The following is a 114111-nucleotide window of genomic DNA, read 5'->3' on the forward strand; positions in this document are numbered from 1 at the left end:
TTTAGCGCTGATGGTACTGCACGGGAAGCTGTGTGGGAGAGTAGGACGCCGCCGTTATCACTCAAAAAAAAGCCCGTTTCTCACCGAAACGGGCTTTTTTTATGATGACATATCGACGCCGGACCAGACGCTAAAAAAAGGTCACCACCGGATCTCTCAAAATGGATTCGATGGCTTTAGAAGCGTTTGCCGCAGCTTTCGGAAACACCTTACCAAGACCCACGACATGCCGGAGATTGTCCGCCGTTCTCAGAATCAGCACCGCCATGTCGCCTTCGGCCAGCTCGGAAATCCGAACCACATGCTCCCAAGTGTGAAGGCCGCCCGACCACAGATACACTGCGAGGCAGGGGCGCAGGTAGAGCTGGCGGGTGTCGAACCCCGCCTGTGCCATGCGCTTCAGGAATGGCCCCAACCCTTTGATCACATTCTGATAGGCGCGCTTGAGCGGATTGGGAACGGTGTCTTTCAGCAGGTGATCGTCGCTTTCCCGCTCATTTACAAACGCCGCCATCAGCCCAGCCAGCATCGGCGGGGAATTTTCAGGGAAGACGCCGCGTCGGAAGCCTTCAGCGATGGACAACGGGTGATCCACGCGAAGCTGGGATGCCCACATCCCGTCTTCGGTCAGGGCGCCTTCGTCAGATACGTACTCGCTTTCCTTCAGGAAATCGAGGTGGCTCAGGAATTCGTTTTTGAGCCGCTCCTTGTTGGCAAGATCAAGATCCGCTCCTTTTCCGGTTTTCAAGGATAAGCGATATGCCTTATCGTTTTCAAGGAGAAAAGCGGCAAAAGACTTTTCCAGCAGGAGTTCGATCTGGCCCGGCGTATGGGAGAGGAGTAAATTGAGGGTCATGGAAAAATTGATCTTGATCTGGCTGTAAACGTCGCCCGGCGGTGCCGTCATGAGTTTGGCAATCAGGCGCGCATCCATGTATCTTCCGGGGAGAATCATGGCGAAACCGATGTGGTCCATGCCGCGGCGGCCGGCCCTTCCCGTCATCTGATGAAATTCGGTCGATGTGAGCGGCAGGAACTCAACGCCGTTAAACTTGTCCGAGTTCAGAAATACGATGGTCCGGGCCGGAAAGTTGACGCCGGCCGCAACCGTCGAGGTTGCGAAGACGGCATCGAGAAGGCCCTGGGTCATGAGTTGTTCGATGAGAAATTTCCAGGCCGGAAGCTGGCCGCTGTGGTGTGCGCCGACGGCATGATTTTCGAGATGCCTGATCTGGGTGTGTTTAAGGATGTGGGGCACCTGTTCGGATAATTCGAAGATCAAGCGGGAGATCGCCGCTTTCCGATCGCCATCCGGAATCATGTTTTGCTGGCATAAATCCAAGGCATTGTCGCAGTCGGCCCTCGATTTTAGGAAGAAGATCGCAGGCAGCAGCCGGTATTTTCTAAGGACCTGAAGGATGTCCCCGAAGGGGGGAAGCTGCCCGGGTCTGGCGAGAGAGGGCTGCCGTTTTTCGGTGATGAAATCGCGAACCTTCTCGAAAAGACGTTTTTTTCCGTCGTAGGTGGCGATCAGGGGGAGAAGCTTTCCCGAAGGATGGAAAAAGAGCGGCACGAGGGGCACCGGCCGCTTTTTTTCTTCGATGACCGTGCATGTTTTGGACCGGATCGAGGCAAGCCATCCCGCAATCTGCGCTGCATTTCCGATGGTTGCCGACAGGAGCAACAGGGGGATCCGGACCGGGAGATAGATCATGACCTCCTCCCAGACGACGCCACGCTCTTCATCACCCAGAAAGTGAGCCTCGTCGAGGATCACGAAATCCGTGCGGATGTCTTCACCGCGATGCATGGCATCATAGAGCTGGTTTCTGAGGATTTCGGTGGTCCCGACGACGATGTCGGCATCGGGGTTCTCCTTCCGGTCGCCCGTCAGGACCCCCACATTCTCGGGGCCGAAAATCTCGCAGAATACCACGAAGATGGAATTGGAAAGCGCCTTCAGCGGCGAGGCATACCAGGTGCGTCCGCCGGCCTTGCGTATTTTCCGGATGGCCTGCTCGGCAATCCAGGTTTTTCCGGAACCCGTCGGCGCGGTGACGAGACAGTCGCCCTTTTCAATGGCGGCGACGGCTTCCGTCTGAAAGGGATCCGGCACAAAGGGTTTCTTTTCCGGGACGCCGATCTTTGAGAATTCCCGTTTGAGCCTGGGGTCAGCACCTGGAGAAATCCGGATCAGACTGGGTTTTCGGTGGTAGCGTCGTTTTTGCGGGCGGTCCCCTGTGTCGTTACTCATTTTTCAATGCCGCCCATCATGGCTTCGACGGCCGCCACGGCCGGCCCGTGGGTATCGAAGGGTGAAATGCCCGCCAGATCCGCTTCGATCAGCTTCTCATCATAGGGGATAAAGCCCAGAAAATCAAAGTCACTCAGATGGCGTTTGAGGAATTCCTCGTCATGGTGGCCGCGGATCTTGTTGCCGACGATCATGATCCGGGTCAGACCGATTTCGGAAGCCAGATGGCGGATGTGCTCGGCGGTATCGATGCTTCTGCGGCCCGGCTCCACCACCACCAGCAGCTTGTCCACCGCCCGGGCCGTGCCTCGGCCGAGATGTTCGATGCCGGCTTCCATGTCCATGATGACAACCTCGTTTCGGGCCAGGACCACGTGGGTCACGAGAGCCCTCAGGAGCGTGCTTTCCGGGCAGATGCAGCCGGCACCGCCTTTTTTAACCCCGCCCAGGCGCATGAGCTTGATGTTTTCAAATCGGGCGGACAGCTTCTCCGGCAGATCGTCGACCTTGGGGTTCAGCTTGAAGTAGCCGCCGATGCTTCCGGGCTGGGCTTCCGTTCGTTCAAAGATCAACTCCTTCATTTCCGAGATCGGGACGATGCTTTCCGCCCCCTGGATGCCGACCGCCATGGCCAGGTTGGCATCCGGGTCCGCATCGATGGCCAGAACATGCCGTCCGGAAGCATTGAGCGATCGAATCAACAGAGATGAGAATGAGGTTTTGCCAACGCCGCCTTTACCGCTTACTGCCAGTTTCATAGGTGCTCCCTTTACCGTATGTCATTGCAAGTAACGCCCATCTGATATGGTTTGAAATCGGTTATCGAACTATATGAATATAACACACGGAAATGCATTCACAAGCGGAATAAGCGCACGGCACCGGCAAACTGCGTCCTGCCCTCCGGCGTGCAACCCATTATATCTGAAAATCCATGTCCGCTTCGGGAAACGCATCCACCTTGATCACCACCAGCGTGATGTCGTCGTCCCGTTTCCGTCCCGCCATGTAGCTGTTCACATCGGCAAAGACCGCCTTGATGATGCCTTCGGCCCTCAGGTGTGAATACCTCCGGATCACCTGACAGAATCGTTCCTTTCCGTACATCTCCCCCGCGGTATTGCGGGTCTCCCAGATGCCGTCGGTCCCTACGGCAATGATCTGGCCGGCCCTGAGGTCTGTCAGGAGAGATTCCTGGTAGATGTAATTTTCATCCAGACCGAGGGCCATTCCCGGACCTTTCAGTTCTTCGAACCGGTTTTCGAAAGGATGGAAGACGACAGCCGGCTCGTGGCCGGCCCTGACCCATCGAAGGCAGCGAAGCGTCGGATCGATAGCGAGATGAAACAGGGTCATGAACCGGCTGGTCTGTCGCGCATCCCGTGTGAAGGACCGATTCATTTCGGTGATCAGGCGGGATATGTCCTGGCACTTTGTCGCGTGAATCCGCAAAAACGCCCTTGCCGTCATCATCATGAGGGCCGCGTCGACGCCGTGCCCCATGACATCCCCGACGGTGATGCTGAAGCTTTTGGATCCGCAGTCCCCACCGTCGAAGGTGTCGATATAATCTCCGCCGACCTCGTCACAGCTCACGGTTTTCCAATCGATGTCAAATCCCTTGATGCTGAAAGACCTGCCGGGCAGCAGGCTCCGCTGCACTTCCGCCGCCAGCGCGAGCGATTTCTTGTGGGAGGTCATATCCGTCACAAAGGCCATCTTTCCGATGATGCTTCCGTGATCATCCCGCAGGATATTGCCGTGGACGAGGACGGGAATTTCATCTCCCTTTACGGGCCTCACGCTGCACTCGAAGGTGTAATGGTCGCTGAAGTCTTGATCCTTCGGACTGAGGCGGGCGGGCCCCCTGAGAAAGAACGCGTCGGGCGCGATTGTTGAAAAATCGGGCGGTGTCCCGCCGATGATCTTTTCCCGCGCCGCGCCGACCATCCCGCAGAACGTCTGGTTGACATCCGTAATGATTCCGTTTCTATCCAGGAGCAGGAAGCCTTCCCCGGCGGTTTCGACAATGCGGCGATATTTTTCCTCGCGTTTCTGGACATCCTTCTCGGCGTTGAGGCGCTGCAGTTCCGCCGATGCACGGGCGGCAAAGATGTGAAGTATGGTGAGATATCGCGGTTTTCGCGGCATGGGCCGGGTATCCAGGACCGCCAGGTTGCCCAGGACACGTTGATCGGTCCCCAGAAGGGGCATTCCCATGTAGCTGACGGCCCGAAACTGAGCGAGGGGCGTGTCATGAGGAAACTCGAGGATGTTATCGGGGTAGTGGACGAGATCGATATGTCGGATCACGGCCTCGCAGGGGGTCCCTTCGATATCCATGAGAAAATTGGGCAAGAGTCGGTCATCCGCCCAGACGGCCAGGGATCGAAGCTGCCGGGTGGGTTCCAGGTATTCGGTCACCCAGGCGATGGCAGTATCCAGTGCCCGGGTCAGATTTTCCACAAGCGCTGCAAAAAACAGCTCCCCCGTTACCCTGGCCGTTCCCTCCAGGATGCGGTGGAGCGCCTTATCCTCGTCGGCTTCAGGAATGGCCGCTTTGTTGTGGAATGCCATCGGTCAGTTCTCCTTCAGTTTGGGCATCCTCCGTCAGGGGAATCAACAGCATCGTCCGGCGTGAGGGCCGACGTCCAGAGGGGTTATCGCGGCGGTCGAGCAGCAGGGGCGAACACGGTATGTTCGACATTCAAAAAAATGCTTCTGGAAACAGGAAAGTCAATCCAGGGCGCTCTTCTCTCAACCTGTCGCCTGGAAATCGCATTGATTCATGCCGATCAATGACTATCCTTTTTGCACAGGTTCTTCTCATCATTGGAAATATACTGGCTCGAATTTAATGGAAAAAGATCGTTTCACCATACCGGAAAATCATCTTCTGGAGGCCGTCTTTGAAGGCACGGCGAAGGAGACGGGCCGGGAATTCTTCAAGGCCCTGGTGAGGCATCTCTGCCGCGCACTCCACACCCACGGCGCATGGGTGACGGAATACCTCGAGGCGGAAGGCCGGCTCAAGGCGATGGCCTTCTGGCTGGGAAATGGTTTTGTTCCGGATTACGAATACGATATTGCCGGGACCCCCTGTGAACCGGTCATGGCATCGAAAGCCTATTTCCACGTTCCGGACAGGGTCGTCGAGTTGTTTCCCAACGACCCTGATCTGCCGGGCATCGGCGCCGTCAGCTACATGGGCGTCCCTCTTCTTGACCTGGAGAACCGGATCCTCGGCCATCTGGCGGTTCTGGATAACCGACCGATGCCCGAAGACCCTAAAAAACTGTCCGTGTTTCGCATCTTTGCCGCCCGAGCCGCGGCGGAGTTGCTCAGGCTTCGGGCGGAAGAGCGGATCCGGGAGCGGGAGCGGAAGCTGACCCATCTGCTGGACAGCGCCATGGACGCCATCATCGAACTGGACCGTCATCTTCGCGTGCTCATCATGAACCGGGCTGCGGAGAAAATGTTTCAATGCAGCAGCGAGGCCATGGCGGGAAAATCCCTCCAGCCGTATCTCACGCCGGGAAGTTATCGGAAACTGGAGCGCCTGGTGGGTGAACTCCTGTCGCGGCCGCCGGGCCGGCAATATCTCTGGATCACCGATGGGTTTCAGGGCCGATCCGCCGAGGGGAGGGAATTCCCTGCGGAAGCCACCCTCTCGCGGGCGGAGATGAAACGGGAAACGCTCTTCACCCTGATCATGAGGGATGTCAACGATCGGCGCGAGGCGGAGCGGAAAATCCACTGGCTCAGCTCTGAAGCGGAATACCTGAAGGAGGAGATCCGGGACCTCACGAAATTTGATGAGATCATCGGCCGGAGTGCTCCCATGTGCAGCGTCCTCAGGAGCGTCAACCAGGTGGCGCCCACCGATGCCGCCGTGTTGATCTCAGGGGAATCGGGGACAGGAAAGGAACTCATCGCCAGGGCCGTCCATGCCGCCTCCGGCCGCAGGGGGAAGCCCCTTATCAAGGTCAATTGCGGGGCCATCCCCGAAGCCCTCATGGAAAGCGAATTTTTTGGCCATGAAGAGGGGGCCTACACCGGCGCAACGAAAAAACGGGAGGGGCGTTTTGCCCTGGCGCACGGCGGCACGATCTTCTTGGACGAGATCGGTGAAATGCCGCCGGGGCTTCAGGTCAAGCTGCTCCGCGTCCTCCAGGAGGGCGAGTTCGAACCGGTCGGGAGTTCGCGGACCCGCCGGGTCGACGTCCGCGTGATTGCAGCGACCAACCGCGACCTGGACAAACTCATGGGCGAGGGAAAATTCCGGGTCGACCTCTATTATCGCCTCAACGTCTTCTCCATTCGGATGCCGGCCCTCCGGGAGCGGAGAGGCGACATACCGCTGTTGGCGGTCCATTTTCTGGAGAAATTTGCCAGAAAGCTGGATCGGGTCCTCCGCCCCCTCGCGCCGGATACTTTAGATCGACTTCAGGCCTATGATTGGCCTGGAAACGTGAGGGAACTCCAGAACGTGATCGAGCGGGCGGTCATCATCGCTACCGGTGACCGGCTTGATCTGGATCCGGGGTTTCCGAAGGCGGCCTCCGATGCATGGACGAAGGCTGTTTCGACGCCCACATCCGACGACGGAAAGGTTCATACCGCGGCGGAAATGCAGGCGTTTGAGCGCCGCAACCTAATCCGGGCACTGGAATCGACCGGATGGCAGGTTTCCGGCAAAAACGGAGCCGCCGCTCTTCTGGGCATGAAGCCCACCACCTTGAGTTCCCGCATGAAGGCCATCGGCATCCGGCGTCCGGGATAACCGGCCGATCCACCTCCCCACGTGCGCATGTTCCGTGCCGCGTCACCGCTCGGCGCCGGCTTACGATATCTCGTCGCCCGACTCCCGAAAAAATCATAAAATACGAAATCTCGTCACATCTTCGATCCGCCATTTGATTTTATAACAATCTGATAATATATTGAATAGAGATCAAAAGGCGCCTTTTGGCACATCCTTTGCTTAGGCTCATGGTGCGTCCGGACCAGAACCCCGGGTTCCCCGGCCGTGAACAGGATACCGACCCACCGCCTCCCCCTCGGGAGGCCACTTAACAGGAGGCCCAATATGGATGCTCAAAAAACCATCAACGGCGTCAGAGTCAATGAACTTTTCGGAACGATCGATGCCGTCAAGAAAGCGCCGGTCATTGCAAAATTCAAATTTCGTGCCAATAACAAATGGCTGGATTGCGGCCATAACCGCACCACCATTAAGGATTTCTATGGAACCCAGCAGGATCATCCCCATGGAAAATATTTCGAGCTGGATGCGGATGAACCGCCCGTCCTCCTGGGAGAGGACAGGGGTCCCAATCCGGTGGAATATCTCCTGACCGCCCTGGCGGCCTGCGTGACCACTTCCATCGTCTATCACGCGGCAGCCAAGGGCATTACCCTGAACGCCGTCGAATCCCGGGTGGAGGGAGACATCGATCTTCATGGATTTCTGGGGCTCCGGGAAGATGTGCGAAGAGGCTTTCAGCAGATCCGGATGGTTTTCAAGATCGACGCCGATGTCCCGGAAGCGGAGATAGAAGCGCTGATGAACCTGGGACCGACCTTCTCCCCCGTCTTTGACAGCATCACCAAGGGCGTACCGGTGACGGTCCAGCTCGACAAGGAATCCTCCTCCCGGGCGGCTGCATGAGCGGATCGCCCGAAGCCCCCCTCGCGGCAGATTCGCCCCCCCGGCGAACCTGCCGCTCTGCCTGGAAAGCGCGACAAGCTGCTTGATTTCGATGGAATATGGCGCTACATTCCTGATCTTACATTATCTTACATTTTTTCCACGGGTTTCGATGGAGTGAGGCCGGGAACGCGGGATAGGACTCCCATAGAGGATTTGATGCACACATGGACAATGACATAGACAATGAAATGCCCCGCACCCCGCCCGCCATTCTGGCGCCGGCAGGCAACCGGGACGCGTTTCTGGCGGCCCTTGCCGCCGGCGCCGATGCCGTGTACTGCGGTCTCAAGGATTTTTCCGCCCGGATGGCCGCCAAGAATTTCTCGCTGGAGGAGATGGCCGCCCTGACCCGGCTCGCCCACGACCGGGGCACGCGGGTTTACGTCACCCTCAACACCCTGATCAAGCCGGATGAATTGGATCAGTGCGGCGCCCTGGTCGACTGCCTGAGCCGCCAGGTTGAACCGGACGGTCTCATCCTGCAGGACCTGGCGGTTGCCGCCATTGCGCGGGAAGCGGGCTTCAAAGGCGAACTGCACCTCTCCACGCTGGCCAACGTCACCTTCCCGAAGGCCCTCGACGTCATCCGGCGTTCCCAGCAGATGGGGATCCGCCGGGTCGTTCTGCCGAGGGAATTGAGCGTGGACGAAATCAAGCAGATGGCCGGGGCCTGCCCGGATGGGCTGGACCTGGAGGTGTTTGTCCATGGCGCCCTCTGCTACGCCGTATCCGGGAGGTGCTACTGGAGCAGCTACATGGGCGGGAAAAGCGGGCTGAGGGGCCGGTGCGTCCAGCCCTGCCGGCGACTTTACACCCAGGAGGGAAGGGCCGGAAGGTATTTTTCCTGCCAGGACCTCAGCATCGACGTTCTTGTCAAGGTGCTTCTGTCGATTCCAAAGGTGTCGGTCTGGAAGATCGAGGGGCGCAAAAAGGGCCCCCACTATGTTTACTATACCGTCAAGGCCTATCAGAAGCTGCGGGACCATGTGGGGGACGCCAGGGAGCGGAAAGACGCACTCGAACTCCTCGCCCGGTCTCTCGGGCGGACGGGGACTCATTACCGGTTTCTGTCCCAGCGCCCCCAGAACCCCGTCAACCCGGAGATCCAGACCGGCTCCGGGTATCTGATCGGAAGGGTCAAGGGCGCGCCCGAGGGGGCTTATGTGGATTCCCGGGAGCCGCTGTTATCGGGGGACGTGCTTCGCGTCGGCTATGAAGACGAAGCCTGGCATACCGTCATCCGGGTGGGAAGGTATGTGCCGAAAAAGGGGCGCCTCTTCATCCGGCAGCGCGGCGGCGGGAAATTTGCCGGGGGCACGCCGGTTTTTCTCACGGACCGCAGGGAAAAAGAGCTCCAGGGGATGATCGACGCGCTCGAAGCCTTGCTGACGGAGGTCGCCCCCGTCACGCCGTTGCCGCCCTATCGGGTGAATCTTCCCCGGTCGCCCCTGAAGACGGCGGCCCCCCTGGATCTCAGGGTCGATCGATCGCCGCGGCGGGGGCCGCATCGGGGCGGGTCCGGCCTCTGGCTTTCGGACGATGCGCTGAACAGGGCGGACAAGCGGCTGTTCTCCGCGCTCTGGTGGTGGCTTCCGCCCGTGATCTGGCCGGACGAGGAAGAACTCTGGCGGCAGAGGATCGATGCGGCAACAATGAACGGCGGGCGGATGTTCGTTTTAAACGCCCTGTGGCAGACGGCGTTTTTCGATAGCCGGCCATCCACCCTGTGGGCCGGGCCGTTCTGCAATATCGCCAACCCCATGGCCATCCGTCTGGCCGCATCCCTGGGGTTCGCCGGGTGCATCGCGAGCCCCGAACTGGGCTCCGGGGACTACGCGGACCTCGGCCGGCAGAGCCCGCTTCCCCTGGGGATCGTGATCGCCGGCAACTGGCCCCTCGCCGTCTCCCGGGTCGCCCCTGAATCCGTATCGCCCGGGCATCCCATCATGAGCCCCAGGGGAGAAGCCGCCTGGATCCAGTCCTACGGCGAAAACACATGGATCTATCCCAACTGGCGGATCAATCTGGAGGCGGAGAGAAAGGTTCTTTCCCGGGCCGGCTACACCCTCTTTGTCACCCTCGAGGAGCCCGTGCCGGATCATATCCGTCTGAAGGAACGGCCCGGTCTGTGGAACTGGAAGGTGGGGCTGCCATGATCCGGGCAGGATATGAACCCGACCCGGTCCGCATAGGGCGAGGGTTCAGGAGACAGGCTATTTCTTGAAGGTCATGACATAGAGATTCGTTTTCTTGAAGAAGACCTGGTCAACGCTGTACTTGAAACGCGGATCGAGTGCGGCTTCAACCAGAACCGGCGAGCCCGCGCCGCCGGACCCGCGGATCGAGATTCCCGTGACAAGTATCCCGTTTGCGGGAATGGCGCTGCCGATGCCGGGTGACAGGCGGGTGTCCGCGAACTCGCAGACGACCATGGGCACGGACTGGTCGTCGAGGGTATAGGTTTTGGGCGGATGGAACCCGTTCAATTCAAAGATGATGTTTTCGTTGCCTTCCGGCGTGGTTTCGAAACGGATGGCCCGGATCTCCTTTTCGGAAGGCGCCTCTGCGGGTGCGGATGCGGTTTCCGTCTTCGGCTGTTCAGCCGCCGCCGGCTTTTCGCCTGATTTCCTCTTGAGGGTTTTCGATTCCTCAGGCCGCGCCGCGACTGGAGCGTCCTTCGGGGTCGCCTCGTCTTTTCGGAACTCCTTGTCGTCCACGATATCGAACATTGTTTTGCTGGCCCACCCCGTCCGTCCGTCCGAGAGGAGAATGCGATACCAGGCCCCCTCGGTTTCAGTCACGACGGCCCGGGTCCCCCGGGGGATGCCGAAGACCGTGGGCGAGGACTTGGACGGCCCGGTTCTCACCCGCCCCGATCTCGCCTTGAGGATGACGGCAGGCCCGTTGCCTTCGCCGGAAGCGCCCTTGCTTGCAGCCGGATTGGCTGCGGCCGTTCCCGTGTCGGCTGCGTCGCTTTCGGGTTGGGATGGGGGGGTGTCCGGCGCAGGCGCGGGTGTGCCCGGTTCGCCGGCCCCGGATTCGGTTGCGGCGGTTTCGGCTTGGGAGGGGGTGCCCTCTGCCGCCCCGTCCGGTTCCTCGTCAACTGGGGGCGCTTCGGCTTCCGCCGGGGGGGGGGGCGAGGTGAACGCCGCGAGGGTGTGATAGAGCCAACCGGTCTGCCCGCTTTCGGCCTGGATATGGTACCAGTCGCCCTGCTTGGCCAGCACCGTGAACCGGCTGCCCCGGTTCAGGCCGAAGGCGAGCGGTGCATTCAGGGAGGGGGCCTTTCGAACCCGCCCCGAGGCTGCCTTGAGGGTCGCGGTTCTTCCCGGAACCCCGGGTGATGAGGCTTCAGGGGTAACGGCTGCGGCTTCGGCGGTTGATTTTTCCGCGGTGAAAATGCTCTGATGCACCCATCCCAGCCGCTGGTCGGGCAAGCTGACGGCAATCCACTCGCCCTTTCGGTACAGCACGAGGAGTTCGGCCCCCGGCTTCAACATTTCCAGCACCGGCGCGATCTTGACGGGTTGAGCATGCAGTTTCGCCTCCGACGTCCGGACGATCCGGACGCCGGGGTCATCGGCCGAGAGCGTCGGGCACCGGAGCAGGCCCGCCGAGGCCCAGAACGCCAGGCCCAACATAACGGAGAGGAAGTGGGATCGGTTACGTCTCATGCTCATGGATATCCGCCTGTAAGTCGAAAAATTGTGGTGCGCTTCGGAGCGCCAGGGGGCCGGGACGCGAGGGACCCCCCATCCATCCGCGGATGGTTCAGGACTGCCGCGGCCGTGACGGGTCGTCAACCTTGACGGCCTTTCGGGCATGGTAGCTTTCGGTGTTCATGGTGGCTTTGGGTTCGATCATCAGGATGCTTGCCTCCTGGGCCGCCACCAGCTTATGGGGGGTATTGCACGGGATGATGAAGAGATCGCCTTCTCCCAGCACAAGGGCGTCGTCCTGAAATTCTATGCTCATCTGGCCTTTCAGGACCAGGAGCATTTCGTCCTCCTCCTTGTGGTGATGCCAGTCGAAATCCCCCTTTAATTTGATGATCTTGACGGGCCGGCTGTTAAATTCGCCAATCAGCTTGGACTGCCAGTATTTATCGAATGTTCGAAGCTTTTCGGTGATGTTTATTTTTTCCATTGGATCTCCTTGATGGGAATGTCGCTGCCGGATCCGCTCTCCGGGTCGACGGTCTCTGGGATGGGCAAGTCTTCGAAAAAATATTTCTTAATAATATCAAATGAATTGATACACAAAGGCACGCCGGCGGTCAAGGCTCAATTTGCCGCATCGGGCCATGGCGGCTGAAAATTCAAAAGATATTCAATAAATGCGGCCGCATTCCTGGCGACGAAGTCGATGCCCGCGCGCCGGGCAAGGTCCGGATCCGCGCCAAAGAGCGGGCCGCCGGCGACGATCCGGGTCTTTTTCGGGATGCTGTTCCGGATCTCGACCAGGGCCTCCTCCGTGTCGAACTGGAGGACCGTGAGCCCGAGGATGTCCGGCTGATGGGCTGCGCAGGCCCGGATGACCTCTTTTGGCGGCTTAAGAAGACCCAGGGGAATCATCGAAAGGCCTGCGACCTCCCCATAGAGGTGAATCACCTCGAGGCCGTGGCCCCACGCGTCGTCCAGGGTCGCCGTCACCATCAGGGGCGGACGGGGCCAGAGGCTCTCCGCGCCGCTCTCCCGTTTCCATGCCAGCACTTTTTCCGCGGCGGAAAGGAGTTCGTTTCGGGAAGGCCTGCGGGTTGTTTTCAATGCATCCACTATTTCGATGATCTTCCGGCGCAGGGATGCGGCTGCGGGTTCTATCATTTTCCGTCCTCCGTCCTGGTTGATGGCAATGAATCGGGCCTTCCATGTTCCGCCCGGTGTCGCAGAACACCTTAAAAGACTTTGATGCTCCGATTCAAGCTTTTTGTTCGGCGTGAGGCCGCGCCGGGATTTTCCCTCTTTCCCATTCCGCGCTCATGGGTTACTTTAGGTGATTGAGAAAGCGGTCGAACCGCAACGGCGGCCGCTGAAAACGACAACCGCAATCCCATGGGACACGTTCATGAGAATCCTCCTGGTGGAAGACGATCAAAAGATCGCATTCTTTATCCTCAAAGGCCTGAAGGCGGCCGGATACGCGGCGGATCACGCCGCAGACGGCGAGAACGGCCTGCACCTCGGGCTCACCGAGCCCTATGACGCCGCGGTCATCGATGTGATGCTGCCCGGAAGGAACGGCCTCTCGATCATCGAGACCCTGCGCCGGAAAAAAGTGAGAACGCCGGTGATCATCCTGAGCGCCAAGGGAGAGATCGAGGACCGGATCAAGGGGCTCGAGATCGGGGCGGACGACTACCTGACGAAACCCTTCTCCTTCTCGGAGCTCCTGGCGCGGGTTCAGGCCCTGATCCGCCGGTCGAGCGAGGTTTCGGAGCCCATGCGCCTTGCCGTCGGCGGCCTCTCCCTGGATCTCGTGACCCGGCGGGTGGCTCGGGACGGCCGGAAAATCGAACTCCAGCCCCTGGAATTCTCCCTCTTGGAATACCTGATGCGAAACGCCGGCCGGGTCGTGTCCAAGACCATGATCATGGAGCACGTGTGGGACTATAACTTCGACCCCCGCACCAATGTGGTGGAGGCCCGGATCTGCCGGCTGCGGGACAAGGTGGACAAGGAATTCGACCGGAAGCTGATCCACACGGTGAGGGGCGTCGGGTATGTACTTCAGGAAACGGATTAGATGGCCGCGCACCCTGGCCCTTCGCCTGACCCTCTGGTACGGGTCCATCGTCGTGCTTGTGTCGGGCGTGGCCTTTTTGCTCTTTTACCTGATGGTGACCGGTCTCCTGGAGGAGCGCTCGGACCTGGAGCTCCTCAACGAGGCAAGCACCTTCGAATCCATCTTCAAGGCCAAGGGGCTGGACGCCGTCAGGCGCGTGATGGTCCTGGAGGCCCAGGCGGCCGGGGAGCGGAAGGTCTTTTTCAGGCTCCTCTCCCTGGGCGGTGCGGCGTTTTCATCGTCCAACATGTCTTACTGGGAGGACATCGGCGTCGCGAGAAGCGCCATCCGGGACCTGATGGAAGGGCGCGCCCATGTCTTCGACACCCTCCCGAGCCCCGACCGGAAGCACCGGGTGCGGATCCTCTACCGGATGATCGGACCGGGCGTCATCGTCCAGCTCGGGGAGTCCATGGAGCATGCCGGCCGCTTCATCGAGGCGTTCCGGAAGATCTTTGTCGGGACCATGACGGCCCTGGGGGCCTCCGCGATCCTGATCGGGTGGTTCATGGCCCAAAAAGCCCTGGGGGGCGTCGGAGAGGTCACCCGGACCGCCCTGGAGATCACCGGCGGGGAGCTGGGGCGCCGGGTCCCCGTGAAGAGATGGGGGGATGAGATCGAACGCCTGGCCGTCACCTTCAACGGGATGCTGGACCGTATCGAGAGCCTGGTTGCGGGCATCAAGGAGATGAGCGACAACATCGCCCATGACCTGAAAAGCCCCGTCACCCGGATACGGGGCCTGGCCGAAGTAACGCTCACCACGGCCGGCGCGGGCCCCGACGCCGTCGACCATTACCAGGGGATGGCGGCGGGGGTGATCGAGGAATGTGACAGCCTCCTCGACATGATCAACACCATGCTGATGATCTCGAAGACGGAGGCCGGCGCCGGCGTCATCGAGCGGACCGCCGTGGACATGGGCGCCCTGGTCAGGGGGGCGTGCGAGCTGTTCGAGCCGGTCGCCGAGGACAAGGGCATCACCCTGGCCTGCCGCGCCCCCCTAAACTGCACCGTGACGGGCGACATCCGTCTGCTCCAGAGGGCCGTCGGCAATCTCCTGGACAACGCCCTCAAGTACACCCCGGAGGGCGGTTTCGTGGATGTCTTTGTCTCGGGGCTGGACGGGCGCCGCCTGGAGGTCGTGGTCGAGGACACGGGGACCGGCATCCAGGCGTCGGATCTCCCCCACATCTTCGACCGGTTCTACCGGTGCGACCCCAGCCGGGCCCTGGCGGGGGCAGGCCTGGGGCTCAGCCTGGTCAGGACCATCGCCGCGGTCCACGGCGGCTCCGTTGTGGTGGAGAGCGTTCCGGGCGCAGGGAGCGTCTTCTTTTTTGAATTACCGTTTTCCTGAAACATGACCAGGTGATCATCTTTTCATCATGTTGAGATCAACTCATCGTCCTATAGTAAGTTCCAAACATCGTTTTCAGTGTCAACTCATCGCATCTATTCAGGAGGAAACAATTATGAAATGGATAACAGCCAGACCACATGCAGCAACGATCGCCCTTTGGACCGCCGTGCTTTTTCTGGGGGCCGGCCTCCGCGCGGACGCGGGCGCCGCCTCGAATGGTGATGCTCAGATGGTCCCCATGAACATCAGCAGCCTGGCCCAGAAGGTGCGGCCGGCCGTGGTGAATATCCGGACGGTCAAGACCGTCAGCGGCGGCGGGCGGGTTTTCCGGCATTTTTACGGCAACCCCTTCGGGGACCGGGACAACCCCTTCAAGGATTTCTTCCCGCAGTTTCCAGATGACAATGCCCCGGATTTCAAACAGCAGAGCCTGGGGTCCGGGTTCATTATCGACAAAGAGGGGTTCATCGTGACCAACAACCACGTCATCGACGGCGCGGACCAGATCAAGGTGCGTCTCGCAAATGAAAAGGAGTTCGACGCCGAGGTGATCGGCCGGGATGCCAACACCGATCTGGCCCTGATCCGCATCGCCCCCAGCAAGGATCTGGTGCCGCTTGAAATCGGGAACTCCGATCAGCTTCAGGTGGGGGACTGGGTCGTGGCCATCGGCAGCCCCTTCGGGCTCGAGCAGACCGTCACCGCCGGAATCGTCAGCGCAAAAGGCCGGGTCATTGGCGCCGGCCCCTATGATGATTTCATCCAGACCGACGCCTCCATCAACCCCGGAAACAGCGGCGGGCCGCTTCTCGACATGGAGGGCCGGGTGGTAGGCATCAACACGGCCATTATCGCCAGCGGCCAGGGGATCGGCTTTGCCATCCCGGTCAACATGGCCATCGGGATCATCGGCCAGCTGGAAAAAAGCGGGGAGGTCACCCGGGGATGGCTGGGGGTCGGGATTCAGGACCTGACCGATGAACTCAAGAGCTACTACAACATCAAGCGGGACACCGGTGTCCTGATCTCCCAGGTTTACGAGGGCGATCCGGCGGACAAGGGCGGCGTAAAGGTCGGCGACGTGGTGATCGCCGTTGACGGCAAGGAGGTCAAGTCGAGCCGGGATCTGTCCGGACAGATCGCCGGCCTGCCCGTGGGCAAGAAGACCTCCATCACCCTGATCCGGGACGGGAAGGAGAGGACGGTCGACGTTACGCTGGGCAAGCGGGCGGAGGACGTTCAGCGTGCGGGCACGGGAAAGAAAAATGAAGAAAACCTGGGCCTTCAGTTGAGAGACATCGACCCTGAGATGGCCAAGCGGTTTGGATACGAGTCCGGCGAGAGGGGGATCCTCGTCACCGACGTGTCCTCCGGCAGCAAGGCCGAGGAGGCCGGCATCCGCCAGGGGGATCTGGTCATCGAGATCAACCGGGAGCAGGTGGCGTCCATCTCCGAATTCCAGAAGGCGGTGGGCAAGGTCAAGACGGGCGAGGCCATCCAACTGCTCATCAAGAGACCCCGCAGCGGGTTTGTCGTCGCGAAACTGGTGAAATAACGGGCTTCGGGGCGGGAGCCCTCCCGCCCCGATCCTCAAGACCTGCGCTCAAACGTAGGCAAACCAGAAAGATTCCATCTCCTCAAAATTCTTCCGCACGGCGTCCGCGCCCGAGATGACCTCGCCATGTCCGGGCAGGAGCCATTCGACGTCGAGGGTCGCGAGTCGCCGGATGCCGGCTTTCAGCAGTCCGCCGTCTCCGCCCGGCAGGTCGGTCCGGCCCAGGCCTTCCTTGAACACCAGGTCTCCCGTGAAAAGCGCCTTTTCCCGGGGCCAGTAGAGCGAGACGGACCCGGGCGTGTGCCCCGGGGTATGGAAGACCTCAAAGGCGTGCCCGCCCCAGGAGAACGGCCCCTCCTCGATGAAAAGGTCGGGTTTTGCGGCATCCATGCGGAGTTCCGACATCTCCTGATATTCCGGCAGAAAGCGCCATTCCGCCTCGTGGAGTGCCATGGGAACCCCCAACTCCCGGAACACCATGGCCCCCTCGATATGGTCGGGGTGGCCGTGGGTGCAAACGACCAGCCCGACTGCGCCCACGCTGAGGCCCATGTCCAGAAGCCCCCGCTGAACATGCTCGAACAGCGCGAGGTGCCCGGGATCGATGAGGATCGGCGAGGCGCCGCCGATGAGATAGGTGTTGCAGTTGTTGACGGTCTCGGATTCCCAGGGGAAGATATGGATGTGGTCGGTCAGGCGCATGGGGGGCTCCTTTTGGGTCGGGGCATTGAATGCATGGTTAAATGACAGTGAAGATAAGCATTCCCTTCCGGTTCAGACAAGAACCGCCGCCATCCACGATGCCCCGGAAAATTTGTCATTTCCAATTACAGCCATATATTGGTTTATCTCAAATGGCGGCCCGGGGTGACGCCGTTCGCCAGGTCGTCCGGAACCTCCGGAGGTTCGGTAACACCCCACCGCGGAATGACCGAATCCTTTGCCGCCGGGGCCGTCCGGCATATGGCCTGCGGAAAGCCGTTCCCGGGCCGTGTTTGCCCTCGATTGGGGAATATCAAATCACAACCGACATTGATGATGGAGAATATTATGATCGACAACAGGAAAGCAGCCGTTTTGGCCTCATTTGCAGCGGATTCTCTCGCCCTGGGCGCCCACTGGATCTACGACACCGACGAGATCGCCGCTCGTTTCGGCCGGGTGACGGCCCTCGAAAAGCCCGGACCGGATTCCTACCATACGACCAAGGAGAAAGGGGAGTTCACCCATTACGGGGACCAGATGCTGGTGCTCCTGACCTCCCTTGCGGAGCAAAAGCGGTTCGACCTCGAGGATTTTTCCCGGCGGTGGCGAAAGCTCTTTGAACACTATGACGGCTACATGGACGGCGCCGCCAAGAAGACCCTCGCCTATTATGAAAAAGGAAAGACCGCGGAGACGGCCGGATCCCATACCGGCGATTTTGGCGGCGCCTCCCGGATGGCGCCCCTGGTAGGCCTGCTCGGTGGCGATCCCGACGGTCTGGCCGAAGCGGCCCGGGCCCAGGCCCGGATGACCCACGACGATCCCAACACCCTGGACACGGCGGATTTTTTTGCCCGGGTGACCGCGGCGGTGCTGAACGGCGCCTCTCCGACGGCGGCCATCGAGGAGATCGCTGCGTCGGAGGCCTTTGAGATGACCCCCGTCGCCATGTGGGTGGAGGAGGGGCTCAAGTCCCGCAACGAAGAGAGTGTTTCGGCCGTCGCCAAATTCGGCCAGGCGTGCGAGACGCCCCAGGTCTTTCCGGGGGTGGTCCATCTGATCGCCAGATATGAAGCGGACCTGAAGGAGGCGCTGATCCAGGCCGTCATGGCCGGGGGCGACAGCGCGGCCCGGGGTAGCATGACGGGCATGGTCCTGGCCGCCCACCTCGGGATGGACGCCATTCCCCGGGAGTGGACGGAGGGGATGAAAAAAGCGCAAGAGATCCTGTCATTGCTGGAGAAAATCGCCGGGTAACCTTTAGGAGCGGCCGGGTGAACCGCCTCCGGACAGGTTCCAGTAAGCCTGGTTCACCCGTCACGCCTGATCTATGATCCTCCGGACAGGCTTTACCCGTGCGTCTTCAGTCGGCCGATGGCCTCGATCACATGCGGGTATACGGTTTCCGCAACGATCCGGTAGCCCTCCGGATTGGGGTGGATGCCGTCGGGCAGGTTGAGGCGCGGGTCGCCCGCAACGCCCTTGAGGAAAAACGGAATGAGGAGGACGTTTTCGTCTGCGGCCACCGACGGATAGATCTCCCGAAAGGCGCCGGTGAATTCCGCCCCCAGGTTCCGGAACATCTCCATGCCGGCCAGGACCACCACCACTCCTTCCCCCTGGAGGATGCGGACGATTTCGCGGATGTTCTTCCGGGTCAAGGCCGGGTCGACGCCCCTGAGGCCGTCGTTGGCGCCGGTTTCCAGGATGACGATATCCGGTTTCAGGGTCAGGACCCACCGGACCCGCGACAGGGCGCCGCTGCTGGTTTCGCCGCTGATGCCGGCGTTGATCACGGTATAGTTGAGGCCCGACGCCCGCAGCTTTGCTTCGAGGAGGGCAGGGTAGGCCGTCTCTTCATCAACGCCGAGCCCCTCTGTAAGGCTGTCTCCGAAGGCTGCGATCACGCCGGCCGGGACCTCCGGCGCAGCGGCCGCCATGGGTAGGGATGGCGGCGCCTCGGCGGCCGGTTTGCCGTCGCAGCCGCACAGCGCCGTCGAAAGCAAGGCCAAAGCGGATAATATCCAAAGCTGTCGTTTCATCTGATCGATCCTTATCTGGTGGTAACCTGCCTGTCTTCCGAAACCGGTCTCAGGCGTGGGATGTCATTCCTCCGTCTGTTCCCTGAGGAAGACGACGGGTTTCTGCCGGAGAATAGGCAGAGTGGCTGCGCCCCCCACGCCCATGACCAGCAGGACGTTCCCGAAAAACAGCAGGGTGCTCTCCAACAAATAGGGCTGGTAGTCGATGTCCAGCACCCGCGTGGCGATGATCCATCCGGCCGTCTGGGAGATCAGGAGGGCCTGCAGGGCGCTCGCGGCGCCGATGAGGGCGTTCTCCAGGGAGAACACCGACAGGATGAAACGGCTCCTGGCGCCCAGGATCCTGAAGTAGGCGGCCTCCTGGGTCCGGGCCATGCGGGTGGCGGCAATGGCGCTCACGATGATGAGGAGCCCCGCCAGGATGCTCATCAGGGTGAACAACCGGACGATCATGGACAGGCGGTGCAGGATGTCCGCGAAGGTGCTGATGGTCTGGCTGACATCGATGGCGCTGATGTTGGGAAACCGCGAGATGACCCGGTTCTGGACGGCCGGCACCTCCGGCGACGGCACCCGGATCGCCGTGAAGATGGTCTGGGGCGCGGATTTCAGGAGGGAGTCCGCGGGAAAGACGAAATAAAAAAACGGCTCGATGGTTTCCCGGGTCCGGGTACGGATGCTGGAAACGGTGGCCGTCACGGGCACCCCCTGGATCCGGAAGGTCAGCCGGTCCCCGATGCGCATGGACTGCATCTCCACGACCGTGTCCATCACCGACACCTGAAGCCCTTCCAGGTCCTCCCGGAACATGCGGTCGCCCTCGATGAGCCGCTCGTCCGCCAGCAGGTGGTCCCGGTAGGTCAGGTTGAAGGCCCGGGAGAGGTTGTCGCCCCGCCTCAGGCGCTCCTCCTCCCGGTGGATCTTTTCGCCGTTGATGGACAGGAGCCGCGACCGGATCACCGGGTAGAACTCGGGCGTCCGGCCGATGGCCTCCGAGAAGGGGTCGACCTGGTCGGGCTGGATGTCGATGAAAAAGAGGTTGGGGGCATTCTTCGGGTAGGAGCGGATGAAGGCCGCATCCAGGTTCTGCTCCACCAGGAAGATGGTGAAAATCAGGGACAGGGAGGCGCTCAGGGTGATGATGGTCGACCGGGTGGCGTTGCCCGCCCGGAACAGGCCCCGGATGGCCTGGCGCAGGGCCAGCGGACCGCTTTTCATCCGTTTCAGGGGTGCAAGAAGTCCCTGGGTGAAGAGGGCGGAGAGGAGGATGAGGGCCAGGGTTCCCCCCAGGAACTTGAGGCCCGTATCGAGGTCTTTCAGTTGAAGCAGGATGATCCCGGTGAAGAAGAGAATGATGAAGAGGAGGGTGGCGAAGAAAACGGGCCCTTTTTTTGCGGCCGCGGCCGCCTTTCTGAATACCCGGTTGGGCCGCACGTCCCGGATGCGGTGGATGGGCAGAAAGGCGAAGAGCACCACCGTGAGCGACCCCAGCAGCGCGCCCTGGACAATCGTGGCCCCCGACAGGCCCGTTTCGCTGCCTTTGGGCAGAAGGTCGCCCCACAGGAGGAACAGGCCGTGCTGCAGCAGGCTCCCCAGGGCCAGGCCGATCAGGGTCCCGGCCGTCCCGAAGAGGGCGACAAGGGTCAGGTAATTGAGGGTGACGAAACGGCCGGTTCCGCCCAGGGCCTTGATGACGGCGATGGTCTCTTCCTTGTCCTTCAGGTAGGCCGAAAGCGAGCTTCGAATGCCCAGGCCCGAGAGCAGCAGGATGAAGACGGAGATGAGGGAGAGAAAAAAGAGGAAATTGTCGAAAAACCGCTTGATCCGGGACCCGGCCGTCCGGAAGGTCTCGACCTGCTCCTGTCCGTCCACGGCGGCGCGTGAAAGCGCGGCCGACAGGGCATCCAGGTCCTCCTTTTCGCCGGTTTTGAGAAGAAGAATATACCTGACGCGGCTCCCTTTTTTCAGGAGATCGAGCTGGGCAAGGTCGGCCTCGCTGATGAAGACCCGGGGGCCGAAGGAGAGGAAATTGACCGGCCGGTCCGGCTCCTTCAAAACCACGTCGCGGATGACGAGCTCAGCACTTCCCACGTGGAGGGCATCCCCAAGTGACAGGCCCAGCCGCTCCAGGAGGGCCTGCTCCACCACCACGCTACCGGGGGCCAGTACCGCAGGGAAGGGGCGGCCCGACGAGAGTACCACCTCGCCGTAGAACGGGTAGGCGGGGCCCACGATTTTCAGGTCCGCCAGGAGCGAATTCTCTTTGTTTCCGCTTCGGACGACGGAATAGAACTCATGGACGGCGGTGCTTTGGACGCGGCCCCGGGTTTCTATGTCCTGAACGGCCGCAAGGAGGGGCGGGGAGAGGGGGAAGTGGGACCGTACGATGATGTCCGCTGCATGGAGGGAGCGGGCGTCCCGGAGCAGCGACCGGTTGAGGCTCTCGCTGAAGCCGTTCACCGCCACCACGGCGACGATGGAAAGGATGACGCTGAGGACGAAGACGGCCGCCTGGTGGCCGCCTGCGGCGAGCTGCCGGAACAGGAACCTGGCGTGGATCATGGCGTCGTCCCGTCCGCGATCTCGCCGTCCCGGAGGACCAGCCTGCGGTCGGCCATGGCGGCGATCTCGGCGCTGTGGGTGACCAGGATGAGGGTCGCGCCCCGCTCCTTCCTGAGATCGAGAAGCAGCGACAGGATGGCGCCGCTGTTCTCTGTGTCGAGGTTCCCCGTGGGTTCGTCCGCGAAGAGGATGTCCGGTTCGTTGACGAGGGCCCGGCAGATGGCCGCCCGCTGCTTTTCGCCGCCGGAGAGCTGGTGGGGAAAATGGTGCCGGCGCGCCGTGAGCCCGACCCGGCCGAGGAGCGCCTCGGCCTTTTCCCGGGCATGCCGGTTTCCGGAGAGCTCCGCCGGAAACATGACGTTTTCGAGGGCGTTCAGGGCGGGCACCAGGTGAAAGGACTGAAAGACGAATCCGAAGGTCCGGTTCCGGAAAGGAGCCATCTCGTCCTCGCTCAGGTGGGTGATCTCCCGGTTCCGGATGAAGATCCGTCCCGATGTCGGCCGGTCGAGGCCCGAGAGCAGGGTCAGAAGGGTGGTCTTGCCGCTGCCGCTGTTGCCCTGGATCACGAGGAACTCCCCCGGAAAGACCGAGAGGGAGACATCGTTTAGAATGGTGATCTCCCGGTTTTCCAGGGCGTAGGTCCGGGTCAGGTTCTGGGCGTCAAGGATCATCATCGTGGTCGTGCCTGCCTTTTCTGATGGTGTCGGATTTGTTGCGGCGCTGCGGTCAGGCGGACATGCCCGACAGGAAAGCCGCCACGCTCTCTCCCAGGATCGGGTGGTTGTATCCCCCTTCCAGGATGGCGAAGCAGCCGCCGCCGTTGCGGACCGCCGTCTCCCGCACCAGAAAGCCCATCCGGTAATAGTCGTCGGTCTCGAGGAGCCCGCCCCAGTCCTCCCGGTGATGGTCGAAGCCGGCCGAGATCCCGATGATGTCCGCCGTAACCCCGGACAGGACCTGGGCGACGTTCCGGACGTATTCGTGCCTTTCCCGCGACTCGGGATTATGGAGGGCGACCCAGGGCTCCGGCCCCAGGATGTTGACGTTTCCGTCGCCGTAATGGAGATCGAAGTCGAGGACAAAGGCCGACTGGATCTTTTTCCGGCGCTTCATGGCCGTGAGGGCCACGGCCATGTTGTTGAAGTAGCAGAACCCCCACGACGAGTCGGCCGAGGCATGGTGGCCGGGGGGGCGGATCAGGGCGAAACAGGGCTCGCTGATGCCGATCTCCGCCGCCTGGATGGCGCCGCCGGCGGCCAGGGCGCTGATCTCATAGAGCCCCTTCCCCTTGACGCGCGCCACGTGCGCCGGGGTGTGGACGGCCGTGATATCGGCCTCCGACGCAGGCCTTGCTTCAATGAATTGGGCCTGGCCCCCTATGGCTGCGACCACGGCCTCCATCCGGCCCTCGTCCGCGGCGGGATCGGAGGTGTAGACGCTCTTAAAATTTTCGTGAAAAACGACTTTCATACCCACCTTCCTTCTTAGAAAAGGGAATGCCGGCCAACATCTCAAAAATATATTTTAAGATAACACGGGAAGTTCTCCCGGACAAGTTTCCTTCCGCATGTTGGAACAGCGCCTTTTTTCGGCAATCGGGGCGCTCCGGCGGAAAGCTTGACAGCCGGAGGACCTATCCTTAGGTTAACAACCTGTGCGCAAACATCACGGCAGCGGCCGCCCCGAGAGGCGCCCCTCCCCGTTTTGTTCAGAAAATCATGATTGACTCGCAACGATGCCCCGCCAGGGGCGGATTTCGGATGGAAAAGGAAAACGTGACGCAGCCCATCGCCTTCCTGGGCGTCCGGCCCGAGCCCTTCGCCCGCTACCGGCGGGTCCTCGGGGTCAGTCTCCCTCTGGTGGTGAGCATGGCGACCACCATGATCCTGGAGGCGACGGATCGGATTTTTCTGGCCCACTATTCCCTGGACGCCATCGCGGCCGCCACGCCCGGCGGGCTGACCGCGTTTCTGTTCATCGCGTTCTTCATGGGCGTGGGCGGCTACGTCAACGTGTTCGTGGCCCAGTATACGGGGGCCGGGTCGGCGCACCGGGTGGGAAGCGCCCTGTGGCAGGGGATCTATTTTTCCGTTTTTGCCGGCGCCGCTCTTTCGGCCCTCTCGTTCACCGCCGTTCCCCTGTTCGACCTGGTCGGCCACGGGGAGGAGATCCGCCGGCTGGAGGTGAGCTACTTCCGGATGCTCTGCATGGGCGGCGGGCTCTGTGTGCTCGATGCCACGCTCTCCTGTTTTTATTCCGGCCGCGGCCTGACGCGGCCGGTCATGCTGGTTCACGTGGCGGGAATGCTGCTCAACATCCCCCTCAACTACGCCCTGATCTACGGGCGCTGGATCTTCCCTGAGATGGGCATCGCCGGCGCCGGCCTGGGGACGGTCATCTCATGGGGGGCCATTGCGCTGCTGTTCACCGGCCTGATCTTTACCCGGGCCAATGACCGACGGTACGGCGTGATCGGAAAGCGACGGTTCGAGGCGGAGCTCTTCAGGCGCCTCCTGCGCTTCGGGGTCCCCGGGTCTCTCCAGATGACCATGGACCTGTTCGCCTTCACCTTCTTCGTCCTCATGGTCGGCCGGATCGGGAGCGTCGAGCTGGCGGTCACGAACATCGTCCTTACCATCAACAACCTGGCCTTCATGCCGATCATGGGGTTTTCCATGGGGACCAGCACCCTGGTGGGCCAGGCCCTGGGGCGGTCGGATCCCGAAGCGGCCCTGGCCGATGTCCGGGCCTCCCTCCACCTGATCTATCTGTATATCCTTTTCACCGCGCTATTTTATCTGATCTGGCCCGAGTGGACCCTCTCGCTGTTTTATGCCCGCAACCTGCCGGCCGGGGAGCTGGAGCGGATGTCGGAGATGGGCGTCGTGCTGCTCCGGTTCGTGGTCTTTTATATCTTCTTCGACGCCCAGTACATGATCTACACCGGCGCCCTGAGGGGGGCCGGCGATACCCGGTTCATCATGTGGACGGTGGGCGGGCTCTCGGTGTTGACCATGATCCTGCCCATTCATATCGGGGTCTTCTTTCTGGGCAGGGGGGTCTATTTCGCCTGGGGCTGCGTCACCTTCTTCATCGTCTCCCTTTTCACGGCGGCCTTCATCCGCTTCCATCAGGGAAGATGGCGGTCCATGCGGGTCATCGAGCCGGCCGAAAAGCGCCTGTGATCCTCACATGCCGTCACCGCCGATGAAGATCTTGCGTTGCCATGGTTTTCTCCTTACTTTTGCGGATCGAAAAGGGATTGTTCCACCGCCTTTGCCGCATGAATTTCGGTCGTGTCGAAAAGTTTGACGGGGGTATCCTCCTGGCTGACCAGCATGCCGATTTCGGTGCACCCGAGAATGACCGCTTCGGCGCCTTGTTCGGCCAGTCGGTTGATGATATGAAGGAATTGAGTTCTGGAGTCGGGCTCGATTTTGCCCAGGCAAAGCTCCTGGAAGATGACCTGATGGACCAGCCGCCGGTCGGCTTCATCGGGCACGAGTACGTCCAGCCCATATCGTTCGCGCAGCCGGCCCTTGTAAAAATTGTGCTCCATCGTGAACGCCGTGCCCAGCAGGCCGGCCGTTTGAATGCCGTTTCGCACAAGGGCCTCGCCGGTGGCATCGGCGATGTGGAGCAATGAGATGGTGATCGCCTTCTCGATTTCCGGCGCAACCTTGTGCATCGTGTTGGTGCAGAGGAGCAGGAATTCCGCTCCCGCGGCCTGGATCGAAAGCGCCGCCTCACAGAGAACGGCCGCGGTCCCTTCCCAATCCCCGTCGCGCTGCAATTTCTCAATCTGCGCGAAATCGACGCTGTAGAGAACAATCTTGGCGGAGTGGAAGCCGCCCAGGGTTTTTTTGACTCCCGCATTGATCGCCCGATAGTAGCCAACCGTGCTTTCCCAGCTCATTCCGCCCAAAAGGCCTATTGTTTTCATGTTGCCTCTCCATGTGGTGTTGCGGTATAAGGCCCGCGCCTTCCCCCAAGGTTATTCCTTCCTGCCTGCCAAATCACCGACAAGCTTTTCATAGAGCGGTGGGGATTGAAAAGGATTTTCTCGCAGAACCTGAATTAATTTTCCTGAATGATAGAACGTTATCGGATGGTTGCGGAGGGCGGAGAGGCGTCGAACCGGTTAAACCGGCGATTCCCAGGCTGCGGATGCTTTCCGGTGCTGGGGAGGCAATGCCGCGGCCGGAAGCGTCCGGGCCGACAGGTGGTCGAGGATGAGCTTCAGGTGATGGATTTCCGACGGTATGAGCATATAGTAGATGATGCCCGTTCCCCGGATGCGGGTCTGGAGTTCCGGGTCGGCGCTGTCGCTCATGGCCACGATGCTGATGCCCGGCTGCCGGGCCTTGACCGCTGCGATGGTCCGTTCGCCGGGCGCACCGGCAGGGCCCACCTCCAGCATGGCCAGGTCGAATATCATGGTTCTCATGAGCGCGGCGGCGGCGCGGGCATCATGACAGGGTCCGGCATCGTGCCCCCATAACCGGATGCGGTGCGCCAGGTCATCGGCAAAGGGCGCTGAATGGTGAACAATCAGGACGTTCATGAGATCCTCCCCTTGGATCGGTTGCGGTACGGGATGCCGGAATGGCGTGAAAACATCACCGGCATAACGTAGCAATTCGCATGCCAAAACAAAATTATGCGCCGACCCTGCTGAAATCAAATATTTTTTCCGCCTGAAGGTTTGAATCCCATCCGTTTACCGGGAGAAGATACGGGACAAATCGCCCGCCATTCTTTGGCGGGATCAGGAATATATATGGGTAGCCAATTGATATCCATAGATATCCTTTAAATGTACCGAAGCGGGCTGTTTTCGCCCATTGCGGGCCATATCGCCCATTCTATGCCGGAAGGTTTCTTCCCAGATAAATGATTTGACGGGCCGGCCGAAGCGCTATACAAGCCTTTTGTCCGCGCGGATGTGGGAACGGCGCGGGAATGCCCGGTGCAATACATGGAAAAGACCGATCATACTGGATGACGAGCCAAACCGGCATCGAAATTTGTCGCGACTGGATGGATTGAAAGGAAGGTTCAATGGAACTGAACATGGGTGAGATTATCGTCATAGACGACCTCGGGCGTGCGGTTTACGGCCCGCGGATGATCGATGAAGCGGTGTTCCGCCAGTCGGAAGCCTGGAATTGCGGGGAGATGGCCACTTCAAGCCCGGATTCCCGGCCGGCCGTCGGGCTGAATCGGCGGAATCCCGGCCTGGCGTTTGCCGGCACAGGCAAGACCTCCCGGCCGTGATGTCCCGGGAGGCGTTTCAGGGAAAAGGCCGCCGGTCTGAAGCCGAATGCCGCAGTCGTGGACGGCGGCATGCCTCCTGTTCACCCTTTTTGATTTGACATCATCTCCGTTTTTATCTCGGGTTGGCGGTTGTCAGGGTCCGGATCACATCCTCCTTGCCGACGACGCCGACCAGCCGGCCTTCCTCAACGACCGGAAGGGTGTGGAGTTTCTTGTCCACCATCAGGGCGGCGACGCTGTTGAGCCCGGTGTCAGGCTTGACGACGATGGGGTCGCGCGTCATGGCCTGGGCCACGGTCGTGGCCACCGCCTTCTGGATCTCCTTTTCCATCTGTTTCATGGAGGTCAGGGGGATATACCCGTCCAGAAAGGTGAAAAAGGAAGGCACGGGCAGCTTCTTCTGCTGGACGATCAGGTCGCTCTGGCAGAGGATCCCCACCACCTTTCCCGTATCGTCGATCACCGGAAGGCCGTTGATGTGGTTTTCCAGGAGCAGTCTGGTGGCCTCAAGGATCTCCGTCTCCGGTTTTACGGTGATCACCTCTGTCGTCATGATGTCTTTTACGGTCAGCACGCCTTACCTCCATTTTCGAGCAAGCCGCTGCGCGGCAGAATAAAACGCCAAGGATCCGAATTGAATCGCCGTCCCGTCACATTGGAAAACCCGATCCAGAGCCAATCCAAAAAAAATCATGATACCCCCCCTTGAAGCACCTTATCAACCAAAAAAACAAAGTTTGCGGTCAACTGAAGCGACTGGTGACATGCTGACCGGTAATTTTACTTTAACACTTCCCTGATCTTTTTCGCCAGTTCCGAAATGTTGAACGGTTTCTGAATGAAACCGTTGCATCCGCTCTGCAGGATCTTCGCGGCCTGACCGTTGATGGAATAGCCGCTTGACAGGATCACCGGCACCGAAGGCCGAACCTCCCGGATCTTGTAGAAGGTCTTTCCACCGTCGATCCCCGGCATGATCATGTCCAGGAGCACCAGATCGATCTTGGTCCCCATGCGTTTCATCGCTTCGACGGCCGATTCCCCGTCATTGACGGCGATCACCCGGTAGCCCAGTTTTTTCAGCAAGGCTCCGGCGACATCGGTGATCATGGTTTCGTCGTCGACCACCAGGATGGTTTCGGTTCCGCCGACCGACTCCCCCCCCGTCTGCATATCCGGTGCGGCACTTTTCCGGCACCGGGGCAGGTAGATGTTGAAGGTGCTCCCATGGCCCGCTTCACTGTAGACCGTGATGACCCCCCCATGGTTCCGGATGATGCCGTAGGCGGAAGCCAACCCCAGCCCGATCCCGCGCCCTTTTTCCTTGGTCGTGAAAAAAGGGTCGAAGACCTTTTGCCGGACATCCTCGGACATGCCGACGCCCGTGTCGGTCAGGGAGATCTTTATGTACTGCCCCGGCGGAATCTGGTGTGCAATGCAGGTGTCCGCATCCAGTTCCGCCGGGCTGGTTTCGAGATAAAGATCTCCGCCGTCGGGCATGGCCTGCCATGCATTGATATAGATGTTCAACAGCACCTGCTCGATCTGTCTCTTGTCGGCCGCGATCACCATGGATTCCTGTGCCGTCCGGGTCCGTATGCGAATCTGCTTTCGGGTCCTGCCGAACATGGCCGCGCTGGTTTCGACGAGGGCGTTGACATCGACCGGCGCGACCTCGTACTTCCCCCCGCGGGCAAGACCGAGCAACTGCTGGGTGAGGTTGGCGGCGCTTCGGATGTGTTCCTCGATGGCGGCGGCGTGCTTCGCATGGGGGTGATCGGGAGGCAGATCAATGGCGATGAGGGACGCATGCCCCTGAATGCCCATGAGCAGGTTGTTGAAATCGTGGGCGATGCCGCCGGCCATGGTTCCGATGGCCTCCATCCGCTGAGCCCGTTGAAGCGCGTCTTCCATCCTTTTGTAGTCGGTGATGTCGGTGGCGATCTGGAGCCTGACGATTCGGCCGTCGATCCATTCGATGGCACGGTCGTGGTTGATGTACCATCTGCCCGATATGGGGTTTGGCCCCTGCCAGGCGACGACACCGGTGGGTTGTCCGTTTTCATCAACCAGGCGGTCGTTGGTGCAGTGCGGGCAGGGAGCCGATTCTTTTCGGAATGTCTCCCAGCAGATCTTTCCGGTCAGGTCGCCGCCGAAGGTCTCGATCATCTTCTGGCTCATGAAAAGGATTTCATGGGTCTTCATGTCCGCCACGTAGATCGTGGCGTCGATGCTGTTCAACACCGTGATGAAACGCTTGTGGGATGTCCGGAGGACCTCCTCGTTTCGCACCCGGTCGGTAATGTCGGTGTAGACCGCGACAACCCCCTTCAGGACGCCTTCGACCATGATGGGAGATCCGGCCGCGATCACGTGGATGGGGGATCCGTCCTTCCGGTACCGAACGGTTTCGAACGCCTCGACGCGCCTGCCGGACAGGACCTGGGCGGTCTTTCTGCCGGCCTCGGCGTGATGCTGGTGCGGTGCCACCAGGTCGTCGAGCTGGATGCCGATCGCCTCCTCCGGCGTGTATCCGAACATCTTCACCGCGCCGGGGTTCCAGTCGATGACGCGATGACGTTCATCGAGGGTGACTATGGCGTCGGGTGCGTGGTAGAGCACCGATTCGAGGAACTGCCGTCGCTGGCGGATCTCTTCACGGACCTTCCGGATTTCCGTGACGTCCGACAGGGTCACCAGGGCGCGGCCGTCCTTCAGGAAGGCGCCCTGGAATTCAATGGCCTTGACGCCGCCGTCCCGGCAGGCCACCTTGAACTCCCGGGAGGCATGCATGGAATTCCTTGCCCCGGCCCAGTCCTCCATCACGGCGCGGCGGTAGTCCGGGTCCGGGTACGCTCTGAGAAACCAGTCGTTCAGGTCCGCGATGTCCGCCATGGAGTAACCGGTGATGCGGGAAAAGCCCCTGTTGATCATGAGCAGCCGGCCGTCGTCGCCCCAGATCGTGATGCCCATCGGCAGGTGGTCGAAGAGGCTGTTGAGAAGGTTGCGCTGGCAGCGCAGCGCCTCATAGGCATGGATTTCCTGGGTGACGTCGTGGGCCACGGCATAGGTCACCCCCTCCTCGGGCACCGGATGGGATACCCAGTTGAGGTATCGGTATTCGCCGTTCCTGCAGCGATAGCGGTTCTTGAAATTGATGACCTTCTCGCCTTCCTTCAGCCGCTCCTCCATGACCTTTCGGGTGGGCTCGATGTCTTCGGGGTGGATGAAATGGGTGAACGGCACCGAAAGGAGTTCTTTTTCGCTGTAGCCGAGCGTGGCCGTGAACGCCGGATTGACCTTGAGAAAGGTGGCCGTGTGGATGTCGGCGATGCAGATCATGTCCAGGGACATGGAAAATAAGGCCTGGTGCTCCAGTTGGGCTTTGCGGATATCGCTGATGTCGGTAAACCCGCCCACGATCCCGGCGATCCTCCCGCTTCCGTTCCGGAAGACGTTCTTGTGGTATACGACGGGCCGGATCCGCCCCTGCTTGTCTTTCACCTCGAATTCGTAGACCTGGCGAAGCGGGTTTTCCAGCAGTTCGAGGTCCTTCTGGTGGTACACGGCGGCTTGTCCACCGGGCCACAGGTCCTGGACGGTTTTCCCTTGGATCTGCTCGGACGTGACCCCCATGATTTCCGCAAAAGCCGCGTTGCAGCCCTGGTACCGGCCCTTGGAATCCTTCCAGAAAACCGGCGTCGGGATGGCCGCCAAAAGCGATTCCGTAAAATTCAGGCTTTGTTCCAGCTCGTCCCGCAGCTCGGCGGAACGTCTACTCTGAGCCTCCAGTGCCGCAACCCGCTTTTCCAGCGCTTCATACGAAGGCTTGTCGGCCATCACCATCGCCCCTTCTTTTCAGGACAAACAGACGCAGCAATTCTTTCATTGTTCCTTAAATGGGAGCATTTGTGGATATATAAAGTTCTATTAGCCTAAATGCTGCGATAGTCACCTCGGAGATGACGGCAACATCGGCCTTTGTCTCGTTTTTGATTACGATCTTTTGTGTCGTCCCATTCTCATCCCGAAGGATGTCGAGGGCGATTGGCTCGATTTCGGATTCGTATAATCGGTTGCTCATACCATCCAGGACCCCATACCTTATTAAGCAGCGGGTTCACGGATTTCCATAAGGGCGGAAAATCGTTCGCCCCCACGGGGATGTAATTTATCCGATTCCCATTGGTCGGGATTGTCTTGGATGTATGCGCGGGTACGATTTAATTCCGTTTCATTTCGGATGATATGTTCCCAGTAATTGCGCTGCCATAATTTGCCTTGAAATGGCGACCATCCTGATTTTTTAACCCCAACCGTATATCCACGTGTGCTGATTGATTTGAACGCCTGAACAATACGTCCCACCGTACCCGGTAATGTCCCGTAGGGGCGATCCTTGTGATCGCCCTCCTTGTGATCCGTTGAATGGTCCGTTGTGGGGGAAGGGCGAATACAAGATTCGCCCCTACGCCAAGGCAACACGATGATACCGTGAATATGACTCGGCATAACGATAAATATGTCTAACTCAAGGCCATCGAATCGGAATGGTATATCATTCCAAACGGTATGAACCATTTTTCCCGCATCATTTGTTTGCATTTCTCTATCCTTGATCTCCCCAAACAAACATTCCCGGATGTGGGTACAGATGGTGATGAAATAGGCCCCGGCCTGGGAATAATCGTATCCCTGCAACCGGATGGAACGGCGATGGTGGATGGCGGGATTGTATCGTGCGTCACCAGTCATTACGCCCTCGATGGTATACTTTGAGCGGTCACAATCTTCGCTTTTTTACCCTAACCCTCTTCCGGTGGGAGAGGGGGGTAAGGAAAATCGCAGCTGATGATCGTGCAAGGTACAGATGTCCAATATCGAGTACGTGACCTGCTTGTTGCTTGGCGTGGGAGGGGGTAGCCGTGAGGCTGCTCCCTGTCCCGTCCGCTTGAATGCCGGGTTGGCGCTCAGTTCACTGGTTCCCTCGGGAGCTCTGCACCATGCCAAACCGCAACAATCCAAACAGCGTCGGCTTTGATTTTATAAAAAACCCGATACGGTGAGATAATCACCTCCCGGTAGGGAAGTTCCGGAAACTCCGGTATGATTCTTCCGGATCCAGGAAAATCCTCAAGTCTTCGTAAGATTTTTTCGGTTCGATCTCGAAAACGAATCGCCGCCGAAGGTTTATCCTGACGAATATATGCGAGGGCAGAAAGAAATTGGGTTCGGGCAGAAGGGGTAAAACGGACCTTCACGAGGGCTCCCTGGCTAAGAGCGAATCAGCTTCAGCAAGAACGGTATCCAGATCATATCCTTCACCTAGTTCTATTTCCCTATCGCCCTTGGCTAAAAGGCGCAGGATCTCTTTTTCGTGTTCAGATTTCTCATATGCCTCGACACTGATGATTACCGCAGATGCCCGCCCTCTTTGTGTTATGATCAAAGGCTCTTTATTGTTTCGCAACTGTTTCAAGATCTTGGCAGCATCCTGCCTCAAGTCGCTCACCGGTATGATGTTTAATAGCTTACCCATAGCGTACCTCCTATTGTATTCTTGCATGTACCATTAAATGCAGCGTAAATCAAGTGCCAATTTGTATGCGGGGGGGTACGCCAACGGCCAAGCTGTGCGGCGCAAACGAAGCGCAGCGTAGTTTGCGTCAGAACGAGCGCCTTGTGTACGCCCGGCATGGGCGTGAACTTTTTCTCCTTCAGACTACACCCTCTCGTTCCAAGATCTCCAGTATGTCTTCACGAAGTGCGGGAATCTTATTCTCCACCACATCCCAGACGATATCATAGTCAACCCCGAAGTAATTATGGATGAGTCTATCCCTCATACCAGCTATGGCTTTCCAGTTGACTATTGGATATCGATTCTTCAGATCCGAGGGTACTTTCTTTGATGCTTCTCCGATGATTTCGATGCTTCGCACAAAGGCACGCTGGAGAGTTGCATCCTGCAGGAACTGCTCTTTGTTTAAGCTGTGCCTTTTATCCATCAGATATTTGGTCTCATCGAGTATGTGGCGAAGATACTCAAGCGGCGAGAGCGGCATACTCGACCTCCTTGAGGATGTGAGGACCAATATAGGGGCTGAGTGATTCCACGGTGACAAGTTCGACCCTATGCTTTAGAACCTCCTCAAGAAAGAAGGATAGTTCCATAAAAACATCAAATGTCTTTTGTCCTGGCTCGAACTCGACCAGCAGATCAATGTCACTGTCAGGGCGTTGCTCTCCCCGAACAAAGGAACCGAACAGCCCGATCCTTCTTACTCGCAGTCTTCTCAGGTGGGATTGGTTCTGAACGAGTGCATTCAGAACATCTATCTTTGTTTTGATCATGCTTCTTTTCCTATCTCACTCGCCTGTCGGACGACCACGCTAATGCCCGTCGAACGTTTGGTCCCCGAGGCGCGAAGCGCCGAAGAACCAGACGTGAGGCCGGGAACCCGGCAACTCGGGCATTCCCGCAGCGCGGAGCGCCGCGGGAACATAAAGTTCAGATGCACGTACAGGGTCAGAAAATCATGATGCCTTTCTGGCAGGTTGGGTCCTGTCAACAATTCCCAACAAAAGACCTTTCACAGAAATGTCCTCGTCCAGTTCCTCCTAATGCAGGCCAGTACCTCCACCGCTGATGATGTAATCAGCTTTTTGAGCCTAAGATGCATTAAGGAGTCGTGGGAAGTAAGCCAGCGGGACACCAAGCTGACGTCCATCCGTGAGCTCTACCCACATATTGTCCGAATCAAAAGATAACTTTTTAGCACGTGGTTCAAACGTTAATGTTTTCATTCCGGTCTTTCAGGGTCTCACTCCGCCGGATCATCCGACCCGCCGGAACCGTGAGTCGCTCGTCCCGTGGCGGGGGAGGGGGGAGCATGCTCCCCGCCTCAATACCGCCGCGATTCAGGAACAGGCTAGTTTAGCTCGTGAGCAACTTTGATTGACGGAACCTTTAACACGACGTCCACTACTTTTGAGAACACTTCTTTTCGAATCTCATCTATAGACGCCGAACTGGGGCCAGCGCATCGTTGTTGCATATCGTCGTTAGCGATGAAGCCCGCTGGTTTAACACCGCCAAACACATTTTGAATCCTATCGTTTTGGCAGCGACGATATTCACGGCTAACCTTTCCTCTGATTACTTCGTCAAAGATCGTCTTACCGTCTGCGACTGCGGAAACCACATAGCCATATTCAATCTCTACGCCCCCTGAGACGAGTTCATAGAGATAAGACGCATTGCGCGGCATCAGAAGCGCTGCGCTTAAAAGATTAACCTCGTGTTGAGCATAGGTTATGGTTTCTGTTCGTTCAGGCAAGGTCCTCTCATCGTTTCGCAACCGCTCGATAAGCAGAGTAGTCGTTGTGGGGTCGTCAGATGAAACCCACTCAATTCCCCGGACTTCATTGCGCAACGCCTGAAGAAGGTCATCGCTGAGTAGACGATCCCCATTCTTGACTTGCAAATAGACCCGTGCGGTTATTTCTTTCTTTCTGGCTGCGGCAAATTCCGGAAATAAATTAACCACCACGTCAAGCTCATCACGTCGGATATTCATTGTGTGCAGGAGAGATTCGATTCTTTTTCCCTCTATAGAATCAATTCCGATCCGCTGAACATAATCCATCAATGCTACAACTGGCCTTCTTCCAGAACCGGTAGTTTGAAGATTCTTGATTGTCCGATTGATTATGATTTGCTGGTGAAAAGGGGATTGCAGTTCCGGAAAAAGTTCGATTCTATCCCCAAGATCAAACGGAATTGAGCCGGTAGTGTTGCCATCGGTGACCACCTTCGTTAGGCTGGCGAAAAGTTCGCGTATTTGATCCTCGGAAAAAATGCCCGCAGATTTGACTTCGGAAAGTTTTTCGAAAACAGCCACCGCTGAGTATACGCTCGAAACATCAAATATCGATTTTTCCAGATATGCCCAGTAGTAGTCTCGCCCCTTTGGATGGCTGGCGAACAACTCTTTGATCTTTGCATCGCCTCTTGGACGATTAAGGGCATCGTCGATTTGGTGGGCGGCGTAAGTGCTGTCACCCTTAGAAATTGCGGACCTTGCTTCACTTGCATGGTATGCCGCTTGATTTTCTCGGCTTTTCGGATAGGTGGCACATGCGGATAGAAAGATGGCCAGGCTAAGGATTATTGCGGTGTTGCGAAATTTCATTACTCTGATGCCCCCTATTCTGAAGTAGTAGGCGCTAATGCGTTTCCCTGCGGCGAGGAAACCGAGTCCGCAGCAGCAGAAGTTGTGTGCCGGGCACGGCACGTATTCTAAAGGGTGCGCCGAGGTGCGCGAATCGGAGCCGACGGTAAGTCCCAAACCCAGCCTGATGGAGGTGAAGGGTATAGCGGCAGGCAATCGGGTCCCGGCGACGGTACTTGGGGAGGAAGCCGCCCTGCCGAGGCAGGGTGGCGCAAACGCACGGGGCGATGAACAAGAACCCTCATCCACACGAAATCCATCCGGCGTTTCAAGCAACGGGTACGCGAACTGACCGGCCGCAACCGCGGCTTGAGCATCGGGAATGTGATCGCTCGATTCAATCCGTTCATATAACCTCCACGCCCTTCTGACGGGATGCTCCCGAAAAGGGGCGTGGCGAATGAGCATAGTCATGTGGGTCGTGATCGCAATGCCGAACGCCTGCTTTGATCAGCTCGGCTTGTTTCTCCCAGGACCTCGTTTTGCCTGATCAGTCGAATCGCCGGATACGTGATCCGTGCGTGCGGTTGTGTGTGAGAGGATAGCTGAGGTCGCTCCCTATCCCGATGGCCATCATTTGCCGCGAACCACCTTCATGTCAGTCATAAACCACTCAAGCATCTCCCAGCGATCGAGCGAAGTGGCTTCGTTGCCCATGCTCTTTCGAATCTCCAAGAGCAATACGCCGATCCTTTCCAGCATGCCCTTGACCCGAGCCTCTTCGGGTGCTGGCTTGTCGTTGAGGAGGAAGAAATACTGCATCAGCGAGTTGTAGGCGCGCAGTACTCCATCCGATCCGAGAACTGCAAGGCGAAAGGCATTGCGTTTGTAGTCGAGCGAAAGCAGATGTTTTGCTCCCATCGCGTTCTTGTCGCGGGTCTTGTTCTTTGGGTCGGACTTCCATGCATCATCCGACATGAAGATGATTACGAAAGGCTCAAGGAGCTCGTTGTAAATTTCGATTCTATCCTCTCTCAGCTTTCGTTCGAGCTCGGTCCGTCGGTCGATTCGGCTACGAATTCTCCAGCCGATGCCGCCGAGAATGGCAACAAGAATGGGCGTTGCTACGGCGCCCGCTGCCGTTACGTAAGCTAACCAGTTGGGAGCGGCGTCAATCATGATGGCCAACCATTGATTATCAGGTTAATTTGCCCTGATGGGTCAAAATTGAGGGGGTATTCGAGCAATATCGTTTTTTTCTCAATATCTCTTTCCGATTACGGCAAAAATGATTTCGCAAAGAAACAGTATACGGCTTTTGGAATTTATCCTGTTTCTTTTCCAAACCATTTTGTCAGGTTCCATGTCAACTGAAAAAATACCCGGGCTGCTTGACGAAGTCCGGCAGGTGATGCGGCTTCGCCATGATTCGATCCATACGGAAAGGACCTAATGTGTTTGGGTCCAAAAATTCGTGTCTTTCCACAGCATGACCTCCCGCGAGGATCTGCCCGAAGGAGAAGAAAAGTTCGAAAGATTCCTGTCCCAATTGGGTTGAATAGGCATGAGCGCCAAGGGCATCGGCGCGAAAGGATAGGAATTGCCCCCGCCCGTCAAGCTCAGACCGCTTCGGGAACGCCCCGTTCTTCCAGATCCACCCGCCGTCCGCCGGCGAACATCCCTGCGAAATCGGCGTCGTTGGTCGTGACCAGAACCTGTCGCCTTCCGGCCACCTCGGCCAGGAGGTAGGCCAGGGTTTGTTTGCGCTTGAGGTCCAGGCCGTCGGCAGGGTCGTCGAGCATGAAGAGGCCCAGGTGCCCCAAAGCGTCGCCGATGGCCAGCTTGAGCATCAGGTAGAGGAAGATCCGTTCGCTCTTGCTCATCTGGTTGAGCTTGTACTGGTATCCCCTGGCCTGGATCATGGGGAGGAGCTCCCGGTCGGTGATCTGGATGTCGAACCGGTCCAGGAACGAGAAGTGGCGGGACCATTCGCCGACGCTCCCGCGGACCTTTTCCAGAAGGCGGCTTCCCAGCCCCTGGATGGCCTCTTCCACCGCCCGGAAAGCCACGGTGCAGACGAGGGCCTTGCGCTCGGCCAGGGCGATATGTTTCTGGTGTTCATCGGCCTGCGTTCCGTCATCTTCATGCCGCTTCAGGGCGACCCGGTGGCGGATGATCTGCTCCTGGAGATCGACGCGCTGCCTCAGTGCGGCCTGTTCCCGTCCGAACCGGGCTTCGGCCTCGTGGACCGCCCCCTGGGATTGCTCGAACGGCTTCAGATCCGAAGCCAGCACGGCAAGCTGTTCGGTGACGTCACGGATGCGCTGCTCGATATCCCGGTGTTCCTGTGCCTGCCGTTCGATTTCCAGAAGCCGTTTCTGATCGAGGGCCTGGGCCTCCCGGAGGTTCCGGACGGCTTCCAGGCCCGCCGTAATGCCTGTCTGGTCCGCTTCCGCCTGGGCCATCTGGGATTCGATTTTCCGGCCCAGGGCCGTGATCTGCTCTGGCGGCACCTCCTGTTCGCAAACCGGGCAGGCCGGGCGGTTCTCAAGGGCGCCCAGATGCTTCAGGCGCAGCCTCAGGGTGTCGCGTTTCTGGACGGCGGCGCCCAGTCGGCGCTGGAGTTCCTCCGCCCCGGCTGCGGCTGTTTCCGCCTCCCGGATGCGGAAGGCAAGGGTCTCCCGTTCCGCTGCCAGGGTTTCCTGGGGCGGCAGCTTTTCCGCGAGGGCGCGAAGGGCGGCCAGATTCTGGACCCCGGCCTGGTGCTGGCGGCTGAGGAGCTTGTAGACCGTGGGGTCCGGGAGGTGCGGGTCCCGGATCTTCTGAAGGGTCAGGTCGAGGTCGGCCAGGGCTTTTTCAGCGTCGTCGAGCTGGCGCCGGGTGAGTTCGACGGCGAGGGGGTCGAGGCGTTTTTTCGGGGCGGCGCTTTCAATGGCCTTTTTCACCTCCCTGGCCCGGCTCAAGGCCTTTTTGAAACGCGAGCGGAGGATGATGCCGTCATCCATGCCGATGAGGCTTTGCAGCATGGTCTGGTTGTACTTGGGCATGTCCTGGAGAAAATAGATCAACTCGCTCTCCCGGAAGAACGAGGTGAGGGATGCGGTTTCGGCGGGGATGGAAATGACGGCGTCCAGGACGTCGGGGTCGTGGAGGGGAACTGGGTCCCAGGGCGCTTCCGGTCCCGTGCGGCGGAACAGCCTCGGCAGGGCCTCCGTTGTGCGTCCAAGCTTGTAGGCCGTCCCGGCTTTCTCAAAATAGAGGGTGACCTTGCCCGCGGTTTCCCCCTTCCGGCAGAGGTCGGCGACCTTGAGGTTGCTGTTGAGATGCGCTCCGTAGAGGGCAAAATAGACCGCATAGACCAGGGTGGACTTCCCCGTCCGGTTTTCCCCGAAAATGACGCTCATCCCCGAAAACCGGAGGGTCTTCCGGACAAAGCAGCCGATGTTTTCCAGCTTGATCTTTTTGAGCCGGATCGGGGCCGAGTGCATGCTCAGAAATCCTCCCCCGACAGCTTCCGGAAGATATGCTGTTCGGTCATGAACGGGTTGGCGGCGGCCTGCCTGAAGACCCAGGCGATTCTTTCCGTTTCCGCGTCCGTGAGGCCGTGCTCCGAGGCCAGGGCCGCCAGGCGGGCCAAAAACAGCTCTTCTATGAGCGCCATGGTTGCCGTCATTCGGGTGCCCTCATCCGGCGGGCCGGCGTGTTTCCTGTCGGCTGATGGCCCATCCGTTTACTCCTTCACGCCGCGATGAATCACGGCGACGCCGTTGGTCAGCCTCCAGTGTTCGACCCGGGTGAAGCCGATGGTCGAAAGCAGGCGGGCCAGCTCCGCCGGGGGCGGAAACAGCCGGATCGATTCGGGAAGATAGGTGTAGGCCTGCCGGGAGCCTGTCAGGCGTTCGCCCAGCCACGGCATGACGTGAAAGGAGTACCGGTCGTAGAGCCATCGGAAGAAAGGCGCAACGGGCCGGGAGAATTCAAGGCAGACCATCCGGCCGCCAGGCCGGAGGACCCGGTGCATCTCCCGGAACCCCGCCGCCATGTCGGTGAGGTTGCGCATCCCGAACCCCACGACCGCCGCATCGAAGGTGTTCTCCGCGAGGGCCATCTGTTCGGCGTCGCCCTGCAGGAAACGGATCCGGCGGCGCAGCGCGGCGTGGGTTCTCTTCCGCCGGCCGGCCCTCATCATTTCCCGGTTGATGTCGTAGAGGACGACACTGCCGCCGGGCATGACCCGCTTGAGGGCCGAGACGGCGAGATCCCCGGTGCCGCCGCAGACGTCCAGGACGGCATTCCCCGGTCTCAGGTCAAGGAGCCTGACGGCGCGCTGCTTCCAGAGGTAGTGAATGCCTGCGCTGAGCAGGGTGTTCATGAGATCGTAGCGGGAGGCGACCGTATCGAACTGATGCCGGACCCAGCGGGATTTTTCGTTCCGCGCGATCCGTCGGTATCCGATATGGGTGGTCTCTTCGGGAGCCGGGGGCGCTGCCATGGCGTCTTTTTCCAGTTTTATGCGATGTCTTCTTTGTGGTGGATTCAGTTCCATCCGGGATGAATGCACTATAGCCCAGAAACAGTCCGGGCGCAAACCTTCTTCCGCACTCCCGGGGGATTTACCGGCGCCTGCCTGCCGAGGTAAGGGTCTGAATAGGGATAAGATCCTTCTTGACACATTCCGGTCATATTTGTTAACTCTTGAATCCTATCGTCAGTGCGGCTGGACGGCCGCATGCCAAGCACGTCAACCAGACGCATCAACAAAAAGCATAATGAAGCACGGAATGAATGCCCGAAAATTTCGCGGTTTGATTTCGGTATCGAAACCGGACGCGGGAAACGGTCATGTGAACCGAATCCCGGCATCGGACACATAGGGCATTCCAGACACTTATTTGCATTTGCTCATTGCGTGGGGAGCGCTATTCATGGATCGCCGAACATTCCTGAAGATGGCCGGTATCGGCAGCCTGTCCGTTGCTGTCGGCTGCACAGGCAACGAAGACAAACACCTCTACTCCCTCGTTCATGCGCCGGACAATATGGTCACCGGGAAGCCCAGTTGGTATGCCTCCACCTGCCGGGAGTGTCCCGCCGGATGCGGCGTCATCGCCAAAAACCGCGAGGGGAGGGTGATCAAGGTCGAAGGGAACCCGCTTCATCCGGTCAATCAGGGGAAGCTCTGCATGCGCGGGCAGGCGGCGCTCCAGGGAATCTACAGCCCCGATCGGATCCGGACGCCCCTCATCAACACCGACGGCGGGTGGCAGCCGATCTCCTGGAAGGAGGCCGAAAAGCTGGTTCGGGAGCGGCTTTCAGGGGCGGTTTCCGCCGGCGGGCAGAACGTTTTTCTTCTCTCCGAGGTCGTGGGCGACACGACGCTGGCCGCCATGAATCGTTTTCTCAGTGCCATGAACGCCGGCCCGCCGGTGCTGTTCGAGCCTTTTGCCTACGAGGCCCTGAAAGCAGCCAACGCCATGACCTTCGGCCTGAACGGCCTGTGCGGCTACCGCATCGACGAAGCGGATGTCCTGGTCGGGTTCGGCGCCGACTTCCTGGAAACCTGGCTGTCGCCCGTGGAATATGCCCGAAAGTTTAAGATGATGCACGGTTACCGGGACGGCCGGAAAGGCCTCTTCATCCATGTGGGGCCCTACCTCTCCGTAACGGCGGCCAATGCGGACCAATGGATTCCCGCGGCATGCGGCGCCGGGGCCGCCGTCGCGCTGGGGTGCGTCCGCGAGGCCCTGGCGGCCGGAAAGGGAGACCGGCTGCCCCCGGATATCCGGAAGGCCATCGACAGGGCATCGGCCCCCTTCACCGTCGAAGCGGTCTGCGTGACCGCCGGGGTGGATCCGGAGGCATACCGTATGATGGTGGAGCGTCTCCTGGGCGCCGAACGGCCGCTGGTGCTGGGTCAGGGCGTCGGCGCCGGGTCCCGGGAGGGCCTTGAAACCAACCTTGCCGTCAACCTGCTCAACCTCGTGCTCGACCCGGACCTGTCGCGGTTCGATTTTTCCCGCAGGCCCCGGGTGGAGATCGCCTCGGGGCGCGCCGAGGTCTACGGCCTCTTCAACGCGCTGGCAAAGCGGGAGAGCGCCGTAGTGCTGCTCAACAACGTCAACCCCGTCTTCTCGCTGCCGGCATCGGCCGGGGTCCGGGAGGTCCTGGCGCGGCCCTCGCTCTTTGTCGTGAGCGTCAGCAATTTCATGGACGACACCTCGGCCCTGGCGGATCTCATCCTGCCGGTCCGCCTGCCGCTGGAGCGCTGGGGCGAATATGCCGGGCTGCGCGGGGTGGCTTCGACCCTGCAGCCGGCCATGGGAAAACTGACGGATTCTCCGGACCTCTGCGACCTGCTCACCCGCATTGAAACCTCCGGGAGCCGGCCCGCCAGCCTTTCGCGTAAAGAAACCTTCGAGCGGCTGCGCGAGTCCGGAACGGTCGACGGCGACCTGGACTGGGTGGAGGTTGTCCGGCGGGGCGGCATTTTCGATTCGACGCCGGAGGAGCCGCCCTTCACCTGGAAATTTTCCTTCGAGGCCGTCAAACGCCTCGCGAAGCTCGATTTCGGCCCTGAAAAGCAAGACGGGGCGCTTCAGTTCATCGCCGCGCCCTCCCTTCGCTTTTTCGACGGACGGGGCGGCAACAAGTCCTGGCTGGCCGAACATCCCGATCCCGTCACCATGGTGGCGTGGCAGACGCCGGTCTGGATCCACCCCGACACCATGGCCGGGAAGGGCATTCCCGCCGGAGAACTCGTCGATATTGAGTCGGCGTGGGGGAAGGTGACGGCCCCGGCCTACCCCTATGACGGCATCCGGCCCGACGTGGTGGTCATGACCACCGGGCAGGGTCACGAGGCTTTCGGCCGCTACGCCAAGGGAAACGGCGCCAACCCCTTCAGGCTCCTTCCGGCCGAGACCGACCCGGTCTCCGGCGGGCCGGCCTTCCGGGCGGACGGGGTGGCCGTCGCCGCTCTCGGAAAGCGGACGGTCCTGGCCAACACCGACGGCAGCAAATTTCAGCACGGACGGAAGATCGCCCTCACCGTCGGCCTGAACGACCTCCACGGCAAGGCCGACCACGGCCGTCATGCCGCGGGGTTTGCGATGCACGATTTCCCCATGAACCTGCCGCTGCCCGAGGGGTACGACCCGCACCTGGACGTCTATCCGCCCCATGAGCACCGGGACGACTACCGGTGGGGCATGGTGGTGGATCTCGACCGCTGCATCGGGTGCGGGGCCTGCTCCGTGGCCTGCTACGCGGAGAACAACATCGGCGTGGTCGGCGAAAAGCGGATCGTCGAGGGACGCGAGATGTCGTGGATCCGCATCGAGCGGTACCACGATCCCCAGCACATGGAAAAGGTGATCTTCCTGCCCATGATGTGCCAGCACTGCGACAACGCGCCGTGCGAATCGGTCTGCCCGGTCTATGCCCCCCATCACGGGCATGAGGGCCTCAACAACCAGATCTATAACCGGTGTATCGGGACCCGGTACTGCTCCCAGAACTGCCCCTACAAGGTCCGGCGGTTCAACTGGTTCGAGTGGGACCGGCCCCGTCCGCTCCACCTCCAGCTCAACCCCGACGTGACGGTCCGCATGCGGGGCGTGATGGAAAAATGCTCCTTCTGCGTCCAGCGGATCAAGGAAGCCCACGGATGGGCCAAAAACGAGAACCGCCGGATCCGGGACGGGGAGATGGTGCCGGCCTGCGTTCAGACCTGCCCGACCGACGCCCTGGTTTTCGGAAACCTCGCCGACAAAGAAAGCCGGGTCCGGAAAATGACCGACGATCCCCGCGCCTATCAGGTCATGGGATACCTGAATACGAAACCCGCCGTCATATATCTCAAAAAAGTCGTCCAGGAGATCTGATCCTATGTCGAACCTTACCCCGGCCAAAATCGATAGCATCGTTCTGGATACCCTGAGCCCGCCGCCCCGGCTCTATTGGGGGATTGTATCAGCGCTGATTCTCGGCACGGTTTTCGGGCTCTGTTGCTGGATCTACCAGATCTACGTCGGCATCGGCGTCGGCGGTCAGAACAACCCGGTCGGATGGGGGACCTACCTCGTCAACTTCGTCTTCTGGGTGGGCATCGCCCATTCCGGCACCCTGATTTCGGCCATCCTCTATCTCTTCCGTGCCGGGTGGCGGAATCCCATCGCCCGGGCCGCGGAAACCATGACCGTTTTCGCGGTCTGCACGGCGGGGCTTTTTCCCCTGATTCACCTGGGCCGCGTCTGGCTGGTCTACTACATGCTGCCCTATCCCAACCAGCGGAACCTCTGGCCCAATTTCACCTCGCCCCTCATGTTCGACGTCGTCGCCATCAGCACCTACCTGACGGTCAGCGCCCTTTTCTGGTATACGGGCATGATCCCGGACCTCGCGACGATCCGGGACCGGGCCTCCGGGTTCCGGAAACAGATCTACACCCTTCTCTCCTTCGGCTGGACGGGGAAATTCGAGCAGTGGCGGCATTACGTCCGGGGGTACCTCTTCTTTGCGGCCCTGGCGACCCCGCTGGTCATCTCGGTCCACAGCGTGGTTTCGTGGGATTTCGGCCTGGGCATCGTCCCCGGCTGGCACAGCACCATCTTCGCCCCGTATTTCGTTGCGGGCGCCATTCATTCGGGGCTCGCCATGGTTCTGACCCTCATGATTCCCCTCCGGAGCATCTTCCGCTACGAGGAACTCATCACCATCGAGGTCCTCGAGAACGTGGCCAAGACCATCATCCTCACCGGGTTTATCGTGGGATACGCCTATGCCTTCGAGATCTTCATCGCCTGGTACAGCTTCAACCCGGTGGAGCAGGAGGCCTTCCGGTGGCGGATCTTCGGGGATTACAGCCTGGAATTCTGGATCATGACCGTCTGCAACTGCGTCGTCCCGCTGTTTTTTTTCTTCAAAAAGGTGCGCACCAGCCTGAAGTATCTCTTCGCCATCTCGATCCTGATCAACGTCGGCATGTGGTACGAGCGGTTCGTGATCATCATCGGCGGCCCGGCCCACGACTTCATCCCCCATTCCTGGGGACTTTACAGCCCGAAATTCATCGAACTGGGGATCATGTTCGGCACTTTCTGCATGTTTTTTCTGCTCTTCATCCTTTTTGTGAAGCATATGCCCTCCGTTTCCATGACGGAGATGAAAGAAGCCCTCAACACAGGAGACGGCGATGTCCACTGACCGATACGTCATGGGGCTGTTTGCGAAGGAGAGTGCCGTGATATCGGCCATCGGCGCCCTGGAATCCTCGCCCTGGAAGCTCGTGAGAGTCCACGGCCCCTATCCGAGCCATCCGATCCTGCACGCGCTCAAGTTTAAGAAAAGCAAGGTCGGCTATTTCACCCTGGCCGGTGGGATCACCGGTTTTTTCACCGGGTATGCGCTTTCCATTTACTCCTCGGTGCAGTGGAACCTGATCGTCAGCGGGAAGCCGGTCGTGGCTCTCATCCCGTTTTTCGTCGTGGGATACGAGATGACCATCCTCTTCGGCATCCTGGGGACGGTCCTGGGCATCTTGCTGAGCGCCCGGATCCCCGAGTTCAAGAGCCTGAAAGAGGTCTACGATCCGCGCTGCTCCGGGGATCGCTTCGGCGTGGTCGTTCGTTGCGAGGCCGGGAGGGAAGGGGACCTCGATGCGTTTCTGGCGGACCTGGGGGCCGAGACCCGCCGCTTCGAAACCCCGGAGGGGATCGGCGCCGCGATCGACAAGGCGTAAGCTTGACTCGCGCGGAAGGCAGAGAACATGGCGCGGATTGAACATGACGACACGGCAACCAGCCGGTTGCAGAGGAACGGTATGACGCTACTCAAAACGAATATGTCGAAACGGCCGTTCGGGGCCATCCTGACCATCCTTGTCTGTGCGGGCTTCGGCAGTTTTCTGATCCTCCTGGGGTTCAAGCAGGATGCCAGGGCATGGCAGGTCTATCTGGTCAACGTTCTCTTCTGGTCCGCGCTGGCCCAGGGGGCGCTGCTTTTTTCCATGATCATGCATGTCACCAAGGCCCGGTGGAGCGGGGCCCTGCAGAATCTTTCGGAGGCCTTCGCGGCCTTTTTTCCCGTCTCCTTCGTCCTCTTTGTGCTGCTCTATGCCGGGCGGAGCCATCTTTTCCCCTGGCTGGGACAGGACCTCCACGGCAAGGAGGTGTGGCTCAATGTGCCGTTTCTGATGACGCGGGACCTGGTCGGACTGCTTCTTCTCTACGGCCTGGGTACTGCCTACGTGTTCCATGCCTTCCGCTGCAAGACATGGTCCCGGGCGGGCGCCGGGCGGGTCCGCGCCGCCCTGGACCGCTTTCTGGCCCAGCCGGCGGACCCGTCGGCCTGCCGGGGCCGCATGACGACCCTGGCCGTCCTCTACATGCTCACCTACGCCGTCGTGCTGTCCCTGATTTCCGTCGACTGGATCATGAGCATGGACCCCCATTTCATCTCCACCCTCTTCGGCGGCTATTTCTTCATCAAGGCCTTCTACATCGGCATGGGGGGGGTGATCATTTTGGCCTCCATCCTTTATCTTGCCTACGGAGAGGAGACCCGGCTCAACGATTCCCATTTCCACGACATCGGGAAGCTTTTTTTCGCCTTCTGCGTCGTCTGGGCCTATTTCCTCTACGCCCAGGTCATGGTGATCTGGTACGGCAACATCCCGGAGGAAACCCATTACCTGATCGAGCGGTTCAAGTATCAATCCTGGAAGCTGGCCTTCATCTTCGTTTTCGTGGTCTCCTTCATGGTCCCTTTTTTCACGCTGCTCAACCAGAGAGCCAAGGTCAAGCCGGCGGTCATGCTGGTGCTCTGCTCCCTGGCGCTCACGGGCATCTGGGTGGAGAACCTGGTCATGGTCGGCCCGCCCCTGCGCTTTGACACCGGCGCTCTGCCGCTCCGGATTTTCGACGTGCTGATCAGCCTGGGTTTCCTGGGCCTGGCGGCCGGGGCCGTTGCGACTCTCCTGAAGCTGTTCCCGGAACTTTTTCTGAATTACGGAGAAAAGACAAACTGATGAAATGGATTGAAACGATACGGAACGTTTTCAGAGCGGTCCGGGACAATCGGGTGCCGATTTTCTGGATCGGGTCCCTGTCTCTCCTGACGGCGGGCTTCCTCTTCCTGTTTTATGCCTCGCCCGCCACCGACATCGGCCCGGAGCAGCCGATTCCCTTCAGCCATCGGCTCCATTCCGGCGTCAAGGCCATCGACTGCAAGTTCTGCCACCCCTATGTGGCCAGGTCCCGGCACCCCGGGCTGCCGCCGGTGGAGAAATGCCTCTACTGCCACGCCTATATCATTGCCGGCCACCCCCAGATCCTGAAAGAGCATGGGTACTACGAGACGGAAACTCCCACGCCCTGGGTCAAGGCCAATTTCCTTCCCGAACATGTTCTGTTCAACCACCAGCGGCACATCAAAAAGAATTTCGTGTGCGCCGAGTGCCACGACCAGGTGGAGACCATGGACCGCATCAAGGGGAAGCGCTTCAAGATGGGCTTCTGCGTCCAGTGCCATCAGAAGAATCAAGGGCCCCTGGACTGCTGGCTGACGTGTCACAGCTAATCGAGAGGACGATCGATATGGTTCCGTTTTCCGCTGTTCTGCCCGAAAAAAATCAGACCTCCCTCCTGTTCATCATGACATCTGCATTCTGGATGGCGGTGGCCACCTTCATCGGTCTACTGGCCGCGACGGAGCTGATCGCGCCGGATCTCACCCGGGGCATGGGATGGCTTGTCTTCGGGCGCCTCCGGCCCATCCACGTCAATCTGGTCCTGTTCGGGTTCGTCACGCCGGGGCTGCTGGGCGCCGCCTTCTACTACCTTCCCCGGCTGCTGAAAACCGAGATTTTCAGCGAGCGGCTGGGCATCCTGACGGTCGTCCTCTGGAACCTGACGGTGCTGGCCGGCGGTCTGACCCTGGCTGCGGGATTCAGCCAGGGCCGGGAATACGCGGAGTTCATCTGGCCGGTCGACATGATGGTGGTGGCCGTGTTCGGCATGCTCTTTTACAATTTCGTGATGACCGTCAAACAGCGCCGGGAGAAAACCCTCTATGTTTCGGTGTGGTACGCCAACGCGGCGATCATTCTGACGGGGCTCACCTTCGCCTTGGGGAACGTGGTCTGGCGCCCGACCTCCGGCGCGCTCACCGGCATTCCGGACGCCATCCTGCTATGGTTCTACGGACACAATATCTTCGGCCTCCTGCTGACGCCGCTCGCGGCCGGGGTGGCCTATTACGTCATTCCCAGGGCATGCCGCGCCCCCCTCTACAGCCATACCCTTTCCCTCCTGGGGTTCTGGTCGCTCATCATCGTCTACACCCATGTGGGGACCCACCACCTGCTCCAGGTGCCGGTGCCCACCTGGCTCAAGGTCATCGGGGTCGTGGACAGCGTCGGCATGGTCATCCCGGTCATGGCCTTTCTGATCAACATCTGGTACACGGCCAGGGGGCGCCTGGGGGAGGTTCACGCCGACGTCTCGGCGAAATTCGTTTTCACGGGCACCATCATGTACTTTTTCGTGAGCATCCAGGGATCCATGATGGCCCTTCCCGATGTCCAGCGGGTCACCCATTTCAACAACTGGGTGGTCGGGCACGCCCACATCGGGGTCCTGGGGTTCGCCGGCATGATCGCCCTGGGCGGCATCTACTATGTCCTGCCCAGGGTGCTGGACCGGCCCCTCTACAGCCGGTTCCTGGCCGACCTTCAATACTGGCTGGTGCTGATCGGCGTGACCGGGTTCACGGTGGTGCTGACCATTGTCGGACTGATCCAGGGGCAGGCCTGGCTGAACGGGGAGACAGTCTACCGGGTTCTGCCCGAAATTCATGTCTATTACGTCGTCCGGGCCGCTCTCGGGGCGATGATATTCACCGGTGCCCTGATCGGTTTGTATAACGTCCTGCGAACCCTGTTTTTCAATACCGGAGAAGCTGCATCATGAAGATGACCCCACGAGTCGTTCTCATCGGTTCCGTCGCCATACTCTTCACCATCGTCCTGATCATGGTGGTGACCCCCTATTTCACGGTGACCCGGGAGCCGTCGGAGATCTTCCGGACCCGCTCGGAGATTGAGGCCGCAGGCCGCAGGATCTACATCGCCAACGGCTGCGTCTATTGCCACAGCCAGTCCATCCGCGCCTTCGACTGGGACATGGGGGCCGAGCGGATCGCCCAGGCCGGGGATTATGTCGCCGATCATCCGATTCTGCTGGGTTCCCAGCGCACCGGTCCGGATCTCTCCCAGGAGGGCGGGGAGCACCCCGACGACTGGCACGTGGCCCACTTCATGAATCCCCGGTCGACCCGTCCCCTCTCCATCATGCCCCGGTTCGATTACCTGGGGCCAAAGGATATCGACATCCTGACCACCTATGCCCAGAGCCTCGGGCTCAAGGAGGCGGACGACCGGATGGCGCGGCAGCGGGAATGGAAAGAGAAACTCATCGCCGCCTACGAGGCCGGCCCGGAGAAGAACACCGAATTCCTCCACGCACAGGTTCCCGAGGGGTGGCGCAGCATCCCCAATCCTTACCCTACGAGCCCAGCGGGGCTCGCCCGGGGCCACAAGATCTACCAGGATTTCTGCATCGGGTGCCACGGCCCGGTGGGGGACGGCATGGGGCCGGCCCAGCCCTACATCTACCCCCCGCCGTTCAATTTCACCATCCTCAAGGACCGCGGGATCTCGGGCGGGATTCTCTACTACCAGATCATGAACGGCATCACCGGGTCGGCCATGCCGTATTTCAAGAAAGACCTGGAATCCGAAAAGATCTGGGAGGTGGGCAACTATGTCGCAGTCTACTTCATCAATCAGAGCGACGCCAATGCACCGCCCCGGGGCATCGACGCATCCTATGAGCCCAAGGCCCCGTAAGGAGGGACCCATGTATTTTCCATATTTCATCGCCTATATCGCGCTGGGATTTTTGATCACCATACCCGTCTTTCTGTGGGCGCTGAAAAGCGGCCAGTTCAAAGACCAGCAGCGGGCCCGGTTCCTGCCCCTGGAGGATGACGCCGACACGCCGGTCGTCCGGGCATCCCGGATCAGCCGGTATGAGATCGGCGCCCTGGTTTTTCTCGCCGTGAGCGGACTGATCACCAGCGCGAGCATCGTCGTCTTCGCCCTTTTCTCCGCGGGGCGGTAAAGGAGGTTCCATGCGATTATTCGAACTCTTGAGTTTTCAGCACATCATGCTTTACTTGTTTCCGGCGCTGATATTCATCGTTGTGTTTGCCCTGTTTCTGGGATTCAGTCATTTCCGGGGGAAGGACTCGGAAAAACAAGTCCATGAGATCATCGAACGCTTTCCGGACGGCATCGAAGGCCGCAACGCGCCGTTTCCCATGGCCATGACGCTGACCATCGCCGGAACCCTGGTCTGGGGATTTCTCTATATCTGGTTCACCGGGATATTGGGGGTAAAGATCTGATATGGAACATACCTATGAAACATCGGAAGTCCGGTCGTGGGTGATCATCGGCCTGATCCTCGCCTTCATCCTGGCCAAGGGCGTCTTTGCGTTTGTGATGGTGGGGGACCGGGGCCAGCCGGATTGGGATTACCGGGCCGTCAAGGACGTGCCCGGGGAGTCTCCCTATGCCGTCTACGAGGTGCTGCCATATCCCCAGCATGTCAGGGGAAGCGGGGGGGAATAGATGATCTGTCGCCTGTTCATGATCCTGGTCTGTGCACTCGCCACGGTCGCCTGCAACGACTGGCGCATGTGGGACACCCCTGCCGTCAAGCCTCACGAGGAGCCTCTGCTCATTATGGATGAGCAGACCGTCCCTCTGGAGGCGGATGCTGAAGCCCCCTACCGGCTGGCCGACGGCAAGACGCTCGTGTCGCCTGTGGCGGAAGGCAAACCCGACACCATCGAGGCCGGCCGGACGGGCTACCTGACCTACTGCGCCCAGTGCCACGGCAAAACCCACGACGGCAACGGCACCGTGGGCCAGAGCTTTGCGCCCCTGCCGACCGACCTGAGAAGCGACAAGGTCCAGGCCCAGACCCACGGGGAGATCTTCAAGACCATAAGCTACGGCACCGCCAACGGGAGGCAGCCCGCCCTCGCGACCACCATCGAGGTTCCCGAACGGTGGGCGATCGCGGTCTACATCAAATCCCTGGGGGTGCGCTGACGGAAAACGGCAGGGCGGCGGACACCTGCGGCGCATGCGACCTGTGCGGGCTTCCCCTCCGGATGGGGCCTGTCCGGGCCGACATCGACGGGACGCCCAGGGGTTTCTGCTGTCAGGGATGCCGGCAGGTCTTCCGGATGCTGTCGGAGGCCCGGAATGCAGCGGATACGCCGGACCCCGCCCCGTTTCACGAAACCGAGCTGTTCAAGGAATGCCGCAGGTTGGGGATCATCCCCCAGTCCGAGGCAGACCTCACGCCTTCTTCCCCTGCCGCGAAAGCCGGAGGCCCCGTTCCGGCCGACCCGCCGGACCTGCCGCAGGATCTTCCGGAGCTTTCCCTCCAGGTGGAAGGCATGTGGTGCCCGGCCTGCGCCTGGCTGATCGATGAAACCCTGAAAAAGGTCCCCGGGATCATCGCCCCTGCGACGCGCTTCTCCACGGACACCTTCCAATGCCGCTATCATCCCGTGCGGATTACCCCCGACGAGATCGCCCGCCACATTCGGAAGCTGGGATACCGCCCGGCGGACGGCGCGGAGGAAAATCCGCCCGGAAAACGGCGGGAGATCTACCGGTTCGCTCTGTCCGCAGTGTTCTCCGTGAACGTGATGATGCTCTCCTTTGCCCTGTATTCCGGTTTTTTCATCCGCCTCTCCCGGGAGGCGGTCCATTATCTTTCCTGGCCCATCTTCATCCTGGCGAGCGTTCCTTTTTTTTACGGAGGATGGCGGATTCACCGGCGGGCCTGGGCCGGGGTCCGGGCCCGGGTTTTCCCCATGGAGACCCTGATCAGCGCGGCCTCCGGAAGCGCCTATTTCTACAGCGTGTTCAACCTGATGCAGGGAAGCATCCATCTCTATTTTGATACGGCATCCATGCTGATCACCCTGACCCTGCTGGGAAAGCTGCTGGAGCGGGGCGCCAAGGACCGGGTCCTGAAAGACCTGACGGCCCTCTTCGCCCTCAACCCGACCAAGGTGAAGCTTGTCTCCGACCAATATCCCCGGGGCCGGTATGCCGCGGCCGAGTCGCTGAAGAAAGGGGATCTGTTCATCGTGGAGGAGGGGGACATCGTCCCGGCCGACGGCATGGTTGTCGAAGGAAGCGGCCGGGTGGATGAAGCCTCCCTCACCGGCGAAGCCGCGCCGATCCGGAAGCGGCCGGGCGACCCTCTCCACTGCGGGACGACCGTGGTCCAGGGGCTGCTCCGGGTGAATGCCCGGGCCGTGGGGGAGGATTCCACCCTGGGGCAGATGCGGCGCATCATCCAGCGGAGCCTCGATGAAAAAACCGCCTTTGAGGGAAGGACCGACCGGCTCCTCTTCGCCTTTGTGCCGCTGATTCTGGGGCTCGCCGCGGCCACCGGCGCCTTCTGCTGGGCGAAGGGGATGGAGGGTGAAACCGCCCTGGTCCGGGCCATCACGGTGATGGTCATCTCCTGCCCCTGCGCCCTGGGAATTGCAATTCCCCTGGCCCGGGTCGCCGGCATCTCGGTCGCCGGCAGACAGGGGATTCTGGTGCGCGAATTTTCCTGCTTCGAACGCGCGGGCATGGTGGACGCGTTCGTGTTCGACAAGACCGGGACCCTGACCGAGGGATGCCATGAACTTCAGGAGGTCGTTTCGTTTCCGCCGTTCCAGATGCGGGAGGCGCTGGCGCTGGCGGCCGGGCTGGAGCAGGCGTCCGAGCATTACCTGGCTGCGGAGATCCGCCGGGTCTCCCGGGGGGAAGGGATCCCGCCGGAGATGGTCGCCTCCCTGAAAAGCCATGAAAACGGGATATCCGGAGCATGGCGCGGCGGGCCGGTGCGGATCGGGGCCCTCGAGTTTGTCCCCGAGGCCCGGGAACGGGAAGATCTCCAGCATCTCGCAGCGGACGAGCTGTCGCGGGTCTACATGGCTTCGGGGGGGCGCCTTGCCGCCGTGTTTGTCTTCGGGGACCGGATTCGTCCGGGGGCGGCGGAGACCGTCCGGGAATTGCGGCGGCGCGGCCATCGGGTCGCCCTGGTCTCCGGGGATGAGCTCCGAACGACCCTTGCGATCGGTCGGAAGGTGGGGATTCAGGAATGCCGGGGCAGCGTGCTTCCCGGCGAAAAAGCGGCATTCATCCGGCAGCTCGGGAAAGCGGGGGAGCGGACGGCGATGGTCGGCGACGGCATCAACGATGCACCGGCCCTGATTGCGGCGGACCTGTCAATCGCCGTGTATTCCGGTCCTTATCTTGGCAGGGAGGCTGCGGACATGACCCTCATGCAGAGCGATCCGCGACAGATCCTGACATTTCTCGACCTGTCCGGAAAGGTCAACCGTAAGATTCTCCAGAACCTGATCTGCTCAGGCGCCTATAACCTGCTCAGCATCCCCGTCGCCATGGCGGGCCTCCTGACGCCGCTGGTGGCCGTGACCGCCATGCTCCTCAGCAGTCTTACCGTTATCGGCAACACCCTGCTCCTGATCCGGCGCGCCGGATGATCCTTCCGCCCTGCGGCTTTCCGGTTGAAGATCTTATTCCGGGTTCGTGATATACCCATTGTCCATGGCGTACTTGACCAGGTCGGGCATCTTTTTGATCATGAGTTTTTTTTGGATATTGGCCCGGTGGTGCTGGGTCGTGCGGAGGCTGATATGAAGCATCTCGGAGATGTCTTTTGAGGTGTACCCTTCGACAATCAGCTTGAGGATCTCCTTTTCACGGGTGGTGAGCGGGTCCACGCGGGAGCCGGCGCCTCTCCGGAAGGAGGTGATGAAGGCCTTGGTCAGGCCCGACGTAATGTTCGGGGAGAGGTAGATCTCCCCGTTCCGAACGGTCTCGATGGCCGTGAACAGCTCCTCGTCCGTATCCTCTTTCAGCAGGTATCCGTCCACCCCCGCCGATATGGCCTGGATGAGATATTCTTTGGATTTGTGCATGCTGAGGATCAATACCTTGAGCCTGGGGTAGAGATCCTTCATCTCGATGGCGGCCTCTATGCCCCGGATTTTCGGCATGGAGATATCCACGATGACCATATCGGGCTTTTTGCCCTTCAGCGCGTTGAGCAGTTCAAGGCCGTCTCCAACCTCGGCGATCACCTCGAGGCCGTTCCCCTCCTCGATGATTTTTCGTATGCCCTGCCGCAGGATGGCATGATCGTCCGCCAGAATGATCTGGTAAGGTTTCATAGGGCGTCCCGTCGGGGGGTATCTGTGGCCATGGCTGAAATCCACCCTGTGCCGGCCCGGCCCGGTGCTTCCGAGCCGGACCGGGCCCTGCCGTAGATGATTGGAAGGGCGTGCAGCGGGGGTGCACCCGCGACTTCGGATGCCGGGGCACAACGCGGCCCTGAGAAAACTACTCCGGAAACTTGATGGATATCTTGTGCCCCCCGTCCTTGGGCTTCATTTTTACCATCAGTTCGATGCTGCTGTCGCGGATCCCGAGCGCCAGAGGGGTCTTGCCTTTTCCCCCTTCGAGGTGAGTGATTTCGGTGAGCGCGTCGACGATCTTCCTCGCGGTGTCGGCTCCGGGCGAGGGCAGTTCCGCTTCACGATATTCGGCCGTCACCTTGACCGATCCGTCGCTTCCGACGAACAATTCGATTTCCTTGGCGTTGCTGTTCACGCCGTGAAGCGCCGCCAGCGACAGCCATTTCAGCGCCGCTTCATCCTTGTCGGCATCATGGGCAAGCGCAGACATCTCTTTCAGCGGATCGGTGGTGGCATAACAATCACAGAGTTCCTGAACCTTCACGTGCATGCTTCCTGAATCTTTCATGGCGTATCCCCTTTCATTGCGGGTTGTAATGAAAAAAATCCCTCATGCTTATCCGCTATGGTAAACATTATTTCATATGAATCAAGCGGGCTTCCGGAGGATACGACGGTTCGCCAATTTTGATTAACTATTTGTTATAAATTATGTTTTTTTCGCTTTTCGGCAATGGCCGCATTGAATTTCACGGGGTTGACGATGAACCGCTCGTGGGTCCCCTTGGAGATCCGATCCACGCCGTCGTTGGCTTCGATGGCGAAGGTCAGTTTTTTCCCTTCCATCGAGACAAGCTCCACGTTGACCGTCACGGTAAACCCCGGCGGCGTGGCCGCAGTGTGGCTCAGCTGGAATCCGATGCCGACGGTCTGCTCATCGGGCCAGTCGAGATGGGGCTTGATGGCCTTGATGCAGGCAAATTCAAAGAGGCCGATCATGAAACCCGAAGCGAAAACATTCGGCATGACCTGGCCTTCCGGAAATTCCGGAAACAGGCGGGGGACGGTTTTGTCTTCGGGGACCTTGTACTGGAATTCGAACGTCAAGCCGGGTGCCAGGGAATCTTTCATGATCTGCCTCCGTGTGTGTGGGTGATCGGGATCGGGCCGAGCCTCCGCTATCTGTTGCGGCGTCGGATCACCGCCGGATGATTTCGATGTCGAGATGCTTGTCCTCCGGTTTTTTGTCGCTGAACTGCCTGACGCCCCGCCTGTCGATCCAGGTGTAGATGACTTCGGGAACGGCATTGGGCGCTCGACGGGGCGTGTCAAGACTGCCGGATCCGCCGGTCCGTTCCCCGGGCGTTGCTTCCGGGGAGGCCTTGGCTGCGTCCATGCCGGGGATATACTTCCGCAGTTTTTCCAACGCGTCGAATTTGATCGTCATCTCCCGGACAAAGGACCTGAATTCGGAGGTCTCGCGCCAGAGGGCCTTCACCTGCCGGTCGGCGTCGGTGACGACCCGATCCAATTCAGGGGAATACTGCGCCAGCGCTCTCTGGTGATGGAGATAGACAGCGGCGCCGACGGCGATGAGCAGGAGGAGCATTAGGGTCCTCAGCGTGTTTTTGATCATGACCGTGGGGGGCTCCTGTTCTGAGTCTTCGTTAAGATTCGGCATGCGCCTCGGGCCCCTGTGGGGCAGCAGACCCACATGAAATGCCACAGGTACGTTAAAATGAACTATACCAGAGATATATAAGGTGTAAACAACTATTTTTCATGGGATTCCGCGTGATGCCTGGAACCGGGCCGCCGCCGGCCGGTGGCCGCCTTTCCAAACGGCGGCCGATGATTATGTTTACTGGTTATTGAGCAATTGTTTCGGGAAATCATTCAGGAGAAGGCCCCATGAAGAGAGAGCCGGTCACGGAAGAATCGTCGTGCCGCAGTGATGCGGAAATTTCCTCGAACTGCCGGGCGCATTTGCCGGAGATCGTCAAGCACATCGTCCGGGGGTGCGAGGAGAAGAAATGCTACCACCATATCGCCTATGAACCGATCCCCTCCCGGGAGTCGGTGATCCAGATTGTCGAGGGCATGCGGGATATCCTCTTTCCCGGATACTTCAGCCGGAGCAGACTGGATCCCGTCAACCTGGAATATACCCTGGGGCAGTCGGTTTCCGTCCTGTACGACATGCTGGCCGAGCAGATCTGCCGGAGCATCCGGCATGACTGCTTCCGGTACGACAACGTGTGCGTGCGGTGTGAAGAGCAGGGGCAGGAGACGGCGCTTTCGCTGTTCCGTTCGGTGCCGGAAATCCAGGAGATGCTGGCCGCCGATGTCTCGGCCGCCTACGACGGGGACCCGGCCGCCAGGAGCCATGACGAGATCATCTTCAGCTACCCCGGCATCTTCGCCATCATGGTCTACCGCGTTGCCCACCGGCTCTTTGAACTGAAGATCCCGCTCCTTCCCCGCATCATGACCGAATACGCCCACAGCATCACCGGGATCGACATCCATCCGGGGGCTGAAATCGGGCTGCGGTTCGTGATCGATCACGGCACCGGCGTCGTGATCGGCGAAACGACCGAAATCGGCAATGACGTCCGCGTGTACCAGGGGGTCACCCTGGGGGCGCTTTCCCTCCCCAAGGATGCGGGGGAGCGCCTTCGCGGAAAGAAGCGGCACCCCACCATCGAGGACGATGTGATCATTTACTCCGGGGCCACGATTCTGGGGGGCGATACCGTGATCGGGCGCCGGTCCGTCATCGGGGGAAACGTCTGGATCACCGAATCGATCCCCCCGGATACGAGGGTGCTGATGGAACCGCCCAAGCTCCTGTATCGATAATCCTTGTTGAGGAATGGAGACGACGTCATGATGATCTACAAAAACATGCAGGAGACGATCGGAAGAACGCCCCTGGTGAGGCTGAACCGAACGGCAGGGGGGGTGGAGGCTGAGCTGTACGCAAAACTGGAGTTTTTCAACCCCCTGGGGAGCGTCAAGGACCGCATCGCCGCTTCCATGATCGACGCGGCGGAAGCGCGGGGGCTGATCGGGCCGGAGACCCTGATTGTCGAGCCGACCAGCGGGAATACGGGGATCGCCCTGGCCTTCATCTGCGCCGCCAGGGGGTACCGCCTTTGCCTCACCATGCCTGAAACCATGAGCGTGGAGCGGCGGAAGCTCCTGAAGCATCTCGGCGCGGACCTGGTCTTGAGCCCCGGCCCCAAGGGCATGAAGGGCGCCATCGAAGCCGCGGGTGAGATCGTTTCGCGGGGGGGCGACGTGTTCATGCCCAATCAGTTCGCCAATCCGGCCAACCCGGACATCCACCGCAGAACCACGGCCGAGGAGATCTGGAGCGATACCGGGGGGCGGGTGGACATCTTTGTTGCCGGGGTGGGCACCGGCGGCACCATCACCGGCGTGGCCCAGGCCATCAAGGGTCGCAAACCGGAATTTCAGGCCGTGGCCGTTGAACCGGCGGAGTCCCCGGTGCTCTCCGGCGGCGCCGCAGGTCCCCATAAGATTCAGGGGATCGGGGCCGGCTTTGTGCCCGAGGTCCTGGATCGGGGGATCATCGACGAGGTCGTCGCCGTGACGGGCGAGGAGGCCTTTGAAACCGCGAGGCTCCTCGCGCGGACCGAGGGCATCCTCTGCGGGATCTCCTCGGGGGCCGCGGCGGCGGCGGCGCTCAAGGTCGCCCGCCGGCCGGAGTCAAGGGGAAAGGTGATCGTCGCGCTCCTGGCGAGCACGGGGGAGCGATACATCAGCACCGAGCTTTTCCTGGCGTAGCGGCCGTTTTGACCCCTTGATCGCAGGCGTGGGGCACTCGGCTCACAGACACAGGCCCTGATAGACGAAAACAGCGCCGAAAACGATGACGATCATGGCCGCGGCCCGGTAAACGAGCGCCCTTGAGCGGATCCACCGGACGCTTGACATCCGGGCAACGAGCATGAGCGCGGGGAAGGTCCCCAGGCCGAAAGCCGCCATGGCCAGGGCCCCCGTCAGAAACCCGGCGGCCGGATGGGTCTCGGCCATGGCGAGCCGGGCGGCCGCCAGAAGGGCGGTATAGACCGGGCCGCAGGGCAAAAGTCCCAACAGGAGGCCCAGCGGGAAACAGGTGCCGGGCCGCAGGGGCGCGCGGGCGAGCCGCTGATACCCCCGGGCGATGATCCCGCCCTCCGGGGAGGCGCTCCGGAACATCCTGCCCAAGGGGAGCCACCCGCCCATGGCCAGACCGGTGAGGATGATGAGAAATCCCGTTAGGATCATGACCGCTTTCTGAACCCCGGCGATCTGGGCCGCGAGACCGGTAAAGGCGCCGGTCGCCCCGACGATCCCCCCGAGCAGGGCATAGGTGACGATTCGGCCGGCAGTGTAGAGAAGGTGGGGAAGAAGGAGGGCTTTTGCAGGCGATTTGAGACCCATGGCCACGACGATGGGCCCGCACATGCCGATGCAGTGGCCGAATCCGACGGCAAGGCCCGTGGAGAGGAAGAACAGAAAAGCTGCCGGCAGCTCAGTAGAGGACATCAAAGACAAATACCGCCTCCCCCAAGCCCGGCACCGTCACCCGGGCCTTCCAGGTCGGAATCCCGCTGGGGCACCGCACGATGACCCCCGCTCCCGAATAGACCCCGGGCAGTTCCCGGGTCATGGTGATTCGATTGTATCCCATAAACATATCGGGCATGTCCAGATCGATAAACGGCGAATCCCCAAAGGCCTCGCCAGACGCGGGCGGAGGGTCTATGGTGAGCCGGAAGGCCAGGTCGGTCATGGCCCGAACCGGCCTGGGAGAGATGTCCAGGCTTGCCGTACCGCCTGCCAGGGACTGGATGCACGGGCCGCGCTGGATATCGCAATCCGGGGTGGTCGCTCCGTGCGGCGGGGCGGGCCGGCGGGACGCCGCCAGATAGATCAGCATGCCAACCGCCGCCAGGCATGCCAGCAGGAAAGGTCCTCGACGGATCATGTTATCGTACGGGGTATCGTGCGGGGTTTCATCCGGGCCTCCCGTCCGCTATCCGCTTCTGAGGGCCGTATCCGGCGGGAGGGTCGCCGTCCGCCAGACGGGAACGATGGTCATCAGGGTGTAGGGAACGACGCTCATGAAAAACAGAAGGGCGATGTCGCCCGCGCTGAACCGGGGCGGGAGGTCGTAGCGGGGGTAAAGCACGGACCATCCCTTGAGGACGGGGGCAAAAACGGGCGCCGACAGCAAAAAAACGTGAACATACGCCAAAGCCGTGCCCGCCATGAATGCGGAGAGGGAGATGACGGCCCCCTCCCAGAACTTGACGGCGAGAATATCCCCCGTATCCCATCCCAGGGCTTTCAGGATGCCGATTTCGATGCGCTCCTCGCCGCTTACTCCGGCGGCTCTTTCCCACGCGAGGATCCAGAACGCCAGCATGGCGCCTACAAACAGCACCATGACGATGCCGCTGCGCCAGTTGAAAATCGCCTGATAGGTCTTCTGGATATCCGCCTTCAATATGTGCAGGGTGTCCGGGAGTGCCCGGGATACCTTCAGGGCGATGGTCGCCGTCTCCTGTGGATTTTTCACCGTGATGACGATATCCGCCGCAAACCCGTCCGGCAGGCCGGACACCCGCCGGAAGGTCGCCTCGGACATGAGGATGAGATCCGACGACAAGAGTCCCGTATCGGATTTCAACGATTCGACGGCATCGAGGAGGATGCCTTCCCTGTCGTGGGTGGTGAAAAAAAGACGGCGGCCCTCGACACTGCCCCAGGTCCGCATAACCCCCTCGCCGACGATGACCTCATGGTCCGAATGAAAAAAGACGGGCGGCACCATGATGGTGTAGCTGCATCCGTTGATCGGGTTGGAATAATATCCCCACAACCGGGGCCGCATCGACCGGATGCCCCGGATGGCGCCAAGATGCTCCCCATAGGAGAGGGGAAGAAAGACCTGTCGTCCGGCAATGATCCGCTGAACCACGATGTCCGGCGCCTTTTCCAATAGCGCCGTGGCTTCCTGCTGCAGGGCCGACCCCAGAAAAATGGCCGATGCCGTGACAAAGACGATGAGGGTGAACACCAGCATCAGGGCGAGGTGCCGCCATTTTCGGCGGAACAGACATGAAAGGGTGTAGTCCAGCAGATGGCGGTGCCGCTCAATCCACGTCATGGCCGACATGAGAGAGGCGAAGGGGAGGAGGAAGGAGCGTGCCGGATGGAAAATGCTCCCTGGCCGCGGGGTGATCCTGGAACGGGGCATGACGGTCGGTCACGGCCGGGTTCCGGGTATGGGGGGCTTCGGTGAAGAGGCACAGGTCGGTGAGACCGAGCTCGGCGACCATGGCCTCCCGCAGGCCCCTCGCCCGGGCTGCTTCAGGCCCGCCGAAGCGGGGGTGGACCCCCAGGAGGAGGATGAAAAGGGTGATGCCTGTCATCGTCAGGCCGAGATACAGGGTGGAACCCCGCATCTTCATCAGTCCAGGCCCTGGAGGGTTTCCGAGGTGATCTCCGTGAATTGAAGGATTTTTTTCCCCTGGTGATCCTTCATGAAGGTTTCGGCGTCGGGGCGGCTGACCACGGGGATCAGTTCCCGGCCCATGGGGCCGTAAACATCGCTGCCGATCACGAAGAAGGCGGTTCTGGCGTCGATGAAGGTCATGTCGTAATAATCGGTGACGTGAATGCTCCGGACATCGCCGGCCTTTTTTCCAGGAGCGTATTTTTCGAGGCCGAACAGGTACTTGAAGAGGTCTTTCGCGCCGTCGAAATACTGCCGATCCCCCCCTGCGAAGGTGATCACGCCGGTCCAGTCGGGATATTTGGCGACGAACATGCCGCAGACCGGGCATTTCTCCTCCGACGAGGGCTTTGGCTGCTTTTCGGCGGTATCGGCGTGTGCTGCGTGCATTTTTTTTCGTTTTTCGCGAATCATCCGGGTATCGGCGTACATATCTTCATAGGCGGCCTTCATGGCGGCATCGAAATTGGAGATGGCGCCGCCGTGTGCGCTGACAAAGGCTTCCGCATTGCGCAGCTCCTTGAAGGCCCACTTGGCCCGGTGGGTCATGACGCCCGTCTTGCTTCCCCCGATGACCCAGACGGCGGTCTCGGCGTCGATCAGTTCACGGGTGTCGTAATCCCCCGCCTCGATTTTCACGGGTGTCTTGTCGAGATGGATGGCCATGGATATGGCGGCGCAATGCAGGGAGCAGTACCCCGATGACGAGGCATCCTCATAGGTCACCAGTATCCTTGAAAAGGCGAACTGTTTCCGGTCCATGTCACATAATGGGCATTTGGGATATTTTTCGATGTCTGACTGGCCGGCGCCGCCCGAGGCGAGAACGGCGGACGGCACGAGGAGGATGAGCACGAAAGAGATGAGGCAACGGCGTTTCATTCTGTGTTCCTTGACGGTGTGGGGGATGGTGGATTTGAGAAAAAATTTTGAAAAACATACCACGGGGGCGGGTCTCGGTCAATAAAACTCTTGTTCCCATCATAGGCCTTGAATAATCTTCCCATCTTTGAGATATTCTTCGACTCCAAATTTAAATGGGCCATCGGATCGGGATCATTCGGGGAAAACTATTCCACGTTCCCCAACAAGGCAACCCTGTTGAATCGAAAGACGGTCGATATGCAATTGAACACGCCCAAATGGTCGGCGGCGCAGCAACGAAAAGAACAGCTGGATGATCATATCTCCCTGAAACGCCAGGCCCAGTTCGGTTTCGAAGCGCTTTCCGAGCGGGAAAAGGCGGCGCGGGTGAGGCGTCATTTCAATTCCGTGGCCCACAAATACGATATGATGAATACCGTTCTGAGCCTGGGCATACACTACCTGTGGAAGAAAATCGCCGTCGCGGGCCTTGGGTTGAAGCCCGGCGAGGCCGTCCTCGACGTATGCGGCGGGACCGGAGACCTGTCCGTCATGGCCCGGAAGGCCGTCGGGCCTTCCGGCAAGGTCGTGCTCTACGACATCAACTGGGACATGATCCATGCCGGCCGGATCAAGCCCACCAATGCCGGCAGCCGGAGGGGCATCCTGTATGTACAGGGGGACGCCGAGCGGATTTCGTTTCCGGACGGCGCCTTCGACGTCGTCATGGTCGGCTTTGCCGTCAGAAACATCACCCACATGAAGCAGGCCTTCCGGGAGATGTGCCGGGTGTTGAAGCCGGGGGGCCGGTTTCTCTGCCTGGAATTCTCGAAGCCGGTCTGGCCCTGGTTCCGGTGGCTCTACGACTTCTATTCCTTCCAAATCATGCCGCTCCTGGGGGACCTGGTCCTGGGCGAACGGAAGGCCTATACCTGCCTTCCGGAAACCATCCGCCTGTTTCTCATGCCGGACGAATTGACCGAGGTGCTCACCTCCGCCGGGTTTTCGGGGGTCACCTATGAACGGATGACCAACGGGATCGCGGTGGCCCACACCGGCACCAAAAAACGATAGGCCGCAGCGGCTTTCATCTTCCCGAAGCAGCCCGGAAGCCGGGGATCAGGATGAGATGAGGAGGGTGATCGCCACGATGGAAAACAGGGCCGGAGGATAATAACTGGCTCTGTTGAAGAGATGCATGGCCGATGCGCTGGAAGGATGCCGCTGGAAATCTGCGGCGGGCAGAATGAGAAGCCAGACGCCCAGCGCGAGGATGGAAAGGTAGGCTGCGGCGCCGAAACGGATCGGGGAGATTCCGAACAGAACCAGGGTGAGGCCCACCGCTGCCCCCAGCGTCACCTGGACGGCAAACGCGGAAAGATCTAAGCCCAGGCGGACGGGGATGGTTTTGGCGCCCAGCCGGATGTCTTCATCGACATCGCTGCTGTCGTTGGGGATGTTCTGCCCTCCGAGTTCCCAGAAGAACAGCATGAAGAAGAGGGTGGCGATGAAAACCGGCGACGGGCTCGGGTCGACGGCGAACACGGCGGCGATGGATCCCAGGGTCTTGACGATGCCGTTGATGAGCGCGCGGAACGGGCTGACCTTCAGCAGGAGGCAGTAGACCGCTTCCAGGAGACAGCCCCCAATGAAGATCCATGCGCAGACCGGGTTGAGGAAATAGGCCCCGGCAAATGCGACCGCCGCCCATGCAAGTGCCCAGGCAAGGCCCTCCCGGAACCGCAGCAGCCCCTGGGCCATGGGGTGGCGCACCAGGGCCGCGTCGAGGTCCTGGGTGCCGGTCCGCGCCTGGTAGTCCTTCTGCCTGAGCTTTTCCTGGTCCACCCGGTAATCGACGACGTCGTTCAGGGCATAGACGGCGGTGTAGCCGGCAAAGACCGTGATCAGGCCCACCAGGAGAACCGGGAGGGGCGGCAGCCCGCCCAGCCACAGGCCGGCGGCGAAGCACGGGGTGGTCATGTCCATCAGCCCGTGGGGGGTGCGGGACAGGGCGAAAAAGAGCCTCAATCGAACATCGCGGATGACTCCGGGCAGGCCTGCGGCGGTTTTCACCATTCGACTCCTGGGTATATCGGTACGGGATACGGCATGATTTCCATGGATACAGGGCGGTTGGCGGGTCACGGAAGCATCCGCCCGAAACATTTTGGGTTGGCCCTAAATAAACGATAACCGGCGGCAAGTCAAGGCGCATCGGAGGGGATTCGACTCCTGGAACAACCGCCCCGGCCGCATGCAGCGCGAGAGGAAAGGGAGGGTGTTCGTGAAACATCCCATGAATATCGGCCCCGTGAATGTCGACAGGAATGAGCTGAAAAAATTCGAGGGGGCCGCCGATGCGTGGTGGGACCTGCGAGGGGAGTTCAAGCCCCTTCATGACATCAATCCGCTCCGGCTGGCGTATATCCGGCGCCGCACGTCGCTTTCGGGTGCCCGGGTCCTGGATGTGGGATGCGGCGGGGGCATCCTGAGCGAGGCCCTTGCGGGCGAAGGCGCCCATGTCACCGGAATCGACATGGGCGAGGCGCCGCTCAAGGCGGCCCGACGCCATTTGGAACAGACGGGCCGTCGGATCGATTACCTTCGAACAACGGTGGAGCGGCTGGCCGACATGGCGCCGTCGTCATTTGACGTGGTGGCCTGCATGGAGCTTCTGGAGCATGTTCCCCGGCCGGAATCCGCCGTCCGCGCCTGCGGCCGCCTGGTCAAGCCCGGCGGGGACGTGTTTTTCGCCACCATCAACCGCAATGTCAAGTCCTTCGTTTTTGCCATTATCGGCGCCGAATACGTTCTCCGTCTCCTGGCCCGGGGGACCCACCGCTTCCGCATGTTCGTCCGGCCGGCCGAACTGGCCCGGTGGGCCGGGGCCGGAGGCCTTGTGGTGAAAGACCTGACCGGCATGCAGTACAACCCGTTCACCCGCCGATATTTTCTGGGCAGGGATGCGACGGTGAACTACCTGATGCATCTCCGGCGGTCGACTCCCGCTGAAGGATCGCCAGGGTGATTCTCGAAAGGCAGACCAGCCGACCTCTCTCGTCGGCGATGCGGATTTCCCATACCTGGGTGCTTCTGCCCAAATGCGCGGGAGAGGCCGTTCCCGAGACGGTGCCCCGGCTGACCGACCGGATGTGGTTGGCGTTTATGTCGAGCCCCACGCAGTATTGCCGTGCGGGGTCGATGCAGTGCATCGCGGCGGCACTGCCCAGGGTCTCGGCCAGAACCACCGACGCCCCGCCGTGGAGGATGCCGTGGGGTTGAATCGTCCTTTCATCGACGGGCATGGTCGCCGTCAGAAAGTCATCCCCTGCGGCAATGTATTCTATGCCGATATGCTGCACAAGCGTGTCCCGTGACCGCCGGTTCATCTCTTCCAGATCCGGCGGTGTAAACCAGATGCTCATCACGATGTTCCTCAATATCCATATCCCCCCTGGCGGATGTGCACCAGGCGGCTGTTTTCAAAAATCAGGGTCTGGGTCAGTCTGCTGGAGCCGAAATTGTAAAACCACTCCTCGATGGTGACGATCTTCTTGCAGCCCGTATATCGTTTTCCGCGATAGATGTAATAGTGCTCATCATACCCTCGGTCGTCGTCCGGGTATGTGTCGAAGAAGGGATCGCGGCAGTTTCGGCTGAAGCGCTCCTCCTGGCGCTCGTCGACCCACGTGGGGGTGCCGCAGTTTTCAATCACCTCCGATGAGGTCATCCCCCGGTCGATGACCTTCCCGCTGCAACGGAGGGCCGACGCCGGTGACGCGATCAGTGCGGCGACGAGCACCGCGAGAAGGAATGTCAGTTTCGGGTTCATGATCGTTTTCCACAGATGACGGCTTCGGGCAGGGTCCTGGCCGCCGGATGCGGGCGCGTAAGGCGATTGGCGCCCTGGTTTCGGGTCAATGGCGTGACGCCGTTAACATAACCATCTGCGGGACGGCAATCAATTCACTTGATGCCGGGCGGCCTGGAAACGCATCCCCGTTGGAGGGACGGCGCAAAAAAAGGCCTGAGGAAGAACTCCTCAGGCCTTGGGCGCTTCAGTGAATTCGAGAGGGTCCGTTAGAACAGGCCGCTGACCTTACCGGTGGCGGGGTCAACGTCGATTCTCCGGAATGCCGGGTTGGAGCTGGTTCCGGGCATCAGACTGATGGTCCCGGCGCAGGGGCAGAGGAACTTGGCGCCGGAGTAGATGAGCACGTCGCGGATCGGCAGACGCCAGCCCTTGGGCACGCCCTTGATGACCGGGTCGTGGGACAGGCTCAGGTGGGTCTTGACCATCATGGTGGCGAAATCAGCGTACTTGGGATCCTTCTCCAGCATGTCGGCCTTGGCGTTGGCTTCGGGGCTCCAGTCGACGCCGTCGGCGCCGTAGACCTCTTTTGCGATGGTCGCGACGCGGTCGCGCAGCTTCATCTCCAGCGGGTAGAGAAATTTGAATTCGCTCTCTTCGTTGCAGGCATCGATGACCGCATCGGCAAACTCCAGCGCACCTTCGCCGCCCAGTTCCCAGTGCCGGGACTCGGCGCAGCGGGCGCCGGCGGCCTCGGCGGCCTTGCGGACGACGGCGATCTCGGCGTCGGTATCCGTGTAGAAGCGGTTGATGCAGACCACCGGGTTGATTCCGGACTTGCGGATGACGCCGATCATGTGAACCATGTTCGCGCAGCCTTTTTCGACCAGGCCCAGGTTCTCTTTGGTGTACTCCTCGGGCAGGGCCTTGCCGGCGACGACCTTGGGTCCGCCGCCGTGCATCTTGAGGGCGCGGATGGTGGAGGTCAGCACCGATACGTGGGGTTTCAGACCGCTGAAGCGGGATTTCACGTTCCAGAATTTCTCGAACCCGATGTCCGCGGCGAATCCGGACTCTGTGACATGGTAGTCCCACAGCTTGAGGCCGACGCGGTCGGCGATGATGGAGGACTGACCCACGGCGATATTGGCGAACGGACCTGCGTGAACCAGGCAGGGCTGGTATTCAGCGGTGCACATCATGGTCGGGTTGATGGTGTTTCTCATGAAGGCGGCCATGGCGTTGCCGACTTCCAGGTCGCCGGTGGTGACGGGCTTGCCGCTCTTGTCGAAGGCAACGGTGATGTTGTTGAGGCGTTCTTTCAGGTCGGCCAGGTCTTTGGCGACGGACAGGATGGCCATGCACTCGGACCCGACGGCGATGCCGAACTTGGACTGCATGGTGAAGCCGTCGGTGCGGCCGCCGATGCCGATGATGATGTTGCGGAGCGCCTGAGCGCAGAAGTCGATGATCCAGCCCATCTCGACGCGGGTGGGATCGATGTCTAAGCGGCGCATGCCGGTCAGGCGGGCGAGTTGCTCATCGTTATAGTTGCGCTCATGCTGCATGCGGGAGGTCATGGCCACCATGGCCAGGTTGTGGGCGTTCATGATGTCGTTGATGTCGCCGGTGAGACCCAGGGAGAATTCGGTCATGGGGATCAGCAGGGAGTTGCCGCCGCCCGCGGCCGTTCCCTTGACGTTCATGGTCGGGCCGCCGGAGGGCTGACGCAGGGCGCCGCCGACTTTCACGCCGCGTTTTCCCAAGCCTTCCATCAGACCCACGGATGTGGTGCTCTTGCCTTCGCCCAGAGGCGTCGGGGTGATGGCGGTAACCTCGATATACTTGCCGTCAGGCCTGCTTTTCAGGCGTTCAATGATCTTCAGGAAATCGAGTTTGGCCAGACGGCCCATGGCAAGAAGCTCTGATTTCTCAAGCCCGAGCTTGTCGATCCACGCTTCCGGCAAGGGCATGTTTTTTTCCGCTTCCTCGGAAATCTGCCAGTCGGCCATTTCTACTGCATTGTAAGCCATAGATCCAATTCTCCTTTAGTTTTTGATGTTAGCGCCTCGGAATCCTCAGCCTGACGGACTCCATCTCAACGGGTGATCGAACGTGTATAATCTGAATGGAAAATATCGACGAAATGATGTTGATTTATGAAAGAAGCCATTCAAAATCGGTCCCTCATACCATGTGCGGGCTTGTTTGGCAAGACCTATCTCCCGTGTCTCGGTCGAAAATCATCGGGATCCGGCAGGGCCGTCCCGGAAAAATCGGCAGGAAGGGTTTGCTTTTTCCCCTCTGATTTTTATAAGATAATATATTGTCATTTGCACCCACCAGGCGATTCGGCCATCAGAAAGGTCTTTTATGAAGCTTAGGACATTATTCGGCAAACCGACGCTTACCCGTCTTGCTAAAACCTGCGGTTGAGCGGCGAAACTCAGCCCGGTCGGGCTGGAGGAGCTGCTGGCATCCCTGCCGAAAAGCGATGACCCCAATATCATCGTGGGGTTTGACACGAGTGACGACGCGGGGGTCTATCGCCTCAACGACCAGCAGGCCCTGGTCGTCACGGCGGATTTCATTACCCCGCCGGTGGACGACCCGCACCTGTTCGGCCAGATCGCCGCGGCCAATGCCCTGAGCGATATCTATGCCATGGGCGCCCGGCCGGTCGCCTGCCTGAGCCTGGTGGGCTTTCCCGGGGCAAAGCTCGGCCCGGAGATCCTCCAGGGCATCATCGCCGGTGCCCTGAGCAAGATCACGGAAGCCGGCGCCGTGCTCCTGGGGGGGCATACCACCGATGACGAGGAGCCCAAGTTCGGTCTTTCCGTCACCGGGCTCGTCCATCCGGACAGGGTCTGGCGCAACGCCGGCGCGCGGCCGGGGGACCGGCTGATCCTCACCAAGCCCATCGGCAGCGGGGTGCTGTTCAACGCCAACCTGAAAGGATGGGTTTCTGCCGAGGCCATGACGCGCTGCATTCAGGTCCTGACGACGCTGAACCGAAAGGCTGCGGAAATCATGGCCGGTTTTGATATTCACGGGGCGACGGATATCACGGGATTCGGGCTGGCCGGTCACGGGCTGGAGATGGCCCGGGGCTCGAAGGTCAGGCTGGAGATCGATCTTGCTGCGGTCCCGCTTCTGGACGAGGCCCTGGATGCCTACAGGGCCGGGGTAACCACCGGCATGAACCTACCCAATCGCGAGATGGCGGGGAGATTTTTGCGGTTTTCAGATCGTCTCACCCCATGGGAAAAGGAGATGGTCTTCGATCCCCAGACCAGCGGGGGGCTCCTTGCCGCCGTCGAAGCGGCTCAGGCGGAGGATCTTCTTCAACAGCTCCGGCGGAGCGGGGTGGGCGATGCAAGCATCATCGGGCGGGTTTTCGCGGACGACCGGGTTTCCATCGGCTTCAATTAGGCGCGCCCAGACCGAAACCGGAAGGCTCGCCCGCTCTGTCCAGTTCGCTCCTGACGGCGACGCCCAGCCTCTCCATGGTGTAGGGCTTTTTGATGTAGCCGCCCGCCCCGAGCTGCTGGGCTTTTTCGACCTCGCCCGTTTTGCTGAATCCGCTTGCGATGATCGCCCGCTGAGTCGGGTGGATGTCGAGGATCCGCTCGTACGTCTCGCGTCCATTCATGACGGGATGCATGATCATGTCGAGAATCACGAGGTCGACGGAACGGATTTTGAGGTATTCCAGGGCGTCATTTCCGCTGGCTGCCGCAGCCGTGTGATATCCCAGCCTGCCCAGCATGGCGCAGGCGATCTCCCGCTGACTCGGTTCATCATCGACGACCAGGATGCGTTCGCCTCTTCCCATGTAGCTTTCCATCGGGATCTGGCTTGCCTTTCTGGCCGCCTGGGTTTTGGATACGGGGAAATAGAGTTCGAACTGCGTTCCTCCGGCGTCGCTCTGAACGTTGATATAACCGTTGTGGTCCTGGACCGTATTCCACACGACGGCCAGGCCCAGCCCGGTGCCGCTCCTCCCCATGACCTTCTTCGTGTAGAAGGGCTCGAATATCCGATCCAGGTCCCTCGGGGGGATGCCCGAGCCGTTGTCGATGACCCTGAGGACGACATACTCCCCGGCATGAATATGATCGTAGCCACGGATTGGGTGGTTCAGATATCTGTTTTCGGTGCTGATGACGACGCTTCCGGTGGTGTTGATCGCCTCCGTGGCGTTGTTAACGAGGTTCATCAGCGTCTTTTTGATGTGGACCGAAGAACAGTTGATGTTCGACAGGTCCCGGGCGCAGTCGGTTCCGTAAGTGACGAGGGGGTGCTGATCTCGAAGGGCGTTATGCTCCGGGCTTTCCAGGTATTCGTCGATCAGGACGTTCAGGCTCTTCGGCTCCTTGGGGCTCGCGATGCCTCGGGCCACCGTAAGAAGATCCTGAACGATGGCGGCGGCACGCTTGCCGGAATCGTATATGGTTTGAATCGATTTCTGAAAAGGGCTGCCGGGCGGCAGTTCAAGCAGGATCAGCTCGGGATAGCTGACGATGCCGGAGAGAATGTTGTTGAGATCATGGGCGACGCCGCCCGCCAGGAGCCCCAGCGCTTCCATTTTTTTGTATCGGGCGAGTTTTTCCTGGAGTTCGTTTCGCTCCTGTTCCGCCTGCCTGTAGCGGGTGATATCCACGATGCTCACGAGGATATTTCCGAAATCCGCTTCAGCCGGAGGGATGTTGATGCTGAGGATGATATTTATATTTTCCCCCGAGAGGGTCCTGTTGACGGATTCACCCTCGAAATAGCGCTTGCCTTCGGCAATGGCGATGAGGAGGTCCCGGAAATTATCGAGCGCCTCCGGCAGCATCAGGGATTCGATGGATCCGAAAAGCTCATCCTTTCCGGTTGCGCCGTAAAGTTTAAGGCCGGCATCGTTGATGTCTATGATTTTCACGAGCGCCATGCAGTGCTTCACGAAATCGTGATGCAGGGCGAAATAGCTTTTGAAGTCCGTGACGCCTTTTCTTTTGAGATGCAGGATCGCCTTGTAGGGCTCTGAAAAATTCTCCTCGAAGATGGAGACGGTTGCCGCCTGGAAGATCCTTCGAAAACGCTCCTCGCTTGTTTTGAGCGCCTCTTCGGAGCGCTTTCGCTCGATGATCTGATTCCGGAGTTCCCCGTTTTTGCGTTCGATTTCCTTTTCTCGGTTACCGGCCTCTTCCAGGTGGGCTTTGAGGATGAGATGGCGCATGCGGAACCGCCAGGAAATCAGGGCACCGCCCAGGACGATGACGGCAAGGATTCCCATGACGATAAGGAGCTGGAACGGCGATCGGGATCCATACACAAGATGGCTCGGCAGCACCTTCACCAGAAAAAACGGCGTCTGGTTCACGGGGACCCGCACGGCGAGAAGGTCGTGGTTGATGTTCAGGGGCGTTTCCGAAGCGAGCTTCTGGATGTTTCCAACGGGGATTTTTTTCAGCGCAGCCAGGTCGAGGTCGGCGGCCTCCCCCAGGCTCTCTCCGGTAATCCGGAAATTGTGATCGCTGTGGATAATGTCAACGGCGTGGCTCTGGTTGGCCCCGGGCTCCGAAAAATGATCATAGATCTGCTGCGCGCTGATGAAGGCGAGCACCTGGCCGCTGTATCGTCCCTTGAAAATATAGGGAACGGACACGAAAACGGTAAACTCCTTGCCCTTGAGATCGCCGGTGATGACGGCGGGGCCGTCCCGGCGGGCAAGAAAAGAGGCCCATCGGACAGCTTGAAACTGCGTGTCCGACCCGAAGGCGGTGTCGACCAGAGGTTTTCCATCCGGGGTGATGAACACCACTCGGGAATAGATCGGGTTTCCTTCGAAGGTTTTATGGTCGATAAATGCCTTGAAATGATTGGATATACCGAGCAGGCTCGCCATCAGCCCGTATTCCATGGACATGTTCAGTGCCTTGTTTTCGAAAAAGATGGCGATGGCGCGGCTTTCGCTTAAGGTTTTGATATCGTTCCGTCGCTCGGCAAAGAAATAGCTCACGGTTCTCGCCCGTTTTTCCATGTCCTGAAGCAGGCGCTCGGCGGCTATTTTCTGCAGATCGCGCTGCGAGACGTAGTTGCTGCTCAGGAGAAAGGCCATGAAGAGAAAAAGCGGCGCGGTCACCAGGAGGGACAGCATGTGCTGAATTTTGGTGGAGACAGGGGCTTTCATGGGCTGCATTCCCGCATCGATGTCACGGCCCTTGAACCGGAACCGGGTCAGAAAAATCCCGGGAACAGGGCCGGAACCACCGGATAGTATTTTTTTACCAGGCGGAGGTAGGTGCCGTCCGACCAGCATCGGTTCAGGAACTGCTCGAACGCCTCCTCCAGCAGCGGGGAGGTCTTGGAGAAGGCGATGGCCATGTGCTGCACCGGGGAGAGCGGTCCAATCACCTTCAAACGCCCCGGCCATTTCTCGATGGCGATGACCGCGTCCGGCAGATCCATCAGAGCAACATCCGCCGCCCTCTTGAACAGGGCCGGGGCGATCTCATTCAGATGCCCGTCGAACATGACCGGGCGCGCCCCCGTCTCCTTTATGCCATACAGGGCCGGCTCCAGGCAGGTATCCGGAAGCCCCAGGCAGGTATATCCCCGAAGCAGTCCCTTGACCGCCAGGATGTCTTTTTCGATGTCGCCCGAGGGCATGATCGGCGCCAACGGAGAATCCGCCAGGGCCACAAGCCAAATCTGGGTCTGAAAGGTCGGCCTCGAAAAATTGAGGATCTCCCGCCGCCAGGGAATCATGGTCATGCCATTGGCGATGATATCGCCCGTGACGGGGACATCCCCCATGATTTTGAGCTCCTTTCCGTCGAATACGACCTGCTTGCCCGTGAGGTCCCCGATGACCTTCCGCCAAACGGTCGGAACGTATTCATACCGGACGCCCAGGCTCCGGGCAAAGAGCTTCATCATCTCGACGTCGAGCCCGTCCCCGCTGCCGGTGACAAAGTTGGCGTAGGGAACGCCCAGGTGACGGATGACCCCTCTTGCTTGAATGTCGGGAAGATCATTTCCCCAGCTATCGCCGATGGGCACAAAAAAGGCAATAATGAAAACTATAACAGCGGAAAAAAATACAGACGCACACCCTCTCTTGGTTGTCATGTAACCCTCCTTGCCTCGGGATGTAGACCGCCCTTTCAAGCGGGGCGGCCAGTTGCCCAAATTAGCTTGGAAGCATACGTTTGGAAAGGATTTTTTTTGTAAGACCATAAAAAATATTATGGTTCTGGGGCCGCCATGGGATCATGTGCGTGCTGCAGCCGGTTCAGTTTGCAGTATACCTTTTCCAAGGCCATCAGTTCGTCGTGGGTTCCAGACTCGATGATCCGGCCGCTCTCCATCACGATGATGCGATCCGCGTGACGGGCGGTGGACAGCCGGTGCGCCACGATCAGCGCGGTGCGGTCCCGCATCAGGTTGGAGAGCGCCCCCTGAATCTTGAGTTCCGTTTCAGAGTCGATATGGGAGGTGGCCTCGTCCAGGAGGATCAGGTCCGGGTTTCGCGCCAGGGCCCGGGCGATGGCCACGAGCTGGCGCTCTCCGCTGGAAATGGACAGGCCTCCTTCGCTGAATTTTGTGTCGAGTCCGGCAGGCAGCCTTCGGATCAGGGGAGCCAGGTTCGATGCCTCGATCGCGCGATCCAAATCCTCCGGTGAGATATCCGGGTTGCCCAGCCTGATATTGTCCCGGATGGATTCGGAAAACAGGAACGGATCCTGGGGAACGACCGCCATTCTGGCGCGCAACGCCCCGGGCGACCAGTGCCGGATGTCCTCTCCATTGACCCGGATGCAGCCTGATGTGGGATCATAGAGCCCAAGAATGAGATGAATCAAGGTCGTTTTGCCGGAGCCGGTCGGGCCCACGATGGCTGTCGTTTCGTTCCGCTCCATACGGAAGCTGACATTCCGGAGGACGGGCTCATTTTCAACATAGCTCATGCTGACGTTGTCAAACGAAAGGGATTCGATGGCCGCAGGCGGATGGGAGCGGGCGGGGGCGTGGGGCTGATCCCGGGTTTCGCGGGTGTTCAGGAGCAGGAGAATCCGCTCTGCGGAGGAGAGGGCGTTTTGGAGGATGTTGTATTTTTCCGCAAGGTCCCGAATGGGCCTGAAAAACATCCGCATATAGCTGATGAAGGCGACGAGAATGCCCAGGCTGATGTCCTCGCGGAGGACGCCTTTCCCGCCGTAATAGATGACAAGGGCCAGCGAAACGGCGCTGAAGAACTCGATCAGGGGCATGAACACCGCGAAAATGTGGATCTGCTGCATGCCGGCCCGATAGAATTCCTGGTTCAGCACCCTGAAGGTGCGGGCGTTGTTCTCTTCTTCCCCGAACGTCTGAATCACGGAAATCCCTGCAATGGTTTCGGAAAAGCGCGTATTGATCTCCGCCGTCTTGATGCGGAGCGTCCGGAAAACGCCCCGGGCTGTCCTGGAAAAGAATGCAGAGGCCATGAACACGAAAGGGAGGATGGCGAAGCAGATCAGGGAAAGCTGCCAGTGGATGCCGATCATCACCCCCGTGATGCCGACGAGAAGGAAGACGTCCCGGAAGACGAAGACAATGATCGAGGTAAAAAACTCGTGCATGTTCTGAATATCGTTGGTGGCTCGGGTCACCAGGCGGGCCACGGGCGTCCGGTTGAAAAACGACAGGGGCAGCCCCTGAATGTGTCTGAAGAGCCGCATTCTCAGGTCGTGCATGATATTCTGGCCCGCCATCTCCATCACGATCATCTGAAAGAAATTCAGGACGAATTCGATGACGGTGAGGATCAGAAACGCAACGGCCGCAAGACCCACGCCGGTGATGTCCTGCTGCCGCAGGATATGGATCTCGCCATCGGACAGATGCGCTGTTTCGGAGAGAAGGATCTCCGCCGATGTCCCTTGCACCCCAAACCTCTCGGGGTATCTGCGCACGATTGCGGCGGTCTCGGGCGAGGAGATATCGACCGACAGGCGCCGTTCCAATCCGGCCGACGGAGCCCCGTCGCGTTCTGCATGGCTCTGGGGTCGGGGCGCGGGGACGATATGGCGGTCCACGGCGATTTTGGTTATATAGGGCATCCCCAGGCTGATAAGGGTCATGAGCAGCGCCAGGAAGGCGGCCAGAAAAATCGAGCGCCGGTGGGGGCGAACGTGGGGGTAGAGTTCCCGCAGGAGGGCCGAGTCGACGGGCGCCCCCAGGGCGGTTTCCTGGGCGTAGCCGCGGTCATGCAGCATCGGCGGCCTCGCGCATCTGCTGGAGCATGTGCATTCTGGCGTAATAGCCCTGTTGAAGCAGCAGCTCCTGATGGGTCCCGGATTCGGTTACCCGGCCGTTTTGGAGGGTGATGATCCTTTGGGCGAAACGAACCGCGGAGATCCGGTGGGAGACGATGACCAGGGTGCGCCTCCCGGCGAGATCGCGGACGGCCCGGAGGATGACGTCTCCGGTTTCCGCGTCCACCTGGCTGATGGGGTCGTCCAGGATCAGAATCGGGCGCTCTCTCAGAAAGGCGCGGGCCAGGGCCACCCGCTGCTTTTGGCCCCCCGAGAGGATCACCCCCTTTTCTCCCACGAGGGTTTCCGCGCCCAGGGGCAGGGACCTGAGGGTTTTTTCGAGAGCCGCCATCCGGAGCGCTTTCAGGAACTCTTCCTCGGGGATGTCGGCGCCGAAGGTGATGTTGTCCCGAAGGGTTCCGGCAAACAGGAACGGTTCCTGGGGAACGTAGGCGATCCGGGACCGGAAATCTTCGATCCTGAGGTCGCGGATGTCTGCGCCGTCGTAAAGGATGCGTCCGCCGGAGGGATCCTGGATGCGGGTCAGGAGGCGGAGGAGGGTGGTTTTTCCGGCGCCAGGCGGACCGGTCACGCCAAGGACCGTGCCCCCGGGGATATGGAGGGAGACCTCCTCCAGGGCCGGAGGGACATTTTCATCGTAACGGAATTGGAGCGCCTCCGTCTTGATGTCGATGGATAGCCCTGAAAAGGGCCGGGCGCCGGGGCGGTTCCCTATGTCGGGCCGGGTATCCAGGATCGCTCCGACGCGCGCGAGGGATGCCTTGCCGCGCTGGATGAGGTTGACCAGCCAGCCGATGGCCATCATGGGCCATGTCAGCATGCCCAGATAGCTGATGAAGGCGACGAAGTCGCCCGCGGTGATCTGGTTGAAGATCGTTTGCCGACCGCCCAGGTAGATCACCAAAGCCAGAGAGATGTTGGAAAAGAGCTGCATCATCGGGAAAAATGCCCCGGTGATCCAGACCAGCCGGACATTCCTGTCGATATATTCCCGAGAGACGGCCTCGACCGCCCGTGCGGACTCCGTTTCCCGGGTGTAGGCCTTGATGATGCGGATCCCGGTGAAATGCTCCCGTACCCGCTCGGTCAGGGTCGAATTGCTTTCCTGGACCGATTGATACGCGTTGTGCATCTTTTTGCTGAAAATACGGGTGCTGAGCACGATCAGGGGCATAGGGATGATGGTGAACAAGGTCAGGCGGATGTTGATGTAGGCCATGAAGCCGATGGTGGCGGCCCCCAGAAGCACTGCGTCCACCAGCGCCACGAGGCCCATACCGGCCGCCATCCGGATATGATGGATGTCGCTGGTGGCGTGGGCCATGAGATCCCCGGTCCGGGTTTTCTGAAAATAGGAGGCCGACAGCGTCTGGATGTGGCTGAAAAGGCGATTCCGCAGATCCCGTTCGATTTCCCGTGAAAGCCCCATGAGAAAATGCCGCCAGAGGAAGCGAAAGGCGGCGATGACGAGGGCGATCAGCACGATCCAGAGTGTGTCGATCACGAGGGTGGCCGGGGTTGCGGAAAGAGCGGTGAGGCCGTCGACGGCCTTTTTGATGATCCGGGGGATCGCCAGTTGGAGCAGATCCACCACCAGCAGGCAGAGCAGTCCGGCGGCGATGGCGGCTCGCCGGCCGGAGAGGCTGGGTCTGAGAAGATCGAGGGGGGAGGATTCCACGGTCACGGCGCTCCGGATTCGGGTTGATTTCCATTTGCTATACCATACCCCTTTAAAGGCATCAAGCAGACCTTGACACTTCCGGAAAAAGCCCCCTGTCCGCGCTGCGCGCATCTTCCGCCACCATGGCGTGCGGCATGCCGGGGCGCACGCCGCTTTGCAGACCGGGGAGAGAGCTTTGGATCACGCGATTTTTCCAAGCATTTCACCGCATCCATTCGTTGACTTTCAAGGGGCGGATTGGTATGATGATAAGTTATGGAATTAGGAAATATTGTTGAATTTATTGACCGTCAGAAGATCGTCTGCGCGGTTGTCCTCGAAGTCGGCAGGCAGAAGCTCCGCCTCCTGGCGGAAAACAGCCGTGAAATCGTCATGGCTGAAGGACGGCTGCTGCATAAATCGAACAAGCGCCTGGACCTTTCGGGTGGATGGGAGCGGCTCGCCGCCGGGCTGAAAGAAACCGCGCGGCTTCGCGAATCCCTGGCCGGGCAGGTGGATATCCAGGAACTCTGGGAGGTGCTGAACACCGAACAGGAATGGATTTCCCTCCACACCATGACCCAACTCTGCTTTCCGGATGCTGCCGACGGCGATCACGAATCCGCCGTGATCCGGGCCTTTTTCAGGAACCGCCATTATTTCAAATTTAACCAGGAAGGATTCCTGCCCCTTTCCGAGGCCCAGATGACGCAGCAGCGCACTCAGGCGGAAGCGGCGGCGCGAAGAAACCGGCTGATCGAAAGAGGCGGCGAATGGCTTAAGCGGCTCATGACCGGCTGCGGGATCGGGGGAGGGCCGTCGGGCCTGGCGGATGAAGAGGCAGAACTGATTGCCATACTCAAGTCTTATTATCTTTTCGAAAAGGAGAGCATCCACGCTGAACTTGGGAAGGCGATAACGGCCCGGGCGGGCGTCGGGGACCTTGAAAAGCTTTTCCAGGTTTTCGTCAGGCTGGGTATCTGGGATACCAACGAAAACATCGATCTTCACCGGTACGACGTTCCCACCGATTTTTCCGAAGAGGTGATGACCCTCACCCGGGCATTGCTGAAATCCTCCGTGGCCAGGTCCGATCACAAACGGAGGGATATCACCGATCTCCGGATGATCACCATTGACGGCCAGTCCACCCTCGATTTCGATGATGCTCTGAGCATCGAGGATTGCGGAGAGTATTACCTCCTGGGCGTCCACATCGCCGATGTCGGGCATTTTGTGGCGGATGGATGCACCATTGACCGCGAGGCCGTCATGCGGGGCAGTTCGATCTACATGCCGGACCGCAGGATCCCCATGCTCCCCCCCGAGCTTGCGGAGGGGCAGTGCAGCCTCAGGGTCGGAGAGGTGCGGCCCGGCATCAGCACCATGATCCGCCTCAGCCGGAATGCCGACATTGAAAGTTATGAGATTTTTCCCAGCATAGTCCGGGTGACGGATCAACTGACCTACTATGATGCCAATGTGCTGGCCGAAGGGAATAAAGAGATCGCCACACTGGCAAACATCGCCAGGAAATTCCGGCAGCGGCGGCTGGGGGAGGGGGCGGTTCATATCTCCCTGCCCGAGGTAAACGTATGGATTGACGAAACCGGCGAACTGATCGTGAACAAAACCAACCGGGAGAGCCCCGCACGGCTGCTTGTCTCGGAGATCATGATCATGGCCAACTGGCTCGTGGCCGAGTTCCTGATCAAACATGGACTCCCGGCCATTTATCGGTCCCAGCCCAATCCCCGTGAGCGGCTGTTCAAAGAAAACGGCGGGACTCTTTACCAGAACTGGATGCAGCGGAAGTTTCTCAGCCGGTTTGTGCTGAGCCCCCAACCGGAGCGTCATTCCGGCCTGGGACTGAACGCCTATGTGACGGCGACCTCCCCCATACGGAAATATTTCGACCTGGTGACCCAGCGGCAGATTCGATCGGTATACGGCTTGAACTCGGCCTACGGCTCGGCGGACATTGAAAAGGCAATCCAGCTTCTGGAGCAGCCCATGAGCGCCGTGATCCGCCTCCAGAACCGGCGAAAAAGATATTGGCTCTTGAAATACCTCGAAAAGAGAATCGGCCAGAAAGAAGAGGCCATCGTGTTGAACAAACGCAAAGGCGCATACCTCGCACTCATGACGGATTACATGATCGAGTGCGTTCTTCCCAATTCATCCGGGGTCAATCTCAAGCCCGAGGACCTGATCCAGGTGACCATCCAGCATGTTGACGCCAGAAAGGACATCCTTACCGTATATGTAGGGTGATCTCCCACACCCCATTGCCGTAAGGCGGATGCCATGGGTGCGAATTCCCCGGCTCAATGGATTGTTACGGAGGAGGAGGCGTATGTCCAGGTCGGTGCTCTTCAGAAAACTTTTCATGGACGTACTCCTGAAAATCGGCGACATTGGCGCCTGCATCGGCCGGATGGGGCGGAAAATTGCGGAACAGAAGAAGGCCCTTCAGGATCAGTGCGAGATCCGGGAAAGGGAGCGCAAGGAGCTGGAGTCCCTGCGGGAAAGGATCCGGGCGCTTTTCCGGGAAAACGAGAAGCTGAAGCGCCGTTTCGAGGTGATCCATCGGGACCAGGAATCCCTCAGGCGAAGCGAAGAGCGGTATCGCACCATGCTCGAAAACATCGAGGAGTATTTCTACGAGGCCGATCTTTCGGGGAACCTTCTGTTTTTCAACGACGCTCTCTACCGCATGCTCGGATACGCCAGGGAAAAGCTGATCGGGATGAATTTCCGGGAATTGATGGATCGGGGAACGGCGGAGAAGGCCTTCCGGATCTTCAGGAAGGCGTATGAAACCGGTCAGGCCCAGAAAGGCATCGGGTGGTGCCTTGTCCGGAAGGACGGGTCCCCCTGTCACATCGAGATCTCGGTTTCCCTGATCCGCAACGTGGCCGGCGAGATTATCGGATTTCGCGGGGTGGCGCGAAATGTGAGCGAACTGATCTATCTCGTTTACCACGATTCGCTCACGGGGCTTTACAATCGGAAGGCATTTTTCGAGCGGATGCGGGAGACCCTGGCCCTCGCCAAGCGGGATCAGAAGGAAAAGAACATTTTTTATCTCGACCTGGACGAATTCAAGCGGGTCAACGACGAGTACGGCCATCATGTCGGGGACGGCGTTTTAAGGGAGGTCGCCGCCCGCCTGAAGGCAAGCCTCCGGAAAACCGATCACATCTGCCGGATCGGGGGGGACGAGTTCGTCGTCATCCTCAACAACCTGAAGGATGAGTCCCGTCCGGAGGAGGCCGCCTGCCGGGTTTTGTATGCCCTGTCACAGCCTTACCGGATCCAGGGCCATGACATCGATTTCGTCCGGCCGAGCATCGGCATCAGTACCTATCCCAAGGATTCCGAAAACATGGAGGCCCTGATCCGGTGCGCCGATATCGCCATGTTCAAGGCGAAACGAAAAGACGGCGGCGGCTGTTTCGCCTTCTACGATAAAAGCATGGATGAGGCGCTGCGGTCTCCGGATGCGAAGCCCTGAAATGGCGGTCTGCCCCGCGGCAAGGCGGCGAGCGGCGGGGGGTCTTGCACTCCACCCGAGGCATGGGCATCACGGGCGCGCCCGTCTGCCGTTTGGCCCCTTTCTGGAGCCGGCCGAGGCCTCCGCGGTCTTGCAGACGAGTTCGACCGCAGTATAGCCCAGAAAGCCGTTGACCTCCCGGGAGAGCCCCTCTCCCGCCCTGAGCTGGATCGTATCGGGCATCGCAATGAGGGTATCCGATATCTCGGGCGCCACCAGGTGGAGATACGCCGGGCAGGTGCCCCTGTGCTTCTCCAGAATGCCGCGGAGCGTCAGCAGGCTTTCCCTGTCGGTCCGGGTGATGTCGAGATTGATGTGGATGCTGGCCGTCCAGGTTTCCTCGGCCTGCTCCACCGAGACGATCTTGTCGGCGATGATCTTGACCCCGTTTTCCTCCTTCTGAAGCCTCCCTTCGATGAGCACCGGGGCATCCGCCGTCAGAAGATGGGCCGCGGATTCATATACCGATGAAAAGACGGTGCTTTCCACGGAACCCGTCATGTCCTCGGTGGTGAGGAACGCCATCAACTCCCCCCGCTTGGTCCGGATGGTTTTGACGTCGGTGATGATGCCGCCGATGCGGACCGCCTCCCCGTCATTTTTCTCCTTGAGAGAGAGGACATCTGCGGTGGCGAATTTGCCGATGGTCTTTTCATGCTGGTCCAGGGGATGGCCCGTGATGTAGAAGCCCAGGGACTCCTTCTCGAGGGCGAGCTGCTGCCTGTTGTCCCAGACGGGGGCGTCGGGCAGGGCCGGGGCGTTGAAGGTCTGCCGTGCGACCTCTAAGGCATCGAACAGCCCCATCTGGGGGCTTGCCTTCTCTTTCTGGACGCGCTGACCGTAGTCCAGGGCCGTCTCGACGGCCGCCGTCATCTGGGCCCGATGGGCGCCGGTCGAGTCAAAGGCGCCGCATTGGATGAGGCTCTCCAAAACACGCTTGTTGACCCGCTTGAGGTCGACCCGTTCGCAGAAATCGAAGATGGAAGAGAACGGGCCGCCGCTTTTCCGGGCGTCCAGAATGGCATCGATGGCGCTCTCCCCCACGTTCTTGACGGCCACCAGGCCGAAGAGGATCTTATCCCCGTCCACCGTAAACCCCTTGCCGCTGGTGTTGATGTCGGGCGGAAGGACCGGGATGTCGTGGCTTCGGCATTCCGCATTGAACTTGACGACGCTGTCGATCGATCCCATTTCACTGGTGAGGATGGCGGCCATGAACTCCACGGGGAAATGGGCCTTGAGGTAGGCCGTCTGATAGGCGATGAGGGCATAGGCCGCGCTGTGGGACTTGTTGAACCCATACCCCCCGAATTTTTCCATGAGATCGAAAATCTTGGTGATCCGGTCCGCGGGATGGTCGTTTTCCGCGGCCCCCTTGCTGAAGCGCTCCCGGTGCTGGGCCATGATTTCGGGGATCTTTTTTCCCATGGCTTTCCGGAGGCCGTCCGCCTCGGCCATGGAATAATTGGCGAGGACGCCCGCGATCTTCATGACCTGCTCCTGGTAGAGGATGACCCCGTAGGTCTCTTCCAGGATGGGCGCCAGCTCCGGAAGGAGATATTCAACCTTCTGACGGCCGTGCTTGCGCTCGACGAAATCATCGACCATGCCGCTGTCGAGCGGTCCGGGGCGGTACAGGGCCACCAGGGCCGTGACGTCGTCGAAACGGGCGGGTTTGAGGCGGACCAGGAGGTCTTTCATGCCGGCGCTTTCCAGTTGGAAAACCCCCGTGGTATCCCCGCGGGAGAGAAGCTGGTAGGTGGGATCATCCCCAAAGTCGAGATGGAGAAGATCGGGCGGGGTTTTCCCGTTTTCGGCGATCAGCTTGAGCGTGTTATCGATGACGGTGAGGTTGCGGAGCCCCAGAAAGTCGAACTTGACCAGCCCGATCTGCTCGACCCGCTTCATGTCGAACTGGGTCACCACCTCGCCTTTCTTGCCGCGGTACAAGGGGAGGTAATTGACCAGGGGGCTGTCGCCGATGACCACGCCGGCGGCGTGGGTCGAGGCATGACGGGGCAGGCCTTCCAGCACCCGGCAGATCTTGATCAGCTCTCCGATAGCCTGCTGGGTTTCGGCCATTTCGGCCAGGCGCGGCTCCTGTTCGAGGGCATTGTCGAGACTGATGTTGAGAACGTCGGGCACCATCTTGGCGATGGCGTCGACCTCCTTCAGGGGGATGTCCAGGGCCCGGCCGACATCCCGGATCACTGCGCGGGTTTTGAGCTTTCCGAAGGTGATGATCTGCGCCACGTACTCCCCGCCGCCGTATCTCTCCACGACATACTTGAAGACCTGCTCCCGGCCGTTGATGCAGAAGTCCACGTCGATATCCGGCATGCTGATGCGGGCCGGGTTGAGGAACCTCTCGAAGATCAGGCCGTGTTCGATGGGGTCGAGGTCGGTGATCTCCATGGCATAGGCCACGATGCTGCCGGCCGCCGATCCCCTTCCCGGTCCGACGGGGATGCCGTTTTTCTTGGCGTACTGGATGAAATCGGCGACGATGAGAAAATACCCGGAAAATCCCATCTGCCGGATGATGCCGATCTCGTAATCGAGGCGCTCCTCGTAGACCTTTTCGTCGAGCTGGCCGCGCTTCTTCCGGATATGGGCCATCCTTCGGGCAAACCCCTTGCGGACCTCGTCCTCGAACATCTCGTCGGCGGACATGTCCGATGACGTGTCGAACTTGGGGAAGTGGTAGGTCTTGAAGTCAAATTCGATGTGGCAGCGACCGGCGATCTCCGCGGTGTTCTCGATGGCGCCTGGAAAATGGCCGAGCGCTGCCGCCATCTCTTTCTGGGATTTGAAATAGAGCTGATCCGTCGCGAACTTGAACCGCCCGGCGTCATGGATGGTCTTGCCGGTCTGGATGCACAGGAGCACGTCGTGGGCGCGGACGTCCTCCCGGTCTAAATAGTGGCAGTCGTTGGTGGCGATGATCGGGATGGAGAGCCTCCGGCTCATGTCCAGAATCCCCTGGTTGACGATGTCCTGTTCGGGAATGCCGTTGCTCTGGACCTCCAGGAAGAAATTGGCCTCGCCGAAGGTTTCCAGATAGAACCGGGCGGCCTGGTCCGCCTCATCCGGTCTGCCGTGCTTGAGAAACATGGGGATCTCCCCGTGGAGGCAGGCGGATGCGGCGATCAGTCCTTTGCTGCATTCCCCCAGGATCTTCCGGTCGATGCGGGGCTTGTAGTAAAACCCTTCCAGTTGCGCAGCGGTGGCGAGCCTGCAGAGATTCCGGTAGCCCTCCTGGTTCTCCGCCAGAAGGAGCAGATGGCGCATGCCCTTGCTGTCCAAGGGCGTTTTGTCGGCCAGGCTCCGGGGGGCCAAATAGAACTCGCATCCGATGATGGGCTTGATGCCGGCCTTGAGTGCCTTTTCATAGAACTCCAGCGCGCCGAACATGGTGCCGTGGTCGGTCACCGCCACCGCCCCCATCCCGTATTCCTTGGCCCGCTGCATCAGCGCATCGATCCGGATGGCGCCGTCCAGGAGGCTGTACTGGGTGTGGAGATGGAGGTGGACAAAATTTTTCTGGTCTTGCGTCATGACAGTGTCCGGGAATCTTCTTAGGGGGTTAATCGAGTCGGTAGTTGGGCGCTTCCTTGGTGATGATGACGTCGTGGACATGGCTCTCCCGCATCCCGGCGGCGCTGACCTTCATGAACCGGGCGTTTTCGCGCAATGACTCGATGCTGTCGCACCCGAGATAGCCCATGCCCGCCTTGAGGCCGCCGACAAGCTGAAAGAGGATATCCGACAAAATGCCGGTGTAGGGGACCCGGCCGACGATGCCTTCGGGCACCAGCTTGTCCTCCTCGGCATCCTCGCCCTGGTAGTAGCGGTCCTTGCTTCCCTGGCGCATGGCCTCTTCAGATCCCATGCCGCGGTAGGCCTTGTAGCTCCGGCCCTGAAGAAAGACCATCTCTCCGGGGCTCTCCTTGGCCCCTGCGAGAAGACCGCCGGCCATGATCGTGTGGGCACCGGCGCCGATGGCCTTGGTGATGTCGCCGGAGAACCGGATGCCGCCGTCCGCGATGAGGGGCACCCCGGTCTTTTCGGAGACCTCCCTGCAGTTCATGATGGCCGTGATCTGGGGGACACCCACCCCGGCCACGATGCGGGTGGTGCAGATGGACCCCGGGCCGATGCCGATCTTGATGCCGTCCACCCCGGCGGAGACGAGGTCCTGGGCGGCTTCTCCGGTGCCGACATTGCCCGCGATGAGCTGGATGTCCGGAAAGGTGCTCTTGAGGATCTTCACGGCGTCGATGACGTTCTTGCTGTGGCCGTGGGACGTGTCGATCAGGAGGATGTCCGCATCCGCGTCCAAGAGGGCCTGGGCCCGCGCCACCATGTCCGGGCCGACCCCTACGGCCGCCCCGACCCGGAGCCTCCCCCTGCCGTCCTTGCAGGCGTTGGGATATTTCTTGATCTTTTCGATGTCCTTGATGGTGATCATGCCTTTCAGCCTGCCGTTGGCGTCGACCACCAGCAGCTTTTCAATCCGGTGCTTGTGGAGGGTCTTCTTGCAGTCCTCGAGGGAGATGCCCTCGGATACGGTGACGAGGTTTTCGCTGGTCATCACCTCCGAGACCTTCTTGCTGAAATCCGTTTCGAATCTCAGGTCCCGGTTGGTGAGGATTCCCAGCAACTGGTCACCCCGCGTGACCGGGAGGCCGGAGATGCGATAGCGCTCCATGATCTTCAGGACATCGGCGATCACCTGGTCCGGATCGATCGTCACAGGATCGACGATCATGCCGCTCTCGGATTTCTTGACCTTGTCCACCTCCCTGGCCTGGCTTTCGATGTCGAGGTTGCGGTGGATGAACCCGAGGCCGCCGGCCCGGGCCATACTGATGGCCATGCGGGATTCGGTCACCGTGTCCATGGCGGCGCTGACAATGGGGATATTGAGGGACAGCTTGCGGGTCAGCCGGGTTGTCGTGTTGGTGCTCTTGGGAAGGACGGCCGAATACATCGGGATCAGCAGCACGTCGTCAAAGGAATAGGCCTCCTCCAGATATCGGTTGGTCATGATGCGCCTCCAGAATTTTGAAGATAAAAAGGTTTCAAAGGGTGTCTGACGGTTCCATAAAAAGACCGATATCAGCGTTGCGCGCATCCCTCGGCACAGGGGCGGGCGGGCATGCACCAGCCCTCGGGGATCGCAAGCCCTGATCTCGGGCTTTTTACGAAGCCGTCTGTCAAGCGGCTTTTGACGAGTTTATCCTGTCTCGGGAAAAAATTAACCGCGGATGCTAACAAAGGCTCCGGGCTTTCGCAATCTTTATTTCAGACAGCTTGACAGTCCGTCTCTCATGGCATTAATATCATATACTTTACGATCTACGCTTCGATACCCTTTTACCCGAAACCGGAATGGATGCTGCCATGCTCATTGAGGTGAACCCCGAAAATCCCCAGGCGCGGCTGGTCAAAAAGGTTGTGGAAACCCTCGAAAGGGGAGGGGTGATCGCCTACCCCACCGATACGTATTACGGTATCGGATGCGATATCATGAACAAAAAGGCGATCCAGAAGATCTACCAGCTCAAACGGATGGACCCGAAGCAGCCGTTCAGCTTCATCTGTTCGAATCTGAAAAACATCAGCGACTACGCCAAGGTCTCGAACTACGCCTACAAAACCATGAAGCGACTGCTTCCGGGGCCCTACACCTTCATTCTGGAAGGCTCCAAGCTGGTTCCCAAAATCATGTTGACCAACCGCAAGATGGCGGGCATCCGTGTGCCGGACCATCCCATCCCCTTGGCGATCGTGGAGGGGCTGGGAAACCCCATCATCTCAACCACGGCGGCGACCCCTGAAGGCGAGGTGTTTTACGACGCCTCATTGATCCACGACTTTTTCGGTCAGCGGATCGATATCGTGATCGACGGCGGCCCGGTGCCCGGCGTGCCATCCAGCGTCATTTCACTTCAAAATGACGAGCCGGAGGTGATCCGGGAGGGCCTGGGGGATATCCGAATTTTCGAATGACCAGTTTTGCGGGCACGACGGCACAAACACAACGGGCAGCCCGCGGGCTGCCCGTTGTCGATCTTGGTGCAAAATGGGGTTATGAGTTGGAATTGCGATCTTCGTTCAGCTTTTCCTGAAGGTTTTCCCGCAGGATTTCGCCGAAGGTCGAGGTCGCCGGCCCCATCTTGTTGATGTAATCGCTCAGAATGGCCTGATCGTCTTCCATGTCGAGGCGCTTGATGGAAAGCCCGATCCTGCGCTCCTCGCTGTTGATGTTCATGACCTTGGCGGTGATCATGTCGCCGACGTTGAACTTGTCGCCGGGATTCTTGATCTTTTCCTTGCTGATCTCCGATACGTGGACCAGGCCTTCGATCCCTTCCTCCAGTTCGACGAAAATACCGAAATCGGTGATGTTGGTGACCGTACCAGTGATCTCCTTGCCGACATCATACCGCTGGCCTACGGTCTCCCAGGGATCCGTCTGCATCTGCTTGATGCCCAGGGAGAATCGTTCATTGTCTTTTTCGATGTCGAGGACCACCGCCTGAACCACATCCCCTTTTTTGTAGATTTCAGATGGATGCTTGATGCGCTTCGTCCAGGAGATATCGGAGATATGGACCAGTCCGTCGATCCCCTCGTCGATGCCGATGAAGAGGCCGAAGTCTGTGATATTCTTGATCTTGCCCTCGATGGTGGTGCCGACGGGGTATTTCTCGCTGATTACATCCCACGGATTGGGGACGACCTGTTTCATCCCAAGGGAGATGCGCCGGCTTTCGGGCTTGATATCCAGAACGATGGCGTCGACCTCTTCCCCCACGGAGACGACCTTCGACGGATGGCGGACCTTCCGGGTCCAGGACATCTCGGAGACGTGGATCAGGCCCTCGATCCCTTCCTCCAGCTCGACGAAGGCGCCGTAATCGGTCAAGCTCACCACCTTGCCGGTGATTCTGGAGTTGACCGGGTATTTCTTTGAGGCGGTGGACCAGGGATCGGGCGTGAGCTGCTTCATGCCCAGGGATACCCGCTCCTTTTCGAGATCGAGGCTCAGCACCTTCACGGTGATCTCGTCGCTCACGGAAAACAGCTCGGAGGGATGCTTGACGCGCCCCCAGGAGATATCGGTAATGTGCAGGAGGCCGTCGACACCGCCCAGGTCTACGAACACGCCGTATTCAGTGATGTTTTTGACGATACCCGGCATCACCTTGCCCTCTTCGATGGAGGAGAGCGTCGCCGACCGGGCAGCCTCGCGCTCTTCTTCCAGGATCATTCTTCTGGACAGAACGATGTTGCTGCGTTTTCGATTATATTTTAAAATCTTGAAGGTGAAGGTCTTGCCGACCATCTCGTCAAGGTTTCGGATGGGCCGCAGGTCCGCCTGGGAGCCCGGCAGGAAGGCCTGAACCCCGATGTCGACCGAGAAGCCGCCTTTTACCCGATTGGTAATGAGGCCTTCCACGGTTCCGCCTTCATCGAAGGCCTTCTTGATTTCATCCCAGACCTTGATCTTTTCGGCTTTTTCCTTGGAGAGAACGACAACCTCTTCCTCATCGTCCCACCATTCCACCATCACCTCGACGGAGTCGCCCGGCTTTGCCTTGACCTCTCCTTTTTCGTCCCTGAATTCGTGGATCGGAATCTGTCCCTCGGATTTATAGCCGATATCGACGAGAACGAAATCCTTGTCTACGGAGATGATTCTGCCGGTAACGACCTCGCCCTCCTCAAACCGTTTGAAGCTCTCTTCGTAGAGATCCATCAAACTTTCCATGCTGGTTTCGTCATCGGGTGATCCGCCGGGATTTTCGGCTGCCGCCATGCCGGATTCGTCCGTGTCGTTTTCTAATTGCTCGACCATGTCTGACATCTCGCTCGAGTCGGTTCCATCTTGTTTAATTTCGTTTTCCATGTAAAAAAATACCCCCTTGGCCTTATTTTATTTTATGCCGCTTTGAAAGCAACATAAATCGGGTAATAATATATACCTGACTTCCATTTTACAACGATTATTTTGACAAGGAGATATTCCTGAAAGGGGCGCAAAGGGCAAGCGAGGGGATGACTATTTGAAATTGTATCAGAATTTATGTTCGTTAAGGCGGTCCGAATTTCTGATGGATATGAGATATGATTTGTTTTACGACCTCCTCGACGGAGAGGGCGGTGGAATCGATGATGACGGCGTCCTCAGCGGGCTTGAGGGGGGCGATGGAACGGCTGCTGTCCTGCTGGTCGCGGAGGGTCATTTCCTTTTCCACCGTGTCAAAATCCTGGGCCGCGGTTTTGCCCCGGGACTCCTCGAACCGCCGCGCGGCGCGCACCTTCAGATCGGCGTGCAGAAAAAACTTGATATCCGCTTGGGGGAACACGACGGTCCCCATGTCCCTTCCCTCGAAAACGACCCGCCTGCCTTTCCCCAGCCTTCGCTGAAGGTTCAGCAGATATTTCCGGATCACCGGGCGGGCCGAGATTCGGGACGCCCCCATGCTGATATCGGGGGTGCGGATCCGGTCGGTGATATCGGTCCCGTTCAGGAGAAGCCGCGTCCCGGCCTCGGTTTTGGCAAAATCGAGGGAAAGGGTTCTGGAGAGGGCTTCCAGCCCCCCGTCATCCTCCGTGGAGATCCCGGCGTCTTTCGCGGCAACCGCGATGGCCCGGTAGAGGGCGCCGGTATCGACATAGGTGTAGGAGAGATGGTCCGCCACCGCGCGGCTCACGGTGGTCTTCCCGGCGCCGGCGGGCCCGTCGATTGTGATCAGCAGCGGTTTCACGGCACCTCCTCAGCCCGGTCATCCGGAGATCGCCGCGGCGTGGTCCCCGGAAAGGCCGTTATCTCGAGGCGGCGTCTCTGCCGCGGTCCATGGCTTCCATGTTTAGGGGGATAAATCTCGTTTTGCCGGCGAATTCCGCCTTGACGCACTCCCTCAGGAGGTCGAAGTCAACGACCTTGCTGCGGCTCACGAAAGCGGAAAGCGCCACGATGTTGGCTGCCTTGACGCTGCCGATCTCTTTGGCGATATCGGTGGCGGGCACCACCAATTCATCGATATCCGTCCGGTTGGCGCGGACGGATATCAGGGAACTGTTGATCAGGATCACGCCCCCCGGCTTGACCGTCGGCGCGAATTTTTCCAGGGACGGGCGGTTCATGGCCACCAGGTGCATGGGGTTCTTGATGATGGGGGATCCGATGGGGCGGTCGCTGATCACCACGGTGCAGTAGGCGGTGCCGCCCCGCATCTCGGGGCCGTAGGACGGGATCCAGACGACCTCGAATCCTTCTTCCATAGCCGCGTGGGCAAGTATTTTTCCGCTCATCAGGATCCCCTGGCCCCCGAAACCGGCAAACATGACTTCACTTTGCATGATCTTCTCCTGATCTCGTCTGTTATGTGGTGGCGTCCAATGACTCGGGGGTCTTGTAATCGCCCAGTTTGTAGTAGGGAAGAAGGACATCTTCGGCCCATTTCAGGGATTCGACCGGCGTCATCCCCCAGTTGGTGGGACAGGTGCTCACGACCTCGACGAAGCTGAAGCACCGGTTTTCCATCTGATAGGTAAAGGCCTGCCGGATCGCCTTCTTCGTCCGGTTGATGAGCTTGGGCCGGAGGACCGCCTGCCGGGTAATGTAGGCGGGGGTCTGAAGCGATGCCAGAAGGTCCGCCACCTTGATGGGCATGCCGGTCTGGGCGGTGTCCCTGCCCAGGGGGCTTGTCGTCGTCCGCTGCCCCGGCATGGTGGTGGGCGCCATCTGCCCCCCGGTCATGCCGTAGACGGCGTTGTTGACGAAAATGGTCGTGAATTTTTCGCCGCGGTTGGCGGCGTGGATGATTTCCCCCATGCCGATGCTGGCCAGGTCGCCGTCGCCCTGGTAGGTGAAGACCATCAGGTCCGGACGCACCCGCTTGATGCCCGTGGCCATGGCCGGCGCACGGCCGTGTGCCGCCTCCTGGAAATCGCAGGCAAAATAGTTGTATGCCAGCACCGCGCAGCCGACCGGCGCAATCCCGACCGTCCTTTTCCGGATCCCCAGTTCGTCGATCACCTCGGCCACCAGACGGTGAATGATGCCGTGGGTGCAGCCGGGGCAATAATGGGTGTGGTTGTCGGTGAGCGCTTCGGGTTTTTTAAAGGTCTTTCCCATTAGAGTTGCTCCTTTACTACATCCATGATTTCTTCGGGTGTCGGCACCTCGCCGCCGCATTTCCCGTACCATTTCACCGGACGTTTTCCCATGACGCAGCGCTCGACATCCTCCACCATCTGACCCATGCTCATCTCGATGGAGAGAACGACCCTGCAGCTTTCCTTGGATGCGGCCTCCCGGATTTCCTTTTCAGGGAAAGGAAAGAGGGTTTTGGGCCGGATCATCCCGACCTCGATCCCCTCGGACTTGAGGTTGTCGATGGCCGTCCTGCAGACGCGGCTCATGGTGCCGTAGCTGACGATGAGGACCGGGTAGTCGCCGTCGGTGTTGAGGGCTTCATACCGGACCTCTTCCACCCGCATCCGGTCGTACTTGGCCTTGAGCAGCAGGTTGTGGTTGTTGAGGGCCGTCGGGTCGAGATAGAGGGACTTGACCAGGTTGCTCTTTTCGCTGTTCCGGGTGCTCATGCCGTTGGTGGCCCATTCGTCTTTATTGGAGGGCTCGGTGGCCAGGTGCTCGGGAAATTCGACCGGCTCCATCATCTGGCCGATGAGCCCGTCTCCCAGAAGCATGACGGGATTGCGGTATTTTTCGGCCAGAGGGAAGGCCTCCATGACCATCTCCACCGCCTCCTGAACGCTGGCCGGGGCCATGACCAGCAGCCGGTAGTCGCCGTGGCCGCCGCCTTTGACGGCTTGGAAGTAATCCCCCTGGGACGGCAGGATGCCGCCCAGCCCGGGGCCGCCGCGGATGATATTGACGAAAACCGCCGGACACTGGGCGCCGGCGATGTAGCTGATGGCTTCGCTCATCAGGCTGATGCCGGGGCTGGACGAGGTCGTGAACACCCGCGCGCCGCAGGCGGACGCCCCGAACAGCATGTATCCGACGGCGACCTCGCTTTCCCCCTGAAGAAAGACCCCGCCGGCCTCGGGCATTCGTTTGGAGAGGTATTCGGCGACCTCCGACTGGGGGGTGATCGGGTATGCGAAATAATTCAGGCATCCGGCACGGATGGCGGCCTCTCCGATGGCTTCGTTGCCTTTCATGAGTACTTTGCCCATAACTTCCTCCATTATTTTTTTGAGCCGGCCGCGTCTTCTTCCCCGCTGATGGAGATGGCGACGTCGGGGCAGACGGTGCAGCAGATGGCGCAGAAAATGCAGTCCTCGGGGCGCGCCTGGTAAGCGGGAAAATACCCTTTTGAATTCACCCTGTCTGAAATTTCCAGAACATTTTTCGGACAGGCTTCCACGCAAAGCCCGCATCCTTTGCAGCGATCTGCGTCGATTTCATGATGATATGACATACCTCAAGACTCCTCTTTGCTAAATTGAGGGAACGAAAAACCGTGCGTCATGCGCCGGCGGTTAGCTCTTCAAATGGCCGGATCCCAGCGTGACGGCTTTTTTCCAGGGGGGAACAAGCTGCCGTAAAATGGGGAGAACAGGGCAAGAGAAGCGGCTTAAATCCAGTTCAGGCATCAGCGATTCCGGCGCGGTGATGAATTCCAGGGGTAAGCGGCTCTCCGCTGCGTATGCGCTTACGAAATCGTATCCACTGGTTATGTCATCGGCGACGGTGTCGTCGATCAGGTTGGCATTCCCGACAATACCGTTGATCTCGAGTTTGGATGCAATTTCAATCTCTTTTCTGATCTTGAGGCATCCCTCCAGGGTGTGGGTGAACGGCCGGAAGGGATTGACCACCTGAAGGACCCGGATCGGTTTGCCTTTCAGTTTGTCTGCAAGCGATGCCAGTACGGTAGCCCCGACATCGTCCCCGCCGACGTCCAGGATGGAGAGCTGGGCAGGGGCCTGGATCATGCCGGCAATGGCCGGTGTCAGGATGGGGAGATCGGCATGAAAGTATTTTGCGGGCGGAAGGACCACATCGATGCCCAGGGCGTTCAGGGCGGCCTTGGCTTCCCTCGTGCGAAAGTAAGGATTGACGAGGTCAAGGTCTCCAATGCGGACGTGAAGTCCCGATTGTCTTTTGTGAATGGCCAGATTGACGGCGATTTCAGTTTTCCCGCTGCCGTAGTTCCCGACAATAATGACGATTCCGCTGAGATGGATGTTCAAATGCTTCACATTGCCGGTTGCCGGCGGTTCCGATGCGTTGTTCCGTTGACGTTATGCGTAAAAAAATAGTAGACCCATGCCGGGGGCACGGATCTATGAATGGGTAAATTAGCTACTTGTATTTTATGGTTTTGTCAAATAGATAATTCGTTCTGCGTCGATCCGTTGAAGCGACCCGGACGGTCGGGGAGAACGGGGCGGATACACAGGATAACGACAGCATCCAGACAGAAAGGGAAGAGATGGTACGAACCGGACTTGAGATTTTTCTCGATAATCCTCCGGAATGGATTGCCGGAGCCAGAACAGGGCTTCTCTGCAACCCGGCATCCGTTGACAAAACCTTCCGGCACAGCCGTCTGCTGATTGAAAACCGGCTTCCGGGGCGGCTCAACGCCCTCTATTCGCCCCAGCATGGATTCTTCGCGGAAAAGCAGGACAACATGATCGAGTCGGGTCATATGACGGATCCGGCGCTCAAGATCCCCGTCTTCAGTCTGTACGGCGAAACAAGAATACCGACGGAGCAGATGCTGGCCCCCATCGATGTGCTGCTGGTCGATCTCCAGGATGTTGGCACGCGGGTCTACACCTTCATCTATACCCTGTCCTACTGCATGGAGGCCGCAGGACGGCTGGGAAAACGGGTGGTCGTCCTCGACCGGCCGAACCCCGTGGGTGGCGCTGCCGTCGAGGGGAATCTGCTCTCGCCCGAGGCTGCATCCTTTGTGGGGCGATACCCCATCCCCATGCGCCACGGGCTCACCATCGGGGAGCTGGCCCTTCTGTTCAACGGGCATTTCGGCATTGGATGCGACCTCACCGTCATCCCCATGGAGGGGTGGCGGCGCGCCATGACCTACCGGGAAACCGGGCTCCCCTGGGTGGCGCCTTCCCCGAATCTGCCCACGCCCGAGTCTGCCATGGTCTATCCGGGGCAGGTCATATGGGAGGGGACCCATGTTTCGGAGGGGCGCGGGACCACCCAGCCTTTCGAGCTCTTCGGGGCGCCGTACTTCGACACGGACAGGATCTTCGCCTTCCTGGGAGACGCGCATCCCCCCGGCGCCGTATTGCGGCCGTGCCGGTTCGAGCCGACGGCAAGCAAATGGGCGGGGCGGGTCTGCAGCGGATTTCAGATCCATGTGACCGAACCAGAGGGATTCCGGCCTTACGGCACCGCCCTCAGGCTTCTCCGCGCCGTGCTGGCATGCCACGCGGATGCCTTTGAATGGAAGCCGCCGCCATACGAGTATGAACATGAGCGGATGCCCATGGATCTCATCCTGGGCGACGGGGAGGTCCGGCGGCGGCTGGAACTGCTGGAGGATGTCGGGGAGATGGAGAATCGCTGGAAAGCAGACCTGGCCGCCTATGCCGAAGTCTGCCGGGGCATTCGTCTGTATGCCTGATGGCTTCCTGAGGCTCTGGAGCACACTGCGCGCCGCCTGCACCGGATCCGGGAAGATATAAAAAAGCCCTGCACGAACCGCTGATGCAGGGCTTGAACTATCCATACTATCGGGACAATATCAGGCTTTTTTGAGGGCCTCGATCTCTTTTTTCAGGTCATTGATTTCCTGTTTGTATTTATCGGCTTCATCGACATCGCCTTCTTTGGCGCCGCCCTCTTTTTCTTTTTTCCAGGTATCCTTGAGTTCGTCAAATCCCAAGTAGAGGGCCAACCCGCCGCCAAGCAGAAGCATGATCGGAATAGCACCGGCCAGGATCTGGAGAAAAGCCGGAAACCATACCGCAAGACCAATGAGACCCAAAACCGCAGCGACTGCTCCACCAATCAACGTTTTCATAAAAAATCATCCTCCTTCTTAAAGACTTGCGTTCGACAATATGTATACTGGTAGACCTATTCGACGTCCATCCGGAAAAAACGCCCTGCCCCGCATAAAAGCGCAGATTTGCAAGAGATACCCCATCTCTATGGAAGAGGCTGAAATCATTCCCGCTGATTTAAATGTTTCCGAAATATCACAACAAATTAGGTAACGCAAGTGTAAAGTTGTCCACAACCCCATTTCTTGGGGGCCGTGTTGAACTCAGGGTGCAATTGCCTAAAAATATTTGAATTTATGCTATTGTCTCGAAAAAGAAAAGATTGCAAATAACAGGTGTTTCTGCTAAATCTCAAAGGTTTTTAATCCTAATTCTGAACTCATAGCGATGGACGATGCGCATGTTCAAATCGATCAAATCAATCATCCGACGAGCCAAAGACGCCGGGAGCGGGTGGATGAACCGCCTGCTTCAGGGAACATCCGATCATTACGGGTGCTTTTTTCCGAAGCGGTCGGGCGGTTTCTACAGCGGTCTGCTGCAGGTCATCTTTTCCCGCATCCGGATGAGTGACCGCCAGATCGATGTTCTCCGGAATATCCCGGAGGGCGCCGTGATTGTCTATGCCCATAAATACAAGAGCTATTTCGATTACCTGTTTTACCACACCCGATACGCCAAGGAAGGCCTTCCCGTCCCGGAGATCGGCCTCGACTACCGGTTCCTGCTGCTGCAGCCCATGTCGCGAATCTTTCGGATCGTTCTCGCCCATACCCGCTATTTTCTTCAGAAACTGGCGGTTCAGAACCCCTATGACAGCGGATACATCCGCCGCGAGCTGATCAACGGGAGATCGGGCCTCCTGGCCCTGGTGGAGAAGGGCGGGTTCTATCTCCGGTTCGTGAAGTCCAACCCGGATCCGCTCCGGTATCTCATCGAGATGCAGAAGACGCTGGACCGGCCCATCGTCATGGTTCCCCAGCTGCTCTTCTTCGGGAAGAAGCCCCCCCGTTCGACCCCGAGCCTCATGGACATGCTTTTCGGTTCGGAGGAAAACCCCGGAAAGAGCAGGCGGATCTTCGCCATGCTCAAGAGGCCGGAGTCGATTTTTCTCGAGATATCCGAGCCGGTCAACCTCATGAACTTCATCGCGCTTCCGGAATACAGGGATCTCAGCTCCGGAAAGCAGGCCCTGGCGCTGCGCCGGAGGCTTCTGTCCCAGATCAACCGGCACCGGCAGAGCATCACCGGGCCGGTCTTGAAATCCACGGACGAACTGAAGGAGAACATCCTCACCAACGATCGGCTTCGAAGCTTCATCGAACACTACGCCGAGACCCGTAAAATGTCCCTGCCCAAGGCATATAGAGAAGCCGACGGATATATCGACGAGATCATGGCAAAATACAACATCAACATGATCCGGATCTCCGCCGTGGCGGTTCGCTGGCTCATCCACGTCATGTTCGACGGGGTGTCGGTCAACATGGACGTGTTGAACCGAATAAAGGATATGTCCCGAAAAGGGCCTCTCGTCCTGGTGCCATGTCACAAGAGCCATATCGATTATCTGATTTTATCCTATATCCTGTTTCAGAACGACATGCCCTGCCCCCACATCGCGGCCGGCAAGAACCTTTCTTTCTGGCCCTTGGGGCCGATTTTCCGGAGCGGGGGCGCTTTCTTCATCCGGAGAACCTTCAAGGGGGCGGTGCTCTACTCGAAGGTGTTTTCGGAATATGTCCATAAACTTCTTGAAGAAGGGTTCAACATCGAGTTTTTTATCGAAGGCGGCAGAAGCCGCACCGGAAAGCTCCTGCAGCCGAAGCTGGGGCTTCTTTCCATCCTGTTGAGCGCGTTCCGGGAGGGGCCAGGGGATGACCTGATATTCGTGCCCGTTTTCATCGGATATGACCGGGTCCTGGAGGAGAGCGCCTATCTCCATGAACTCGAAGGCGGAGAAAAAAAGCCCGAGAGCCTGATCCAGATCATCAAGGCAAGGAAGTTCCTCGCGCGTCGCTACGGCCGGATTTACATCCGCTTCCATGATGGGATCTCCCTGAACGACCTGCTCGCCCATCAGGGAACGCCGATCCGGGAGATGACCATCAAGGCGCAGAATCAGCTTTGCCGGCAACTGGGGTATCAACTGGTCAATGCCATCGACAAGGTTTCGGTCATCACCCCCCATGCCGTGCTGGCCGGGGCGATCCTGAACGGCGGCCGGCAGCGGTTTTCCAAAAGCCACCTCATGGAAGACGTTCAAACCTACATGAACTACCTGATCTCCCAGAAGATGGTTTTGGCCGACACCCTCCTGGTGGACCCGACCCATGCCTTCGACTACGCCCTCGATGCCTATGTCCAGAGAAAGTTCATCGAGCCGGTTTCCGAAGACACGGATGCATCGTCGCCCGAAATGGTTTATGCCATCAACGCATCCAAGCGCCCGGCGCTGGAGTACTACAAAAACAACTGCGTGAGCGCGCTGGTCCCGGCGGCGTTCACGGCCCTGAGCATCCTGGACAAGGACGCCTTCCAGTTCTCCGGGTCGGATATCTACGGCGGCTTCCGGTTCCTCCAGGAGTTCTTCATCAACGAATTTTCCCATGATTCGGATAAGACGGCGGAGTTTTACGTCCACAAGAACATCAAGGCGTTCATCGACGATGCGATTCTGAGCCCCCACCCGATCTTGCCCGACACCTACAACCTGACATCGGCAGGGTACCGGAAACTGAAACTTTTTTCCGGTTTCCTGACGACCTATTTTGAATCCTACTGGGTCACCCTCAACTTTTTTGTGCGCTATCCCAAAAATTTTATCGAGGCCAAGGATCGGATCAAGAAGGTGCAGTCCATGGGCCATCGCCTTTACAAGAAGAAGGAGATCGAGCGCCCCGAGGCGATCTCCATCATCAACTTCAAGAATGCCGTCGACTATTTTTCAGCCCACGGCATCCACGGATCGGAGGACGAGGAGCCCATCGGGTTTTTCATGGACAGGATCCGCCGCTACCTGGATCTGCTGCGGCCATGAAGGCCCTGATCCTCGCAGCAGGGCTCGGAACCCGCTTGATGCCCTACACCCGGAGAGTGCCGAAGCCCCTGTTCACGGTGGGCGGCCGCCCCCTCCTCGACATCCTGATCCGGAGGCTCGCCGCCGCCGGGTGCGAGGCCGTCGTCGTGAACACCCACCACCTGCATGAACGGATCGAGGCGTTTGTTTCCGGGCAGGGCTATCCCATCCCGGTGACGACCCGCTATGAGCCCCGGATCCTGGGGACGGGCGGGGCCATTCGGAACCTTGCCGATTTCTGGGACCGCCGGCCGTTCATGGTGGTCAACAGCGATATCCTGACGGACATCGATTTCGCCGATGTCTACGGGCGTCATCTCGCCAATGGCGACCCGGCTACCCTCGTCCTGTACGACGATCCCGCGTTCAACACCGTCGCCGTGTCCCCCGACGGACGGGTGACGGATTTCGGCGGATCCGATGCCGGCCCCCTGCCGGGAAAACGGCTGACCTTCAGCGGCATCCAGGTGATCGACCCCGAGGTGATCGACCATATTCCGGAAGGCTTCTCCAGCAGCATCGACGCCTACCGGCGTCTTTTGGCCTCCGGCAGGCAAATCCGGGGGCTCGTGGCGGCGCAGGGGCGGTGGAGCGATCTGGGGACGCCGGAGCGGTATCGGAAGGCCTGCGTCGAGATCATGGCCGCCGAGGCCTTTGCGCGTGCAGGCCGGGGGGAGGGTGGCGAGGCGCCCATCGAGACGATCGCGCTTTCGGGCGACGGGTCGGACCGGCGCTGGTACCGCCTGGTCTCGGGCGGCCGGTCGCTCGTCATGGCCGACCACGGCATCCATGTCGAAGAAGGGCAGGGCGAGGCCGGCGCGTTTGAGGACATCGGCCGGCATCTTCACGGGAAAAACGTCGCCGTCCCCCGTATTTATGCCGCCGACCGGTTTTCCGGCCTGGTGTTCCTGGAGGACCTGGGGGACAGGCGCCTCCAGGACGCGGTCCGGAGCGCCCCCGGCCCGGGAGCGGTCGAAAGCCTCTACCGTCAGGTGATCGACCGGCTCATACCGCTCTGGTTCGACGGAAGGGACGGGTTCGATCCCCGCTGGACCTGGCAGACGGAGCGCTATGACAGGGAGATGATCCTGAATGCCGAGTGCGGGTATTTCAGGGATGCGTTTTTACGCGGATACCTCGGCATGGCCCTTCCCGAAGACGCCTTCCGGGATGAATTCGAACGGATCGCCGACGGCGCCCTCGAATACGGCCTCACGGCCTTCATGCACCGGGACATGCAGTCCCGGAACATCATGATGAACGGGAGAGGACCCCACTTCATCGATTTCCAGGGGGGCCGCACCGGCCCCGTCCAGTATGACCTCGCCTCGCTGCTGATCGACCCGTATGCGGCCCTGCCGGAGGCGCTCCAGGAGCGGATTCTGGCCTATTGCATCGATCAGTTGGTGAAATTGACGGAGATCGATTCCAAGGATTTCGCGGCGGGATACCGCTGTTGCAGCCTGGCCCGGAATCTGCAAATGCTGGGGGCCTTCGGCTTTCTGACCCGCGTCAAGGGGAAAACAGGCTTTGAAGGCCATATCCCGGCGGCCGTTCAGGCCCTGTCCATGAACCTCGCCAAGGCCGGCCCCGATAAATTTCCAGGCCTGACGCGGCTGGCGGTTGACCTCAACCGGCGCCGGCAAAACGGTCAAAAATACGGTTGATTTCAAAACCGACCGTATTGGGCTCAAACACGCGATAATCTGTAAGGGTATGACAGACGATTCAAATCGTTTTTCGCAGCGAAGCTTCTGGGAACCCGGACGGTTCATCTGCGATCCTCGGGCATGCGGCGCCCCAGGGTGCATGCAGCCCGCAGGACGGTACATTGTTTCGCGTCTATCCCCTGATGATCCGCGGCAGGATCATCTGATGGTGCGGACAGATCGATTTCGGATTCTGATAGGCCGCACCCGTAAAGGCCACCAGATAATTTCGCAGGTCCTTCAGGGCGACGATTTCATCCACGAGGCCGGTTTTGGCGCAGAAGATCGGCCGGGACTTTTCGTGATACTCGCGGGCCAACTGGTTCATGCTCTCGATGACGGGATCCAGGGGCCTGCCGGCGTCCTTTTCTTTTACCAGCCGGCGGGCGTAAGTGGCAACGGCGGCGGTTTCGCCGTGCATGACGGAGATCTCGGTGGCTGCGGTTCCCAGGGTAAAGGCGTTGTGCCGGTTGGCCGTCGGCCCGCCCATCACGTAGTGGGCCGCCGCCGATCCTTTCCTCAGGACGATGAGCATCATCGGGACATCCGTCTGCTGAATGGAATAGATCAGGGACTGCCCCAGGCCTAGCAGTTCCGCTTTCTCCGCCAGGTCCCCCACGTCGATGCCGCTGGTATCCTGAAACCAGATGACGGGAATCCGGTCTCGTCCGCACAATGTCACGAATTCGTTCATCTTGATGAGGCCCTGCCGGTAGAGTTTTCCCCCCATGCCGGGATAGTCGGCATATTCGGGATACCCTATGCCCAGATACCCCTGCCGGTTTCCGATGCATCCGACGAGAAAGCCGTCGATTTTGCACAGGCCGGTGTAGACCTCCGGGCCATAGCCGGGGCGAAATTCCATGTGCTCGCTGCCGTCCACCAGGCGCGCGAGAATCTCATCAAAATCATAGACTTTTTTGGGTTCCAGGGGCAGCAGCCGGTACATCTCCTCCACTGAAAACCTGGGGGCTTGGGGCTCCGCAACGCGATAGAACTTGGGATGATATGACGGCATATCCTTCATATATTCTTTCAGGCCGTCCAGCACCCCCTGCTCCTCTTCATACACATATCGAAAAAAGCCGGTTTCATCGTAATGGATCTTTACGGATCCCGGCGGCTTGGACTTGAACTGTTTTGTCTTTTCGATCAGGAGTTCGGCCGTCTCCTGATCAAAATATCCCTTGGGGGCCATCCCGCTCACGATGCCGGCGCCCCCTACCGCGATGTTGCAGTTTTTGTGGGCAAAAAGAACCGCGGGGCTGATGCCCTGATATCCCCCGCCGGCGGGGTTGGTTCCGTAGATTCCGGCCAGCACGGGCACCCCGAGCTGCGCCAGTTCGGCGTGTCTGAAAAACGGCGTGCCGGCCCCGCGGCGGTTGGCATAAAATTTTTCCTGCTCGGGGAGTTTGGCCCCGCTGCAATTGACCAGCCAGACCAGCGGGATGTTCAATCGCTTGCTCAAATCGGTGGCCCGCAGGATATTTTCCGACTGCCCGGGCAGCCAGGCCCCGGCCATGACCTTGTTGTCAAACCCGATGATCACCGCCCATTTGCCGGAGATCCTGCCCAGGCCGTCAATCACATTGGTGGTCCCTTCATCGTTGGCCAGGGGATTGAAAAGCGTATGGAGGGGGTTCCAGGTTCCGGGATCCACGAGGTATTCCAGCCGCTGCCATACCGTCATCTCTCCCCTGGCATTGATTTTTTCAGTGGAAAAACCGGCTTTCTTGACCTGATTGACCGCCTCGTTGATCTGTGCCTCGGCGTCTTCAAGATTTTTGGTATTGTCATCGCCGTCCCAGGTCATCCATCGGATACGCCCTTTTTTTAATTCGCTGCCCAGATCCGTCATTTTTTCAAAGTAAGATTTCATGATTCTCTCTCCGCCCCTCCCAGTCGGTCCTAATGAATTTCGTTCGATATCGTTTAAGATTCTTCAATTACGGCCGGCACGTCATCTTCTTCAACCTTCATCCCTACTTCCATGTTGAGTCGAACAATCTTGCCTGCAAGGCGTGCTGTGATTTCTTGCGTCATGATTTCATTCTCCGTATGATTCGGTTATGTTATTATAAAATTGAATTTTACAGACATTTGACCGCCCGTAAAAAGGCTGAAGCGGCGATCACGGCCCGAACAGGGCTAAGCCCGGGCTTGGCCAGCATGGGACCGAAATCACTGAGCGCGCCGAGTCCCAGAAAGATGAGGGGCGGGATGATTTCCCACTGGATGCCGTAATCCGGCTATCATTACACCCACAGCCTGTGCCACCGATTTTCTCTTTTTTTGTGGTTGGCGCGGCGGTTTGTTGATGTAACCGCCGCCCGAAACGCAAAACCGGAAACCGTTACCGGTTCGCCTTGCGGATCCCCAGTTGATCCTGGGCGATGATCCACTTGCAGATGTTGGCCGAGCCTTCCACCATGCTGTAGGTCGGTGCATCCCGATAGTAACGGGCCACCGGGTATTCCGTGGAATAACCGTAGGCGCCCAGAATCCGCATGGCAAAATTGGAGCATTTGGTTGCCAACTCACCCGCAAAATACTTGGCTTGCGCCACGTCGAGCCCGTTGTTCAATTTGCCCTGGTCCTTGGCCCAGGCCGCCTTGTAAACCAGGAGCCGGGCGGCTTCGATTTCCGTGCTCATCTGGGCAATCATGTCCTGGTTCATTTGAAAGTGGCCGATGGGTTGGCCGAACTGCTTGCGCTCCATGGCGTATTTCGTGGCGGCATCCAGACACGCCTGGGCCAACCCCACGCCGCCTGCAGCCGCGGAAAGACGGGTCTGATTCAGGGAGCCGAAGACAATCTTTGCCCCGTCGCCGGGGTTTCCCAGGATGTTTCCCTTGGGAACCCTGGTGTTGTCCAGAAACAGCTCCCCCGTGGGAGAGGAATGGGATCCCATCTTTTCCAATCCCGTGGTCTTGATACCGTTAAAGTTCTTCGTCTCCACGACAAAGGCGGAAAGACCCTTTGATCCCGCCGAACGGTCCGTGTAGGCATAATAGATAATCACATCGGCAACATTGGCATTGGAAATCCAGGTCTTGGAACCGTTCAGGAGCCAGTAGTCTCCCTTGTCCTCGGCGGTGGATGTCATGGCCATCACGTCGGAGCCCGCATCCGGTTCGGTGATGCCGAATCCGCCGATGGTTTCGGCGCTGCAGAGCTTGGGAACGTATTTCTTCTTCAATTCCTCGCTGCCATACTTGAATATCGTATAGGCGCAGCCGAGGACCTGCATGTTGACCTGCACCCTGAGCGAGCTTGAGGCCCGGGCAATCTCTTCGGTGACGATCATCGCCGCCAGCCATCCCATCTCTTCCCCGCCGTATTCCTCCGGGATCACCGTACCGAAAAATCCCAGTTCTCCCATGGGCTTCATCGCTTCTTTATAGGGCAGGTAGTTATTTCGATCCCATTCATCCGCAAAAGGGGCGATCTTTTTGGTTGCGAATTCGCGAACCGCTTTCTGCAGCATTTCAAGTTCTTTTGATAATTTAAAATCCATGTTTCCTCCTCGTTAACTTTTAATGGTAACCTACCTCCCGCATAGCGGGACACATTAAAGCAGCCCTTGAAGGGCGCTTTTGAGGTATTCTGATCGCACTTTTGTCTTTCAAAAAACGATCGTCCTGACAACACCAAACTTCGCTTAGAAACTTTTTCATCATGGAAAGGCAGGCCTTATGACCATTAAAAATCATTAGGTTGAATTTTAAGCCGTTCAAGAAGGTTTTTTACTTTTTTCTGAACAAGGATGAAAATGGCTGCGGCGCCGAGGGCGGCAGAATCGGATGGAGGAGACCATCGAAAAGCGCATCAATATCGAGCGCTCCGAGGAGATCGCCCGGCAGCGGGTCTGGATCGTGGCGGCGGGTTGCCCCTTTTGTCTGTCAATGATAGAAGACGGGATGGAAGCGCTGGAAAAGGAAGAGAAGATTACAACAATGGATATCACAGCGTTCGTCGAGAAAAGCATGGTCTGACAACGGCCCGCGGCAATCGTGCTGGCCATGCTTTTCCGATTCGACCGCCAAGGGTTTCGGCCCGGCAGATGATGTTGGATGTCCGAACGGAGAAGCGGTAACATGGAAAAGGGGGATCATGATGGATATGGGATTTTTGCAGCGGACCCGACACCTGATCAACGTGGCCCAGGGTCGGGAGAAGGCTCATCTCGCCGTGATTCATGCCACGCTCGCCAATGTCTACAGCGGCGAGTTGCTGGAAAATCAGGGCATATGCGTATGGGATCGCTGGATCGCCTACGTCGGCCAGCATCCGGACCCGGCAATCGGGCCGGATACCGCCGTCATCGATGCCCGCGGGAAAACGGTGATTCCCGGACTGATCGACGGACACACCCACCTGGCCGGAATGTACACCGCCGATACCTTCCTGAGGTTCGTGATCCCCGGCGGGACGACGGCCATCGTGACGGAAACCGCCGAGCCGTATACGGTCTCCGGCTATCCCGGCGTGGCGGATTTCATGGAATCCTTTGCCGATCAGCCGATCCATATATACGGCACCGCCCCGCCCATCGGCTCCATCAGCGCCAACTTTCCCCCCATCGCCATCGACGACCTGGTTCGGCTGATGGCCCGGGCCGACATGATCGGGTTGGGGGAATCCTACTGGCAGACGGTATTGGGCGCGCCGGAGCAGATGCTGCCCGTTCTGGAGACCGCGCTGTCGGCGGGAAAACGGCTGGAAGGGCACTCGGCCGGCGCCAGTGACGGCAAACTCAACGCCTATGTTGCCGCCGGGATCTCCTCCTGCCACGAGCCCATCAACGCAAAAGAGGTATTGGATCGCCTGCGTCTGGGGCTTTACGTCATGATCCGGGAAGGCAGCATTCGAAGAGACCTGGAAGAAATCGCCGCGCTGCGAAAAACGGGGGTCAACCCGCGGCGGCTCATCCTGGTCACCGACGGTGTCACGCCCGGAGAGCTTCTGGAAAGAGGGTATATGGACTATGTGGTGCAAAAAGCCATTGACTGCGGCTTTTCGCCCATGGAGGCCGTCCAGATGGCCACCCTCAACCCGGCGACCCATTTCAATCTGGATCACCTCATCGGCGGGATTGCCCCCGGCCGATTCGCCGACATGATGATCCTGCCCGACATCCGGACCATCCGGCCGGAGCTGGTCATCGGCAAAGGGCGGGTCATCGCCAGGGAAGGCCGGTGCCTCGTCTCCCCGAGGGTCCACCGGTTTCTGCCCCTGAACCTTGACAGCGTGCATCTTCCCGCCCCGCTGGCGCCGGCGGATTTCCGGATTTCGTCTCCCCACGGCATCACGGAGACGGCCGTGAGGGTGATCGACATGATCACCGACCTGGTCAGCCTGGAGGCGCATATCACGCTTCCCGTTATCGACGGAGAAATCCGGATGGACGTGAGCCGGGACATCATCAAGGTGGCGGCCATCAATCGCGCCAACGTCCCGGGTCAGAAATTTGTCGGTCTGATCCGCAACTTCGGGATCAAGGCCGGCGCCTTTGCCTGCAGCACCGGCTGGGATGCGGCGGACATCGTGGTCGTGGGAGCGTCGGATGCGGACATGGCCGCTGCCGTGAACCGTGTCCACGCCCTGAAAGGCGGCGTGGTGGTCTGCCGGGACGGCGAGGTTACCGCCGAACTGGCCCTGCCGATTTTTGGCCTGATGACCCATCTGCCCATGGAGAACCTGGCAAAAATCCTGGATGCGGTGACTGCCGCGGCGCACACCCTGGGCACCGCCTTCCGGGACCCGCTGCTGAGCCTCTCCACATTGACCGGCGCCGCCATTCCATACTTGAGAATCTGCGAAGAGGGGCTGGTCAATCTGAAAAGCGGCCCGTGTCCGCTGATCGTCTCTCCGCAGCCGGAGGTTTTTTCCAGGTTTCATGGTGCATGATGATGTGCCGTCCGGCAGGGCCGGCCAGATCGCAAGACCCCTCTTCCCGGCATCCTTTGTTCACGGGCTTCGCTGCTGGGGGGTGACCTAAGCCCCCGTCGGGGAAGCGGGAAGGGCGGCGATAAATCGGGCCATATGGTTTAAAACAACCTCCCTTGCCTGGAGATGGGGGATGTGTCTGCACCCCGGGACCATGAAGGTCTCTACCGGACCGGAAACCTGAGAGGCGATCCCCGTAACTTGGGCCTCGGTGGCGTATTCGTCTTCCGCACCCTGGATGACCAGGAGGGGGCAGACGATCCCGTGGAGAAAATGCTCGATATTCCATCCTCGGAAGGCTGGATCGAGCCAGGTGTCCGCCCATCGGAAAAATACCGCCCCGGTATGGTCCCCGTGGTATCGGGCCAGCTTTACAGGGAGATCGGTTTCACGGAATGCCGCCACAGCCTCTCGGATGCCCGCCAGGGTGATCTCCTCGATGAAGATATGGGCCGCCTCGGTGATGATCCCTGAGATCCGGCCCGGAAGGGTTGCGCCGGCGATCAGAGCGATGGACCCACCGTCGCTGTGGCCGATGAGAACGGCCGATGAAATGCCGCAATGGTCCAGAACCTCCGGAAGATAGACCATGGCCTCCGTCTCCTGGTAATCGGGGGGCCATTTGCCGTCGAGGTGCGAGGACTCGCCGTATCCCCTGCGGTCGTAAATGACGCCGACCCGGCCGACCGCCTCGCAGAGTCGTTCGGGGAAATCCCTCCAGAGTTCGATGCATCCCAGCCCTTCATGGAGAAAAACAAGGGGCGCGGCGTGCCGGTCTGCCTGACGGGGCTTGATTCGCCGCACCCGGAGGCAGGCGTCATGGTTCCGGACATAGAGCGTCTCATGTCTGGCGGCGGGTCGCGTCATGGCGGTCCCCCTGCCAAGAGCGGTTCCGCCCGATCGTCGTCCCTCAAGGATCCGCGATAGGCCGCCGCCGCCTCATCGTTCAATTCATGCGCCCGGTCGGTGTACCGGGGTGAAAAGTGAAAGATGGCGAACTGCTTGGCCCGGGCCTCGCCCGCCAGCTCCCCGGCCTGGCGGGCCGTCAGGTGCAGCTTTCTTTCGGCCATCTCTCCGTCCGCGGACAGGAAAGCGGCCTCGATGAAGAGCTGATCGGCATCGGCTGCGAGCCGGAGAATCCTTTCCCGGTTGGACGGCGTCCAGGCCGCGTCGGTGACGTAGGCGATTTTCTGTCCCGGGGTGATCCGGGCGATCCCGGCGGTGAGTTCCCCAAGGCGGAACCGGCGGGTTTCGCGGCTGTCTAAGGCCGGCACGTCGATCTCCGTGTCCGGGTCGCGGTCTTCGAAGAGGGCCTTTTTGAAGCGTCCCAGCCAGGGGCCGACGGGCAGCCCCAGCTCGGTCAGCCGTTCCTTCATGATATTGACGTGAAATCGCTCCGTGAGGGCGAAACCGAGGCAGGGGATGCCGTGATCAAGGATCTCGGCAGACACGGAAAGGGAGGCCTCCTCCAGGATTTTGCCGGTAAACGGGGCCGTGGTCGAGGGGGCCTTCGGGATAAAGCGATCCCAGCAATGATAGGTCCGGGTGTGGATCCCCGACGGCGCGACCTCGGAGACGTGGAGGATAAAAAGGTTTTCGTAGTTTCCCACAAGATTCCATGAATATCCCGAAAGCTTTCCCTGAACGTTCCGGTGGATCCCTTCGGGGCCGTAGAGATGGAGGGTCTTCTCCCGCCCGAGAAAGAGGCGCAGGAGCCGGTCGAAGCCGATGAAATGGTCGATATGGGTATGGGAGACGAAGACGTGGGAGATTTTCAGGATATCCCGGGCGTCGAGGGGCCGTGCGTCGCCCAGGTCGAAAAGCAGGGCGCGCTTCTCGAAAAAAAAAGGAACAAAAAGTCCGGGGTCATCAAATGGGCCGTTGATGAGCCGGGGATGAAAGGATGGCCGCATGGGGAAAAGGGGCGGGGGCGAGTCTCTCAGGGAAGAAATTTTTTGACCTGGTGGTTGATGCAGTGATAAATCTCATCGTCCGAACCGTAGATGTCCACGGTGTCTTTATGATTGATCAGCTTTTCAATCACGAAAGCGGTCAGATACAGGCTCACGATATGGGGGTTGGTGACGATTTTGCGAAATGGCGCCACTTCGTAGTCCACATCGAAGTCCTCCGCGTAGCTCAGTGTCTCCAGCGCTTTGTGAATCTGCTCCTCGAGGCCGTTTTTGTTGGTCGTCTCGACCAGTTTGTTTTCGATGAGCTTCATGGCTACCTGATTGCTCATCTGGTCGATATGATCCCGAATGCCGTTGATGGCCATGTGGCGGGCTCGTTCCTTTGAGGATTCGATTTTCGAGAGAATCGACGATTCTCGCGTGCTGGGGCGAAATACCTTTGCCATGGGACATTCCCTTCGTAATATGAATAAGACTGAATCAGTTCAGTCGAAAATAAATAATACTGTCAGGTCCTTCAGATTGCAAGGAAAATGTTCAGGTTTCCTCGATCAGGATCTGGGTTGTTTTTTTCCCGTTCCACCAGTTCCATCGCAGACGATAGGCGATCTTCTCAAACCGCTCCGGACGTTCGACCGGATCGACGTTGAATTGTATGGCCCCCACGCTTTTTCCCTCGGGGTCTTTGGATTGAACCAGGGTCATCTGGCGGTGGCATTTCCCCACGATCCTGTGGTCGGCCACCCGAACGTGCGCGGCCATGAAAAGCGGCTCGGGGTTGCCTTCCCCGAAGGGCGTAAGGCGTGCGATCTCGTTCACCAGGGCGTCGGTGATTCCCGCAAAATCGAGTTCGCAGTCGATGGCGACGGCCCGTGAAAAGCATTGGGGGCGGCTGGTTTCCGAGACGACCCGCTCGAATTTGTCTTCGAACCTCCGGATATCGTCTCTGCCGATCTGCAGCCCGGCCGCCATGGGGTGTCCGCCGAAGGCCTTGAGGTGGCCGGCGCATTTTTTCAGGCAGCCGTGAAGGTTGATGCCCGGGATGCTCCTGCCCGAACCTTTTGCGATGGATGTGCGGGTGGAGATGAGGATGACGGGCCGGAAAAAACGGTCCACCAGCTTGGACGCGACGATCCCCAGGATGCCCTCGTGCCAGTTCGAATGAAAGAGGACCAGGCTTTTTCGATCGAGTAGATGGGGGTGCCTGTCGATGTAGGCCATCGCCTGATCGAGCATCTCCTTTTCGGCTTCCTGGCGCTTGCGGTTCATCCGGTGGAGGGTGGCGGCGATCTCTTCGGCTTCCCGTTCGGTTTTCGCGGTGAGCAGGTCCACGGCCAGGCCGGCGTGGCCCATCCGGCCGGCGGCGTTGAGCCTCGGCGCCAGCCGGAAGGCGATGTCGTCCATATCGACCTGGCGGCCTTTGATCCCGGATATCCGGATGAGGGCCGATAGCCCCGGCCGGGTCCCCTGGTTGATGATGTCGAGCCCCATCCTGGAGAGAATGCGGTTTTCGCGGATCATGGGCACCATGTCGGCCGCGGTGCCCAGCGCCACCAGGTCGCAGAAATGCTTCAGGTTGGGCTCCGGGCGGTGCCCCCAGAAATCGATCTCCCGAAGGTGTTTGCGCAGATGGATCAGGAGGGTGAAGACGACCCCGACGCCGGCGAGGTGGTCTAATCCGGCCCCGCAGTCATTCCGCCTCGGGTTGACCACCGCCACGGCGGGCGGCGGCGTATCGATGGTGTGATGGTCGGTGATGATGACGTCTATGCCGCTGTCGATGGCGGCCTGAACCGAATCGTGGCGGCTCGAACCGCAGTCTACGGTGATGATCAGGTCGATCTCCGCCGGAAGGGCCACCCCGAAGATATGCGTCACCTGGAGGTCATACCCCTCTTTGGTCCGATGGGGGATGTAATAGGAGACGTCCGCGTCGGCATATCTCAAAAATTCGAGGAGGAGGGTGACGGCCGTGACGCCGTCCACGTCGTAGTCCCCGAAGATCAGGATCTTCTCCCGGCCCGAGATGGCCCGGACGATGCGCCGTACGGCCGCATCCATGTCCGTGATGTCAAAGGGCGGACAAAGGTCCTTCAACGACGCGTTCATGAAATTTTCGGCATCTATCCCTTCGAGAATGTTCCGGTTGACCAGAACGGCGGCGGTGACCGGGCTGCAGCCGATCGCCGCCTGGAGCGCCCTGACCGCTTCGGGATCGGGGGTTTTTAACAGCCATTCCTTTTTCATAGCGGGCCACATTAGCGTATCCGGAAAAAATCGACAACCCCAAATCCAAGGGGGCGCGTCCGCCGGCCGTCGCCAACTTTTCTGTTGAACACGGCGAGAGGATGATGCTACCCTTTACATCACACCATGAGGGATATATTTTTGGAAACTATCAAAAAATTTTTTCGTGTCGACCGAAGGGAGATTGCCTTTCTCAAATTTGTTCTGGAAGCCTGCGACGGCATCGCCACGATGCGAACGATCGACGGGCCGTCGGAGACGGTCCTGCTGTCCATATCGCCGGGGTGTGAACATGAGGTTGACTCAGTGCTGCGGGGTCTCGGAAAAGAGATCCTGATGGAGCGGGTGGCGCCGGAGGCTAGGTTTGTCAGAAGATCCCATGAATACTAAAAAATTGTTTATCCAGACCATTGGGTGCCAGATGAATGTCTACGATTCCGAAAAGATCGTCGACCTGCTGAAACCCATGGGTTACCAGCCATCGGACACCCTGGCCGAAGCGGACCTGGTCGTTCTCAACACCTGCGCCATTCGTGAAAAGGCGGCGCAGAAAGCCTTCAGCTTCCTGGGGCGCCTGACCGAACTCAAGCGCAGAAACCCCGGGATGATCATCGCCGTCGGAGGCTGTGTGGCCCAGCAGGAGGGCCGCGGCATTCTCAAGCGGGTGCCCCTGCTCGACATCGTCTTCGGAACCCAGGCCGTCGGACGGCTTCCCGGAATGATCCGACGGGTGGCGTCGAACCGGTGCCGGATCGTCGATGTCGAGATGACCCCGGACATCGCCGAGTTCGAGATCCCCGACGCCGATCGGCAACGGGGGAGCATATCCCGGTTCGTCACCATCATGCAGGGCTGCGACAATTTCTGCACCTACTGCGTCGTTCCCCATGTGCGGGGCCGTGAGGCCAGCCGGAGACCCGAACAGATCCTCCGGGAAATCCGCGCCCTGGTCGACGCGGGCGTGCGCGAGGTGACGCTCCTGGGCCAGAATGTCAACAGCTACGGGAAGAAGGAAGGCCTCATCCCGTTTCATGAGCTTCTTTCGGGGATCAACGATATCGACGGCCTCTGGCGCATCCGATTCACCACCTCCCATCCCAAGGACCTCTCCCCGGAATTGATGGAAGCCTTCCGGAGCCTGGGGAAGCTCTGCCCCCACATTCACCTGCCGGTTCAATCGGGGTCGGATGCCGTGCTGAAGCGGATGCACCGGCGGTATACGCGAGGAACCTACCTGGAAAAGGTCGACCGGCTCAGGGCGATCCGCCCTGACATCGCCATCACCTCGGATATCATCGTCGGTTTTCCGGGGGAGACGCGGGCCGACTTCGAAGAGACCCTCGACCTGGTCCGGGCGGTCGGATTTGACGGCCTGTTCGCATTCATGTATTCCGACCGACCCAATGCGCCGGCCGCGGGGTTTGCGGACAAGGTGGCCGATATGGAGAAAGCGGCCCGCCTTCAGGTGCTTCTGAGCCTCCAGGAAAACCAAACGCTCCTGCAAAACCGGGCCCTCGAAGGGACGGTCCAGGAGGTCCTGGTGGATGGCCCGAGCCGGCGCCATGGCGGGGCGGATGCAGAGATGCCCGATGCCGGGGGCGACGCTTTCGAGAAGGATGCCCCCCGGGCGGTCCTCCAATGGGGCGGCCGGACGCCCGGCAACAAGATCGTTCATTTCACCCTTCCGGACGACGACTGTGCGCCTGCCGGGGACATCACGGGGGAGCGGATCCTTGTGCGGATCGAGGATGCTTTCTGTCATTCACTTCGCGGAAGGCCGGTACCCGCGGGTACACGCCGCCTGAAAGGAGAAACATGCCATGCTGCATAAAGTGAGCATCGCCGGTCTGACCATGGACCCCACCTCCAATACGCCGATCATCATTCTGAAGTCGGATAAAGACGACCATACCATACCGATCTGGATCGGGCTGCTGGAGGCGACATCCATTGTTTCGGCCCTGCAGAACATAAAATTCGACCGTCCCATGACCCATGACCTGTTCAAGAATTTTTTCGACACCCTGAACATCAAGGTCACCAAGATCGAGGTCTGCGACCTCAAGGACAACACCTTCTATGCGAGGATTCACCTGGTGGCGGGCGACGCCACCGCCTTCGACATGGACGCCCGCCCCAGCGACGCCATCGCCATCGCCGTCCGGACCGGCGCGCCCATTTTCGTGGATGAGAAGGTCATTGAAAAATCCGGCGTGCCCGCCGGCCAGGTGGAGGTCCTCGATGAAAGCGAAGAAGGGAAGAAGTGGGCGGAATACCTTGAAAAACTGTCACCCGACGATTTCGGCAAATACAAGGTCTAAGGCGGGCCCGGGGGCGTCCCCGCAGCCCCCGGGCCGGCGCGAAACGAGGCCGCCGGGCCGGCGCGAAACGAGGCCGCCGCGCTATGCCATGGTCAAGCGCTGATAGTCGATGACCCGACTGAGAATGGTGTCCAGGTCGGTGACGGGCGCAAACCCGACCAGGCTTCGAATCTTTTCAATGCTGGGGACCCGGCGGAGCATGTCCTCGAAATCCTTGGCGTAAGCCTCTTCATAGGGAATCATGGCCACCGTGGATGCCGAGCCGGTGCGCGCGATGATTTTTCGGGCCAGGTCCAGAATGGTGATCTCCTCCGTCCCCCCGATGTTGAACACCTCCCCCACGGCGTCGTCGCACGCCATCAGCGCCATCAGCCCCGCAACCACGTCCTTCACGTAGGTAAAGGTCCGCGTCTGCATCCCGTCGCCGTATACTGTGAGCGGTTCGTTGCCGAGGGCCTGGGAGACGAGCCGCGGAATCACCATGCCGTAGGCGCCGGTCTGGCGGGGGCCCACCGTGTTGAAGAGCCGCGCGATGATCGTCTCGAGCCCCTTGGTCCGGAAGTAGGCGAGGGCCGTGAACTCGTCCATCAGCTTGGAGGCGGCGTAGCTCCACCGGAATTTGCTCGAAGGGCCGTAGATGATATTGTCGGTTTCCACCAGGGGCGCGTGGAGGTGCTTGCCGTAAACCTCCGAGGAGGAGGTGATGAGCACGCGCTTTTTGAACTTCGCGCAGATCTCCAGAACCTTTTCGGTGCCCTCCACGTTGATCTTGATGGACTTCAGGGGATTCTCAAGGATGTAATGGACCCCCACGGCGGCCGCGAGATGGAAGACCACGTCGCAGGTCCCCGCCAGCTCCAGCATCAGGTCCTGATTCAGGATGGTGTCGGTGTGGACAAAGAGTCGATGACCCAAGCGTGCGTCGTTTTGCAGCGGCGTGACGTTGGCGAGGGAACCGGTGGACAGATCGTCGATGATATAGACCTCATGGCCTTGCTCGAGGTAGGCTTCCGCAAGGTGGGACCCGATGAACCCCGCTCCCCCCGTGATAAGAACCCGCATAAGAATTGCTCCTCAGAATAGTGACGCGTTTAGAACCGCAGGGATTTTCCGTGGACAAACACGAAAAATCATCCTAAATAAGTGGCTGTTTTCAGGCAGTCCCGGCTATGCTTGCCGCCCCGGGGCCGCGTTGAGGCCCTCCGTCCGATCCGGAAAAATCAGGCCGTCGGCGGTTTGGATCGGCTGTTTCCGTGCGAATTCGGGCGAAGCCTCGTTTCCGGATGGAGACTACTTATAAAAAAACAACGGCTGAAGCAATCATAAAACCACGAGATGCGGAAACGGGCCCCAACAATCGGAATGGCATCCTGCTTCAAGTATATGGCGACCCCCGACGGCGCCGCCATCCGCCACGGCTTCTGGCGATCCCGGGGTTCGGTCCGGCGCGGAACCCTGGTCCTGCTCTCCGGCCGCAGCGAATTCCTGGAAAAATACGGCGAAACCATCGGCCTGCTGAACGCCAGGGGCTGGGACGTCTGCAGTTTCGACTGGCGCGGGCAGGGGCTTTCGACGCGCATGATCGCAAACCGGCACAAGGGGCATATCGAGGATTACGAGGTCTATCTTGGCGACCTCGACCGGTTTCTTCATGAGGTGGTTCTCCGGCGGGCCGTCCGGCCTGTGGCGGCGCTCGCCCATTCCATGGGGGCCCATATCCTCCTCCGGTACCTCGCCCGCCGGGGTGATCTTTTCACCAGGGTCGTGCTGACCGCGCCCATGGTCGACATCTACGCCAGACGGCTTCCCATTTCCCTGGTGAGGATGATGACCCGGGCCGCCCTCCGCTTAGGCGGGGAGCGGGCCTACGCCCCGGGGGAAGGGGGCTACCGCCCTCTTTCGCGGAGACGGTTCAAAAACAACCGGCTGACCGCCGATGAAGAACGATACGCAAGACCCCACCGGCTGATCGCCCGAAATCCGGACCTGGCCCTGGGGGGCGTGACCTTCGGGTGGCTTCGGGCGACCTTCGACTCCATCGACGCCCTCGCATCCCCGGGGGTTGCGGCGTCGATTTCGACACCGATGCTGATCGTGTCCTCGGGGGACGACCATGTGGTTCCGGCGGCGGCTCAGACGGCGCTGTGCGCCGCCCTGCCGGATTGCCGGTTCGTATCGGTACCCGGTGCCCGACATGAGATCCTGATGGAGCAGGATCCCTTGAGGGCCGTTTTCTGGCGGGCCTTCGACGGGTTCATGTCGGCCGGTCCTGCGGCCATGCCCCCCGGCCGTCCCGGTCACTCGGAATCGATGGCCGAGAGTGCCTCCCAGCGCGCGTAAGCCTGTTCCAGCGCCGCATCCAGCGCCGCCAGCCGGGATTTTGCAAGGGAGATGACGGCGCCGTCCTCCCGGTAGAAGGCGGGATCGGCCATCCGCCGGTGGAGATCGGCCTGCTCGGCCTCCAGCGCCTCGATGGTTTGGGGCATGGCCTCCAGTTCGAGGCGCTCCTTGTAGGTGAGTTTTCTCGGGCGCTCCCGGCGAGGCCGTGACGGTTTCGGGGCCCCGGCCGGCTTCTCGGCGGCCGCGTCCGGGGCAGGGGGGCGCTGGGCGACCCAGTCGTCGTATCCGCCGATGTACTCCGTCACCCGGCCGTCGCCCTCGAAAACCAGGGTGCCGGTCACCACCTGGTTGAGGAAGGTCCGGTCATGGCTGACCAGGAGGACGGTGCCTTCGTAGGCGACCAGGAGGCTCTCCAGCAGCTCGAGGGTCTCCATGTCCAGGTCGTTGGTCGGCTCGTCCAGGACCAGGACGTTGGCCGGTTTGGTGAAGAGCTTGGCGAGGAGGAGGCGGTTTCGTTCGCCGCCGGACAGGATGGAGACGGGGCTTCTGGCCCTTTCCGGGGAAAACAGAAAATCCTTGAGGTAGCCGATGACATGCGTGGGCTTTCCGCCGAGGATCACCTGGTCGTTTCCCTCGGCCACGTTCTCCTGAACCGTCCGGGTTTCATCCAACTGGTCCCGCATCTGGTCGAAATAGGCGGTTTCGAGATGCGTCCCGTAGCGAACCGAGCCCTGCTGCGGGGCGAGGTTTCCCAGGAGGATGTTGAGCAGGGTGGTTTTTCCCGCGCCGTTGGGCCCGATGATCCCCAGTTTGTCCCCGCGCATGACGGTGAGGGAGAGGTCCCGGATGATCGGGCGCTCGCCCCGGTCGAAGCAGATATCCCGGGCTTCGATGACGAGCTTTCCGGTGCGCTGCGCTTCCTGCGCCATCATGCTGACGGACCCGATCCGCTCCCGCCAGGCCCGCCGCTCCTCGCGCAAGCGCCGGAGCGCCCGCACCCGC

At 59.8% G+C, this 114111-nt stretch carries 101 protein-coding genes and 1 pseudogene (1 of these 102 only partly in view); 39 read left to right on the plus strand and 63 right to left on the minus strand.

Annotation, left to right across the window (positions count from 1 at the left end; translation table 11 throughout):
• Positions 1 to 130: 130 nt before the first annotated feature.
• From ACEW8N_RS07870 to ACEW8N_RS07880, 3 genes are all read right to left on the minus strand, one after another.
• Entirely contained in the window at positions 131 to 2254 is a 2124-nt protein-coding gene (locus tag ACEW8N_RS07870) for a DEAD/DEAH box helicase (protein ID WP_373499255.1), read from the minus strand.
• Complete coding sequence (locus tag ACEW8N_RS07875; RefSeq protein ID WP_373499256.1) at positions 2251 to 3012, minus strand: AAA family ATPase; 762 nt, start codon at positions 3010 to 3012, stop codon at positions 2251 to 2253. Before ACEW8N_RS07875 ends, ACEW8N_RS07870 begins: the two co-directional genes overlap by 4 nt.
• A gap of 160 nt (positions 3013 to 3172) precedes the next feature.
• Positions 3173 to 4831 carry a PP2C family protein-serine/threonine phosphatase gene (locus ACEW8N_RS07880; protein ID WP_373499257.1) on the minus strand — a complete coding sequence of 553 codons (1659 nt, stop codon included), beginning with the start codon at positions 4829 to 4831 and terminating at the stop codon, positions 3173 to 3175.
• A gap of 280 nt (positions 4832 to 5111) precedes the next feature.
• On the opposite strand from ACEW8N_RS07880, the gene ACEW8N_RS07885 reads away from it, so the two are divergent.
• The 3 genes from ACEW8N_RS07885 to ACEW8N_RS07895 all read left to right on the plus strand — a co-directional run bounded on the left by ACEW8N_RS07885 (position 5112) and on the right by ACEW8N_RS07895 (position 10123).
• Positions 5112 to 7037 (plus strand): sigma 54-interacting transcriptional regulator, encoded by a 1926-nt coding sequence (locus tag ACEW8N_RS07885; RefSeq protein ID WP_373499258.1) that lies wholly within the window; start codon positions 5112 to 5114, stop codon positions 7035 to 7037.
• Positions 7038 to 7343: 306 nt separating this feature from the next.
• A complete protein-coding gene (locus ACEW8N_RS07890; RefSeq protein WP_373499259.1) occupies positions 7344 to 7925 on the plus strand; it encodes an OsmC family protein in 582 nt (193 codons plus the stop codon).
• Between the two features lie 206 nt (positions 7926 to 8131).
• A complete protein-coding gene (locus ACEW8N_RS07895; protein ID WP_373499260.1) occupies positions 8132 to 10123 on the plus strand; it encodes a peptidase U32 family protein in 1992 nt (663 codons plus the stop codon).
• A 57-nt stretch (positions 10124 to 10180) separates the two neighbouring features.
• On the opposite strand, the gene ACEW8N_RS07900 is transcribed toward ACEW8N_RS07895, so the two are convergent.
• The 3 genes from ACEW8N_RS07900 to ACEW8N_RS07910 all read right to left on the minus strand — a co-directional run bounded on the left by ACEW8N_RS07900 (position 10181) and on the right by ACEW8N_RS07910 (position 12790).
• Complete coding sequence (locus ACEW8N_RS07900) at positions 10181 to 11641, minus strand: SH3 domain-containing protein (protein ID WP_373499261.1); 1461 nt, start codon at positions 11639 to 11641, stop codon at positions 10181 to 10183.
• Between the two features lie 97 nt (positions 11642 to 11738).
• A complete protein-coding gene (locus ACEW8N_RS07905; protein WP_373499262.1) occupies positions 11739 to 12113 on the minus strand; it encodes a cupin domain-containing protein in 375 nt (124 codons plus the stop codon).
• Positions 12114 to 12250: 137 nt separating this feature from the next.
• Positions 12251 to 12790, minus strand: coding sequence for a cobalamin-dependent protein (locus tag ACEW8N_RS07910; RefSeq protein ID WP_373499263.1), 540 nt, complete (start codon positions 12788 to 12790; stop codon positions 12251 to 12253).
• A 241-nt stretch (positions 12791 to 13031) separates the two neighbouring features.
• Here ACEW8N_RS07910 and ACEW8N_RS07915 point away from each other — a divergent pair, with 241 nt between their 5' ends.
• The 3 genes from ACEW8N_RS07915 (at position 13032) to ACEW8N_RS07925 (ending at position 16663) form a co-directional block, all read left to right on the plus strand.
• Complete coding sequence (locus ACEW8N_RS07915) at positions 13032 to 13709, plus strand: winged helix-turn-helix domain-containing protein (protein WP_373499264.1); 678 nt, start codon at positions 13032 to 13034, stop codon at positions 13707 to 13709.
• Positions 13687 to 15105, plus strand: coding sequence for an ATP-binding protein (locus tag ACEW8N_RS07920; RefSeq protein ID WP_373499265.1), 1419 nt, complete (start codon positions 13687 to 13689; stop codon positions 15103 to 15105). Before ACEW8N_RS07915 ends, ACEW8N_RS07920 begins: the two co-directional genes overlap by 23 nt.
• A gap of 115 nt (positions 15106 to 15220) precedes the next feature.
• A complete protein-coding gene (locus ACEW8N_RS07925; RefSeq protein WP_373499266.1) occupies positions 15221 to 16663 on the plus strand; it encodes a Do family serine endopeptidase in 1443 nt (480 codons plus the stop codon).
• Between the two features lie 48 nt (positions 16664 to 16711).
• Here the strand turns inward: ACEW8N_RS07925 and ACEW8N_RS07930 are convergent, their stop codons facing one another.
• On the minus strand, positions 16712 to 17365 hold the full coding sequence (locus ACEW8N_RS07930; protein ID WP_373499267.1) for an MBL fold metallo-hydrolase: 654 nt from the start codon (positions 17363 to 17365) through the stop codon (positions 16712 to 16714).
• Between the two features lie 348 nt (positions 17366 to 17713).
• On the opposite strand from ACEW8N_RS07930, the gene ACEW8N_RS07935 reads away from it, so the two are divergent.
• Positions 17714 to 18625: an ADP-ribosylglycohydrolase family protein gene (locus tag ACEW8N_RS07935; RefSeq protein WP_373499268.1), complete on the plus strand. Its 912-nt coding sequence runs from the start codon at positions 17714 to 17716 to the stop codon at positions 18623 to 18625.
• A 92-nt stretch (positions 18626 to 18717) separates the two neighbouring features.
• Here ACEW8N_RS07935 and ACEW8N_RS07940 read toward each other — a convergent pair whose 3' ends face one another.
• The 4 genes from ACEW8N_RS07940 to ACEW8N_RS07955 all read right to left on the minus strand — a co-directional run bounded on the left by ACEW8N_RS07940 (position 18718) and on the right by ACEW8N_RS07955 (position 23442).
• A complete protein-coding gene (locus ACEW8N_RS07940) occupies positions 18718 to 19410 on the minus strand; it encodes an arylesterase (protein WP_373499269.1) in 693 nt (230 codons plus the stop codon).
• A gap of 63 nt (positions 19411 to 19473) precedes the next feature.
• Complete coding sequence (locus ACEW8N_RS07945) at positions 19474 to 21972, minus strand: ABC transporter permease (RefSeq protein WP_373499270.1); 2499 nt, start codon at positions 21970 to 21972, stop codon at positions 19474 to 19476.
• Positions 21969 to 22646: an ABC transporter ATP-binding protein gene (locus ACEW8N_RS07950; RefSeq protein ID WP_373499271.1), complete on the minus strand. Its 678-nt coding sequence runs from the start codon at positions 22644 to 22646 to the stop codon at positions 21969 to 21971. The genes ACEW8N_RS07945 and ACEW8N_RS07950 overlap by 4 nt, the downstream gene beginning before the upstream one ends.
• Before the next feature lie 52 nt (positions 22647 to 22698).
• Positions 22699 to 23442, minus strand: coding sequence for a histone deacetylase family protein (locus ACEW8N_RS07955; protein WP_373499272.1), 744 nt, complete (start codon positions 23440 to 23442; stop codon positions 22699 to 22701).
• A gap of 290 nt (positions 23443 to 23732) precedes the next feature.
• Between ACEW8N_RS07955 and ACEW8N_RS07960 the strand changes: the two genes are divergently transcribed.
• Positions 23733 to 25157 carry an MATE family efflux transporter gene (locus tag ACEW8N_RS07960; protein ID WP_373499273.1) on the plus strand — a complete coding sequence of 475 codons (1425 nt, stop codon included), beginning with the start codon at positions 23733 to 23735 and terminating at the stop codon, positions 25155 to 25157.
• Positions 25158 to 25210: 53 nt separating this feature from the next.
• Here ACEW8N_RS07960 and ACEW8N_RS07965 read toward each other — a convergent pair whose 3' ends face one another.
• Both ACEW8N_RS07965 and ACEW8N_RS07970 read right to left on the minus strand, forming a co-directional pair.
• Positions 25211 to 25915, minus strand: coding sequence for an aspartate/glutamate racemase family protein (locus ACEW8N_RS07965; protein ID WP_373499274.1), 705 nt, complete (start codon positions 25913 to 25915; stop codon positions 25211 to 25213).
• Between the two features lie 198 nt (positions 25916 to 26113).
• Positions 26114 to 26536 (minus strand): hypothetical protein, encoded by a 423-nt coding sequence (locus ACEW8N_RS07970; RefSeq protein WP_373499275.1) that lies wholly within the window; start codon positions 26534 to 26536, stop codon positions 26114 to 26116.
• 497 nt (positions 26537 to 27033) lie between these two features.
• On the opposite strand from ACEW8N_RS07970, the gene ACEW8N_RS07975 reads away from it, so the two are divergent.
• Positions 27034 to 27249, plus strand: coding sequence for a hypothetical protein (locus ACEW8N_RS07975; RefSeq protein ID WP_373499276.1), 216 nt, complete (start codon positions 27034 to 27036; stop codon positions 27247 to 27249).
• 112 nt (positions 27250 to 27361) lie between these two features.
• On the opposite strand, the gene ACEW8N_RS07980 is transcribed toward ACEW8N_RS07975, so the two are convergent.
• The 9 genes from ACEW8N_RS07980 to ACEW8N_RS08020 form a co-directional block, all read right to left on the minus strand.
• The gene (locus ACEW8N_RS07980; protein WP_373499277.1) at positions 27362 to 27823 is read right to left on the minus strand and encodes a CBS domain-containing protein; all 462 of its coding nucleotides are present in this window, start codon (positions 27821 to 27823) and stop codon (positions 27362 to 27364) included.
• Positions 27824 to 28029: 206 nt separating this feature from the next.
• On the minus strand, positions 28030 to 31089 hold the full coding sequence (locus ACEW8N_RS07985; protein ID WP_373499278.1) for a PAS domain S-box protein: 3060 nt from the start codon (positions 31087 to 31089) through the stop codon (positions 28030 to 28032).
• Positions 31090 to 31356: 267 nt separating this feature from the next.
• The gene (locus ACEW8N_RS07990; RefSeq protein WP_373499279.1) at positions 31357 to 32004 is read right to left on the minus strand and encodes a transposase; all 648 of its coding nucleotides are present in this window, start codon (positions 32002 to 32004) and stop codon (positions 31357 to 31359) included.
• A 215-nt stretch (positions 32005 to 32219) separates the two neighbouring features.
• Positions 32220 to 32510, minus strand: coding sequence for a type II toxin-antitoxin system RelE/ParE family toxin (locus ACEW8N_RS07995; RefSeq protein WP_373499280.1), 291 nt, complete (start codon positions 32508 to 32510; stop codon positions 32220 to 32222).
• Entirely contained in the window at positions 32507 to 32788 is a 282-nt protein-coding gene (locus ACEW8N_RS08000; protein WP_373499281.1) for a type II toxin-antitoxin system Phd/YefM family antitoxin, read from the minus strand. The genes ACEW8N_RS07995 and ACEW8N_RS08000 overlap by 4 nt, the downstream gene beginning before the upstream one ends.
• A 178-nt stretch (positions 32789 to 32966) precedes the next feature.
• Complete coding sequence (locus ACEW8N_RS08005; RefSeq protein ID WP_373499282.1) at positions 32967 to 33314, minus strand: DUF86 domain-containing protein; 348 nt, start codon at positions 33312 to 33314, stop codon at positions 32967 to 32969.
• Entirely contained in the window at positions 33295 to 33603 is a 309-nt protein-coding gene (locus ACEW8N_RS08010) for a nucleotidyltransferase family protein (protein WP_373499283.1), read from the minus strand. The genes ACEW8N_RS08005 and ACEW8N_RS08010 overlap by 20 nt, the downstream gene beginning before the upstream one ends.
• 318 nt (positions 33604 to 33921) lie before the next feature.
• Positions 33922 to 34056: a DUF2442 domain-containing protein gene (locus ACEW8N_RS08015; protein WP_373499284.1), complete on the minus strand. Its 135-nt coding sequence runs from the start codon at positions 34054 to 34056 to the stop codon at positions 33922 to 33924.
• Positions 34057 to 34181: 125 nt separating this feature from the next.
• Positions 34182 to 35444, minus strand: coding sequence for a hypothetical protein (locus ACEW8N_RS08020; RefSeq protein ID WP_373499285.1), 1263 nt, complete (start codon positions 35442 to 35444; stop codon positions 34182 to 34184).
• Between the two features lie 297 nt (positions 35445 to 35741).
• Here ACEW8N_RS08020 and ACEW8N_RS08025 point away from each other — a divergent pair, with 297 nt between their 5' ends.
• Complete coding sequence (locus ACEW8N_RS08025; protein WP_373499358.1) at positions 35742 to 35837, plus strand: group II intron maturase-specific domain-containing protein; 96 nt, start codon at positions 35742 to 35744, stop codon at positions 35835 to 35837.
• Between the two features lie 219 nt (positions 35838 to 36056).
• Here ACEW8N_RS08025 and ACEW8N_RS08030 read toward each other — a convergent pair whose 3' ends face one another.
• From ACEW8N_RS08030 to ubiE, 4 genes are all read right to left on the minus strand, one after another.
• Positions 36057 to 36602, minus strand: coding sequence for a hypothetical protein (locus ACEW8N_RS08030; protein WP_373499286.1), 546 nt, complete (start codon positions 36600 to 36602; stop codon positions 36057 to 36059).
• A 440-nt stretch (positions 36603 to 37042) separates the two neighbouring features.
• On the minus strand, positions 37043 to 38911 hold the full coding sequence (locus ACEW8N_RS08035) for an ATP-binding protein (RefSeq protein WP_373499287.1): 1869 nt from the start codon (positions 38909 to 38911) through the stop codon (positions 37043 to 37045).
• A 2-nt stretch (positions 38912 to 38913) separates the two neighbouring features.
• A complete protein-coding gene (locus ACEW8N_RS08040; RefSeq protein WP_373499288.1) occupies positions 38914 to 39096 on the minus strand; it encodes a hypothetical protein in 183 nt (60 codons plus the stop codon).
• Positions 39097 to 39153: 57 nt separating this feature from the next.
• A complete protein-coding gene (ubiE, locus tag ACEW8N_RS08045; RefSeq protein WP_373499289.1) occupies positions 39154 to 39915 on the minus strand; it encodes a bifunctional demethylmenaquinone methyltransferase/2-methoxy-6-polyprenyl-1,4-benzoquinol methylase UbiE in 762 nt (253 codons plus the stop codon).
• A gap of 433 nt (positions 39916 to 40348) precedes the next feature.
• Between ubiE and ACEW8N_RS08050 the strand changes: the two genes are divergently transcribed.
• The 12 genes from ACEW8N_RS08050 (at position 40349) to ACEW8N_RS08105 (ending at position 53072) form a co-directional block, all read left to right on the plus strand.
• The gene (locus ACEW8N_RS08050) at positions 40349 to 43306 is read left to right on the plus strand and encodes a molybdopterin dinucleotide binding domain-containing protein (protein WP_373499290.1); all 2958 of its coding nucleotides are present in this window, start codon (positions 40349 to 40351) and stop codon (positions 43304 to 43306) included.
• A gap of 4 nt (positions 43307 to 43310) precedes the next feature.
• Positions 43311 to 44627, plus strand: coding sequence for an NrfD/PsrC family molybdoenzyme membrane anchor subunit (gene nrfD / locus ACEW8N_RS08055; RefSeq protein ID WP_373499291.1), 1317 nt, complete (start codon positions 43311 to 43313; stop codon positions 44625 to 44627).
• Positions 44617 to 45162: a DUF3341 domain-containing protein gene (locus ACEW8N_RS08060; RefSeq protein WP_373499292.1), complete on the plus strand. Its 546-nt coding sequence runs from the start codon at positions 44617 to 44619 to the stop codon at positions 45160 to 45162. The genes nrfD and ACEW8N_RS08060 overlap by 11 nt, the downstream gene beginning before the upstream one ends.
• An 81-nt stretch (positions 45163 to 45243) precedes the next feature.
• Positions 45244 to 46449, plus strand: coding sequence for a hypothetical protein (locus ACEW8N_RS08065; protein ID WP_373499293.1), 1206 nt, complete (start codon positions 45244 to 45246; stop codon positions 46447 to 46449).
• Positions 46449 to 47000 carry a cytochrome c3 family protein gene (locus ACEW8N_RS08070; protein WP_373499294.1) on the plus strand — a complete coding sequence of 184 codons (552 nt, stop codon included), beginning with the start codon at positions 46449 to 46451 and terminating at the stop codon, positions 46998 to 47000. Before ACEW8N_RS08065 ends, ACEW8N_RS08070 begins: the two co-directional genes overlap by 1 nt.
• Before the next feature lie 17 nt (positions 47001 to 47017).
• Complete coding sequence (locus ACEW8N_RS08075) at positions 47018 to 48391, plus strand: cbb3-type cytochrome c oxidase subunit I (protein WP_373499295.1); 1374 nt, start codon at positions 47018 to 47020, stop codon at positions 48389 to 48391.
• Entirely contained in the window at positions 48388 to 49329 is a 942-nt protein-coding gene (locus ACEW8N_RS08080; protein WP_373499296.1) for a cbb3-type cytochrome c oxidase subunit II, read from the plus strand. Before ACEW8N_RS08075 ends, ACEW8N_RS08080 begins: the two co-directional genes overlap by 4 nt.
• Before the next feature lie 10 nt (positions 49330 to 49339).
• The gene (gene ccoS, locus ACEW8N_RS08085) at positions 49340 to 49603 is read left to right on the plus strand and encodes a cbb3-type cytochrome oxidase assembly protein CcoS (RefSeq protein ID WP_373499297.1); all 264 of its coding nucleotides are present in this window, start codon (positions 49340 to 49342) and stop codon (positions 49601 to 49603) included.
• A gap of 10 nt (positions 49604 to 49613) precedes the next feature.
• Positions 49614 to 49889 (plus strand): hypothetical protein, encoded by a 276-nt coding sequence (locus ACEW8N_RS08090; protein WP_373499298.1) that lies wholly within the window; start codon positions 49614 to 49616, stop codon positions 49887 to 49889.
• A gap of 1 nt (position 49890) precedes the next feature.
• Entirely contained in the window at positions 49891 to 50115 is a 225-nt protein-coding gene (locus ACEW8N_RS08095) for a hypothetical protein (protein WP_373499299.1), read from the plus strand.
• Positions 50116 to 50601, plus strand: coding sequence for a cytochrome c (locus tag ACEW8N_RS08100; protein ID WP_373499300.1), 486 nt, complete (start codon positions 50116 to 50118; stop codon positions 50599 to 50601).
• The gene (locus ACEW8N_RS08105) at positions 50559 to 53072 is read left to right on the plus strand and encodes a heavy metal translocating P-type ATPase (protein WP_373499301.1); all 2514 of its coding nucleotides are present in this window, start codon (positions 50559 to 50561) and stop codon (positions 53070 to 53072) included. The genes ACEW8N_RS08100 and ACEW8N_RS08105 overlap by 43 nt, the downstream gene beginning before the upstream one ends.
• A gap of 33 nt (positions 53073 to 53105) precedes the next feature.
• On the opposite strand, the gene ACEW8N_RS08110 is transcribed toward ACEW8N_RS08105, so the two are convergent.
• From ACEW8N_RS08110 to ACEW8N_RS08125, 4 genes are all read right to left on the minus strand, one after another.
• Positions 53106 to 53762, minus strand: coding sequence for a response regulator (locus ACEW8N_RS08110; RefSeq protein WP_373499302.1), 657 nt, complete (start codon positions 53760 to 53762; stop codon positions 53106 to 53108).
• Between the two features lie 169 nt (positions 53763 to 53931).
• Entirely contained in the window at positions 53932 to 54354 is a 423-nt protein-coding gene (locus ACEW8N_RS08115; RefSeq protein WP_373499303.1) for a hypothetical protein, read from the minus strand.
• A 134-nt stretch (positions 54355 to 54488) separates the two neighbouring features.
• On the minus strand, positions 54489 to 54917 hold the full coding sequence (locus ACEW8N_RS08120; protein ID WP_373499304.1) for a thioesterase family protein: 429 nt from the start codon (positions 54915 to 54917) through the stop codon (positions 54489 to 54491).
• 67 nt (positions 54918 to 54984) lie between these two features.
• Positions 54985 to 55422 (minus strand): hypothetical protein, encoded by a 438-nt coding sequence (locus ACEW8N_RS08125; RefSeq protein ID WP_373499305.1) that lies wholly within the window; start codon positions 55420 to 55422, stop codon positions 54985 to 54987.
• Between the two features lie 275 nt (positions 55423 to 55697).
• On the opposite strand from ACEW8N_RS08125, the gene epsC reads away from it, so the two are divergent.
• On the plus strand, positions 55698 to 56648 hold the full coding sequence (epsC, locus tag ACEW8N_RS08130) for a serine O-acetyltransferase EpsC (RefSeq protein WP_373499306.1): 951 nt from the start codon (positions 55698 to 55700) through the stop codon (positions 56646 to 56648).
• 27 nt (positions 56649 to 56675) lie between these two features.
• Positions 56676 to 57599, plus strand: coding sequence for a cysteine synthase A (cysK, locus tag ACEW8N_RS08135; RefSeq protein WP_373499307.1), 924 nt, complete (start codon positions 56676 to 56678; stop codon positions 57597 to 57599).
• Positions 57600 to 57641: 42 nt separating this feature from the next.
• On the opposite strand, the gene ACEW8N_RS08140 is transcribed toward cysK, so the two are convergent.
• The 5 genes from ACEW8N_RS08140 to ACEW8N_RS08160 form a co-directional block, all read right to left on the minus strand.
• Positions 57642 to 58343, minus strand: coding sequence for a sulfite exporter TauE/SafE family protein (locus ACEW8N_RS08140; protein ID WP_373499308.1), 702 nt, complete (start codon positions 58341 to 58343; stop codon positions 57642 to 57644).
• Complete coding sequence (locus tag ACEW8N_RS08145; protein ID WP_373499309.1) at positions 58330 to 58737, minus strand: hypothetical protein; 408 nt, start codon at positions 58735 to 58737, stop codon at positions 58330 to 58332. Before ACEW8N_RS08145 ends, ACEW8N_RS08140 begins: the two co-directional genes overlap by 14 nt.
• A gap of 96 nt (positions 58738 to 58833) precedes the next feature.
• On the minus strand, positions 58834 to 59970 hold the full coding sequence (locus ACEW8N_RS08150; RefSeq protein WP_373499310.1) for an ABC transporter permease: 1137 nt from the start codon (positions 59968 to 59970) through the stop codon (positions 58834 to 58836).
• Positions 59957 to 60274, minus strand: coding sequence for a hypothetical protein (locus ACEW8N_RS08155; RefSeq protein ID WP_373499311.1), 318 nt, complete (start codon positions 60272 to 60274; stop codon positions 59957 to 59959). Before ACEW8N_RS08155 ends, ACEW8N_RS08150 begins: the two co-directional genes overlap by 14 nt.
• Positions 60274 to 61200, minus strand: a complete 927-nt coding sequence (locus ACEW8N_RS08160) for a nitrous oxide reductase accessory protein NosL (protein ID WP_373499312.1) — start codon at positions 61198 to 61200, stop codon at positions 60274 to 60276. Before ACEW8N_RS08160 ends, ACEW8N_RS08155 begins: the two co-directional genes overlap by 1 nt.
• 219 nt (positions 61201 to 61419) lie before the next feature.
• On the opposite strand from ACEW8N_RS08160, the gene ACEW8N_RS08165 reads away from it, so the two are divergent.
• On the plus strand, positions 61420 to 62256 hold the full coding sequence (locus ACEW8N_RS08165; protein WP_373499313.1) for a class I SAM-dependent methyltransferase: 837 nt from the start codon (positions 61420 to 61422) through the stop codon (positions 62254 to 62256).
• A 45-nt stretch (positions 62257 to 62301) separates the two neighbouring features.
• On the opposite strand, the gene ACEW8N_RS08170 is transcribed toward ACEW8N_RS08165, so the two are convergent.
• Complete coding sequence (locus tag ACEW8N_RS08170; protein ID WP_373499314.1) at positions 62302 to 63258, minus strand: UbiA family prenyltransferase; 957 nt, start codon at positions 63256 to 63258, stop codon at positions 62302 to 62304.
• Between the two features lie 220 nt (positions 63259 to 63478).
• On the opposite strand from ACEW8N_RS08170, the gene ubiG reads away from it, so the two are divergent.
• On the plus strand, positions 63479 to 64210 hold the full coding sequence (gene ubiG / locus ACEW8N_RS08175) for a bifunctional 2-polyprenyl-6-hydroxyphenol methylase/3-demethylubiquinol 3-O-methyltransferase UbiG (RefSeq protein ID WP_373499359.1): 732 nt from the start codon (positions 63479 to 63481) through the stop codon (positions 64208 to 64210).
• On the opposite strand, the gene ACEW8N_RS08180 is transcribed toward ubiG, so the two are convergent.
• From ACEW8N_RS08180 to ACEW8N_RS08190, 3 genes are all read right to left on the minus strand, one after another.
• Positions 64119 to 64607: a hotdog fold thioesterase gene (locus ACEW8N_RS08180; RefSeq protein WP_373499315.1), complete on the minus strand. Its 489-nt coding sequence runs from the start codon at positions 64605 to 64607 to the stop codon at positions 64119 to 64121. The genes ubiG and ACEW8N_RS08180 overlap by 92 nt on opposite strands.
• Before the next feature lie 11 nt (positions 64608 to 64618).
• Positions 64619 to 65014 carry a DUF2845 domain-containing protein gene (locus ACEW8N_RS08185; protein ID WP_373499316.1) on the minus strand — a complete coding sequence of 132 codons (396 nt, stop codon included), beginning with the start codon at positions 65012 to 65014 and terminating at the stop codon, positions 64619 to 64621.
• A 248-nt stretch (positions 65015 to 65262) separates the two neighbouring features.
• Complete coding sequence (locus ACEW8N_RS08190; RefSeq protein ID WP_373499317.1) at positions 65263 to 67026, minus strand: formate--tetrahydrofolate ligase; 1764 nt, start codon at positions 67024 to 67026, stop codon at positions 65263 to 65265.
• 409 nt (positions 67027 to 67435) lie between these two features.
• Between ACEW8N_RS08190 and selD the strand changes: the two are divergent.
• Positions 67436 to 68425: pseudogene (selD, locus tag ACEW8N_RS08195) on the plus strand (selenide, water dikinase SelD); the annotation flags it as partial.
• Here selD and ACEW8N_RS08200 read toward each other — a convergent pair.
• The 4 genes from ACEW8N_RS08200 to ACEW8N_RS08215 all read right to left on the minus strand — a co-directional run bounded on the left by ACEW8N_RS08200 (position 68418) and on the right by ACEW8N_RS08215 (position 75985).
• Positions 68418 to 71171, minus strand: a complete 2754-nt coding sequence (locus tag ACEW8N_RS08200) for an ATP-binding protein (protein WP_373499318.1) — start codon at positions 71169 to 71171, stop codon at positions 68418 to 68420. The pseudogene selD and the gene ACEW8N_RS08200 sit on opposite strands and share 8 nt — an antisense overlap.
• A 47-nt stretch (positions 71172 to 71218) precedes the next feature.
• On the minus strand, positions 71219 to 72112 hold the full coding sequence (locus ACEW8N_RS08205) for a transporter substrate-binding domain-containing protein (protein WP_373499319.1): 894 nt from the start codon (positions 72110 to 72112) through the stop codon (positions 71219 to 71221).
• Between the two features lie 116 nt (positions 72113 to 72228).
• A complete protein-coding gene (locus tag ACEW8N_RS08210; RefSeq protein ID WP_373499320.1) occupies positions 72229 to 74241 on the minus strand; it encodes an ABC transporter ATP-binding protein in 2013 nt (670 codons plus the stop codon).
• Positions 74231 to 75985, minus strand: coding sequence for an ABC transporter ATP-binding protein (locus ACEW8N_RS08215; RefSeq protein ID WP_373499321.1), 1755 nt, complete (start codon positions 75983 to 75985; stop codon positions 74231 to 74233). The genes ACEW8N_RS08210 and ACEW8N_RS08215 overlap by 11 nt, the downstream gene beginning before the upstream one ends.
• 252 nt (positions 75986 to 76237) lie before the next feature.
• On the opposite strand from ACEW8N_RS08215, the gene ACEW8N_RS08220 reads away from it, so the two are divergent.
• Both ACEW8N_RS08220 and ACEW8N_RS08225 read left to right on the plus strand, forming a co-directional pair.
• Positions 76238 to 78235, plus strand: coding sequence for a ribonuclease catalytic domain-containing protein (locus ACEW8N_RS08220; RefSeq protein WP_373499322.1), 1998 nt, complete (start codon positions 76238 to 76240; stop codon positions 78233 to 78235).
• An 82-nt stretch (positions 78236 to 78317) separates the two neighbouring features.
• Positions 78318 to 79478 carry a diguanylate cyclase gene (locus ACEW8N_RS08225; protein WP_373499323.1) on the plus strand — a complete coding sequence of 387 codons (1161 nt, stop codon included), beginning with the start codon at positions 78318 to 78320 and terminating at the stop codon, positions 79476 to 79478.
• A 69-nt stretch (positions 79479 to 79547) separates the two neighbouring features.
• On the opposite strand, the gene dnaE is transcribed toward ACEW8N_RS08225, so the two are convergent.
• A complete protein-coding gene (dnaE, locus tag ACEW8N_RS08230) occupies positions 79548 to 83075 on the minus strand; it encodes a DNA polymerase III subunit alpha (protein ID WP_373499324.1) in 3528 nt (1175 codons plus the stop codon).
• Between the two features lie 28 nt (positions 83076 to 83103).
• A complete protein-coding gene (gene guaB, locus ACEW8N_RS08235) occupies positions 83104 to 84567 on the minus strand; it encodes an IMP dehydrogenase (RefSeq protein WP_373499325.1) in 1464 nt (487 codons plus the stop codon).
• Positions 84568 to 84923: 356 nt separating this feature from the next.
• Here guaB and ACEW8N_RS08240 point away from each other — a divergent pair, with 356 nt between their 5' ends.
• Positions 84924 to 85532, plus strand: coding sequence for an L-threonylcarbamoyladenylate synthase (locus ACEW8N_RS08240; RefSeq protein WP_373499326.1), 609 nt, complete (start codon positions 84924 to 84926; stop codon positions 85530 to 85532).
• Positions 85533 to 85611: 79 nt separating this feature from the next.
• Here the strand turns inward: ACEW8N_RS08240 and ACEW8N_RS08245 are convergent, their stop codons facing one another.
• The 7 genes from ACEW8N_RS08245 to ACEW8N_RS08275 form a co-directional block, all read right to left on the minus strand.
• Positions 85612 to 87384 (minus strand): 30S ribosomal protein S1, encoded by a 1773-nt coding sequence (locus ACEW8N_RS08245; protein ID WP_373499327.1) that lies wholly within the window; start codon positions 87382 to 87384, stop codon positions 85612 to 85614.
• Between the two features lie 235 nt (positions 87385 to 87619).
• Positions 87620 to 88297 (minus strand): (d)CMP kinase, encoded by a 678-nt coding sequence (cmk, locus tag ACEW8N_RS08250; RefSeq protein WP_373499328.1) that lies wholly within the window; start codon positions 88295 to 88297, stop codon positions 87620 to 87622.
• A 58-nt stretch (positions 88298 to 88355) separates the two neighbouring features.
• The gene (locus tag ACEW8N_RS08255; protein ID WP_373499329.1) at positions 88356 to 88892 is read right to left on the minus strand and encodes a 2-oxoacid:acceptor oxidoreductase family protein; all 537 of its coding nucleotides are present in this window, start codon (positions 88890 to 88892) and stop codon (positions 88356 to 88358) included.
• Positions 88893 to 88914: 22 nt separating this feature from the next.
• On the minus strand, positions 88915 to 89670 hold the full coding sequence (locus ACEW8N_RS08260) for a thiamine pyrophosphate-dependent enzyme (protein ID WP_373499330.1): 756 nt from the start codon (positions 89668 to 89670) through the stop codon (positions 88915 to 88917).
• Entirely contained in the window at positions 89670 to 90737 is a 1068-nt protein-coding gene (gene vorB / locus ACEW8N_RS08265; protein WP_373499331.1) for a 3-methyl-2-oxobutanoate dehydrogenase subunit VorB, read from the minus strand. The genes ACEW8N_RS08260 and vorB overlap by 1 nt, the downstream gene beginning before the upstream one ends.
• An 11-nt stretch (positions 90738 to 90748) precedes the next feature.
• Complete coding sequence (locus ACEW8N_RS08270; RefSeq protein ID WP_373499332.1) at positions 90749 to 90982, minus strand: ferredoxin family protein; 234 nt, start codon at positions 90980 to 90982, stop codon at positions 90749 to 90751.
• 61 nt (positions 90983 to 91043) lie between these two features.
• Positions 91044 to 91766 carry a cobalamin biosynthesis protein CbiA gene (locus ACEW8N_RS08275; protein ID WP_373499333.1) on the minus strand — a complete coding sequence of 241 codons (723 nt, stop codon included), beginning with the start codon at positions 91764 to 91766 and terminating at the stop codon, positions 91044 to 91046.
• Positions 91767 to 91999: 233 nt separating this feature from the next.
• Between ACEW8N_RS08275 and ACEW8N_RS08280 the strand changes: the two genes are divergently transcribed.
• Complete coding sequence (locus ACEW8N_RS08280) at positions 92000 to 93169, plus strand: exo-beta-N-acetylmuramidase NamZ domain-containing protein (protein WP_373499334.1); 1170 nt, start codon at positions 92000 to 92002, stop codon at positions 93167 to 93169.
• 120 nt (positions 93170 to 93289) lie between these two features.
• Here the strand turns inward: ACEW8N_RS08280 and ACEW8N_RS08285 are convergent, their stop codons facing one another.
• Positions 93290 to 93568, minus strand: coding sequence for a hypothetical protein (locus ACEW8N_RS08285; RefSeq protein WP_373499335.1), 279 nt, complete (start codon positions 93566 to 93568; stop codon positions 93290 to 93292).
• 440 nt (positions 93569 to 94008) lie between these two features.
• Between ACEW8N_RS08285 and ACEW8N_RS08290 the strand changes: the two genes are divergently transcribed.
• Together ACEW8N_RS08290 and ACEW8N_RS08295 are read left to right on the plus strand one after the other, a co-directional pair.
• Complete coding sequence (locus ACEW8N_RS08290) at positions 94009 to 96591, plus strand: 1-acyl-sn-glycerol-3-phosphate acyltransferase (RefSeq protein ID WP_373499336.1); 2583 nt, start codon at positions 94009 to 94011, stop codon at positions 96589 to 96591.
• Entirely contained in the window at positions 96588 to 98297 is a 1710-nt protein-coding gene (locus ACEW8N_RS08295; RefSeq protein WP_373499337.1) for a sugar phosphate nucleotidyltransferase, read from the plus strand. The genes ACEW8N_RS08290 and ACEW8N_RS08295 overlap by 4 nt, the downstream gene beginning before the upstream one ends.
• Before the next feature lie 175 nt (positions 98298 to 98472).
• Here ACEW8N_RS08295 and ACEW8N_RS08300 read toward each other — a convergent pair whose 3' ends face one another.
• From ACEW8N_RS08300 to acd, 4 genes are all read right to left on the minus strand, one after another.
• Positions 98473 to 100218 carry an acyl-CoA carboxylase subunit beta gene (locus tag ACEW8N_RS08300; RefSeq protein WP_373499338.1) on the minus strand — a complete coding sequence of 582 codons (1746 nt, stop codon included), beginning with the start codon at positions 100216 to 100218 and terminating at the stop codon, positions 98473 to 98475.
• A gap of 53 nt (positions 100219 to 100271) precedes the next feature.
• Positions 100272 to 100382: a biotin/lipoyl-binding protein gene (locus tag ACEW8N_RS08305; RefSeq protein ID WP_373499339.1), complete on the minus strand. Its 111-nt coding sequence runs from the start codon at positions 100380 to 100382 to the stop codon at positions 100272 to 100274.
• 47 nt (positions 100383 to 100429) lie between these two features.
• Positions 100430 to 100576 (minus strand): hypothetical protein, encoded by a 147-nt coding sequence (locus ACEW8N_RS08310; RefSeq protein WP_373499360.1) that lies wholly within the window; start codon positions 100574 to 100576, stop codon positions 100430 to 100432.
• A 116-nt stretch (positions 100577 to 100692) separates the two neighbouring features.
• A complete protein-coding gene (gene acd / locus ACEW8N_RS08315) occupies positions 100693 to 101856 on the minus strand; it encodes a glutaryl-CoA dehydrogenase Acd (protein ID WP_373499340.1) in 1164 nt (387 codons plus the stop codon).
• Between the two features lie 286 nt (positions 101857 to 102142).
• Here acd and ACEW8N_RS08320 point away from each other — a divergent pair, with 286 nt between their 5' ends.
• Entirely contained in the window at positions 102143 to 102334 is a 192-nt protein-coding gene (locus ACEW8N_RS08320; RefSeq protein WP_373499341.1) for a hypothetical protein, read from the plus strand.
• Between the two features lie 118 nt (positions 102335 to 102452).
• Positions 102453 to 104249 carry an adenine deaminase C-terminal domain-containing protein gene (locus ACEW8N_RS08325; RefSeq protein WP_373499342.1) on the plus strand — a complete coding sequence of 599 codons (1797 nt, stop codon included), beginning with the start codon at positions 102453 to 102455 and terminating at the stop codon, positions 104247 to 104249.
• Between the two features lie 87 nt (positions 104250 to 104336).
• Here ACEW8N_RS08325 and ACEW8N_RS08330 read toward each other — a convergent pair whose 3' ends face one another.
• The 4 genes from ACEW8N_RS08330 to recJ form a co-directional block, all read right to left on the minus strand.
• A complete protein-coding gene (locus ACEW8N_RS08330; protein WP_373499343.1) occupies positions 104337 to 105155 on the minus strand; it encodes an alpha/beta fold hydrolase in 819 nt (272 codons plus the stop codon).
• Positions 105152 to 106201, minus strand: coding sequence for an MBL fold metallo-hydrolase (locus tag ACEW8N_RS08335; protein ID WP_373499344.1), 1050 nt, complete (start codon positions 106199 to 106201; stop codon positions 105152 to 105154). Before ACEW8N_RS08335 ends, ACEW8N_RS08330 begins: the two co-directional genes overlap by 4 nt.
• A gap of 26 nt (positions 106202 to 106227) precedes the next feature.
• Positions 106228 to 106647: a hypothetical protein gene (locus tag ACEW8N_RS08340; RefSeq protein WP_373499345.1), complete on the minus strand. Its 420-nt coding sequence runs from the start codon at positions 106645 to 106647 to the stop codon at positions 106228 to 106230.
• Between the two features lie 91 nt (positions 106648 to 106738).
• Positions 106739 to 108448, minus strand: a complete 1710-nt coding sequence (gene recJ, locus ACEW8N_RS08345) for a single-stranded-DNA-specific exonuclease RecJ (protein WP_373499346.1) — start codon at positions 108446 to 108448, stop codon at positions 106739 to 106741.
• A 141-nt stretch (positions 108449 to 108589) separates the two neighbouring features.
• Here recJ and ACEW8N_RS08350 point away from each other — a divergent pair, with 141 nt between their 5' ends.
• Genes ACEW8N_RS08350 through ACEW8N_RS08360 form a run of 3 tightly spaced genes read left to right on the plus strand, consistent with a single transcriptional unit; the run spans position 108590 to position 110769 of the window.
• Complete coding sequence (locus ACEW8N_RS08350; RefSeq protein WP_373499347.1) at positions 108590 to 108838, plus strand: DUF4911 domain-containing protein; 249 nt, start codon at positions 108590 to 108592, stop codon at positions 108836 to 108838.
• A complete protein-coding gene (miaB, locus tag ACEW8N_RS08355; protein WP_373499348.1) occupies positions 108828 to 110279 on the plus strand; it encodes a tRNA (N6-isopentenyl adenosine(37)-C2)-methylthiotransferase MiaB in 1452 nt (483 codons plus the stop codon). The genes ACEW8N_RS08350 and miaB overlap by 11 nt, the downstream gene beginning before the upstream one ends.
• Positions 110269 to 110769 (plus strand): bifunctional nuclease family protein, encoded by a 501-nt coding sequence (locus ACEW8N_RS08360; protein ID WP_373499349.1) that lies wholly within the window; start codon positions 110269 to 110271, stop codon positions 110767 to 110769. The genes miaB and ACEW8N_RS08360 overlap by 11 nt, the downstream gene beginning before the upstream one ends.
• A gap of 81 nt (positions 110770 to 110850) precedes the next feature.
• Here ACEW8N_RS08360 and ACEW8N_RS08365 read toward each other — a convergent pair whose 3' ends face one another.
• Positions 110851 to 111831, minus strand: coding sequence for a GDP-mannose 4,6-dehydratase (locus ACEW8N_RS08365; protein ID WP_373499350.1), 981 nt, complete (start codon positions 111829 to 111831; stop codon positions 110851 to 110853).
• Between the two features lie 300 nt (positions 111832 to 112131).
• Between ACEW8N_RS08365 and ACEW8N_RS08370 the strand changes: the two genes are divergently transcribed.
• Positions 112132 to 113109 carry an alpha/beta fold hydrolase gene (locus ACEW8N_RS08370; RefSeq protein WP_373499351.1) on the plus strand — a complete coding sequence of 326 codons (978 nt, stop codon included), beginning with the start codon at positions 112132 to 112134 and terminating at the stop codon, positions 113107 to 113109.
• Here the strand turns inward: ACEW8N_RS08370 and ACEW8N_RS08375 are convergent.
• Positions 113067 to 114111, minus strand: partial view of an ATP-binding cassette domain-containing protein gene (locus ACEW8N_RS08375; RefSeq protein ID WP_373499352.1) — the 3' portion only. 758 nt of this gene lie beyond the right edge of the window; 1045 of the gene's 1803 nt are visible here — the last part of the coding sequence; the start codon falls outside the window, past its right edge; its stop codon occupies positions 113067 to 113069. The genes ACEW8N_RS08370 and ACEW8N_RS08375 overlap by 43 nt on opposite strands.

The organism is Desulfococcus sp., from assembly GCF_041737845.1.
Classification (GTDB): Bacteria; Desulfobacterota; Desulfobacteria; order Desulfobacterales; family Desulfococcaceae; genus Desulfococcus.

Excerpts from the sequence above, each read along its gene's own strand:
- ACEW8N_RS07870 (WP_373499255.1), bottom strand. The coding sequence starts at position 2,254 with ATGAGTAACGACACAGGGGACCGCCCGCAAAAACGACGCTACCACCGA.
- ACEW8N_RS07875 (WP_373499256.1), bottom strand. The coding sequence starts at position 3,012 with ATGAAACTGGCAGTAAGCGGTAAAGGCGGCGTTGGCAAAACCTCATTC.
- ACEW8N_RS07880 (WP_373499257.1), bottom strand. The coding sequence starts at position 4,831 with ATGGCATTCCACAACAAAGCGGCCATTCCTGAAGCCGACGAGGATAAG.
- ACEW8N_RS07885 (WP_373499258.1), top strand. The coding sequence starts at position 5,112 with ATGGAAAAAGATCGTTTCACCATACCGGAAAATCATCTTCTGGAGGCC.
- ACEW8N_RS07890 (WP_373499259.1), top strand. The coding sequence starts at position 7,344 with ATGGATGCTCAAAAAACCATCAACGGCGTCAGAGTCAATGAACTTTTC.
- ACEW8N_RS07895 (WP_373499260.1), top strand. The coding sequence starts at position 8,132 with ATGGACAATGACATAGACAATGAAATGCCCCGCACCCCGCCCGCCATT.
- ACEW8N_RS07900 (WP_373499261.1), bottom strand. The coding sequence starts at position 11,641 with ATGAGACGTAACCGATCCCACTTCCTCTCCGTTATGTTGGGCCTGGCG.
- ACEW8N_RS07905 (WP_373499262.1), bottom strand. The coding sequence starts at position 12,113 with ATGGAAAAAATAAACATCACCGAAAAGCTTCGAACATTCGATAAATAC.
- ACEW8N_RS07910 (WP_373499263.1), bottom strand. The coding sequence starts at position 12,790 with ATGATAGAACCCGCAGCCGCATCCCTGCGCCGGAAGATCATCGAAATA.
- ACEW8N_RS07915 (WP_373499264.1), top strand. The coding sequence starts at position 13,032 with ATGAGAATCCTCCTGGTGGAAGACGATCAAAAGATCGCATTCTTTATC.
- ACEW8N_RS07920 (WP_373499265.1), top strand. The coding sequence starts at position 13,687 with ATGTACTTCAGGAAACGGATTAGATGGCCGCGCACCCTGGCCCTTCGC.
- ACEW8N_RS07925 (WP_373499266.1), top strand. The coding sequence starts at position 15,221 with ATGAAATGGATAACAGCCAGACCACATGCAGCAACGATCGCCCTTTGG.
- ACEW8N_RS07930 (WP_373499267.1), bottom strand. The coding sequence starts at position 17,365 with ATGCGCCTGACCGACCACATCCATATCTTCCCCTGGGAATCCGAGACC.
- ACEW8N_RS07935 (WP_373499268.1), top strand. The coding sequence starts at position 17,714 with ATGATCGACAACAGGAAAGCAGCCGTTTTGGCCTCATTTGCAGCGGAT.
- ACEW8N_RS07940 (WP_373499269.1), bottom strand. The coding sequence starts at position 19,410 with ATGAAACGACAGCTTTGGATATTATCCGCTTTGGCCTTGCTTTCGACG.
- ACEW8N_RS07945 (WP_373499270.1), bottom strand. The coding sequence starts at position 21,972 with ATGATCCACGCCAGGTTCCTGTTCCGGCAGCTCGCCGCAGGCGGCCAC.
- ACEW8N_RS07950 (WP_373499271.1), bottom strand. The coding sequence starts at position 22,646 with ATGATGATCCTTGACGCCCAGAACCTGACCCGGACCTACGCCCTGGAA.
- ACEW8N_RS07955 (WP_373499272.1), bottom strand. The coding sequence starts at position 23,442 with ATGAAAGTCGTTTTTCACGAAAATTTTAAGAGCGTCTACACCTCCGAT.
- ACEW8N_RS07960 (WP_373499273.1), top strand. The coding sequence starts at position 23,733 with ATGGAAAAGGAAAACGTGACGCAGCCCATCGCCTTCCTGGGCGTCCGG.
- ACEW8N_RS07965 (WP_373499274.1), bottom strand. The coding sequence starts at position 25,915 with ATGAAAACAATAGGCCTTTTGGGCGGAATGAGCTGGGAAAGCACGGTT.
- ACEW8N_RS07970 (WP_373499275.1), bottom strand. The coding sequence starts at position 26,536 with ATGAACGTCCTGATTGTTCACCATTCAGCGCCCTTTGCCGATGACCTG.
- ACEW8N_RS07975 (WP_373499276.1), top strand. The coding sequence starts at position 27,034 with ATGGAACTGAACATGGGTGAGATTATCGTCATAGACGACCTCGGGCGT.
- ACEW8N_RS07985 (WP_373499278.1), bottom strand. The coding sequence starts at position 31,089 with ATGGCCGACAAGCCTTCGTATGAAGCGCTGGAAAAGCGGGTTGCGGCA.
- ACEW8N_RS07990 (WP_373499279.1), bottom strand. The coding sequence starts at position 32,004 with ATGACTGGTGACGCACGATACAATCCCGCCATCCACCATCGCCGTTCC.
- ACEW8N_RS08000 (WP_373499281.1), bottom strand. The coding sequence starts at position 32,788 with ATGGGTAAGCTATTAAACATCATACCGGTGAGCGACTTGAGGCAGGAT.
- ACEW8N_RS08005 (WP_373499282.1), bottom strand. The coding sequence starts at position 33,314 with ATGCCGCTCTCGCCGCTTGAGTATCTTCGCCACATACTCGATGAGACC.
- ACEW8N_RS08010 (WP_373499283.1), bottom strand. The coding sequence starts at position 33,603 with ATGATCAAAACAAAGATAGATGTTCTGAATGCACTCGTTCAGAACCAA.
- ACEW8N_RS08015 (WP_373499284.1), bottom strand. The coding sequence starts at position 34,056 with ATGAAAACATTAACGTTTGAACCACGTGCTAAAAAGTTATCTTTTGAT.
- ACEW8N_RS08020 (WP_373499285.1), bottom strand. The coding sequence starts at position 35,444 with ATGAAATTTCGCAACACCGCAATAATCCTTAGCCTGGCCATCTTTCTA.
- ACEW8N_RS08030 (WP_373499286.1), bottom strand. The coding sequence starts at position 36,602 with ATGATTGACGCCGCTCCCAACTGGTTAGCTTACGTAACGGCAGCGGGC.
- ACEW8N_RS08035 (WP_373499287.1), bottom strand. The coding sequence starts at position 38,911 with ATGCACTCGGCCCCGATCCGGCTCAAAAAGATCAAGCTGGAAAACATC.
- ACEW8N_RS08040 (WP_373499288.1), bottom strand. The coding sequence starts at position 39,096 with ATGACGGCAACCATGGCGCTCATAGAAGAGCTGTTTTTGGCCCGCCTG.
- ubiE (WP_373499289.1), bottom strand. The coding sequence starts at position 39,915 with ATGGCAGCGCCCCCGGCTCCCGAAGAGACCACCCATATCGGATACCGA.
- ACEW8N_RS08050 (WP_373499290.1), top strand. The coding sequence starts at position 40,349 with ATGGATCGCCGAACATTCCTGAAGATGGCCGGTATCGGCAGCCTGTCC.
- nrfD (WP_373499291.1), top strand. The coding sequence starts at position 43,311 with ATGTCGAACCTTACCCCGGCCAAAATCGATAGCATCGTTCTGGATACC.
- ACEW8N_RS08060 (WP_373499292.1), top strand. The coding sequence starts at position 44,617 with ATGTCCACTGACCGATACGTCATGGGGCTGTTTGCGAAGGAGAGTGCC.
- ACEW8N_RS08065 (WP_373499293.1), top strand. The coding sequence starts at position 45,244 with ATGACGCTACTCAAAACGAATATGTCGAAACGGCCGTTCGGGGCCATC.
- ACEW8N_RS08070 (WP_373499294.1), top strand. The coding sequence starts at position 46,449 with ATGAAATGGATTGAAACGATACGGAACGTTTTCAGAGCGGTCCGGGAC.
- ACEW8N_RS08075 (WP_373499295.1), top strand. The coding sequence starts at position 47,018 with ATGGTTCCGTTTTCCGCTGTTCTGCCCGAAAAAAATCAGACCTCCCTC.
- ACEW8N_RS08080 (WP_373499296.1), top strand. The coding sequence starts at position 48,388 with ATGAAGATGACCCCACGAGTCGTTCTCATCGGTTCCGTCGCCATACTC.
- ccoS (WP_373499297.1), top strand. The coding sequence starts at position 49,340 with ATGTATTTTCCATATTTCATCGCCTATATCGCGCTGGGATTTTTGATC.
- ACEW8N_RS08090 (WP_373499298.1), top strand. The coding sequence starts at position 49,614 with ATGCGATTATTCGAACTCTTGAGTTTTCAGCACATCATGCTTTACTTG.
- ACEW8N_RS08095 (WP_373499299.1), top strand. The coding sequence starts at position 49,891 with ATGGAACATACCTATGAAACATCGGAAGTCCGGTCGTGGGTGATCATC.
- ACEW8N_RS08100 (WP_373499300.1), top strand. The coding sequence starts at position 50,116 with ATGATCTGTCGCCTGTTCATGATCCTGGTCTGTGCACTCGCCACGGTC.
- ACEW8N_RS08110 (WP_373499302.1), bottom strand. The coding sequence starts at position 53,762 with ATGAAACCTTACCAGATCATTCTGGCGGACGATCATGCCATCCTGCGG.
- ACEW8N_RS08115 (WP_373499303.1), bottom strand. The coding sequence starts at position 54,354 with ATGAAAGATTCAGGAAGCATGCACGTGAAGGTTCAGGAACTCTGTGAT.
- ACEW8N_RS08120 (WP_373499304.1), bottom strand. The coding sequence starts at position 54,917 with ATGAAAGATTCCCTGGCACCCGGCTTGACGTTCGAATTCCAGTACAAG.
- ACEW8N_RS08125 (WP_373499305.1), bottom strand. The coding sequence starts at position 55,422 with ATGATCAAAAACACGCTGAGGACCCTAATGCTCCTCCTGCTCATCGCC.
- epsC (WP_373499306.1), top strand. The coding sequence starts at position 55,698 with ATGAAGAGAGAGCCGGTCACGGAAGAATCGTCGTGCCGCAGTGATGCG.
- cysK (WP_373499307.1), top strand. The coding sequence starts at position 56,676 with ATGATGATCTACAAAAACATGCAGGAGACGATCGGAAGAACGCCCCTG.
- ACEW8N_RS08140 (WP_373499308.1), bottom strand. The coding sequence starts at position 58,343 with ATGTCCTCTACTGAGCTGCCGGCAGCTTTTCTGTTCTTCCTCTCCACG.
- ACEW8N_RS08145 (WP_373499309.1), bottom strand. The coding sequence starts at position 58,737 with ATGCTGATCTATCTGGCGGCGTCCCGCCGGCCCGCCCCGCCGCACGGA.
- ACEW8N_RS08150 (WP_373499310.1), bottom strand. The coding sequence starts at position 59,970 with ATGACGTGGATTGAGCGGCACCGCCATCTGCTGGACTACACCCTTTCA.
- ACEW8N_RS08155 (WP_373499311.1), bottom strand. The coding sequence starts at position 60,274 with ATGAAGATGCGGGGTTCCACCCTGTATCTCGGCCTGACGATGACAGGC.
- ACEW8N_RS08160 (WP_373499312.1), bottom strand. The coding sequence starts at position 61,200 with ATGAAACGCCGTTGCCTCATCTCTTTCGTGCTCATCCTCCTCGTGCCG.
- ACEW8N_RS08170 (WP_373499314.1), bottom strand. The coding sequence starts at position 63,258 with ATGGTGAAAACCGCCGCAGGCCTGCCCGGAGTCATCCGCGATGTTCGA.
- ubiG (WP_373499359.1), top strand. The coding sequence starts at position 63,479 with ATGAATATCGGCCCCGTGAATGTCGACAGGAATGAGCTGAAAAAATTC.
- ACEW8N_RS08180 (WP_373499315.1), bottom strand. The coding sequence starts at position 64,607 with ATGAGCATCTGGTTTACACCGCCGGATCTGGAAGAGATGAACCGGCGG.
- ACEW8N_RS08185 (WP_373499316.1), bottom strand. The coding sequence starts at position 65,014 with ATGAACCCGAAACTGACATTCCTTCTCGCGGTGCTCGTCGCCGCACTG.
- ACEW8N_RS08190 (WP_373499317.1), bottom strand. The coding sequence starts at position 67,026 with ATGGCTTACAATGCAGTAGAAATGGCCGACTGGCAGATTTCCGAGGAA.
- ACEW8N_RS08200 (WP_373499318.1), bottom strand. The coding sequence starts at position 71,171 with ATGAAAGCCCCTGTCTCCACCAAAATTCAGCACATGCTGTCCCTCCTG.
- ACEW8N_RS08205 (WP_373499319.1), bottom strand. The coding sequence starts at position 72,112 with ATGACAACCAAGAGAGGGTGTGCGTCTGTATTTTTTTCCGCTGTTATA.
- ACEW8N_RS08210 (WP_373499320.1), bottom strand. The coding sequence starts at position 74,241 with ATGCTGCATGACCGCGGCTACGCCCAGGAAACCGCCCTGGGGGCGCCC.
- ACEW8N_RS08220 (WP_373499322.1), top strand. The coding sequence starts at position 76,238 with ATGGAATTAGGAAATATTGTTGAATTTATTGACCGTCAGAAGATCGTC.
- ACEW8N_RS08225 (WP_373499323.1), top strand. The coding sequence starts at position 78,318 with ATGTCCAGGTCGGTGCTCTTCAGAAAACTTTTCATGGACGTACTCCTG.
- dnaE (WP_373499324.1), bottom strand. The coding sequence starts at position 83,075 with ATGACGCAAGACCAGAAAAATTTTGTCCACCTCCATCTCCACACCCAG.
- guaB (WP_373499325.1), bottom strand. The coding sequence starts at position 84,567 with ATGACCAACCGATATCTGGAGGAGGCCTATTCCTTTGACGACGTGCTG.
- ACEW8N_RS08240 (WP_373499326.1), top strand. The coding sequence starts at position 84,924 with ATGCTCATTGAGGTGAACCCCGAAAATCCCCAGGCGCGGCTGGTCAAA.
- ACEW8N_RS08245 (WP_373499327.1), bottom strand. The coding sequence starts at position 87,384 with ATGGTCGAGCAATTAGAAAACGACACGGACGAATCCGGCATGGCGGCA.
- ACEW8N_RS08255 (WP_373499329.1), bottom strand. The coding sequence starts at position 88,892 with ATGCAAAGTGAAGTCATGTTTGCCGGTTTCGGGGGCCAGGGGATCCTG.
- ACEW8N_RS08260 (WP_373499330.1), bottom strand. The coding sequence starts at position 89,670 with ATGGGAAAGACCTTTAAAAAACCCGAAGCGCTCACCGACAACCACACC.
- vorB (WP_373499331.1), bottom strand. The coding sequence starts at position 90,737 with ATGGGCAAAGTACTCATGAAAGGCAACGAAGCCATCGGAGAGGCCGCC.
- ACEW8N_RS08270 (WP_373499332.1), bottom strand. The coding sequence starts at position 90,982 with ATGTCATATCATCATGAAATCGACGCAGATCGCTGCAAAGGATGCGGG.
- ACEW8N_RS08280 (WP_373499334.1), top strand. The coding sequence starts at position 92,000 with ATGGTACGAACCGGACTTGAGATTTTTCTCGATAATCCTCCGGAATGG.
- ACEW8N_RS08285 (WP_373499335.1), bottom strand. The coding sequence starts at position 93,568 with ATGAAAACGTTGATTGGTGGAGCAGTCGCTGCGGTTTTGGGTCTCATT.
- ACEW8N_RS08290 (WP_373499336.1), top strand. The coding sequence starts at position 94,009 with ATGAACCGCCTGCTTCAGGGAACATCCGATCATTACGGGTGCTTTTTT.
- ACEW8N_RS08295 (WP_373499337.1), top strand. The coding sequence starts at position 96,588 with ATGAAGGCCCTGATCCTCGCAGCAGGGCTCGGAACCCGCTTGATGCCC.
- ACEW8N_RS08300 (WP_373499338.1), bottom strand. The coding sequence starts at position 100,218 with ATGAAATCTTACTTTGAAAAAATGACGGATCTGGGCAGCGAATTAAAA.
- ACEW8N_RS08305 (WP_373499339.1), bottom strand. The coding sequence starts at position 100,382 with ATGACGCAAGAAATCACAGCACGCCTTGCAGGCAAGATTGTTCGACTC.
- acd (WP_373499340.1), bottom strand. The coding sequence starts at position 101,856 with ATGGATTTTAAATTATCAAAAGAACTTGAAATGCTGCAGAAAGCGGTT.
- ACEW8N_RS08320 (WP_373499341.1), top strand. The coding sequence starts at position 102,143 with ATGGAGGAGACCATCGAAAAGCGCATCAATATCGAGCGCTCCGAGGAG.
- ACEW8N_RS08325 (WP_373499342.1), top strand. The coding sequence starts at position 102,453 with ATGATGGATATGGGATTTTTGCAGCGGACCCGACACCTGATCAACGTG.
- ACEW8N_RS08330 (WP_373499343.1), bottom strand. The coding sequence starts at position 105,155 with ATGACGCGACCCGCCGCCAGACATGAGACGCTCTATGTCCGGAACCAT.
- ACEW8N_RS08335 (WP_373499344.1), bottom strand. The coding sequence starts at position 106,201 with ATGCGGCCATCCTTTCATCCCCGGCTCATCAACGGCCCATTTGATGAC.
- ACEW8N_RS08340 (WP_373499345.1), bottom strand. The coding sequence starts at position 106,647 with ATGGCAAAGGTATTTCGCCCCAGCACGCGAGAATCGTCGATTCTCTCG.
- recJ (WP_373499346.1), bottom strand. The coding sequence starts at position 108,448 with ATGAAAAAGGAATGGCTGTTAAAAACCCCCGATCCCGAAGCGGTCAGG.
- miaB (WP_373499348.1), top strand. The coding sequence starts at position 108,828 with ATGAATACTAAAAAATTGTTTATCCAGACCATTGGGTGCCAGATGAAT.
- ACEW8N_RS08360 (WP_373499349.1), top strand. The coding sequence starts at position 110,269 with ATGCTGCATAAAGTGAGCATCGCCGGTCTGACCATGGACCCCACCTCC.
- ACEW8N_RS08365 (WP_373499350.1), bottom strand. The coding sequence starts at position 111,831 with ATGCGGGTTCTTATCACGGGGGGAGCGGGGTTCATCGGGTCCCACCTT.
- ACEW8N_RS08370 (WP_373499351.1), top strand. The coding sequence starts at position 112,132 with ATGGCATCCTGCTTCAAGTATATGGCGACCCCCGACGGCGCCGCCATC.